General features: G+C 63.2%; 92 protein-coding genes, 1 tRNA gene and 4 pseudogenes. 47 read left to right on the top strand and 50 right to left on the bottom strand.

Annotated features, from left to right (window positions below; all coding sequences use genetic code 11):
- Positions 1 to 48 precede the first annotated feature (48 nt).
- A complete protein-coding gene (locus SKA58_RS06260; protein ID WP_009821541.1) occupies positions 49 to 888 on the bottom strand; it encodes an outer membrane protein in 840 nt (279 codons plus the stop codon).
- Positions 889 to 1,044: 156 nt separating this feature from the next.
- Between SKA58_RS06260 and parE the strand changes: the two genes are divergently transcribed.
- Both parE and SKA58_RS06250 read left to right on the top strand, forming a co-directional pair.
- Positions 1,045 to 3,021, top strand: coding sequence for a DNA topoisomerase IV subunit B (parE, locus tag SKA58_RS06255; RefSeq protein ID WP_009821540.1), 1,977 nt, complete (start codon positions 1,045 to 1,047; stop codon positions 3,019 to 3,021).
- Between the two features lie 73 nt (positions 3,022 to 3,094).
- Positions 3,095 to 4,390 carry a serine hydrolase gene (locus SKA58_RS06250; protein ID WP_009821539.1) on the top strand — a complete coding sequence of 432 codons (1,296 nt, stop codon included), beginning with the start codon at positions 3,095 to 3,097 and terminating at the stop codon, positions 4,388 to 4,390.
- Positions 4,391 to 4,394: 4 nt separating this feature from the next.
- Here the strand turns inward: SKA58_RS06250 and SKA58_RS06245 are convergent, their stop codons facing one another.
- Positions 4,395 to 5,288 carry a LysR family transcriptional regulator gene (locus SKA58_RS06245; protein ID WP_009821538.1) on the bottom strand — a complete coding sequence of 298 codons (894 nt, stop codon included), beginning with the start codon at positions 5,286 to 5,288 and terminating at the stop codon, positions 4,395 to 4,397.
- Positions 5,289 to 5,388: 100 nt separating this feature from the next.
- On the opposite strand from SKA58_RS06245, the gene SKA58_RS06240 reads away from it, so the two are divergent.
- Positions 5,389 to 6,168 carry an SDR family NAD(P)-dependent oxidoreductase gene (locus SKA58_RS06240; protein WP_037542667.1) on the top strand — a complete coding sequence of 260 codons (780 nt, stop codon included), beginning with the start codon at positions 5,389 to 5,391 and terminating at the stop codon, positions 6,166 to 6,168.
- A gap of 78 nt (positions 6,169 to 6,246) precedes the next feature.
- Positions 6,247 to 6,960, top strand: a complete 714-nt coding sequence (locus tag SKA58_RS06235) for a 2OG-Fe dioxygenase family protein (protein ID WP_009821536.1) — start codon at positions 6,247 to 6,249, stop codon at positions 6,958 to 6,960.
- A 7-nt stretch (positions 6,961 to 6,967) separates the two neighbouring features.
- On the opposite strand, the gene gorA is transcribed toward SKA58_RS06235, so the two are convergent.
- Both gorA and pgi read right to left on the bottom strand, forming a co-directional pair.
- A complete protein-coding gene (gene gorA / locus SKA58_RS06230; RefSeq protein WP_009821535.1) occupies positions 6,968 to 8,314 on the bottom strand; it encodes a glutathione-disulfide reductase in 1,347 nt (448 codons plus the stop codon).
- Positions 8,315 to 8,476: 162 nt separating this feature from the next.
- Positions 8,477 to 9,991 carry a glucose-6-phosphate isomerase gene (gene pgi, locus SKA58_RS06225; protein ID WP_009821534.1) on the bottom strand — a complete coding sequence of 505 codons (1,515 nt, stop codon included), beginning with the start codon at positions 9,989 to 9,991 and terminating at the stop codon, positions 8,477 to 8,479.
- A gap of 179 nt (positions 9,992 to 10,170) precedes the next feature.
- Between pgi and lepB the strand changes: the two genes are divergently transcribed.
- From lepB to era, 3 genes are all read left to right on the top strand, one after another.
- Entirely contained in the window at positions 10,171 to 10,995 is an 825-nt protein-coding gene (gene lepB / locus SKA58_RS06220) for a signal peptidase I (RefSeq protein WP_009821533.1), read from the top strand.
- Entirely contained in the window at positions 10,992 to 11,675 is a 684-nt protein-coding gene (gene rnc, locus SKA58_RS06215; RefSeq protein ID WP_009821532.1) for a ribonuclease III, read from the top strand. The genes lepB and rnc overlap by 4 nt, the downstream gene beginning before the upstream one ends.
- A gap of 156 nt (positions 11,676 to 11,831) precedes the next feature.
- A complete protein-coding gene (gene era / locus SKA58_RS06210) occupies positions 11,832 to 12,740 on the top strand; it encodes a GTPase Era (protein WP_009821531.1) in 909 nt (302 codons plus the stop codon).
- A gap of 142 nt (positions 12,741 to 12,882) precedes the next feature.
- Here era and SKA58_RS06205 read toward each other — a convergent pair whose 3' ends face one another.
- The 4 genes from SKA58_RS06205 to plsY all read right to left on the bottom strand — a co-directional run bounded on the left by SKA58_RS06205 (position 12,883) and on the right by plsY (position 18,241).
- Complete coding sequence (locus SKA58_RS06205) at positions 12,883 to 13,704, bottom strand: hypothetical protein (RefSeq protein ID WP_009821530.1); 822 nt, start codon at positions 13,702 to 13,704, stop codon at positions 12,883 to 12,885.
- 161 nt (positions 13,705 to 13,865) lie between these two features.
- Positions 13,866 to 16,433, bottom strand: a complete 2,568-nt coding sequence (gene topA, locus SKA58_RS06200) for a type I DNA topoisomerase (protein ID WP_009821529.1) — start codon at positions 16,431 to 16,433, stop codon at positions 13,866 to 13,868.
- Between the two features lie 111 nt (positions 16,434 to 16,544).
- On the bottom strand, positions 16,545 to 17,627 hold the full coding sequence (dprA, locus tag SKA58_RS06195) for a DNA-processing protein DprA (RefSeq protein WP_009821528.1): 1,083 nt from the start codon (positions 17,625 to 17,627) through the stop codon (positions 16,545 to 16,547).
- Positions 17,624 to 18,241: a glycerol-3-phosphate 1-O-acyltransferase PlsY gene (gene plsY, locus SKA58_RS06190; protein WP_009821527.1), complete on the bottom strand. Its 618-nt coding sequence runs from the start codon at positions 18,239 to 18,241 to the stop codon at positions 17,624 to 17,626. The genes dprA and plsY overlap by 4 nt, the downstream gene beginning before the upstream one ends.
- A gap of 148 nt (positions 18,242 to 18,389) precedes the next feature.
- On the opposite strand from plsY, the gene SKA58_RS06185 reads away from it, so the two are divergent.
- From SKA58_RS06185 to SKA58_RS06170, 4 genes are all read left to right on the top strand, one after another.
- Positions 18,390 to 18,848, top strand: coding sequence for a membrane protein (locus SKA58_RS06185; protein ID WP_009821526.1), 459 nt, complete (start codon positions 18,390 to 18,392; stop codon positions 18,846 to 18,848).
- A gap of 51 nt (positions 18,849 to 18,899) precedes the next feature.
- Positions 18,900 to 19,703 carry a glutamate racemase gene (murI, locus tag SKA58_RS06180; protein ID WP_037542190.1) on the top strand — a complete coding sequence of 268 codons (804 nt, stop codon included), beginning with the start codon at positions 18,900 to 18,902 and terminating at the stop codon, positions 19,701 to 19,703.
- 180 nt (positions 19,704 to 19,883) lie between these two features.
- Positions 19,884 to 21,110, top strand: coding sequence for a 5-aminolevulinate synthase (gene hemA / locus SKA58_RS06175; RefSeq protein ID WP_009821523.1), 1,227 nt, complete (start codon positions 19,884 to 19,886; stop codon positions 21,108 to 21,110).
- 1 nt (position 21,111) lies between these two features.
- Entirely contained in the window at positions 21,112 to 21,582 is a 471-nt protein-coding gene (locus SKA58_RS06170; RefSeq protein WP_037542188.1) for an SF0329 family protein, read from the top strand.
- 31 nt (positions 21,583 to 21,613) lie between these two features.
- Here the strand turns inward: SKA58_RS06170 and SKA58_RS06165 are convergent, their stop codons facing one another.
- Both SKA58_RS06165 and SKA58_RS06160 read right to left on the bottom strand, forming a co-directional pair.
- Complete coding sequence (locus tag SKA58_RS06165) at positions 21,614 to 22,237, bottom strand: class I SAM-dependent methyltransferase (protein ID WP_371388926.1); 624 nt, start codon at positions 22,235 to 22,237, stop codon at positions 21,614 to 21,616.
- 17 nt (positions 22,238 to 22,254) lie between these two features.
- Positions 22,255 to 23,475 (bottom strand): DUF3419 family protein, encoded by a 1,221-nt coding sequence (locus tag SKA58_RS06160; RefSeq protein ID WP_009821520.1) that lies wholly within the window; start codon positions 23,473 to 23,475, stop codon positions 22,255 to 22,257.
- Between the two features lie 145 nt (positions 23,476 to 23,620).
- Between SKA58_RS06160 and SKA58_RS06155 the strand changes: the two genes are divergently transcribed.
- Together SKA58_RS06155 and SKA58_RS06150 are read left to right on the top strand one after the other, a co-directional pair.
- Positions 23,621 to 24,613: a ligase-associated DNA damage response exonuclease gene (locus tag SKA58_RS06155; protein WP_009821519.1), complete on the top strand. Its 993-nt coding sequence runs from the start codon at positions 23,621 to 23,623 to the stop codon at positions 24,611 to 24,613.
- Positions 24,613 to 26,196 (top strand): cisplatin damage response ATP-dependent DNA ligase, encoded by a 1,584-nt coding sequence (locus SKA58_RS06150; RefSeq protein ID WP_009821518.1) that lies wholly within the window; start codon positions 24,613 to 24,615, stop codon positions 26,194 to 26,196. The genes SKA58_RS06155 and SKA58_RS06150 overlap by 1 nt, the downstream gene beginning before the upstream one ends.
- 63 nt (positions 26,197 to 26,259) lie before the next feature.
- On the opposite strand, the gene SKA58_RS06145 is transcribed toward SKA58_RS06150, so the two are convergent.
- The gene (locus tag SKA58_RS06145; RefSeq protein ID WP_009821517.1) at positions 26,260 to 26,817 is read right to left on the bottom strand and encodes a fasciclin domain-containing protein; all 558 of its coding nucleotides are present in this window, start codon (positions 26,815 to 26,817) and stop codon (positions 26,260 to 26,262) included.
- Between the two features lie 195 nt (positions 26,818 to 27,012).
- Between SKA58_RS06145 and SKA58_RS06140 the strand changes: the two genes are divergently transcribed.
- From SKA58_RS06140 to SKA58_RS06130, 3 genes are all read left to right on the top strand, one after another.
- A complete protein-coding gene (locus SKA58_RS06140; protein ID WP_037542663.1) occupies positions 27,013 to 28,218 on the top strand; it encodes a saccharopine dehydrogenase family protein in 1,206 nt (401 codons plus the stop codon).
- A 108-nt stretch (positions 28,219 to 28,326) separates the two neighbouring features.
- The gene (locus SKA58_RS06135; protein WP_009821515.1) at positions 28,327 to 29,499 is read left to right on the top strand and encodes a carboxynorspermidine decarboxylase; all 1,173 of its coding nucleotides are present in this window, start codon (positions 28,327 to 28,329) and stop codon (positions 29,497 to 29,499) included.
- 151 nt (positions 29,500 to 29,650) lie between these two features.
- Positions 29,651 to 30,859 carry a type III PLP-dependent enzyme gene (locus SKA58_RS06130; protein ID WP_009821514.1) on the top strand — a complete coding sequence of 403 codons (1,209 nt, stop codon included), beginning with the start codon at positions 29,651 to 29,653 and terminating at the stop codon, positions 30,857 to 30,859.
- 46 nt (positions 30,860 to 30,905) lie between these two features.
- On the opposite strand, the gene SKA58_RS06125 is transcribed toward SKA58_RS06130, so the two are convergent.
- The 7 genes from SKA58_RS06125 to SKA58_RS06095 are packed head-to-tail and all read right to left on the bottom strand — an operon-like array spanning position 30,906 to position 38,745.
- A complete protein-coding gene (locus tag SKA58_RS06125; protein ID WP_009821513.1) occupies positions 30,906 to 32,123 on the bottom strand; it encodes a class I SAM-dependent RNA methyltransferase in 1,218 nt (405 codons plus the stop codon).
- Positions 32,120 to 33,511 carry a bifunctional ADP-dependent NAD(P)H-hydrate dehydratase/NAD(P)H-hydrate epimerase gene (locus tag SKA58_RS06120; protein ID WP_009821512.1) on the bottom strand — a complete coding sequence of 464 codons (1,392 nt, stop codon included), beginning with the start codon at positions 33,509 to 33,511 and terminating at the stop codon, positions 32,120 to 32,122. Before SKA58_RS06120 ends, SKA58_RS06125 begins: the two co-directional genes overlap by 4 nt.
- On the bottom strand, positions 33,508 to 33,870 hold the full coding sequence (locus SKA58_RS06115) for a hypothetical protein (RefSeq protein ID WP_009821511.1): 363 nt from the start codon (positions 33,868 to 33,870) through the stop codon (positions 33,508 to 33,510). Before SKA58_RS06115 ends, SKA58_RS06120 begins: the two co-directional genes overlap by 4 nt.
- A complete protein-coding gene (locus SKA58_RS06110; protein WP_009821510.1) occupies positions 33,867 to 34,583 on the bottom strand; it encodes an N-formylglutamate amidohydrolase in 717 nt (238 codons plus the stop codon). The genes SKA58_RS06115 and SKA58_RS06110 overlap by 4 nt, the downstream gene beginning before the upstream one ends.
- On the bottom strand, positions 34,580 to 35,461 hold the full coding sequence (locus SKA58_RS06105) for a 4-(cytidine 5'-diphospho)-2-C-methyl-D-erythritol kinase (protein ID WP_009821509.1): 882 nt from the start codon (positions 35,459 to 35,461) through the stop codon (positions 34,580 to 34,582). The genes SKA58_RS06110 and SKA58_RS06105 overlap by 4 nt, the downstream gene beginning before the upstream one ends.
- A complete protein-coding gene (locus SKA58_RS06100; RefSeq protein WP_037542662.1) occupies positions 35,448 to 37,064 on the bottom strand; it encodes a tetratricopeptide repeat protein in 1,617 nt (538 codons plus the stop codon). The genes SKA58_RS06105 and SKA58_RS06100 overlap by 14 nt, the downstream gene beginning before the upstream one ends.
- Positions 37,065 to 37,092: 28 nt before the next feature.
- Positions 37,093 to 38,745 carry an electron transfer flavoprotein-ubiquinone oxidoreductase gene (locus SKA58_RS06095; protein WP_009821507.1) on the bottom strand — a complete coding sequence of 551 codons (1,653 nt, stop codon included), beginning with the start codon at positions 38,743 to 38,745 and terminating at the stop codon, positions 37,093 to 37,095.
- A gap of 130 nt (positions 38,746 to 38,875) precedes the next feature.
- On the opposite strand from SKA58_RS06095, the gene SKA58_RS06090 reads away from it, so the two are divergent.
- The 7 genes from SKA58_RS06090 to SKA58_RS06060 all read left to right on the top strand — a co-directional run bounded on the left by SKA58_RS06090 (position 38,876) and on the right by SKA58_RS06060 (position 44,054).
- Positions 38,876 to 39,607, top strand: coding sequence for a uracil-DNA glycosylase family protein (locus SKA58_RS06090; protein WP_037542661.1), 732 nt, complete (start codon positions 38,876 to 38,878; stop codon positions 39,605 to 39,607).
- The gene (locus SKA58_RS06085) at positions 39,604 to 41,391 is read left to right on the top strand and encodes a lytic transglycosylase domain-containing protein (protein ID WP_037542186.1); all 1,788 of its coding nucleotides are present in this window, start codon (positions 39,604 to 39,606) and stop codon (positions 41,389 to 41,391) included. Before SKA58_RS06090 ends, SKA58_RS06085 begins: the two co-directional genes overlap by 4 nt.
- Positions 41,391 to 41,918, top strand: a complete 528-nt coding sequence (gene moaB, locus SKA58_RS06080; RefSeq protein WP_009821504.1) for a molybdenum cofactor biosynthesis protein B — start codon at positions 41,391 to 41,393, stop codon at positions 41,916 to 41,918. Before SKA58_RS06085 ends, moaB begins: the two co-directional genes overlap by 1 nt.
- A gap of 75 nt (positions 41,919 to 41,993) precedes the next feature.
- Positions 41,994 to 42,758, top strand: a complete 765-nt coding sequence (gene dapB, locus SKA58_RS06075) for a 4-hydroxy-tetrahydrodipicolinate reductase (protein WP_037542185.1) — start codon at positions 41,994 to 41,996, stop codon at positions 42,756 to 42,758.
- A complete protein-coding gene (gene nth / locus SKA58_RS06070) occupies positions 42,759 to 43,463 on the top strand; it encodes an endonuclease III (protein WP_009821502.1) in 705 nt (234 codons plus the stop codon).
- 55 nt (positions 43,464 to 43,518) lie between these two features.
- On the top strand, positions 43,519 to 43,905 hold the full coding sequence (locus SKA58_RS06065; RefSeq protein ID WP_050763014.1) for a hypothetical protein: 387 nt from the start codon (positions 43,519 to 43,521) through the stop codon (positions 43,903 to 43,905).
- Positions 43,906 to 43,977: 72 nt separating this feature from the next.
- Positions 43,978 to 44,054 (top strand) — tRNA-Arg (locus SKA58_RS06060).
- A 340-nt stretch (positions 44,055 to 44,394) separates the two neighbouring features.
- Here the strand turns inward: SKA58_RS06060 and SKA58_RS06055 are convergent.
- Positions 44,395 to 44,835, bottom strand: a pseudogene (locus tag SKA58_RS06055) (IS256 family transposase); the annotation flags it as partial.
- 112 nt (positions 44,836 to 44,947) lie between these two features.
- Between SKA58_RS06055 and istA the strand changes: the two are divergent.
- Positions 44,948 to 46,470, top strand: a pseudogene (gene istA / locus SKA58_RS06050) (IS21 family transposase).
- On the top strand, positions 46,460 to 47,266 hold the full coding sequence (istB, locus tag SKA58_RS06045; RefSeq protein ID WP_009821099.1) for an IS21-like element helper ATPase IstB: 807 nt from the start codon (positions 46,460 to 46,462) through the stop codon (positions 47,264 to 47,266). Before istA ends, istB begins: the two are co-directional and overlap by 11 nt.
- Before the next feature lie 59 nt (positions 47,267 to 47,325).
- Here the strand turns inward: istB and SKA58_RS06040 are convergent.
- The 8 genes and pseudogenes from SKA58_RS06040 to SKA58_RS06005 form a co-directional block, all read right to left on the bottom strand.
- Positions 47,326 to 48,093, bottom strand: a pseudogene (locus SKA58_RS06040) (IS256 family transposase); the annotation flags it as partial.
- A 241-nt stretch (positions 48,094 to 48,334) separates the two neighbouring features.
- Positions 48,335 to 49,564, bottom strand: coding sequence for an SGNH/GDSL hydrolase family protein (locus tag SKA58_RS06035; RefSeq protein ID WP_037542184.1), 1,230 nt, complete (start codon positions 49,562 to 49,564; stop codon positions 48,335 to 48,337).
- Positions 49,565 to 49,583: 19 nt separating this feature from the next.
- The gene (locus SKA58_RS06030) at positions 49,584 to 51,080 is read right to left on the bottom strand and encodes a mannitol dehydrogenase family protein (protein WP_009821496.1); all 1,497 of its coding nucleotides are present in this window, start codon (positions 51,078 to 51,080) and stop codon (positions 49,584 to 49,586) included.
- A complete protein-coding gene (gene uxaC, locus SKA58_RS06025; protein ID WP_009821495.1) occupies positions 51,077 to 52,489 on the bottom strand; it encodes a glucuronate isomerase in 1,413 nt (470 codons plus the stop codon). The genes SKA58_RS06030 and uxaC overlap by 4 nt, the downstream gene beginning before the upstream one ends.
- Positions 52,486 to 53,775, bottom strand: coding sequence for an MFS transporter (locus SKA58_RS06020; RefSeq protein ID WP_009821494.1), 1,290 nt, complete (start codon positions 53,773 to 53,775; stop codon positions 52,486 to 52,488). Before SKA58_RS06020 ends, uxaC begins: the two co-directional genes overlap by 4 nt.
- An 87-nt stretch (positions 53,776 to 53,862) precedes the next feature.
- Positions 53,863 to 55,074, bottom strand: coding sequence for a D-mannonate dehydratase ManD (manD, locus tag SKA58_RS06015; RefSeq protein WP_009821493.1), 1,212 nt, complete (start codon positions 55,072 to 55,074; stop codon positions 53,863 to 53,865).
- Positions 55,075 to 55,088: 14 nt separating this feature from the next.
- Positions 55,089 to 57,464 (bottom strand): glycoside hydrolase family 3 N-terminal domain-containing protein, encoded by a 2,376-nt coding sequence (locus SKA58_RS06010; RefSeq protein WP_009821492.1) that lies wholly within the window; start codon positions 57,462 to 57,464, stop codon positions 55,089 to 55,091.
- On the bottom strand, positions 57,461 to 59,785 hold the full coding sequence (locus tag SKA58_RS06005) for a glycoside hydrolase family 3 N-terminal domain-containing protein (RefSeq protein ID WP_009821491.1): 2,325 nt from the start codon (positions 59,783 to 59,785) through the stop codon (positions 57,461 to 57,463). The genes SKA58_RS06010 and SKA58_RS06005 overlap by 4 nt, the downstream gene beginning before the upstream one ends.
- Before the next feature lie 195 nt (positions 59,786 to 59,980).
- Between SKA58_RS06005 and SKA58_RS06000 the strand changes: the two genes are divergently transcribed.
- Both SKA58_RS06000 and SKA58_RS05995 read left to right on the top strand, forming a co-directional pair.
- Complete coding sequence (locus SKA58_RS06000) at positions 59,981 to 62,122, top strand: alpha-glucuronidase family glycosyl hydrolase (RefSeq protein ID WP_009821490.1); 2,142 nt, start codon at positions 59,981 to 59,983, stop codon at positions 62,120 to 62,122.
- A 72-nt stretch (positions 62,123 to 62,194) separates the two neighbouring features.
- Positions 62,195 to 63,271 (top strand): LacI family DNA-binding transcriptional regulator, encoded by a 1,077-nt coding sequence (locus SKA58_RS05995; protein ID WP_009821489.1) that lies wholly within the window; start codon positions 62,195 to 62,197, stop codon positions 63,269 to 63,271.
- Between the two features lie 59 nt (positions 63,272 to 63,330).
- Here the strand turns inward: SKA58_RS05995 and pyrF are convergent, their stop codons facing one another.
- The 8 genes from pyrF to SKA58_RS05955 all read right to left on the bottom strand — a co-directional run bounded on the left by pyrF (position 63,331) and on the right by SKA58_RS05955 (position 70,271).
- Positions 63,331 to 64,005, bottom strand: coding sequence for an orotidine-5'-phosphate decarboxylase (gene pyrF, locus SKA58_RS05990; protein WP_009821488.1), 675 nt, complete (start codon positions 64,003 to 64,005; stop codon positions 63,331 to 63,333).
- Complete coding sequence (locus SKA58_RS05985; protein ID WP_009821487.1) at positions 64,002 to 64,382, bottom strand: lipopolysaccharide assembly protein LapA domain-containing protein; 381 nt, start codon at positions 64,380 to 64,382, stop codon at positions 64,002 to 64,004. The genes pyrF and SKA58_RS05985 overlap by 4 nt, the downstream gene beginning before the upstream one ends.
- Before the next feature lie 33 nt (positions 64,383 to 64,415).
- On the bottom strand, positions 64,416 to 65,285 hold the full coding sequence (locus SKA58_RS05980) for an aldose 1-epimerase (protein ID WP_009821486.1): 870 nt from the start codon (positions 65,283 to 65,285) through the stop codon (positions 64,416 to 64,418).
- 17 nt (positions 65,286 to 65,302) lie between these two features.
- Entirely contained in the window at positions 65,303 to 66,715 is a 1,413-nt protein-coding gene (locus SKA58_RS05975) for a sugar porter family MFS transporter (protein ID WP_037542652.1), read from the bottom strand.
- A gap of 21 nt (positions 66,716 to 66,736) precedes the next feature.
- Positions 66,737 to 67,612: an SMP-30/gluconolactonase/LRE family protein gene (locus SKA58_RS05970; protein WP_009821484.1), complete on the bottom strand. Its 876-nt coding sequence runs from the start codon at positions 67,610 to 67,612 to the stop codon at positions 66,737 to 66,739.
- 1 nt (position 67,613) lies between these two features.
- On the bottom strand, positions 67,614 to 68,372 hold the full coding sequence (locus tag SKA58_RS05965; RefSeq protein WP_009821483.1) for an SDR family NAD(P)-dependent oxidoreductase: 759 nt from the start codon (positions 68,370 to 68,372) through the stop codon (positions 67,614 to 67,616).
- Positions 68,369 to 69,511, bottom strand: coding sequence for a fumarylacetoacetate hydrolase family protein (locus SKA58_RS05960; RefSeq protein WP_037542175.1), 1,143 nt, complete (start codon positions 69,509 to 69,511; stop codon positions 68,369 to 68,371). Before SKA58_RS05960 ends, SKA58_RS05965 begins: the two co-directional genes overlap by 4 nt.
- A 352-nt stretch (positions 69,512 to 69,863) precedes the next feature.
- Positions 69,864 to 70,271 (bottom strand): hypothetical protein, encoded by a 408-nt coding sequence (locus tag SKA58_RS05955; protein WP_009821481.1) that lies wholly within the window; start codon positions 70,269 to 70,271, stop codon positions 69,864 to 69,866.
- 281 nt (positions 70,272 to 70,552) lie between these two features.
- On the opposite strand from SKA58_RS05955, the gene purB reads away from it, so the two are divergent.
- Together purB and SKA58_RS19380 are read left to right on the top strand one after the other, a co-directional pair.
- A complete protein-coding gene (gene purB / locus SKA58_RS05950; RefSeq protein WP_009821480.1) occupies positions 70,553 to 71,869 on the top strand; it encodes an adenylosuccinate lyase in 1,317 nt (438 codons plus the stop codon).
- A gap of 673 nt (positions 71,870 to 72,542) precedes the next feature.
- On the top strand, positions 72,543 to 72,950 hold the full coding sequence (locus tag SKA58_RS19380; protein ID WP_232209372.1) for a DUF488 domain-containing protein: 408 nt from the start codon (positions 72,543 to 72,545) through the stop codon (positions 72,948 to 72,950).
- A gap of 413 nt (positions 72,951 to 73,363) precedes the next feature.
- Here SKA58_RS19380 and SKA58_RS05940 read toward each other — a convergent pair.
- Positions 73,364 to 74,562, bottom strand: a pseudogene (locus tag SKA58_RS05940) (IS256 family transposase).
- A 174-nt stretch (positions 74,563 to 74,736) separates the two neighbouring features.
- Here SKA58_RS05940 and SKA58_RS19820 point away from each other — a divergent pair.
- A complete protein-coding gene (locus SKA58_RS19820; RefSeq protein ID WP_009821476.1) occupies positions 74,737 to 75,192 on the top strand; it encodes a hypothetical protein in 456 nt (151 codons plus the stop codon).
- Between the two features lie 262 nt (positions 75,193 to 75,454).
- Here the strand turns inward: SKA58_RS19820 and SKA58_RS05930 are convergent, their stop codons facing one another.
- From SKA58_RS05930 to SKA58_RS05915, 4 genes are read right to left on the bottom strand one after another with little or no spacing between them, the layout of a single operon-like run.
- Positions 75,455 to 76,420: an extended-spectrum class A beta-lactamase SGM-1 gene (locus tag SKA58_RS05930; protein ID WP_009821475.1), complete on the bottom strand. Its 966-nt coding sequence runs from the start codon at positions 76,418 to 76,420 to the stop codon at positions 75,455 to 75,457.
- Between the two features lie 9 nt (positions 76,421 to 76,429).
- Positions 76,430 to 76,765 (bottom strand): 2Fe-2S iron-sulfur cluster-binding protein, encoded by a 336-nt coding sequence (locus SKA58_RS05925; protein WP_037542650.1) that lies wholly within the window; start codon positions 76,763 to 76,765, stop codon positions 76,430 to 76,432.
- Between the two features lie 16 nt (positions 76,766 to 76,781).
- Positions 76,782 to 77,870, bottom strand: a complete 1,089-nt coding sequence (locus SKA58_RS05920; RefSeq protein WP_009821473.1) for a cysteine desulfurase family protein — start codon at positions 77,868 to 77,870, stop codon at positions 76,782 to 76,784.
- The gene (locus tag SKA58_RS05915; RefSeq protein WP_009821472.1) at positions 77,867 to 78,901 is read right to left on the bottom strand and encodes a cysteine desulfurase family protein; all 1,035 of its coding nucleotides are present in this window, start codon (positions 78,899 to 78,901) and stop codon (positions 77,867 to 77,869) included. The genes SKA58_RS05920 and SKA58_RS05915 overlap by 4 nt, the downstream gene beginning before the upstream one ends.
- A 154-nt stretch (positions 78,902 to 79,055) precedes the next feature.
- On the opposite strand from SKA58_RS05915, the gene SKA58_RS05910 reads away from it, so the two are divergent.
- A complete protein-coding gene (locus SKA58_RS05910) occupies positions 79,056 to 79,712 on the top strand; it encodes an alpha/beta hydrolase (RefSeq protein ID WP_009821471.1) in 657 nt (218 codons plus the stop codon).
- Positions 79,713 to 79,814: 102 nt separating this feature from the next.
- Here SKA58_RS05910 and SKA58_RS05905 read toward each other — a convergent pair whose 3' ends face one another.
- From SKA58_RS05905 to SKA58_RS05890, 4 genes are all read right to left on the bottom strand, one after another.
- Positions 79,815 to 80,363 carry a hypothetical protein gene (locus tag SKA58_RS05905; RefSeq protein ID WP_037542171.1) on the bottom strand — a complete coding sequence of 183 codons (549 nt, stop codon included), beginning with the start codon at positions 80,361 to 80,363 and terminating at the stop codon, positions 79,815 to 79,817.
- 168 nt (positions 80,364 to 80,531) lie between these two features.
- Positions 80,532 to 80,891: an STAS/SEC14 domain-containing protein gene (locus SKA58_RS05900; RefSeq protein WP_232209371.1), complete on the bottom strand. Its 360-nt coding sequence runs from the start codon at positions 80,889 to 80,891 to the stop codon at positions 80,532 to 80,534.
- Between the two features lie 74 nt (positions 80,892 to 80,965).
- A complete protein-coding gene (locus SKA58_RS05895) occupies positions 80,966 to 81,220 on the bottom strand; it encodes a hypothetical protein (protein WP_009821467.1) in 255 nt (84 codons plus the stop codon).
- Positions 81,221 to 81,287: 67 nt separating this feature from the next.
- Complete coding sequence (locus SKA58_RS05890) at positions 81,288 to 81,497, bottom strand: hypothetical protein (protein ID WP_037542649.1); 210 nt, start codon at positions 81,495 to 81,497, stop codon at positions 81,288 to 81,290.
- Between the two features lie 159 nt (positions 81,498 to 81,656).
- Here SKA58_RS05890 and SKA58_RS05885 point away from each other — a divergent pair, with 159 nt between their 5' ends.
- Both SKA58_RS05885 and SKA58_RS05880 read left to right on the top strand, forming a co-directional pair.
- Positions 81,657 to 82,766, top strand: a complete 1,110-nt coding sequence (locus tag SKA58_RS05885) for a sensor histidine kinase (RefSeq protein ID WP_009821465.1) — start codon at positions 81,657 to 81,659, stop codon at positions 82,764 to 82,766.
- Positions 82,767 to 82,773: 7 nt separating this feature from the next.
- Positions 82,774 to 83,514: a LytR/AlgR family response regulator transcription factor gene (locus SKA58_RS05880; protein WP_009821464.1), complete on the top strand. Its 741-nt coding sequence runs from the start codon at positions 82,774 to 82,776 to the stop codon at positions 83,512 to 83,514.
- A 3-nt stretch (positions 83,515 to 83,517) separates the two neighbouring features.
- Here SKA58_RS05880 and SKA58_RS05875 read toward each other — a convergent pair whose 3' ends face one another.
- Complete coding sequence (locus SKA58_RS05875; protein WP_009821463.1) at positions 83,518 to 83,709, bottom strand: hypothetical protein; 192 nt, start codon at positions 83,707 to 83,709, stop codon at positions 83,518 to 83,520.
- A gap of 105 nt (positions 83,710 to 83,814) precedes the next feature.
- Between SKA58_RS05875 and rpiB the strand changes: the two genes are divergently transcribed.
- The 4 genes from rpiB (at position 83,815) to SKA58_RS05855 (ending at position 87,205) form a co-directional block, all read left to right on the top strand.
- Positions 83,815 to 84,252: a ribose 5-phosphate isomerase B gene (gene rpiB / locus SKA58_RS05870; RefSeq protein WP_009821462.1), complete on the top strand. Its 438-nt coding sequence runs from the start codon at positions 83,815 to 83,817 to the stop codon at positions 84,250 to 84,252.
- A 12-nt stretch (positions 84,253 to 84,264) separates the two neighbouring features.
- Positions 84,265 to 85,584 carry a serine hydroxymethyltransferase gene (gene glyA, locus SKA58_RS05865; RefSeq protein WP_009821461.1) on the top strand — a complete coding sequence of 440 codons (1,320 nt, stop codon included), beginning with the start codon at positions 84,265 to 84,267 and terminating at the stop codon, positions 85,582 to 85,584.
- 6 nt (positions 85,585 to 85,590) lie between these two features.
- Positions 85,591 to 86,052, top strand: a complete 462-nt coding sequence (gene nrdR / locus SKA58_RS05860; protein WP_037542169.1) for a transcriptional regulator NrdR — start codon at positions 85,591 to 85,593, stop codon at positions 86,050 to 86,052.
- A gap of 79 nt (positions 86,053 to 86,131) precedes the next feature.
- Entirely contained in the window at positions 86,132 to 87,205 is a 1,074-nt protein-coding gene (locus tag SKA58_RS05855) for a TrmH family RNA methyltransferase (RefSeq protein WP_009821459.1), read from the top strand.
- An 8-nt stretch (positions 87,206 to 87,213) separates the two neighbouring features.
- On the opposite strand, the gene SKA58_RS05850 is transcribed toward SKA58_RS05855, so the two are convergent.
- The gene (locus SKA58_RS05850; RefSeq protein ID WP_009821458.1) at positions 87,214 to 87,975 is read right to left on the bottom strand and encodes a competence/damage-inducible protein A; all 762 of its coding nucleotides are present in this window, start codon (positions 87,973 to 87,975) and stop codon (positions 87,214 to 87,216) included.
- A 78-nt stretch (positions 87,976 to 88,053) separates the two neighbouring features.
- Here SKA58_RS05850 and map point away from each other — a divergent pair, with 78 nt between their 5' ends.
- The 4 genes from map (at position 88,054) to SKA58_RS05830 (ending at position 92,111) form a co-directional block, all read left to right on the top strand.
- Complete coding sequence (map, locus tag SKA58_RS05845) at positions 88,054 to 88,881, top strand: type I methionyl aminopeptidase (RefSeq protein WP_009821457.1); 828 nt, start codon at positions 88,054 to 88,056, stop codon at positions 88,879 to 88,881.
- Positions 88,882 to 89,117: 236 nt separating this feature from the next.
- Positions 89,118 to 89,456, top strand: coding sequence for a P-II family nitrogen regulator (locus SKA58_RS05840; protein WP_009821456.1), 339 nt, complete (start codon positions 89,118 to 89,120; stop codon positions 89,454 to 89,456).
- Between the two features lie 88 nt (positions 89,457 to 89,544).
- A complete protein-coding gene (glnA, locus tag SKA58_RS05835; protein WP_009821455.1) occupies positions 89,545 to 90,957 on the top strand; it encodes a type I glutamate--ammonia ligase in 1,413 nt (470 codons plus the stop codon).
- Between the two features lie 104 nt (positions 90,958 to 91,061).
- Positions 91,062 to 92,111 (top strand): NAD(P)H-dependent flavin oxidoreductase, encoded by a 1,050-nt coding sequence (locus tag SKA58_RS05830; RefSeq protein ID WP_009821453.1) that lies wholly within the window; start codon positions 91,062 to 91,064, stop codon positions 92,109 to 92,111.
- Here the strand turns inward: SKA58_RS05830 and SKA58_RS05825 are convergent.
- Complete coding sequence (locus SKA58_RS05825; RefSeq protein WP_031299033.1) at positions 92,108 to 92,755, bottom strand: histidine phosphotransferase family protein; 648 nt, start codon at positions 92,753 to 92,755, stop codon at positions 92,108 to 92,110. The two genes, SKA58_RS05830 and SKA58_RS05825, sit on opposite strands and share 4 nt — an antisense overlap.
- 91 nt (positions 92,756 to 92,846) lie before the next feature.
- Positions 92,847 to 93,248, bottom strand: a complete 402-nt coding sequence (locus tag SKA58_RS05820) for a M67 family metallopeptidase (RefSeq protein WP_009821451.1) — start codon at positions 93,246 to 93,248, stop codon at positions 92,847 to 92,849.
- Positions 93,249 to 93,265: 17 nt separating this feature from the next.
- Between SKA58_RS05820 and SKA58_RS05815 the strand changes: the two genes are divergently transcribed.
- The 3 genes from SKA58_RS05815 (at position 93,266) to SKA58_RS05805 (ending at position 96,015) form a co-directional block, all read left to right on the top strand.
- Positions 93,266 to 94,219, top strand: coding sequence for an RluA family pseudouridine synthase (locus SKA58_RS05815; protein ID WP_009821450.1), 954 nt, complete (start codon positions 93,266 to 93,268; stop codon positions 94,217 to 94,219).
- Between the two features lie 75 nt (positions 94,220 to 94,294).
- Positions 94,295 to 95,206, top strand: a complete 912-nt coding sequence (gene rpoH / locus SKA58_RS05810; RefSeq protein ID WP_037542168.1) for an RNA polymerase sigma factor RpoH — start codon at positions 94,295 to 94,297, stop codon at positions 95,204 to 95,206.
- Between the two features lie 176 nt (positions 95,207 to 95,382).
- Positions 95,383 to 96,015, top strand: coding sequence for a glutathione S-transferase family protein (locus tag SKA58_RS05805; protein ID WP_037542643.1), 633 nt, complete (start codon positions 95,383 to 95,385; stop codon positions 96,013 to 96,015).
- A gap of 78 nt (positions 96,016 to 96,093) precedes the next feature.
- Here SKA58_RS05805 and SKA58_RS05800 read toward each other — a convergent pair whose 3' ends face one another.
- Complete coding sequence (locus SKA58_RS05800; protein WP_037542641.1) at positions 96,094 to 96,831, bottom strand: Bax inhibitor-1/YccA family protein; 738 nt, start codon at positions 96,829 to 96,831, stop codon at positions 96,094 to 96,096.
- Between the two features lie 122 nt (positions 96,832 to 96,953).
- Here SKA58_RS05800 and thpR point away from each other — a divergent pair, with 122 nt between their 5' ends.
- Positions 96,954 to 97,511 (top strand): RNA 2',3'-cyclic phosphodiesterase, encoded by a 558-nt coding sequence (gene thpR, locus SKA58_RS05795; protein WP_037542640.1) that lies wholly within the window; start codon positions 96,954 to 96,956, stop codon positions 97,509 to 97,511.
- Positions 97,512 to 97,526: 15 nt separating this feature from the next.
- On the opposite strand, the gene SKA58_RS05790 is transcribed toward thpR, so the two are convergent.
- Complete coding sequence (locus SKA58_RS05790; protein ID WP_009821445.1) at positions 97,527 to 98,072, bottom strand: superoxide dismutase family protein; 546 nt, start codon at positions 98,070 to 98,072, stop codon at positions 97,527 to 97,529.
- Positions 98,073 to 98,267: 195 nt separating this feature from the next.
- Here SKA58_RS05790 and SKA58_RS05780 point away from each other — a divergent pair, with 195 nt between their 5' ends.
- Positions 98,268 to 98,822 (top strand): GbsR/MarR family transcriptional regulator, encoded by a 555-nt coding sequence (locus tag SKA58_RS05780; RefSeq protein ID WP_009821443.1) that lies wholly within the window; start codon positions 98,268 to 98,270, stop codon positions 98,820 to 98,822.
- 79 nt (positions 98,823 to 98,901) lie between these two features.
- The gene (locus tag SKA58_RS05775; RefSeq protein WP_009821442.1) at positions 98,902 to 99,273 is read left to right on the top strand and encodes a hypothetical protein; all 372 of its coding nucleotides are present in this window, start codon (positions 98,902 to 98,904) and stop codon (positions 99,271 to 99,273) included.
- Positions 99,274 to 99,278: the final 5 nt, after the last annotated feature.

Raw genomic sequence — 99,278 nt, 5'->3', positions numbered from 1 at the left:
GCCGGTTCCGCCATAGAACCGGCCCCTTTTTTGTTGCTTGAGCTTGCCTCAGAAACGGAAGCTGGTCGTCACCATCACGCTCTGCGTATCAAACTTGTCGCCGCGGTTGATGCTGGTGCCACCCGATGGCGTGATCAGAAACGGGTTGGTCGCGGGCGCGCTGCCGGCACCCACATCGACGCGATAATCATCGACATTGTAGCGGGTCCACAGATAGCGCGCGCCGATCGAGAAATTGTCCGAAACCTTCGCTTCGACACCGCCACCCATGGTCCAGCCCCAGCCGTCCTCGCTGCGGTTGTTCTCGGTGAAGCTGTTGGCGCCGTTGCTGGTGGTGAAATTGTTCTTCACCTTCGCATAGGCCAGACCACCAGTGATATAGGGCATGATGCCGCTTGGCGTCGTATAGCCCAGGCGCGCGCGCAGATTGCCGTTCCAGTCGATCTTGCGGCGCATCGTGTAGAAGGCGGGAGTCGTGGAAAATTCCGTCACCTTGTCGTCGACATAGGCTTTGCCAGCTTCGGCAACCACACCGGCGACGAAGCTGCCGAACTGCATGTCATAACCGACATGGCCCATCCAGGCGATCGCATCCTTGTCGTCATTGCAACCCGATGCAGGCGTGGGGCCGCGCGCGGCGCCGCCGCAGGTGCCTGGCGAAAAGGCGTTGGCGCCGGTCGTCGTTGTCACAACGTCATTATAGTCGCCATCGGCGTCCGTATCGAACCGCAGATGTTCGCCGCCATCGCTCTTCTGCCAATTATAGCCAAACGATCCGCCAACATAGGGACCGGTCCAATCCACCGCTCCGCTGTCCTGCGCCATCGCGGGCACCGACAGGCCGAGCGCCATCACTGCGCCAACCGGCGCCAGCATCTTGATTTTCATGAAATTTATCTCCTCGCCTGGGACAAGTCCCCTGTTCCGCGGTGCAAACGGATCATGATCTCAATTAGTTTCACGGCTCATCGTAACATATTGTTGCTGCGTCGCACCATGCCGTGCCGCTTGCACGCGCCGCCTGCCTGCCTATAGCTTGCTGTCATGTCCGATGACCTGTTTGCCGCCAGCCCCGTCCCGTCCACCGATTATGACGCCTCGACGATCGAGGTTCTGGAAGGGCTGGAGCCGGTCCGCCGCCGGCCGGGCATGTATATTGGCGGCACGGACGAACGCGCGCTGCACCATCTTGCCAGCGAAGTGCTCGACAACAGCATGGACGAAGCGGTCGCCGGCCACGCCACCCGCATCGAAGTGACGCTGGAACCGGGCAACCGGCTCACCATCACCGACAATGGCCGGGGCATCCCGGTAGACCCCCACCCCAAATTCCCGAACCAGTCGGCGCTGGAGGTCATCCTCACCACCCTCCATTCGGGCGGCAAGTTCGAGGGCAAGGCCTATGCCACCTCCGGCGGCCTGCACGGCGTCGGCATCTCGGTCGTCAATGCCCTGTCCACATCCACCGTGGTGGAGGTCGCCCGCAACAAGGAACTGTTCCGCCAGAGCTTCTCCCAGGGATTACCGCAAGGGCCGCTCGAAAAGGTCGGCGGCGCGCCCAACCGGCGCGGCACATCGGTCGCCTTCACCCCCGACACAGCGATCTTCGGCGAACAGAAATTTAAGCCCGCCCGCCTCTACCGCCTCGCCCGGTCCAAGGCCTATCTCTTCGCCGGGGTCGAAATCCGCTGGAAATGCGCGCCCGAACTCATCAGCGACGATACGCCGCCCGAAGCCGTCTTCCAGTTCCCCGGCGGCCTCGCCGATCATCTTAAGGAACAGGTCGGCGACCGCGAATGCGCCACCAGCGTCTTCTTTTCAGGCAATCAGGATTTTCCCGGCGACGCCGGCCGGGTCGAATGGGCCGTCGCCTGGCCGCTCTGGTCGGACGGCAGCTACAGCTGGTATTGCAACACCATCCCCACGCCCGATGGCGGCACCCATGAAGCGGGCCTGCGCGCCGCGCTGGTCAAGGGTATCCGCGCCTTTGGCGATCTGGTCGGCCAGAAAAAGGCGAAGGACATCACCGCCGACGACATCATGACGTCATCGGAAATCATGCTCTCGGTCTTCATCCGCGACCCCCAGTTTCAAAGCCAGACCAAAGACCGCCTCACCAGCCCGGACGCCGCGCGCCTGGTTGAAAACGCCGTGCGCGATCATTTCGACCATTATCTGACCGACCATATGGACAGGGGCAAGGCGCTGCTGGCCTATGTGCTCGACCGCATGGACGAGCGCCTGCGCCGCAAGCAGGAAAAGGAGGTCAAGCGCAAGACCGCGACCAACAGCCGCAAGCTGCGTCTGCCCGGCAAGCTCACCGATTGTTCGAACGACGACCCGGAAGGCGCTGAAATCTTTCTGGTCGAAGGCGACAGCGCCGGTGGTTCGGCGAAACAGGCGCGCGACCGCAAGACGCAGGCGATCCTGCCCCTGCGCGGCAAGATCCTGAACGTTGCGTCGGCCAACACCGCCAAGATTTTCGCCAATCAGGAAATCGGCGACATGATCCTGGCGCTGGGCTGCGGCATTCGCAAGGACTGCAATCCCGACAATCTGCGCTACGAACGCGTCGTCATCATGACCGACGCGGATGTCGACGGCGCGCATATCGCGACGTTGCTGATGACCTTCTTCTTCCAGGAAATGCCTGAACTGGTGCGGCGCGGCCATCTCTACCTTGCCCAGCCGCCGCTCTACCGCCTGACCGCGGGCGGCAAGAGCCTCTATGCCAAGGACGACGCGCATCGCGAGCAATTGCTCGCCAAGGAATTCAAAGGCAAGAAGGTCGATGTCAGCCGCTTCAAGGGACTGGGCGAAATGAACCCGATGCAGCTGCGCGAAACCACCATGGACCCCAAGACGCGCAGCCTCATCCGCATCACCCTGCCCGACGATGTCGAGGACAGGCAGCAGGTGCGCGATCTGGTCGACCGGCTGATGGGCACCAACCCTGCCCACCGCTTCGCCTTCATCCAGGAAAATGCAGCGGCAGTGGACGAAGAAGCCATCGACGCATGACAGCACCAGCCGGCCGTTTCGAGCGCAATCGAGAAACGGGGAACAGGGCTATTCCCGCCATGTGTGCACGTCCATGACCCTGCGCGCCTGGCCCATCCTCCTCGCTTTCGCCACGATGTTCCTGGCGACGCCGGCCTCCGCCGCCCCCTCCCCCGCCTTTCAGACGCGCGCGCAACAACTGCTCCGCATCCTCGCGGCCCCCGGCAACGAAACCGATTTCTTCGCCCCGCTCTTCCTTGACGCCGTGCCGGTGGATCGGTGGCGCGCCACTGCTGCCGATTTGCGCGCCCAGCATGGCAAGCCGGTCGCGCTGGGCGCGGTCCGCACCGAAAGCGCGACCACCGGCCAGGTCGAAATCCGCTACGAGCGCGCGACGGTCGGCTTCACCCTGGTCGTCGCGCCCCAACCGCCCGCCCGCGTCATCGGCCTGCACATCGTCGGCGCCCGCACGAGGGACGACAGCCTCGACAAGGTCATGACCGACCTCGCCGCGCTGCCCGGTCAGAGCGCCATCGCCATCGCCCGGCTGACCAACGCAGGCCCGCAGTTGGTCCGCGCCCGCAACGCCATGGTGCAGATGGCGACCGGCTCCAGCTTCAAACTCTATATCCTCGCCGAACTCGCGCGCGCCACCGCAGCTGGGGAACGCCGCTGGAGCGACGTCATCCCGCTCGGCCCCAAGAGCTTCTCCGGCCGTCTGATGCGCTGGCCTGACGCCGCACCGATGACGCTGCACAGCCTCGCCACCGCGATGATCGCCGAAAGCGACAACAGTGCCGCCGACACGTTGCTCCTGGCGCTTGGCCGCGACAGGGTGGACGCCATGGTCACAGCCAGCGGCCATGCCGATCCGGCCCGCACTTTGCCGCTGCTCACCACCGCCGAAGCCTTCGCGCTCAAAATGCCCGCTGCCGCCGACCTGCGCGCCCGCTATGCCGCCGCCACGCCCGACGCCCGCCGCGTGCTGCTGCGCGACGCTGCCGCTCGCCTGACCGCCGCCAGCGTCGATATCGGCAGCGTCGCGGAAAGCCCGGTGGCGATCGACAGCATCGAATGGTTCGCTTCGCCCACGGACAGCATCGCCCTGCTCGACCGGCTGCGGCGCACCGGTGGGGACGCGCTGCCGATCCTGGCGGTCAATCCCGGCATCGCGCCCGCCGACGCCGCACGCTGGCGTTATCTCGGCTATAAGGGCGGCAGCGAACCGGGCGTCATCGCCATGCACTTCCTCGCCCAGGCACGGGATGGCGACTGGTATGCGCTGAGCGCCAGCTGGAACAATCCGGCCGCACGGGTCGATGAACCCCGCTTCGTCGCGCTGATGACCCGCGCGCTTAACCTTCTGGCGCAGCACGCCCCTGCGCGTTGATCGATCAGCCGGGCAACTCTATTCCCTCTAGAAAGTCGAGAAATGCCCGCACCCGCGCCGCCGTCCGGTCTTCCGCGGCATAAAGGGCGTGAATATCCTCGCCATCGCCGGCAGCATAGTCCGCCAATATCTCGACCAGCCGCCCGTCTTTGAGGTCACGAGCGACGTGAAAATAGCCATGCCGCGCTATGCCGCATCCCGCCACCGCCATCTGCCGCACCACCTCGCCCGAATTGCCGAAATACGCGCCTTCGACAGGTAGCTGCACGATCTTTCGCCCGACGCGGAAGGGCCAGCTATCGACGGACCGGCGGAAGCTGAAGCGCAAGCAATCATGTCCCGCCAGATCATTGGGCGTCGCGGGCGTCCCCCGCCGCGCCAGATAGTCCGGACTGGCCACCAACGCCATACGGCTATGCCCCAGCTTCTTCGCACGCAACCGCGTATCGCGCAGCGGCCCGATGCGGATGGCGATATCCGCCCGCTCCTCGACCAGATCGACGATCGCATCCGACAGCGTCAAATCGATGCGGACGGCCGGATAGCGCGCACGGAAATCAGGCAGCATCGGGATCAGCCACTCAACCCCGAAGGACGGCGAGGCATTGATCCGCAACACGCCGCGCGGCGCGCCCCGTTCCTCGCCCAGCCCCGTCTCCAGTTCCATCATGTCGGTCAGCAGCACCATCATCCGGTCACGATAGGCCATGCCCTCGCGCGTCAGCGCCAGCGCCCGCGTCGTGCGCCGCACCAGCGTCACGCCCAGCCTCTGTTCCAGCCGCGCGATCGACCGGCTGACCGCCGATGGCGTCAGCCGCAACGCCTTGGCGGCATTGGCAAAGCTGCCTTCGGTCGCGACCATCAGGAATGTCTCGATATCGCCCAGTCGGTTATCCATGATTTCAATTCACTTCTGAAGTGATGACATGCGCTCTAATCATTAATCGCGCATGGCCTTACTTCTGTCCAGTTCGTTGTCAGGTTCAAAGGAAATCATCATGGATTTGAAGCTCTTGGGCAAAAGCGCCATCGTCACCGGTTCGACTGCCGGCATCGGTCTCGCCATCGCCAAAAGATTGGCCGACGAAGGGGTGGCCGTCACCATCACCGGCCGTAGCCAGGCTAAGCTGGACGCCGCCGCCGCGCAGGTCGGCGGCACCGTCAACCCCGTCCTTGCCGATCCCGCGACGGCTGATGGCGCCGCCGCCCTGATCGCCGCCGTTCCCTCCACCGATATCCTCGTCAACAATCTCGGCATCTATGAGGCAAAGGATTTTGCCGACATCAGCGACGCGGACTGGCATCACCTCTTCGAAGTCAATGTGGTCAGCGGCGCACGTCTCTCGCGCCACTATTTCCCGCAGATGCTCGCCGCCAATTGGGGCCGCATCCTCTTCATCGCTTCGGAAAGCGGGTTGCTCCCCCCCGCCGAAATGATCCACTATGGCATGACCAAGTCGGCGCAGCTCGCCATCTCGCGCGGCCTTGCCGAACATACGCGCGGCACCGGCGTCACCGTCAACAGCGTGCTGCCCGGCCCCACCCGATCGGAAGGCATCGTCGACTTCATCCGCTCGGTCGTCGATGACAAGGACGCGCCGGAGGCCGATCGCGAAGCGGAGTTCTTCACCCGCATGCGCCCGCTCTCGCTCATCAAGCGGCTGATCGAAGCGGACGAGGTCGCCGCCATGGTGGCCTATCTCGCCAGCCCGCTGGCCGCCGCCACCAATGGCGCGGCGCTTCGCGTCGAAGGTGGCATGATCCCGACCATTGCCTGACGCCCGCAAGCCGCTGACAATCCTGCTGGCGGCAAATGGCCCTGTCGCTCGTTCCCCCTTTTCGCCTAAAGGACAAGAATGAGCGACACGGACAGCCTTTCCCGCATCGACGCCGCGCTGGGCCTGGACGGCTATGCGCGCCTTCCCGCTGCCGCCATGCGTGACCGGCTCGCCATTGCAGACCGCGACTGGGCGGATTTCGCCGCCAGCTGGAACGACCTTGGCCCGGATCGCTTCATGGCCGATGGCGGCCGCTATCGCCGCCGCCGCCACGCCACCTTTGCGCTGCGGGCTGGGGTCTTCACGCGCCGACCGCACCAGCCCCATTGGCAAAGCCGCGACTATAACCCTCTGAATGGCGACGTGCAGCGATGGTTCGATCCTGTCGCCCCGGCCACCATCGCCAATCCTGTCGCCCAGACGATCCTCGCCTTTTGCGCCGATAGCTTCGATCCAGCCGGATCAGGCAACTGGCATGTCGAACTGCACCAGTTCCGGATCGAAGCCAGCATGAGCGAACAGGGTCGCCCCACGCCCGAAGGCATGCATCGCGACGGCGTCGACCGGGTGATGGTGATGCTGATCGAACGGCGCAACCTGCGCGAAGGCGTCACCCGGATCGGCGCCCCGGACGGCACGCCGCTCGGCGAATTCACCCTGACAGATCCCGGCGACACGATGCTGATCGACGATCACCGCATCCTGCACGGCGTCACCGCAATCCACCCGGTCGATCCCGACCAGCCCGCCTGGCGCGACGCGCTGGTCGTAACCTTCGCGTCCGCCGGCTGACGAAACGCTATTTCAGCAGCACCAGCTCTTCCGCCATGCTGGGGTGCAGCGCGACGGTGTCATCGAAATCCTGCTTGGTGAGCCCCGCCTTCACCGCGACCGCTGCCGCCTGCAAAATCTCCGGCGCGTCCGGGCCGATCATGTGCAGCCCCACCACCCGGTCGGTCGTCGCGTCCACGATCATCTTGTAGAGCGCCCGCTCGTCGCGGTTCGCCAGCACATTCTTCATGGGCCGGAAATCCGACGTGTAGATTTTGACCGTGCCCAGCGTGTTGCGCGCTTCCGCCTCGGTCATGCCCACGCCCGCGAGCGGGGGATGGCTGAACACCGCTGAGGGCACGCAGCCATAATCGACCTTGCGCTTGTTACCGCCGAACACCGTATCGGCAAAGGCATGGCCTTCGCGGATCGCGACCGGCGTCAGCTGCAACCGGTCGGTTACGTCGCCCACCGCATAGATGCTCTCGCAGCTCGTCTGGCTATAGTCGTCGACCTTGATCGCGCCCTTCTCGTCCAGCTCAACGCCCGCCGTCTCCAGCCCCAGCTCTTCGGTATGGGGCCGCCGCCCGGTCGCGAACAACACCAGGTCGGCCGCAACCGGATCGCCGCTTTCGAACCGCACGCACAGCGTCCCGTCCTCATTCTTCTCGATCTTCTCCATCTTCGCATTGAAGCGGAAATTGATCCCCTTCATCGTCGAAATCTGGAGCAGCCTGTCGCGCACCGTTTCGTCATAGCCGCGCAGCAAGGTGTTGCCGCGATTGACCATCGTCACATGACTGCCGAACTGGTGGAAGATGCCGGCAAACTCATTGGCGATATAGCCGCCACCCACGATGACGATGCGGCCGGGGCATTCGTCCAGATGGAACACCTCGTTGCTGGTGATACCATGCTCTGCGCCCTCGACCTCCGGGATGATCGGCCAGGCACCGGTCGCGACCAATATGACCTTCGCCGTCACCTCCCGCCCGCTCGCCAGCTTGACACTGTGCGGCCCGGTGATCGTGGCCCGCTCGCCGATCAGCTCGACCTTGTGGTTGTCGAGCGTATTCTTGTAGAGTCCCTCCAGCCGGTCGACATCCGCCAGCACATTGTCGCGCAACGTCGTCCATTCAAAACCGCAATCGGGCACGTTCCAGCCAAAGCGCCGCGCGTCCTTCAGATCCTCGGCAAAATGCGCGCCATAGATCAGCAGCTTCTTGGGCACGCAGCCGCGGATGACGCAGGTGCCCCCGACCCGGAACTCCTCGGCCACCGCGACCCGTGCGCCATGCGCCGCCGCCACCCGCGACGCCCGCACCCCGCCCGATCCCGCGCCAATGACGAAAAGGTCGAAATCATAGTCGCTCATGCCGGTCTCCGCTGATGATGCGCGCGATATGGCGGCTGGCGCGGCGAGTTACAAATGGCAATCGCCGCAAACCATTCCGTTCGGTTCGAGTAGCCTTCGAGCGAAGTCGAGAAGACGTATCGAGAACAGGTTCTCGACAGGCTCGAACCGAACGGGTTTAGGTTACTCTCCCAAAGCCAGATCGATCAGCGCCATGGTCGACGGATCAAATCCGCTCGGCCCATCGGCTTCGATCGACTTGGCGATCTCCTTGCCCAGTTCCACGCCGAACTGGTCGAACGGGTTGATCCCCATCAGCACGGCATTGGCGAAGGTGCGATGCTCGTAGAAGGCGATCAGCGCGCCCAGCGCCTCTGGCGTCACATCCTCCATCAGGATCGTGGTCGACGGCCGCCCGCCGGGATAGGCGCGCGCCGGATCGTCCGGATTCTCCTTGCCCCGCATCAGCGCCGCGCCCTGCGCAAAGCAGTTGACCAGCAGCGCCCGGTGATGCGCCGGGTCCAGCGTATGGCCCTGTTCGATCGAGGCGATGAACTCGACCGGTGCGATGATGGTCCCCTGGTGCAGCAACTGGAACACCGCATGCTGTGCATCGGTGCCCACTCCGCCCCAGGTGATCGGCGCGGTCGGGCCGTCGACCGGCGTGCCATCGCGCTTCACGCTCTTGCCGTTGCTCTCCATCTCCAGCTGCTGAAGATAGGATGGCAGCAGCTTCAGCCGCTCGTCATAGGCGAACAGCGCGCGGGTCTGGCATCCCATCACCCGCGCATAATATTGGTCGGCGAAGGCCGCGATCAGCGGCGCATTCTGGCGCGGGTCGGATAGGCGGAAATGCCGGTCCATCGCCGCCGCGCCCTCCAGCAGGCTCTCGAACGCGTCCCAGCCCAGTGACAGGGCGGCCGGAAAGCCGATCGAGGACCAGAGCGAATAGCGCCCGCCCACGCTTTCGGAAAAAGGCAGGATGCGCGTTTCGTCGACGCCCCATTCGATTGCCTTGTCGGGCGAGGCCGTCAGCGCGATGACCCGGCCATAGGGGTCCTCTACGCCGGCCTCGACCATCCAGTTGATCGCGCTTGCGGCGTTCAGCATCGTCTCGGTCGTGGTGAAGGTTTTCGACGCGACCGCGATCAGCGTATAGGCCGGGTCGAAACTGTCCATTGCCCGCTCCAGCGCGGTGCCATCGACATTGGACACGATCGCCACGTCATAGCGGATGCCATCGCCGTCCAGCGCGTCGATGATGAGGTCGGGACCAAGCGCCGACCCGCCAATGCCAATATGCAGGATATGACGGATCTCGCCCAACGCACCCGCCTCGATCGCATCGATCAGCGCGCGCATCCGCGCGTGCAGCGCCTTGGCTCGTGCAACGCTGTCGGCATTGCCCTCGCCGCGCTCGGCAGGATGCTCGGCAGCGCGACCTTCGGTATTGTTGACCGCCTCGCCAGCGAAGAGCGCATCGCGCTGCGCGGCAAAGCCCTGTTCCTGCGCCAGGGTCAGGAACGCGTCGATCAGGTCGCCGGTCAGGTGCGTCTTGGACCAGTCGAACCGCAAAGGCCCCTGGCTGAGCACCAGCGACGACAACCGGTCGGGCTCAGCGGTAAAGATCGTCTTGAGGTCGGGTTGGGGCAGCGCGGCAATGGCCGCCAAGGGACCGTGCAGTGCAGGGCTGGTCATGCTGGGAATCCTTTTTGTGACGTTGGTCGATATCGACGCTGCACCGGTCGATTCTGTGTCTTTCTAGACCGGGCTTGCGTGCAATGCACCATCGGGCGTGCTTGACGCGGCCTTTACGACGCCTCAAAAGCCGCGACGGTCCTTTTTACGGGCTGAAGCGAAGGAAAAGACCAGCATCCATGACTGCCAAATCCGAAACACGGGACTTCCTCTGGTTTCTCGTCAAGCTGGGCCTGTTCGTCTTCATCCTGCGCAGCTTCATCGTCTCGCCCTTCAACATCCCATCGGAATCGATGCAGCCGCGCTTGCTGATCGGCGATTATCTGCTGGTGGCCAAATGGCCCTATGGCTATTCGCGCTATTCGCTGCCGTTCAGCGTGCCGTTGATCCCCGGCCGCATCCTTGCCTCCACGCCGGAACGCGGCGACGTGGCGGTGTTCAAGGCGCCGCCGACGCAGAAGAATGATTATATCAAGCGCGTGATTGGCCTGCCCGGCGACATCGTCGCGGTACGCGGCGGCACGGTGTATCTCAACGGTCAGGCCATTCCCAAGCAGAAGGTCGCCGACTTCGTCATCCCCGTGACCCCAAACATGATCGAAGCGTCGGATAAGGAAGGCAGCCCCTCGCCCTGCTACCGCCCGGACTTTGAGGAAGCCGCACCGGGCGGCGGTCGGCAATGCCGCTATCCGCAATTTCGCGAAACGCTGCCCGGCGGAAAAAGCTATAATGTGCTCGACCTGCTGCCCGATGGCGCGGCCGATGATCGTGACGCCGTGCTGGTGCCCGAAGGCCATCTCTTCATGATGGGCGACAATCGCGACCGCAGCGCCGACAGCCGCTTCCCCGCGGTCGAAGGCGGCGGCATCGGCCTGGTCCCCGAAAAGAATCTGGTGGGCAAGGCGCTGGTTTCGGTGTTTTCGACCGATGGCAGCGCCAACTGGCTGCTCCCCTGGACCTGGTTCACCGCCGCCCGCTGGAGTCGCATCGGGGAAGGCTTTTGACCGTATCGCCACCCAGACCTGACACCGATGGCTGGCTCAAAGATCTGATCGGCCGCGCGCCGCACAACCGCGCGACGTTCGAACAGGCGCTCACCCATGGCAGCGCCAAGCCGGTCAATTATGAGCGGCTGGAATTTCTGGGCGATCGCATATTGGGCCTGTTGATCGGCGAATGGGTGTTCGACCGCTTCGCCGACGAACCCGAAGGTAAGTTGTCGCGCCGCTACAACGCTCTCGTTTCCGGCGAAACCTGCGCCGACATCGCCCGCACCGCAGGCGTGCCTAAGCATCTGATCCTGGGCAAGCAGGCACGCGACGATGGCGCCGCCGACAGCGACAATGTGCTGGGCGACGTGATGGAGGCGCTCATTGGCGCGCTCTATCTGGAAGGCGGCCTGGACGAAGCACGCGCCCTCGTCCGCCGCTTGTGGGGCAACCGGGTCGACACCCAGACCAGCGCGCCGCGCCACCCCAAGTCCGCGCTTCAGGAGTGGGCCGCCGCCAACAGGCGCAAGCCCCCCGAATATCAGATGACAGACCGCTCCGGCCCCCAGCATGCGCTGCGCTTCACCGTCGCCGTCTCGATCAAGGGTGCAGGCGAGGCAAGCGCGACCGGCGCATCCAAGCAGGAAGCAGAAACGGCGGCGGCCAAGGCGCTGCTAGAGAAACTGGCGGGATAGGTCCAGCTTCCTCTCAAGATAGAAAACACCTACAACATTCTCGTCATCCCGGGCTTGACCCGGAATCCCGCTTTTTCCGCAAAACACGCGAGAATAAGCGGTATCCCGGCTTTCGCCGGGACGACGAGATTGCCGTAGTCGAACGGAGTATATTTGTTGGACGTTTCAGAAGAATCCCAGCGCTGCGGCGTAGTCGCGATCGTCGGCGCCCCCAATGCGGGCAAGTCGACGCTGGTGAATGCGCTGGTGGGGCAGAAGGTGGCGATCACCAGCCCCAAAGCGCAGACCACTCGCACCCGTGTCATGGGCGTCGCGATCGAAGGCGACGCGCAGATCGTGCTGGTCGATACGCCCGGCATCTTCGCACCCAAGCGTCGGCTCGACCGCGCGATGGTGCAGGCGGCCTGGGGCGGCGCGCAGGGCGCGGACCTCATCGCGCTTGTCGTGGATGGCAAAGCGGGTCTTGGCCCCAAGATGGAGCCGATCGTCGAGGCGCTCGTCCATCGCTCTGAACGCAAATGGCTTGTGCTCAACAAGGTCGATATCGCCATCAAGGAAAAGCTGCTGGTCCACACCCAGAAACTCTATGAGCGGGTCGGCTTTGAGGAGACATTCTTCATCTCCGCCCAGACCGGTGACGGCCTGGCGCAGCTCAAGACCGCCTTTGCCGACGCTATGCCGCAGGGACCATGGCATTTCCCGGAGGATCAGGTGTCGGACGCCACCGACCGCATGCTGGCGGCCGAAATCACCCGCGAGCAGCTGTATCACCAGCTCCACGCCGAACTTCCTTACGCCGCCGCCGTCGATACCGAACAATATAAGGAACGCGAGGATGGATCGGTCGAAATCCACCAGCAAATCCTCGTCGCTCGCCCGACCCAGCGCGCCATCGTGCTTGGCAAGGGCGGTCAGCGTCTCAAGGAAATCGGATCAAAGGCGCGCGCCGAACTGGCCACGCTGCTCGGCGTCAAGGTCCATCTCTACCTGCACGTCAAGGTGAAGGAAGATTGGGAAGACGACCGCTTCATCTACCGCGACATCGGTCTGGATTGGGTGGAATAACCGCCAAGCAAGATCGTTGCCCGACCGCTTGCAGCAGGTTTCGCAGCTGCTGCCTCATCAGCGGTTGGGCCGGCTTTGCACCTATTATCCGACCATGGCCGCCGACCCGGCAATATCAGGGTGCGACAAGACCAAAGGCCGGCTAATCGATGGTGACACCCGTTGCCAACCGGATGCGTTCATCGCGCAATATTTGCATCCGCGTATCAGCGTCAGCCGGTGCGATACTGCGCCCTCGTTCATCCGCCAACGTGCGAATCTGGTCGTCGATGCTCTGCACCCGCGCCATCTTGTCAAACGCCTCGCGCTTTTCGACCGACTCCATCACGATCTGTAGTCCGGTGCCAAAGGAGCAGGCCTGATGATAGGCGTTCACCTCGCGGATCATCTCGTCGACAGGATAAGTCGCAGCGGTCTGCTTCAGATGCGGGGTGATGAACTCAAGCAACCGGACGCGTTCGGTGTCGATGGCCTTGGTGATCGTCTGGATGATCTGGTTGCGATAGACATGGGTGTTCACATGGTCGCGGCTACCACTGATGACGGCAGCGCCACCGGAGAGAATGGATTTTGCCAGTTCCCCTGTCACGATCGTCGAAGTAGTGGCCAAGCCTGTGGTGAAGATGCTCATCCAGCCATTCACTTCGGCCTGACGCTTGAGCAATAGCGCCTTTTCCGACGTGCAAACGTCATCCGCCTGTTTCAGCAAGATCGCAGCCAGGCGATTTCGGGCAATCTCATCGTCTACCGCCGCATGATAAGCCGTCAGTCGGGGATCGGTGACGCCGGGAAATGTGAAACAGGACAGATTGATTGCACCAGGACGGGAATCCGCCGCCGTCGGCTTGGGCCTGCCCCTGTGCACGTCAGGCTCCCGTGCCGTGCGGCAGCTATCGCTGTCGGGATAGACCGCCATCGTAACGGGTTCGACGCGCGCGCCGCCCGCGCCCGCGCACGCAGACATGAGGAGTGACCCCAGGCACAGAACCATCCCGCCAGAAAATTGCCGCATCTGCATGTGCTTCTCCCCCCGAATCCGCACGACCCGCGAATATCATCCAGGAAAGGATGGTAAGTCGCAAGTCGTTATTGATCCGAAATGAAGCAGCTAAATGATCAGAATGGTCAGCCCGTTGCGGCAGTCTTCTTCGCCGATGCCTTCTTGACGGCAGGTTTCTTGGGCGCGCTATCCTTCTTCGCTGCTGCCTTCTTGGGCGCGGCTTTCTTCTTGCCCTTCTTCGCCGGGGCAGCCGCGGCCTTGGCGTCGATCAGTTGCGCGGCTTCCTCTAGGGTCAACGCTTCGGGCGTGACCGTCTTGGGCAGCGTCGCATTGGTCGTGCCATCGGTGACATAGGGACCATAGCGCCCTTCCATCACCTTGATCTCCGCTTCGGTGCGCGGATGCGCGCCCAGCACTTTCAGCGGTTCGCGCGCCGCGCCCCGGCCGCCGCGCGTGGCCGCTTCGGCGAGTTTCACGACAGCGCTGTTCATCCCCACCTCGAAAATCTCGGCAGTGTTGGACAAGCGGCCATATTTGCCATCGTGCAGCAGATACGGCCCAAAGCGGCCGATATTGGCAACGATCGGCTTGCCCGTTTCCGGGTGCAGCCCCACCTCACGCGGCAGGCTCAGCAGCTTGACCGCCCAGTCCAGCGTCAATTCGCCATCGGGCAGATCCTTGGGAATCGATCCGCGCTTCGCCTCCTTGCCCTCGCCCATCTCGATATAGGGGCCAAAGCGGCCGGACTTGCGCGTGATGTCCTGCCCGGTCTCGGGGTGCTGGCCCAGCACTTCCGGCCCTGTATCTTCGCCGTCCTTGCCGCCGGGCTGACCAAATTTACGGGTATATTTGCAGTCGGGATAGTTGGAGCAGGCGATGAACGCCCCGAACCGCCCGCCGCGCAGCGCCAGTTGGCCGTCGCCGCACATCGGGCAGGCGCGCGGATTGCTGCCATCGGCCTTGGGCGGGAAGAGCATCGGCTCCAGAAACTTGTCCAGCTCCGCCGTGATGTCGCTCGGCTTCTGCTCCATCACCTCGGCGGTCTTGGGCTTGAAGTCGCGCCAAAAGGCCTCCAGCACGTCCTGCCACTGCGCCCGGCCGCCGCTGATATCGTCCAGCTCGTCTTCCAGCCCCGCGGTGAAATCATAGGAGACGTAGCGTTCAAAAAACCGCTCCAGGAACGCCGTGACCAGCCGCCCGCTTTCCTCGGCAAAGAAACGGTTTTTCTCCACGCGCACATAGTCGCGGTCCTTGAGCACCTGCAAGGTCGAGGCATAGGTGGACGGCCGCCCGATACCCAGTTCCTCCAGCCGCTTGACCAGCGAGGCTTCGGAATAGCGCGGCGGCGGCTGGGTGAAATGCTGTTCGGCACTGACCTTCTTTTTGGCCGGCGCATCCCCCGCGGCCATGCGCGGCAACAGCTTCGCATCATCGTCCTCGCTGTCGTCGCGGCCCTCTTCGTAAAGCGCCAGGAAGCCCGGAAAGATCACGACCTGCCCGGTGGCGCGCAGCGTATGACTCCCGCTGCCATCGACCATGTCGATCGTCGTGCGCTCCAGCCGTGCGGACGCCATCTGGCTTGCCAGCGCACGCTTGAAGATCAGATCATAGAGGCGCGCATGATCGCCCGACCCCGCCTTGTCACGGCCGAACTCGGTGGGACGGATGGCCTCGTGGGCTTCCTGCGCATTCTTCGCCTTGGTCTGATATTGGCGCGGTTTTTCGGGCAGATAGCCGCCGTCATAACGGTCCGCAATCGCCTTGCGCGCCGCCGAAATCGCGCTTCCGTCCATCTGCACGCCGTCGGTCCGCATATAGGTGATCGCGCCATCCTCGTAGAGCTGCTGCGCGATCCGCATCGTGTGGCTGGCGGAAAAACCGAGCTTGCGCGCCGCTTCCTGCTGCAAAGTGGACGTGGTGAAGGGCGGCGGCGGATTGCGCGTGAGTGGCTTCGTCTCGACCTTGTCGACGGTGAAGCGCCCGGCCTCCACATCGGCCTTGGCGGCCATGGCGTCGCCTTCCTTGCCGATGGTCAGGCGCTCAATCTTTTCGCCTTTCCAGCGGACAAGGCGCGCGGTGAAGGCCTGCCCGCCCTGCTCCATCTCAGCCGCGACCGACCAATATTCTTGGGGGCTGAAGCTTTCGATCTCGCGCTCGCGCTCGACCACCAACCGCAGCGCCACCGACTGCACGCGCCCGGCCGACTTGGCGCCCGGCAGCTTGCGCCACAGCACCGGCGACAGGGTGAAACCCACCAGGTAATCAAGCGCCCGGCGCGCCCGATAGGCGTCGATCAAATCCTCGTCCAGCGCGCGTGGCTGCGCCATCGCCTCGGTCACTGCCGCCTTGGTGATCGCGTTGAACGTCACCCGGTCGACCTTTTGCGGCAGCGCCTTCTTCGCGCGCAGCACTTCCTGCACATGCCAGCTGATCGCCTCGCCCTCGCGATCAGGGTCAGTCGCCAGGATCAATCGGTCGGCCTTCTTCGCCTCGTCGGCGATGGCTTTCAGCTGCTTGCCCTTGTCGCCATAATTTTCCCAAGACATCGCAAAGCCGTTGTCGGGATCCACCGACCCGTCCTTGGGCGGCAGGTCGCGGATATGGCCATAGCTGGCGAGGACATGGAAATCGCCGCCCAGATATTTTTCGATGGTCTTCGCCTTGGCCGGCGATTCGACGATGACAAGCTGCATGGATGCCCCGGTAAAAAATCTCTCACGTATACGCGCGAGTGTGGAAAGGGATGACGCCCCCCGTCAAGCGTCGCTGATGTAGGCATGGCTGCCGCCCAAGGCCAGCCTCTTTCAGCGCAGGCTTACCTTAGCGCCCGCATGCCGCTCCAGCGCGCCGGCCAGTTCCAGTTCGAGCAGCACCGTCTGCACCACGGCGGGCGACAGGCCCGACAGGCGGATAAGTTCGTCCACCGGAGCCGCCGCCGGCCCCAGCAGCCCGATGACAGCGGCGCGCTCGCTTTGCGCAACGTCGCTCGACACCGGCTCGCCGATAAAATCGAAGCTCCCCTGCCGCACCATGCGCGGGTCGAAACCGCCGATCGCCTCGATCACGTCCGCGCCATTCTGGATCAGCGTCGCGCCCTCGCGGATCAGCAGGTTGCACCCTTGCGCGCGCGGATCGATGGGCGATCCGGGCACCGCCATCACCTCGCGCCCCGCCTCGCCCGCCAGCCGCGCGGTGATGAGCGATCCCGATTTGGGCGCGGCCTCCACCACGACCGTTCCCAAAGCCAGCCCTGCGATGATCCGGTTGCGCGCCGGGAAATGCCGCGCGAGCGGCTGAACGCCCGGCGGATGTTCGGTGACAAGCAGGCCGCGTTCAGCAAGCGCCTCCTGCAAATCCCGATTCTCCGGCGGAAACACCACGTCGATGCCGCAGGCGATGACGCCGATCGTACCGCTGTCGATCGACCCGCGATGGGCTTCGGTATCGATCCCCCGCGCCAGTCCCGATACGACCACCGCCTCCCGCTGCCCCAAGTCCTGCGCCAGACTGCGCGCGAAGCGGCACGCCGCCGCCGATGCGTTACGCGCGCCCACGATGGCGACGCAGGACCGCGCGGCCAGTGCCGCATCGCCGCGCACGATCAGAGCCGGTGGCGCGCCTTCCATCTGGTGGAGCAAAACGGGATAATCAGCATCACCCATCAACAGATAGCGGCCGCCCAGTGCGCGGGTGGCCGCTATCTCGCGCTCTACGGCGCCGGCATCGGCTACGCTCGCCCGGCCGCCGCCCCGTTCCGCCAGCAAGGGAATGGCGCGCAACGCCTCGCTTGCGCTGCCAAAGCGGGCAAGCAGTTGCCGATAGCTGACTGGCCCGATTCGCGGCGAGCGGATCAAACGCAATCGATCGAACCGCTCCCGCTCACTCATTCAGGCATAGCCGTCTTGGATTTCCCGACCTTGGGTTCCTCACCCCTCGTCAATCGCGCGATATTTTGCCGATGCCGCCACAACAGGATCAACGCCATCGCAAGGCTCACCGGCACCAGGTCGACGCGGTCGAATGCCCACATCGCTATGGGCGCGCTGATCCCCGCCGACATTCCGCCGACCGACGACCAGCGCGTGCCGAACAAAAGGCCCAGCCAGACCAGCGCAAAAACGATGCCCGCAGGCCAATAGAGCGCGGTCACGACACCCATCATCGTCGCCACGCCCTTGCCCCCGGCAAAGCGCAGCCACACCGGGTAGCAATGACCGATGAAGGCCATCGCGCCCGCCATCGGCCCACCGCCATCGACAATCGCGGCACCGATCAGCACCGCCGCAGCCCCTTTCAGCAGGTCCAGCAACAATGTCGCGGCGGCCAGCCCCTTGCGCCCGGTGCGCAGTACATTGGTCGCGCCGATATTCCCGGACCCGATCTGGCGCAGGTCGCCCGCGCCGGTCACGCGGGTCAGCAGCAAACCAAAGGGGATGGAGCCCAGCAGATAACCCAGGACCAGAACGAGAGTGGGAAGAAGCCAATAAGGTGTCATGAACATCGCCGATAGAAAGTGCCCGCGACCATAGCGTGACAGTCGCGCGGAGCAATGGCGAAGCTGTATCGCGCCATGATGACGCCCTTTGTCACCCGTATCTGTCACCCGCATCCTTTTGCTCGTTCGGGCGCTTATGCCTCTCTTCCCGGACATGATGGAGCTTGCCTTGATACTTCGATCCGCCCTTATCGGCCTGGTTGCTGGCCAGCGCTCGCTCACCCCGCTGGCCGTGCTTGCCGGCGCCGCGCGCGACGGGTTGTTGCCCGATGCGCCGCGCGCAACCGCGCTCCTCTCCAACCCGTTGATCGCAACGGGCGCGGTTGCGCTCGCTGGGCTGGAAATGGCGGGCGACAAGATGGAAAGCGCGCCCGACCGCACAGTGAAGCGCGGCTTGGCAGTGCGCATCGTCACGTCGGCCTTCGCCGGGGCCGTCCTCGCCCCGCGCGGCAAAGGCGCGCTGGGCGCCGCAACGGCCGTCACTGCCGCCATCGCCAGCGCCTATGCGGGCCTTGCCCTGCGCAAGAAGGCGATGCGCGCCTATGGCCAAGTGCCGACCGGCGCGATCGAGGATGCGGTGGTCCTTGCCGGCGGACTAGCCGTCACCCGCTGACGTCGCGCAGGGGCGTTGACAGGCAAGCGCCCCATCGCGACAGGAGCGGGCATGACGGTCGCTGCAGATGCTCCCATCCTGTTCTTCGATTCCGGCGTGGGCGGACTTTCGATCCTCGCCCCGGTCAGGGACATGCTGCCCACCGCATCCATAGTCTATGCCGCCGACAGCGCTGGCTTTCCTTATGGCACCAAGAGCGAAGCGGAAATCGCCGCGCGTGTGCCAGCGCTGCTTGGCCGCCTGGTGGAGCGCTATCGCCCGCGCCTCGCTGTCATCGCCTGCAACACCGCCTCGACGATCGCCCTTCAGCATGTGCGCGCCGCGCTCGACATACCCGTGGTCGGCACCGTTCCTGCGATCAAACCCGCCGCGCTTCTGTCGAAAAACCGTATCTTCGGCGTCCTTGGCACCGACGCGACCGTGCGCCAGCCTTATGTCGATCGCCTTGCGGCAGAACATGGCGCCGATTGCATCGTCCTGCGTCATGGCTCAGCAGCCCTGGTGCAGTTGGCCGAAGCCAAGCTGCGCGGGGAACCACTCGATCCCCGGGTCGCTCGTGCGGCGCTTGCAGGCCTTACGACTCAGCCGGGGGGGCAGCGCATGGACATGGTCGTCCTCGCCTGTACCCATTTTCCGTTGGTGGAGGCCGAACTGGCCGCCGCCGCTCCCCATTCTCTGGGGTTCGTCCATGGCGGAGACGGCATCGCCCGCCGCATTGCCTTCCTGACGGAGGGTCAGACCTGGCCGGCTGAGCCAACCCCGGGAACTGCCGTGTTCACCCGCCTCGACGCCCAACAGGAAAGGTTGCGCCCGGCTCTGGCGCGCTATGGCCTTGATCGGATCGAACAACTCTGACGGGGTAGGCCATTTGTCCAATGCCCCTTTCATCGATCAGTCTGATAGGTATTTCCCCCTAAGGCTGCGAATGGTTATCGCTGGTAATGAGCGGATCACGCAGGTAAATGCGACCATATGGGCAGGGGAAATGCGCGCCCAGAACGACAATATGCGCGCGAACGAACGGGAAGAAGCGTAGTGAATTACAAGCACATCTTTTCGCAGGCGATCGACCGGCTTCATAGTGAAGGCCGCTATCGCGTCTTCATCGATATCCTGCGCAACAAGGGCGCTTTCCCCAACGCACGCTGCTTCCACGGCCATAACGGCCCCAAGCCGATCACCGTGTGGTGCTCCAACGACTATCTCGCCATGGGCCAGCATCCCAAGGTCGTCGCCGCCATGGAAGAGGCGCTGCACGATGTCGGCGCCGGATCGGGCGGCACGCGCAACATCGGCGGCAACACCCATTATCATGTCGACCTGGAAGGCGAACTCGCCGACCTGCACGGCAAGGAAGCGGCGCTGCTCTTCACCTCGGGCTATGTGTCGAACGAAGCGACGCTCTCCACGCTGGCAAAGCTGCTGCCCGGCTGCATCATCTTTTCCGATGAACTCAACCATGCGTCGATGATCGCGGGCATCCGTCATTCCGGATGCGAAAAGCGCGTGTTCCGCCACAATGACGTCGATCATCTGCGCGAACTGCTTGCCGCCGAAGATCCCGATGCGCCCAAGCTGATCGCCTTTGAAAGCGTGTATTCGATGGACGGTGACATCGCCCCCATCGCCGCCATCTGCGACCTGGCGGACGAATTTAACGCGCTCACCTATCTCGACGAAGTCCATGCCGTGGGCATGTATGGCGCGCGCGGTGGCGGCATTTCGGAACGCGACGAAGTGGCCGATCGCGTCACCATCATCGAAGGCACGCTGGGCAAGGCGTTCGGCGTCATGGGCGGCTATATTGCGGCCGACCAGATGATCGTCGACGTGATCCGCAGCTATGCGCCCGGCTTCATCTTCACCACATCCCTTTCGCCCGTGCTGGTCGCGGGCGTCCTGGCCAGCGTGCGCCATCTCAAGGGGTCCAGCGAGGAGCGTGAGGGGCAGCAGGCATCGGCCGCGCTCCTCAAGCAGTTGATGCGCGACGCGGGGCTGCCGGTCATGAACTCCGTCACCCATATCGTCCCGCTGATGGTGGGCGATCCAGTCAAGGCCAAGCGGATCAGCGACATCCTGCTCGCCGAATATGGCGCCTATGTTCAACCCATCAATTATCCCACCGTCTCCCGCGGCACCGAAAGGCTGCGCTTCACACCAGGCCCCGCCCATACGGAAGAAATGATGCGCGACCTGGTCGGCGCACTGGTGGAAATCTGGGACCGGCTGGACCTGGAACTGCTGGAGCGCCAGGCGGCTTGAGATGCGTTGGAGTGGGTTGCGAGCTTTGGTGATCGAGCGCTTCGCTCCTGAAGTGCGTGGCCGACTGGATATCCAAAGCACGCGTTATGGCAATTGCACCTGTGGCCATGCCTGGATGACCTTTGACGGCGAGGTCATTGCCAATTTCTGCACGCGCGCAAATTACATTGCGGGTGGCTATGAAGGTGGATCAGCCAATCGCAACTTGATGTATCGCTCGCAGTTTGCTGACTTTGGCGAGCTAAGTCGGCAGGATGCGTATCGCGCCTGCTGGGATTTCATCCATGAACTCTCGATCGAACAAGCGATGCAGGATGATGATCCGCTGATCCAATCCCTGGCGATGGCTGATGGCCGGATCGGAACGCGACGACTTGAGCAGATTGATGGGAGCAAGTTACACCGACTGGCGGCCCATATCTTGGATATCCGTCGTCAGACAAGAGGCGTAAAGACCCGTAACGCTGCCTGAAGCCACTTAGCGGTGCCTACGCGCCCCATAATTAAACCCGGATCAACCCGCCGCGCACCGCATAGCCGCGATAGAGCGTCCGGCTCTGCGCCACGCCGCCGACATCCTGCGCCAGCTGCTCGATCGCCGCGTGCAGGCCCGCGCGCGGCGACACATGGAACGCCCCCAGCCAGCCGAACAGCGCGCGCTTCCAAAATCGCGGCAGGCGCTCCTGCTGCCCGAAATCGACGATCTCCAGCTTGCCGCCCGGAGCAACGCATCGCGCTGCTTGCCGCAGCGCCGCTTCCCAATCCGGGATCATCGACAGCGCATAGCTGATGAATACCCGGTCAAAGGTCGCGCGCCCGAACAGCGTAAGCGCATCAAAGCCACAAGCGTCGCCCTGCGCCAGCGTGACGCGCTGCGCCATGCCTGCCTTCGCCACGCTGCCGCGCGCCGTGTTCAGCATCGCTTCCGATATGTCCACACCGTATAATGGCGCCTGCGGCCACGCCTTACCCACTGCGATCAGGTTCCGCCCCGTGCCACAGCCGATTTCCAAAACCGTCCCGCCGTCCGGCACGGCGAGATCAGCGATCAGCCGGTCCCGCCCCAGCAGATAATATTTGCGCGTCAGGTCATAGATATGCCGCTGGTAGCGATAGACCCCGTCCATCAGCCCCTTATGATCGTTCACACATCATCCCTCAGCACATAAAGATGAACGCCGCCATAGATGGCCGAACGATCACGCGCTGTGTAATCGCGCGAGGCGTCGGCGCGATACTGCCAGCGCCCCAGCACGTTGTCGCTGACACGGCCCGGCAGGATGCTCGGCTCACCCGCAGTGCGGAACAGAACTCGCGCCCCCGGCTTCGCCGTTCGCGTAATCTGCGCCCACAGCGCATTCAACTGGTCGTCATCCATCCAGTCCTGCGCATCGAGCAGGATATAGCGGTCGCAGGACGCTGCCGACTGGCTGGCGAGAAAATCGGTAAAGTTGACATGACGGACATCCACGCGCCCGGCCCGCGTCCGCACCGCCTCATGGTTTGCCGCCTGCAAATAGGGGGGCAACGGCCCTTCACCCCCTGCATAGCCGCGCCCGAAGGCCTGCACCGCGAAATAATTGTCCTTCAGATCAAAATCGCATGCCAGTTTCTTCAGGCGCGTCTTCAACACTGCGTCCATGCGCGCGTCCCCGGCAAGTGCCTCGAACTGCGCGGGCGGGATGCCAAGGCCGAACAGCGACGCCGGTTGACTGGTCAGCCAGCGCACAAAGCCCCTGTCGAAGATCGGCGCCAGTTCGCGCTCGAAAATTTCCAACTGCTCCTCACGCGTCCGCGCGTCCAGCATCCGCCGGGGATTGACGCCATGCAGCCGCGCCAGCAGATGCGCCGCGCCGATAAATCGGCCCAGCAAGCCGTGTTTGTAGATGCCACGGGCAAATCCGCCGATGCGCCGCCGGCCGATCAGGTCGCGCCCTTCCCAGTAACGCCGCGTTGCCTCGTCCAGTTGCGGCGCGACCAGTTCGCGATAGGCCGCCACATTGGCGCGATCGTCGGCTTGCGCGAAGAATCGATGGAAACTGGCATGATCGGGCAGCGTCCGCGCCGCCATCAGCTTCAGACGATTGAGCGCGATATGCGCGGTATTCAGGTCCACTGCCGTGATCTTCGCCGGGTCCGCGGTCAGATAGGACAGCACATTGCACCCGCCCGACGCGATCGTCACCACATGGTTGTCGGGCTGAATCGCCAGCGCCTCCATGTCCACCGCCGGATCCTCCCAGATCTGGGCATAGACCAGCCCGCGAAAGGCGAAGGTGAAGGCGCGTTCCAGCAAGCCCTGTTTCGATAGATGGCGATGCCTGTGCACCGCCTTGGTGATGGTCCTGTGGGCTGAAATGGCCATGATCGCGACTCCCCGCTGCGCGTTCCTATCCTCGCGCGATAGGGCAATGGCGTGTCGGCGACGTGACGCTGGCGTTACCATGCGGTGACTCGCCTTTCTGGTCAGGCTTGCGGAACCGCCATGCCCCTTCCCATCTTCTTGCCCCATGGCGCATTGGATCGAACCACAGCCGACAGGCATCTATGTCCGGCCCGCCGACGCGTGGATCGACCCCTCCCTGCCGCAGGAGCGCGCGCTGGTGACGCATGGCCATGCCGATCATGCGCGCGGCGGCCATGGCCATGTCTGGGCGACGCGCGAGACACTGGCGATCATGGGCCTGCGCTATGGCACGGCCAGCGGCACTGCGGTCGATTATGGCGAAGACGTGCGGCTAGGGGGCGTGACGATCCGCTATGTCCCCGCCGGTCATGTGCTGGGATCGGCGCAGATCATCCTCGACCATGCCGGTGAGCGCGTGGTCGTGACCGGCGATTATAAGCGCCGCCCCGACCCTACCTGCCTGCCCTTCGAACCCGTCCCCTGCGATATCTTCGTGACCGAAGCCACCTTCGGCCTGCCGGTGTTTCGCCATCCCGACACCGGCAGCGAGATGGATCGGCTGCTCGCCGCGCTCCATGCCAATCCCGACCGCTGCGTCCTCGTCGGCGCCTATGCGCTGGGCAAGGCGCAGCGCGTCATCGCCGAACTGCGCGGCCGCGGCCATCATGACGCCATTTACATCCATGGCGCGCTGGAGCGGATGTGCGCGCTTTACCAGGATTTTGGCGTCGAGTTGGGCGCATTGCGCCCTGCCACCGGCGTTCCGGCCAAGGAGATGCGCGGGCATATCATCCTCTCGCCCCCATCCGCGCTCAACGATCGCTGGAGCCGCCGCCTGCCCGACCCTATCACCGCTATGGCGTCAGGGTGGATGCGGGTGCGCCAACGCGCCCGGCAGAAGAATGTCGAATTGCCCCTCGTCATTTCCGACCATGCCGACTGGGACGAACTCACCGATACGATCCGGGAAGTCGCCCCCAACGAAACCTGGATCACCCATGGCCGCGAAGAAGCGCTGCTCCACTGGTGCATGACCCATCAGATCCGCGCCCGCGCGCTCGCGCTGGTCGGCCGTGAAGACGAGGATGAAGGCTGATGCGCGGCTTCTCCCAACTTCTCGACGGCCTCGTCTACACCCGCTCGCGCAATGGCAAGCTTGGCCTGATCGCCACCTATCTGCGCGACGCGCCTGATCCCGATCGCGGCTGGGCGCTTGCCGCGCTTACTGGCAGCCTTGATCTCAAAACCGTCAAATCCTCCGCCATCAGCGAAATGATCCGCGCCCGCACCGACCCCATTCTTTACGAAATGAGCCGCGACTATGTCGGCGACCTCGCCGAAACCGTTGCCCTCCTCTGGCCCAAACGCACCGACCAGCCTGCGGAACTGGATGATGGATCGCTCAGCCTCTCCGCCGTCATCGACCGCCTCCACAATGTCAGCCGCGCCGCCGCGCCCGACGCGCTCGCGCACATGATGGACCATCTCGATTCATCGGGACGGTTCGCGCTCTTGAAACTGGCGACCGGAGGCCTGCGAGTCGGCATTTCGGCGCGGTTGGCCAAGACAGCCTTTGCCCAGGCTTTCGACCTCGACGTCGATGATGTCGAACAGGTCTGGCACGCCCTCTCCCCGCCCTATGCGGCCCTGTTCGATTGGGCCGAAGGCCGCGCCGGTCGCCCAGACCCCGAGGGCACGCCCTATTTCCGCCCGTTCATGCTCGCCCATCCGCTCGAGGCCGACAGCGTTGACCTCACCGACTATGCCGCCGAATGGAAATGGGACGGCATCCGTATCCAGATTGTGGGCACCGGCAGTGAGACCCGACTCTATTCCCGGGCCGGCGACGATATTTCCGGCAGCTTTCCCGAAATCGCCGCGGCCTTCACCGGCCAAGCCGTACTGGACGGCGAATTGCTGGTCAAAGGCGAGTTCCAAGGGGGTGAAGCCGCCAGCTTCAATGCATTGCAACAGCGCCTGGGACGCAAGGCCGTTACCACCAAGATGATGGAGGACTATCCCGCCTTCGTGCGCCTCTACGACCTGCTGATTGAAGGCGAGGACGATATTCGCGCGCTGCCCTGGCACCAGCGCCGCACCCGGCTGGAGGCATTCGCGCCCACGCTCGATCCACACCGCTTCGATCTGTCGCAAGTGATCGAGGCTGCGGACTTCGCCGCCCTCGCCAACATCCGCGCCGGTGCCCGCGATGCCGCGATCGAGGGGGTGATGCTCAAACGCCGCGACAGTCCCTATGTCGCCGGACGCAAGGCGGCGCTCTGGTATAAGTGGAAACGCGATCCGCTGACCGCCGACTGCGTCATGATGTACGCGCAGCGTGGCCACGGGAAACGCTCATCCTATTACTCGGATTACACTTTTGGATGCTGGACGCCCGACGGTGAATTGCTCCCCGTGGGCAAGGCCTATTCGGGATTCACCGACGAAGAACTGAAATGGCTCGACCGTTTCGTCCGCCAGAATACGGTCAATCGCTTCGGCCCGGTGCGGGAGGTGGAAAAGACGCTGGTGCTGGAGGTTGCGTTCGACAGCATCCACGACAGCAAGCGTCACAAGTCCGGCCTGGCCATGCGCTTCCCACGCATCGCCCGTATCCGCAAGGACAAGCCCGCGCATGAGGCGGATATGATTGAGGGGCTAAGAAAGCTGGTGGTCTAGGATCGGAAAGCGGCCGGCCCGCATGCAGTCGGGTCGGCCGCCTCCCTCACATCATCGGAACGGTCAGGGCATCAGCACCGTATCGATGACATGGATAACGCCGTTCGACTGATTGACATCTGCGATGGTCACCATCGATTTGCCGCCCTTAGCATCGGTCAGATAAACAGAATTGCCTTCCACCCATGCCGTCAGCGGTTCGCCCTGAACGGTCGTCAGCATCGCCTTGCCGCCATTGGCCTTGGCCTGCGCGATCAGGTCGGCCGCGTTCAGCTTGCCCGGCACGACATGATAGGTCAGGATCTTGGTCAGGTCGGCCTTGTTCTCAGGCTTCAGCAATGTGTCGACCGTGCCGGCGGGCAGCTTGGCAAAGGCCGCATTGGTCGGCGCGAACACGGTGAAGGGACCAGAACCTTTCAGCGTATCGACCAGGCCAGCCGCTTTCACCGCCGCAACCAGCGTGGTGTGATCCTTCGAATTGACCGCGTTGTCGATGATATCTTTGGTCGGTGACATGGCCGCGCCCCCGACCATGGGGTTGGTCGCTGTCTGGGCCGTTGCCCCGCCGCTGACGGATAGCAACGCGCCGGCCAGCGCGATCGTTAGGGTGGATACTTTCATGTCGTCATCCTTCCTCTGTCACTCCCCGTCATGCGAGGATGCTGACATTACGCGCCAGCCGGCGGGAGGATGCGCGACTGCCCCAAAGGACAGGCCGGATGGCCCGCCCAGGCGCATCTGACTTTGCGCTGTCATGCCCGCACCCTATATGGACGCTTTCGCGCGGGCACGCGCAGCAGGCATATGGAGACACAATTGAGCAAGGTTCTGGTCATCGGCGCGGGCGGCGTCGGTTCTGTCGCGGTCCACAAGATGGCGATGAACAGCGACATATTCAGCCATATCACGCTGGCCAGCCGCCGCATCGTCAGTTGCGAAAAGGTCGCCGAATCGGTGAAGGCGCGCACGGGCGTCACCATCGACGTGGCGCAGGTCGATGCCGACAATGTGGACGAGACGATCGCGCTCATTGAGAAGGTCCAGCCAAAACTCGTCGTGAACCTGGCCCTGCCTTATCAGGATCTGGCGATCATGGACGCTTGCCTCGCGACCAGGACCGACTATCTCGACACCGCCAATTACGAACCGCGCGACACCGCCAAGTTCGAATATAGCTGGCAGTGGGCCTATCAGGAGCGCTTCAAGGACGCCGGCATCATGGCGCTGCTGGGTTCGGGCTTCGACCCCGGCGTTACCAGCGTCTTCGCCAGCTACATCAAGAAGCATCTGCTCGACCGGATCGACACGCTCGACATATTGGATTGCAATGGCGGCGATCATGGCCAGCATTTTGCCACCAACTTCAACCCCGAGATCAACATCCGCGAAGTGACCGCGCCCTCGCGCCACTGGGCGAACGGCGAATGGGTCGAAGGGCCGGCACTCAGCCACAAGCAGGTCTTCGACTTCGACCAGGTCGGCGAGAAGAACATGTACCTCATGTATCATGAGGAACTGGAAAGCCTTGCCACCCACTATCCCGAAATCAAGCGCATCCGTTTCTGGATGACCTTTGGAGACGCGTATCTCAAACATCTCGAGGTGCTCCAGAATGTCGGCATGACCCGGATCGACCCGGTCATCTATAATGGCCAGGAAATCATCCCGCTCCAGTTCCTCAAGGCCGTGCTGCCCGAACCGTCGAGCCTGGGCTCGACCACCAAGGGCAAGACCAACATTGGCGACATCGCGACGGGTCAAAAGGACGGTCAGGAGAAGACCGTCTACGTCTATAATATCTGCGATCATGAGGACGCCTATGCCGAAACCGGCAACCAGGCGGTCAGCTACACGACGGGCGTGCCGGCGATGATCGGCGCGGCCATGATGCTGACCGGCGCCTGGCGTGGGCAAGGCGTGTTCAACATCGAACAGTTCGATCCCGATCCCTTCATGGACATGCTGAACAAGCACGGCCTGCCCTGGCAGGTGAAGGAACTGGACGCGCCGCTCGACTTCTGACGATCCCACGCAGGATCGTCATCCCGGCGAAGGCTGGGATCTCGTGCGGCATCGCCGTGCCCTCTCGCCTGAGACCCCAGCCTCCGCTGGGGTGACGGAGTTATTGTTATGGAAACCCGCGCCGGCGATCCCGCCGCCTTTGCCCGCTTCGACCTCTACCGCGTGCCCTCGCCCGCCTTTGTAGTGGACGAGACCGCGATCCGCCGCAACCTTTCGATCCTGCGCGACATTGGTGATCGCGCTGGCATCAAAGTGCTAGGCGCGCTCAAGGCTTTTTCCATGTGGTCGCTCGGGCCCGTCATCGGCGAATATCTTGACGGCGTCTGCGCCTCGGGCATCTATGAAGCGCGCCTCGGCCGAGAGGAATATCGTGGTGAGGTCGCGACCTATTGCGCCGCCTACAAGCCCGATGATCTCGCCGAAATTCTGCGCATTTCCGATCATGTCATCTTCAACAGCCCCGGCCAGATCGCGCGCCTGAAGCCAGTTATCGACGCTGCACGCAAGGACGGTGTGAACTTCGACATCGGCCTGCGCCTGAACCCGCTCCATGCCGAAGGCGAAGTGCCCAAATATGACCCCTCGCAGCCGCATAGTCGGCTCGGCTTTCCGGTCGACCAGTTGCGGCCGGAGCATCTGGAAGGCGTGGATGGCCTCCACATCCACAATCTGTGCGAACAGGATTTTCTCCCGCTCCAGCGCACCTGGACGGCGATCGAATCGCGCGTCATGCCCCACGTTGCCAATCTTAAATGGCTGAATTTTGGCGGCGGCCACCATGTCACCCGCGCCGACTACCAGATCGACGACCTCGTCGCCTTTCTTCAGACCATCAAGGCGCAGACCGGGCTCGATCTCTATATCGAACCCGGCGAGGCGATGGCGCTGGACGCGGGCATATTGGTCGGCGAAATCCTGGACGTCATCGACAATGGCATGCCCGTCGCTATCACCGACATCAGCGCCACCTGCCACATGCCTGACGTGATCGAAGCGCCCTATCGCCCCGCCATGTTGCATGAGGACAGCAACGGTCCCGTGACCCGGCTCGGCGGCCCGTCCTGTCTGGCGGGCGACATCATCGGCGACTATCGGGTCCCCGGTGGCGCTGAGCCGGGCGCGCGTATCGCCTTCCTGGATCAGGCCCATTATTCGATGGTGAAGACCAACACCTTCAACGGCGTGCCCCTGCCATCCATCTGGCTTTGGAACAGCGACACGGACGAACTCAAGGAAATCCGGTCCTTTTCCTACGCTGATTTCAAGGCCCGTCTCTCCTGAGGCACGGCTGACGGCAAGCCACGCAACAAAATTTCTACCGATGCTTTACAGAGGGGAGCCCGCCGCATATATCGGCCGTCCGCTGCCCCATGGGACTTCCACCGCAAGGCAGCTTTTTTACTGCCAACGACTACACTGGAGGTCCCTTGAATTGCACAAGCATCCTAGCGCGCTGGGGGTAGCGACCACCCTCAAACCGGCAGCACCGGTAACGCTGATTCGCCCCGAAGCCGCTGCTCGGGCCGCCCGCTTCTTTGCCGAGAAGTTTCCGGGTCGCTCACTTTATGCGGTTAAGGCGAATCCGTCTCCTGATCTGATCCGCACCCTGTTCGCATCGGGCATCACGCATTTCGACGTGGCCTCGATCGCTGAGGTGCGTCTGGTTGCCGAAGCGCTTGCCGGGCAGGATGGCGCGAAGCTGTGCTTCATGCATCCCGTCAAGGCAGAGGAAGCCATTGCCGAAGCCTATCATGTTCATGGCGTGCGCACCTTCTCGCTCGACACGATCGACGAGCTGGACAAGATCATGCGCGCGACTGGCCATGCGACCGATCTGGAATTGTGCGTTCGCCTGCGCGTGTCGTCGGAACATGCCGAACTCAGCCTGGCGTCCAAATTCGGCGCTGAACTGGGCGAAACCCGCGAATTGCTGATGGCCACGCGTCAGGCCGCCGATGCGCTCGGCATCTGCTTCCATGTCGGCAGCCAGGCCATGAGCCCGCAGGCCTATAGCGACGCCATCGAACGCGTACGCGCGGCGATCGTCGATGCGGCCGTCACGGTCGACATCATCGACGTAGGCGGCGGCTTCCCCTCGGTTTATCCTGGCATGGAGCCGGTGTCGCTGGAGCGCTATTTCGACGCCATCCACCGCGGTTTCGAAAGCCTGCCGATCAGCTATTCTGCGGAACTGTGGTGCGAACCCGGCCGCGCGCTGTCGGCCGAATATAGCTCGGTCGTGGTGCGCGTCGAGCGTCGCCGCGGCAATGAGCTCTACATCAATGACGGCGCCTATGGCGCGCTGTTCGACGCGGCGCATATCGGTTGGCGTTTCCCGGTCGAACTGCTGCGCGAAGAAGCAAGCCTGGAATCGCTGGAGGGCTTTTCCTTTTACGGCCCGACCTGCGACGATATGGACCATATGGTCGGCCCCTTCATGCTCCCTTCGGACGTGAAGGCCGGCGACTATATCGAGATCGGCATGCTGGGCGCCTATGGCGCGGCCATGCGCACCGGGTTCAACGGCTTTACTTCGGAATCGACGATCGAGGTCGAGGATGAGCCGATGGCGAGCCTTTACGCGGAAAACTCGCTGCCCCGCAGGCGCGCGAATGTGGTGAAGCTCGGCTCTTCGCTCTGAGCGACAGAAAAAAGGCCCCGCTGGCAGATGCTAGCGGGGCCTTTCTCTATTTGCGGAAGATGCCGACCAGTTCGACATGGGTAGACCAGCGGAACTGGCCTACCGGCCTGACGCTTTCCAGCCGATAGCCCGCTGCCGTCAGATGCGCCGCATCCCGCGCAAAGCTGGCAGGGTTGCAGGACACATAGGCGATTGTCGGCACATCCGCCTGTACCAACTGCAACACCTGCTCCCGCGCACCCGCGCGCGGGGGATCGAGAATGACGGCGGCAAAGCGATTTAGCTCCTCGGGTGTCAATGGCCGCCGAAACAGGTCGCGATGATCGGCGGCCAGCCGCCGTTGCGCCCGGCCCGCCGCCATCTTGAGCTGAAGAATCACATCACGCGCGGCCTCCGCCGCATAGACGGGCCTCCCTTCGCCAGCAGCCAGAGCAAAGGTGCCAAGTCCGCAAAACAGGTCCGCGACCGCGCCTGTTGCCGGCAAAGCAGCGCGCACTGCATCGGTCAAGGCCGCCTCCCCGTCTGGCGTCGCCTGGAGGAATGAATAAGGCGGAAACGCCACCGGCACACCGCCGAAGCTGATTGTTGCCGCGTCCGGCTCCCAGCGTGTCTGCGGCCCGTCCCCCTCGTCGATCGTCAGCCGCGCCAATCCATGCATCCGGGCAAAATCGCCCAGCCCTTCGTCCGCCGCCAGCCCCTCTACCCGCACGCCCTCCAGCAGCAGGTCCACGCCCTGATCGATCAGGGACATCTTCACATGCGCCGCCCGCTTGTCCGGCAGGATCAGCGCCAGCAAGGATCGCAGAGGGTCCACCAGCGCAAACAATCTGGGATCGAGCACAGCGCACATCTGAAGGTCGATCAGGCGATGACTGCCCTCCTCGGCGAAGCCGATCGTCACGCGCTTGCCCGCCCTTGCCGCGCGCAGCGATGCGCGCCGCCGCGTCATCGGCGGAGACAGGTGCGGCGGCAGCACCGTGGCCGCCGTCACGCCCTGACCCGCCAATGCGCCGACCACCCGCGCGATTACGAAATCGGCATAGCTTTCCTCGTCCAGATGCTGGAGCTGGCAGCCCCCGCATGCCGGAAAGTGGGTGCAGGGCGGCTGCGCATGATGGACACCAAAGACGACAGTTCCATCGGGCAGCACCCGGTCGCCCGGCGCTGTCAGGGGCACATGCCGCCCGTCGCCGGTGACGCCATCACCGCGCGCGGCAATCCGGATGATGCTGTCGGCTTCGCTGTCTGTCTTGCTATCGGTCACAATCGCGCGGCGATAGCCGCTGGCAGCGCGTCAAGCAAATCATCCGCGACAAAGGCCGGTCGGCAGCGTCGCGCCGCATCGCCGTGCAGCCAAACCGCCTGACAGGCGGCACGGAATGGATCGCCCGTCACCGCCAGCCGCCCGGCCGCCAGCCCCGCCAGCACATCGCCTGTCCCGGCGGTCGATAGCCAGCTCGACGCACCCACCGCGACCGCCACGCGACCATCAGGCGCGGCCACGACGCTATCCGCGCCCTTGTAGACGATGATGGCTCCAGACCTGTTGGCCGCAGCGCGGGCACGATCAATCTTGCTGCCTGACAACTGTCCAAACATGCGCCCGAACTCACCTTCATGCGGCGTCAGGATCGCGCCGGACGGAATGGACGGCATATGTTCCTCGGCGAGCAATGTCAGCGCATCCGCATCGATCACCATAGGATGTCCGCTCTCCAGCGCCGCTTCCAGACGCGCCCGCGCATCAGCGCCAAGGCCCAGGCCCGGCCCCACCAAGAGCGCGGCAATCCGCTGATCGTCCAGTTCGCTCGCCAGAGCCTCAGGTTGCGCAACGTGCCGATCGATGATGGCATGAAGCCCGCCAGCCGGCCCATCGGCAGCCAAAAGTCGCACCGCGCCCGCGCCCGAACGCGCCGCCGCCTCGCTCGCCAACAGGCTCGCCCCCGCCATGCCGCCGCCGATAACGGCCACCAGACCCCGACTATATTTATGCGCGGTAACGGCCGGAACGGTAAGACCAGGCGCGCCCAGGCGCTCGACCTGACTGGCTAGCGGAATGTGGAGCGGCGCCAAAACCAGTCGCCCGCACCGCTCGGCCGCCGGTTGCAACAGATGCGCCGGCTTCCAGGCTCCCAATGCAATCGTGACGCCAAACCGCGGCACATCCGACAGCAACGTGCCACAGTCGGTCCCCACTCCGCTTGGCAGGTCGACCGCATAGGAAGCCACTGCGCTCTCCACCAGCGCGCCCAACCTCTGCGCTACCGCCCCGTCCAGCCCGCGGCTCAAGCCAATGCCGAACAGGGCGTCCACCACCTGCGTCGCGGGCGCGGTGGTCATCACATCTTCGACCGGCCCATCCCATGCCGCCCGCGCCCGTCGCGCGGAGTCGGTGCCGCTCTCGCTTAAGGCCGCCACACGCACGGGAACGCCGCGCTCGCGCAGCAACCGCGCAACGACAAAGCCATCGCCGCCATTATTGCCCGGACCGCACAGGACCAACAGATTGCGCCGGTGTCCTGCACGCCAAATGATCTGCGCAACCGCCTTCCCGGCGCATTCCATCAGCGCATAAGGATCGACACCCCTATCGAAAGCCGCCTGCTCTGCCGCCCGCATCTGCGCTGCCGTCAGGACAGACGCATGGCTCATTGCGCCGGACCGGCGATCTTCACCGGTAGCCGATAGCGATCATCGCCCACGCTGGCTTCGAGCATATGGTCGCCAACTATGCGCAACTGCACAGCTTCCGCGCCATCGGCCTCCTTCAGTCCGCGCCCATCGGAGAGGACGCGGAATCGGCGAAAACCACCATCCGGGTGACGGATCGTCAGCACGTCGCCGTCGCGCTCCAGCGTGCAATCGGGCGACCAGTCCTGCGCTCCTCCAATGCTGCACACCGGCGTGTCATCGCCCTGCGCCGTCGCCGCCTCCTGCTCAGCAGCCGTCCGATCACCGCCACAGGCCGCAAGCAGCGGCAGCAGACAAAGGCCGGGGAACAGACGCGTCATATCAACCGACCCCGGCATTCCAGCAGCACCGGCCCGATCAGGTCCGCAAATCGCTTCTGGCCGGCGGCGTCCGCCACAAGGTCCTGCCGCATCTCGATCCCAAGATAGGGAATGCCATTGGCTTCGGCATGGCGGTTCATCGTGGCGTTGAGCAATCGACCCGAATAGGGCAACTGGTCGCCAACGATCAGTCCGGCCGCCTCCAGCATGGGAATCGCCATGCGGGCGGCGCGATCATCCTCATTATACAATATGCCGATGTCCCAAGGACGTTTCTGCGCCGGATCGCTCTCCAGTATTGGCGTAAAACTGTGCAGTGACAGGATGAAGGGCGACGTCATCCCATCCAGCAACACGCCGATGGCGTGATGGTAAGGATGATAGAAACGGATCATCCGTCCCGCCAGGTCCGCGTTGCGATTGCCCGGAATGGCATGGCCATCGCTCATCACCGGTAACAAACCGGCCGCATCCTCTTCCCGGTTGAGGTCGATCACCAGGCGCGACACACCGGCCAACAGGGCGGTGCAGCGCAATTGTTCGGCCAGCAACCCGCTCACTTCCGCCACGCCAATATCGATGGCGATATGCTTGCGCAGCAAAGCTGGGGCCACGCCGAGGTCAATATCCTCCGGCACATGCGCTGACGCATGATCAGCGACGATCAAAAGGTCAGTCGGCCCGCCGTCGATGCGGGTGAAGGCTTGCGTCATGCACTTCTGATCCGTGTTTCCATTATCCACCATTCCGGCCGATCGGCGCCGATCGCCGCAGCGGCCCGGCCCATCGCTACGTCATCGTCAAACAGCGCAAAGCAGGTTGCGCCTGACCCCGACATACGCGCTAAGGTGAGCCTTGCCTGTCCATTCAGCATCGCCAACACATCGGCAATGGCGGGCGCCAGCGCAATTGCCGGCTCTTCCAGATCATTGCGTCCCTGCGTGACCAGACGCTCTATGCTGTCAGCCGACAACGGGCCGCGATCCTGCCGGTCCCAGCCCGCAAAAACCGCAGCGGTGGAAACCGCCACACCCGGATTGACCATCAGCATCGGCCGACCTTCCAAACCGGCCACGCCATGGCGCGCCAGTTCCTCGCCACGCCCGCTCACCATCTGTGTCACGCTGGCGACACAGGCCGGGACGTCCGACCCCAGATCCAGAGCCAGCGCAGCCAGTTCCGCCGGTTCGACCCGTACGTCCCACAGCCGCACCAGCAGGCGCAGCGTCGCGGCCGCATCGGCCGAGCCACCGCCGATCCCCGAAGCGACGGGCAGCATCTTGGTCAGACGCAACCGTGCGCCACGCTCGGTGCCTAGATAATCCTGCAAAGCCTTGGCGGCACGCATGACCAGATTGCGCGGCCCCGCATCCAGCGCGGTGGCGAACGGCCCGTCGATCACCAGATCGATTGCGCCATCGTCATCCGCTTCGCCTTCCAGCCGATCGCCATGATCGGCAAAGACGAACAGACTTTCGAGCGCATGATAGCCATCGTCCCGTCGCCTGCGCACATGCAGAGCGACATTGACCTTGGCATAAGCGGTTTCGACCAGAAGATCGGCTGGAGCCTCCAGTTCAGGGTGCGGCATATTCGGGCTTCAATCCCTCACGGGCCTTGGCGGCCAGCCGCTCGGCAACATCGCCTTCGGCAAAGATGGCCGCCGCGTTCCACGCATAGCGTGCTTCATACCGACGTCCCGCGCTCCACAACGCGTCGCCCAGATGCTCGTTTACCGTGGGGTCGTCTGGTGCGCCTGCCGCCGCGCGTTCCAGCACAGGGACGGCCGCTGTCACATTCCCTGTCACATATTGCGCCCAGCCCAGAGAGTCCGTGATGGACGCGTCCTGCGGTTTCAAGGCACTGGCGCGCTTGAGCAGCGTCAGCGCCTGATCGACATTCTGCCGCCGCTCGATCTGCGCATAGCCCAGATAATTGAGGATGGCAGGCTCGTTGGGCGCCAGTCTCGCCGCACGCTCCAGCACGGCGCGCGCGCCGTCCCACTGCTCGCCCTGTTCCAGCGCGCTGCCTTCAAACAACAGCAACGACCATGGCATGGTTTCATCGGTGTAGCCGGCCTGAGCGGCGCGGAATGCGGCGGCCGCCCCGGCGAAATCCTTTTCGTCGGCCAGCAACCGACCCAGCTGCACATGGCGCGCCGCATCTGCCCCAGGCTGCTGCGCCCGGCTGCGCGCCAGAACGATCGCGCCCGCGCGATCGCCCGCTTCGGCCAGCGCGACGATCAATTCCGCTTCGGCCAGCGGACCATACCATCTGTCGCCCGTGGATTTTCGGGCCTCCGCCACGCCAAAGGCCGGATAGCTTGCGGCGGTCAGCAGCCGGGCGGCGATGATGTGACCCTCCGCACTGGTCGGGTCGGCAAAGGTCGCAATTCGCGCGAGCCGCATGCCCAGCGCCACTCCCGCCTCATCCGTTGCTATGTCCGCCGCCAAACGCGCCACCAGCCGCGCATAGCCTTGTGCGGGGGATAGCAGCGCCCGTTTGCCCTTGGGATATTTCCCGCGCTTCAGGTCTGATCGCGCCACCGCGAAATCCGCCGAGCCATCCGGCAGCATCGCCAATGCTTCATCACGAAAGCCCCGAGCGGCGAACTGGCCGGCAAAATTGAGACGCAGTGCAGCGCCGTCGTTCCCGCCCCGCAAGGCCAGGGCCCGCCGGGCGGCTGGCATGGCCGTCTCCAGATCGCCGCGGCCGATAGCCTGCAACGCAACATGCTCGTCAACATAACGCCGCGCCAGATTGGCGAACGGATCGGCGTCGGAAATGACCGGCGGCTCGGCGCGACCTTCGCCCTGCGCGATCCAGCTGCGGATCATCGGCGCCAGAAAAGCGAAATTGCCCTCCTGTTCCAGCCTGTCCGTCGCGCGGGCCGCCGCCGTCCAGTCCCGTCGCTCAAGCGCCTCGCCAATCCACAAGAGCGTCCCGTCGCGCGGCAATATCCCTTCTGAATCCAGCATGGTCGCTGCGCGCACCGACAGGTCCTGGTCCCCGCTTTCTAGCGCCTGTGCGAAGGATCGACGCGCGATGGCGATGCTATCAGGGTCCAGCGTCATCGCCGCCCGATAATTCGCCACTGCCGCCTGTAACGCGCCATCTCCATCGGCCAGCCGCGCTTGCGCATAAGCGTGAAGCGCGCTGTCAGGATCGACGGCCGCGCCAGCGACCGCCGGCATGACCAGCAGCAAGGCGGGGATGAGGCGCTTACATATTGGGATAATTCGGCCCTCCGCCACCTTCCGGTACGACCCAATTGATGTTCTGGGTCGGGTCCTTGATATCGCACGTCTTGCAGTGAACGCAATTCTGCGCGTTGATCTGGAAACGGGGATCGCCCTCTTCCTCGCCGACCACTTCATAGACGCCCGCCGGGCAGTAACGCTGCGCCGGCTCATCATACAGCGGCAGATTATAGCTGATCGGGATCGCCGGGTCCTTGAGCTGCAGGTGGACCGGCTGGTCCTCCTCATGATTGGTATTGCTCAGAAACACTGACGACAGCCGGTCGAAGCTGATGACGCCATCGGGCTTGGGATAGGAGATTGCCGCGCACTGTTCCTTGCGCCAGATTTTCGCATGATCAGGCTTGTGCTTCATGGTGAAGGGCAATCCGATCTTCAACGTGCGCATCCACATATCGATACCCGCAAGCAGCGTGCCGATCGTGTTGCCGAACTTTGCAAGCAGCGGTTCGGCATTCTTGACCAGCTGCAATTCGGTAGCGATCCAGCTGGTCCGTACACGATCATCATAGTCGGACAGAATGTCGCCCGTGCGTTCCTGCCGGATCGCCTCGAACGCGGTTTCAGCCGCCAGCATGCCCGATTTCATCGCTGTGTGCGTACCCTTGATCCGGGGCACGTTGACGAAACCGGCGGAACAGCCAATCAGCGCGCCGCCAGGGAACGCCAATTTGGGAATGGATTGCCAGCCGCCTTCATTGATGACGCGCGCGCCATAGGACACGCGACGGCCGCCTTCCAGAAACTGCCGGATTTCCGGGTGCTGTTTCCACCGCTGAAACTCTTCGAACGGATAGAGATGGGGGTTACGATAGCCCAGACCGACGACGAAGCCGAGCGCGACCTGCCCGTTGGCCTGATGATAGAGGAACCCGCCGCCATAGGCATCGGTCAAAGGCCATCCCTGGCTGTGGATGACAAGGCCCGGCTGGTGCTTGTCGGGATCGATATCCCACAATTCCTTCATGCCAAGGCCATAGACCTGCGGTTCGCAATCTGCATCCAGCGCGAACTGCCGCTTCAATATCTTGGTCAGATGGCCGCGCGCGCCTTCAGCGAAGAAGGTATATTTGGCGTGAAGCTCCAGGCCCGGCTGATAATCGGGCTTGCGATTGCCTTCCCGATCGATCCCCATGTCACCGGTTGCCACACCCTTCACGCTGCCATCCTCATGATAAAGGATTTCGGCAGCGGCAAAGCCGGGGAAGATTTCGACACCAAGCCCCTCTGCCTGCTCTGCCAGCCAGCGGCACAGATTGCCCAGCGACCCGGTATAGGTGCCCTTATTGTGCATCCAGCCCGGCGTCATGAGATGTGGCATGGTGATCTTGCCGCTTTTCGTCAGAAACCAATGCCGGTTGTCGGTCACCGGCGTATCGGCCAGGCTGCATCCCTGCTCTCGCCAGTCGGGCAGAAGCTCATCCAGAGCCTTGGGATCAATGACCGCCCCGGACAGGATATGGGCGCCGATTTCGGAGCCCTTCTCAAGAACACATACCGCCAGTTCTTCGCCCGCTTCACTGGCAAGTTGCTTCAATCGAATCGCTGCTGACAGACCAGCCGGCCCGCCGCCCACGATCACGACGTCATAGGGCATCGATTCCCGTTCGCTCATTCATCCCTCCTTGGCGCGACCGGCGGGCTGCACCCCGGCTGTCCGATCACCGCATTAGTCCAACAGTTTGTCATCCCAGGCGATGAAGCAGCTTGACCCCCTCGTCAACCTCTGGCCCTAGATGACGGCGATGCGGGGAATAATACAGGATGATGGCCAAATTGCCGCCCAGGCCTATCTGACCTGGTGGCAATCGGCCGGCGTGGACAGCGCCGTAGCGGAAGCGCCGATCAATTGGCTGCGCCCTGCTGTCGCGCCGGTTTCCGGTCATTCGGCAAGCCGCCCTACGTCCGTGGTTACTAACCAAAAGCCCAAAGAGCTCGAATCGTTCCAACACTGGCTCCAGGACGATTCCGCGCATCCCGAACATCGTTGGCCGGGCCGCGCCATTCTCCCTGCCGGATCGGTCGATGCGCCGTTGATGATCGTGACTGACATGCCCGATCCCGCCGATCTGGATGCCGGAACGCTACTGGCCGATCGCGCTGGGGGGCTGTGCGACGCCATGTTGCGCGCGATCGCATTGGATCGCGCGGACGTCTATGTCGCCTCCCTGTTTTTTCGTCGTCCGCCCGGCGGCATGGTGGAAGCGGCCGACCTGGCAGCCGCTGCGGATCGTATGCGCACACATGTTCATCTGGCCCGGCCTCGCCGTCTGCTGCTGCTGGGCGACAGGACGGTCCGTGCGCTGATGCCGGTGAGCGGTGAGGTGCAGCCGGATAGTTTACGCAACTTTAATCATGATGGCGGCATCGTGCCCGCTGTCGCCACATTCCACCCGCGCCTTCTGCTCAGCCAGCCCGCGGCAAAGGCGGAATGCTGGCGCGCCCTGCAAAGCCTGATCGAGGAAAACCGTCCGTGATTCGAGCCGCGACCCGCCTGTCTTGTCTTGCCATGCTTGCCGCAGCGGGGATCGCGGCCGCGCCCGCCCGCGCCGAAACCGCCGACGTACTGCCGGATATGAAGACGATCGGAGCGGCCGCGTCGCCCTTTGACCTGCGCGATGGCGACAAGGCTCGTTACAGCGCGATCTTCGGCGCGCTGAAGGGCGAACGCTGGGCTGAGGCCAAGGCGATGATCCTGGCGCTGGACCCGCAGGACGCGGTGCGCCCGGTCGCTCTGTCGGAACTCTATCTTGCCCGCAATTCCCCGCGCGTGGAACTGTTCGATCTGCTGGATCTCATCAACAAGGCGGCCTGGCTGCCCAGAGCCGATCAGTTGTCTCGCCTCGCCCAAAAACGCGGCGCGACGATCCTGCCCGCACTTCCCCAGATCCAGAAAATGGTCTGGCTTGGCTCGGCGCCCCGCCGCCAATATGTCGCGGCAGTCAAGACCGACATGCTGGCGCAGGCGCTGACTGGCAAGATTCAGGGCTTCATCAATGCCGATGATCCGATGGGCGCCGAAGGCTTGTTGTCGACCGGGGAGGCGGGCTTGTCGCCGGAGGGCCTGACCGAAGTACGGCAGCGCGTGGCCTGGGCCTATTATATTGAAAATGACGATAGTAACGCCCGTCGCATGGCCGCCCGCGCGCTCGAAACGCGGACCGGCGGTGATTGGACGGTGCAGGCGCACTGGACCACTGGCCTTGCCGCGTGGCGCCAGAATGACTGCCGCGCGGCCGCGCCGGCTTTCGCCAATGTCGCCGCGCTGGCCGGCAATAGCGACATGCGCGCCGCCGGGGCCTATTGGGCGTCGCGCGCCTATATGGTTTGCGGCGAAGCAGAAAAGGTCGAGAATTATCTGAAACTTGCCGCCCGCTCGGATGAAACCTTCTATGGCCTTCTGGCGCGGGAGTCGCTGGGCATGCCGCTGGGCGGAGCGCCCCTCGCCGCCCGCTTTGGCAGCAGCGAATGGCAAAAGCTCAAGGACAGCCCCAATGCCCGTGCAGCGATCGCATTGGCTGCGATCGGACAGCAGGACGAAGCGGATGAGTTGCTGCGCTATCAGGCAAAACTGGGCGGCGCAGACCAATATGATGCCTTGCTGCGCCTTGCCAGCACGCTCAACCTGCCCGCGACCCAGCTATGGTTGGCGCATAACGGCCCTGCTGGCACGCAGCCCGGTAGCTTCGCCCGCTTCCCCGCGCCCGACTGGCGTCCCGATGGCGGATGGCGGGTCGACCCGTCGCTGATCTACGCCCACACGCTTCAGGAATCGGGTTTTCGCACCAATGTCGTCAGCAGCGCCGGCGCGCGCGGCCTGATGCAGGTGCGTCCCGGCACGGCAGGCGATGTCGGCCTGACCGACGCCGCGCAGCTCTTTGTTCCCTCCACCAACATGGAATTTGGCCAGCGTTATCTGGAAAGCCTCCGCGACATGAGCGCGACCGGTGGCCTGCTGCCCAAGGTGATGGCCGCCTATAATGCCGGGCCGCAGCCAGTCGAGCGGTGGAACACGCAGGTGCACGACAAGGGCGATCCCCTGCTGTTCATGGAATCGCTGCCCTATTATGAAACCCGCGCTTATGTGAACATCGTCATGCGCAATTACTGGATGTACCAGATCCAGGCAAAGGGCGCCGCCGAGTGTCTGACCGGCATGGCGCAGGGCCTGTGGCCGACCTTTCCGACAGCCAAGGGCATGAAGCTGGTGCGCCTCAGCAAAGCCGATGGGCAAGGCAGCATTGGCGGCGGCACCGACTGATGCCGATCGACGACAGCCGGCCTTTCGTGCCGGTCCGCATCGCCGTGCTGACCGTGTCCGACACGCGCGGCCCGGCCGACGACCGTTCGGGCGATACGCTGGTCGAGCGGCTGGAAACGGCGGGGCATGTCCTGGCCGCCCGCTATATCGAGCGCGATGACAGGGCCGCCATCGTCGCACGGCTGCACGCCTGGATCGACGATCCCCAGATCGACGTCATCCTGACGACCGGCGGTACGGGCGTTACCGGCCGCGATGTGACGCCCGAAGCACTGCGCCAGGTGCAGGACAAGGAAATACCAGGGTTTGGCGAGCTGTTTCGCTGGTTGAGCTTCCAGACCATCGGCACATCGACCATTCAGTCACGGGCCACGGCCTGCGTCGCGCGGGGCACCTATATCTTCGCCCTGCCCGGCTCAACCGGCGCGGTGAAGGACGCGTGGGACGGCATTCTCGTCAGCCAACTCGACAGCCGGTTTCGTCCCTGCAACTTCGTCGAACTGATGCCGCGCCTGACTGAGCAATGACGGCACGGCATCATCGCGCCATCCGCCCAACCGGCCTCTCGACTCTGTGCCTCCCTGCCGACTAAGGCAAAGGTCATGACAAGCATCGGAATCTTTGGAGCAGGCGGCCGCATGGGCCGCGCGATCGCCGCCGCAGCAACGGACGCAGGCCTTTCCATCGCCGGAGGCACCGACCGCACGGCCGACGGCGAAATCACGCCGGGCGTCGCCATGTCAGACGATCCGCTCGCACTGGCTGAGCGATCCGACATCCTCATCGACTTTTCCGCGCCCGCTGCCTTGTCTGCCCATCTCGAGGCCTGCATCACGGCGCATAAGCCCATCCTGATTGGCACGACCGGTCTTGAGGCGACCCACCACGCCCTGATCGACGAGGCGGCGGCGAATATTCCCGTGCTCCAGACCGGCAACACCTCCCTTGGCGTCAACCTGCTCGCGGCGCTTGTGGAACAGGCGGCGGCCGGCCTGGGTGAGGACTGGGACATCGAAATTGTCGAGATGCATCACCGCCACAAGGTCGATGCGCCGTCCGGCACGGCGCTGTTGCTGGGAGAGGCCGCAGCGCGCGGTCGCGGCATCGTGCTGGCCGATCATAGCGAGCGCGGGCGCGATGGCATTACGGGGCCACGCACGCCCGGAACAATTGGCTTTGCCGCGCTGCGTGGTGGATCCGTGGCGGGCGATCATCAGGTTATCTTTGCCGCTGAAGGCGAGCGGATAGAAATTGGCCATCGCGCGGAAAATCGCACCATCTTCGCTCGCGGCGCTGTGAAGGGCGCGCTCTGGCTCGCCGGCCAGCCTGCCGGTCGCTATGACATGAAAGCGGTGCTGGGTCTCTAGATGAACAAGACGCAGATTTTCGACTTTTTCAGCCGCCTTGCCGACGCCAATCCCGCCCCGCAGACCGAGCTGGACTATGGCAATGACTATCAGCTTCTCGTGGCGGTGGTGTTGTCGGCGCAGGCAACCGATGTCGGCGTCAACAAGGCGACCCGCGCCCTGTTTCGTGAAATCCATACGCCCCAGCAGATGATAGACCTGGGCGAGGACGGCCTTAAACAGCATATCAAGACGATCGGCCTGTTCAATGCGAAGGCGAAGAACGTCATTGCGCTGTCAGCCATTTTGGTGCGCGATTTCGGCGGACAGGTGCCGCAGGATCGCGATACGCTCACGACCCTGCCCGGTGTCGGGCGAAAGACCGCCAACGTCGTTGTGAATACGGCCTTTGGTCAGGAAGCCTTTGCCGTCGATACCCATATCTTCCGCGTCGGCAACCGCACCGGCCTTGCGCTCGGGAAAACTGTGTTGGCCGTCGAGCAGAAACTCGACAAACGCGTGCCCGCCCCCTTTCGTCGCGACGCGCATCACTGGCTCATCCTGCATGGCCGTTATGTGTGCAAGGCGCGGCGGCCGGAATGCTGGCATTGTATCGTGGCGGACCTGTGTCGCTACAAGCCCAAGACGCCTCCGCCCGCATCCGCAGCGGGAACCCGCGGCAGCCGCGCCCGTTCTCGTGCCGTTCAGGAGCCTCCTGCCAAATAGTGACGGAAGACCCTGCCCCGCGTCGTCGATCCGGCGGGAGATGAGGAGAAAGATGATGGCCGTCAGCACCCCGATCCGTCTATTGTCGGCTTTTGCCGTTATCGCGCTCGCGCAACCAGCGATCGCCAAGGATAAGCCTGACCCCTATGTCGCCAAGGGCGAACCGGTCGATTGCATCAACATCCGCTCGATCCGCTCATCCCGTGTGCGGGACGACCGCACGATCGACTTTGAGGTCAGCAACCGGAAAATTTACCGGAACACGCTGCCCAACAGTTGTCCCAGCCTCGGTTTCGAAAAACGTTTTTCGTATCGCACCAGTATATCCCAGCTTTGTTCTGTCGATATCATCACCGTGCTTTGGAATGTCGGCCCGGGCCTGCAACCGGGCGCAAGCTGCGGACTGGGCAAATTCCAGCCGATGGAAAAGCCTGCAAAATAAGCTGCCATCAGGCGATTTGATGCTGGCACAGCGCGCCGGGCTTTGCTAAGCGCCGCTCCTGACCTACGTCACGCACCCATAGCTCAGCTGGATAGAGCGTTGCCCTCCGAAGGCAAAGGCCAGTGGTTCGAATCCACTTGGGTGCACCATTATTTCAATCACTTAACCGACCCAAACCAAGCCAACACAGCCGCGGGTGTGCGGTAATATGCATGCTATTATCAATTTTGGCGGTTGAAAGCATCAAGTGCCTCCCCTCGAAAATCGGGGGGATGATGGCTGCAACGAGCCGTAGGCCGCGCATCGGAGTGGTCTAGCCAACCACCGATCTCGAACATGGGCACACCCTTGCGCGTGAACCGGGTGCCGCAGGTGGCGCGCTTGTCATAGCGGGGGCGATGGGTCGCCACTGCTTGACCTTTCTTTGTGTCGATCGTGTCCCGGGGGATGGTGTAACAGCGGGTATCCTCGGTAGAGGATCGGACTGGATCAGGCTGCCACGCCGGGCAAACTGATGAGGGGATTGTCGCTGACGGTGGCGAGACTTTCAAGTGTCATATATCGGCGAGCCACGGCCCATTCGTCCTGCTGTTCGAGCATGAGGGCTCCGACGAGGCGTACAATGGCCGCGTCATTGGGAAAGATGCCGACAACGTCGGACCTTCGTTTAATCTCTCCGTTGAGACGTTCCAGGGGATTTGTGCTGGAAATCTGCGGCCAATGTTCTTTCGGGAAGGCTGTGTAAGCGAGGACGTCTTCGCGGGAGCCATCCATCATCTCAGCAAGTTTGGGAGCGCGATCACGCAGGGCATCGGCGACTGTTTGCCATTGCTTATGAGCCTCCTGAGCAGTTTCCTGCGCGAAAATTGTCTTGATCATGGCGGTGACGGCAGCACGCTGCTTAGTGGAAACATGGGCGAGCGCATTGCGTGTTGATTTCCACTGAGAAGTGACCCGGGTAGGGCGTAAATTTCCACTGAGAATTGACCCATGTTGAACTCGTCCCTGGCTTTGACAAGCGAGGGTATATGGAGTGTTGGACATGGCGTTATTGAGCGTTATCCGGCGCTGGCATTTTCGCGATCATCTACCGATCCGGGAGATAGCGCGGCGCACCGGACTATCACGCAACACGATCCGCAAATATTTGCGGTCCGAGACGATCGATCCGCGGTTCAAGGTGCCTGATCGACCAAGCAAACTGGACCCATTTGCTGAGCATCTGGCGGCCTGGCTGCGGCGCGATATGGGCCGATCGCGCAAGCAGAAGCGCACGATCAAGCAGTTTCACGCCGATTTGGTGAGCCTGGGTTATGAAGGATCCTACAACCGGGTTGCCGCTTTTGCTCGGGACTGGCGCGAAGATTATCGGCGCCAGCAACAGATTGGCGGGCGTGGGACATTCGTGCCCCTGTCGTTCGCGCCGGGGGAAGCTTTCCAGTTTGATTGGAGTGAGGACTGGGCAATCATCGCCGGGGTTCGGACCAAGCTGCAGGTCGCGCATTTCAAGCTCAGTTACAGCCGGGCATTCATCGTGCGCGCCTACCTGCTGCAAACCCATGAGATGCTGTTCGACGCCCATAATCACGCCTTCCGCGTGCTGGGCGGCGTGCCGCGCCGGGGTATCTATGACAATATGCGCACGGCCGTCGACAAGGTCGGGCGTGGCAAGGAACGCACCGTCAACGCACGCTTCCTGACGATGGTCAGCCACTATCTGTTCGAAGCTGAGTTCTGTAACCCGGCTGCGGGATGGGAAAAGGGGCAGGTCGAGAAGAATGTCCAGGATGCGCGGCACCGTCTGTGGCAACCCACGCCGCAGGTCGAAAGCCTTGATGCGCTGAACCTGTGGCTGGAGGAGCGCTGCAAGGCGTTATGGGAGGACATCCCTCACGGGATCGAACCCGGATCGGTTGCCAATGCCTGGGCCGATGAATCTGAGTGTCTGATGGTTGCGGGCAGGCCCTTCGATGGTTTTGTGGAATATCGCAAACGGGTATCGCCGACGTGCCTCATCCACTTTGAGCGCAATCGCTACAGCGTACCGGCCTCTTTCGCCAATCGCACTGTCAGCCTGCGCGTCTATCCTGATCGCTTCCAGGTCGTCGCCGAGGGGCAGCCAATCTGCGCACATCAGCGCATCATCAACCGCTCTCACGACGGTCCAGGTCATACGGTTTATGACTGGCGCCATTATCTGGCGGTCGTGCAGCGCAAGCCCGGCGCCCTGCGCAACGGTGCGCCCTTCCTTGAGCTACCCGATGCGTTCCAGCGTCTGCAGCGACATCTGTTGCGCAATCCCGGCGGCGACAGGAAATGGTCGAAATACTGGCGCTGGTTCTTCATCATGATGAGCAACTGGTGCTGACGGCGGTCACCATGGCGCTGGAGGCTGGCGTTCCGACCAAGACCCATATCCTCAATCTGCTCTATAGGCTGGTCGACGGAAAACCGATCTCCACGCCGCCGGTGACGGCGCCCCAGGCGCTCAAGCTGGTCAGCGAACCGATGGCCAATGTCGAACGCTATGATGATCTGCGCAAGGAGAAGCGTCATGCGTCATGACCCTGCCAGCGGCGCCATCGTCGTCATGCTCCGCAGCCTCAAGATGCATGGCATGGCGCAGGCCGTCACCGATCTCATGGAACAGGGATCTCCAGCGTTCGAAGCCGCCATCCCGATCCTCTCCCAGTTACTCAAAGCCGAGACAGCAGAACGGGAGGTTCGGTCTGTGGCCTATCAGCTCAAGATCGCGCGCTTCCCTGTCTATCGCGATCTGGCCGGCTTCGACTTTACCAGTAGCGAGGTCAATGAAGCTCTGGTGCGTCAGTTGCATCGCTGCGACTTCATCGACATCGCCGACAATATCGTGCTGGTCGGCGGTCCTGGCACCGGCAAGAGCCATGTGGCAACGGCGCTGGGCATCCAGGCCATCGAACATCATCGAAAGCGCGTCCGCTTCTTCTCGACGGTCGAACTGGTCAATGCGCTCGAGCAGGAAAAAGCACAGGGCAAGGCCGGTCAGATCGCCAATCGCCTCCTGCACTCCGATCTCGTTATCCTGGATGAGCTTGGATATCTGCCGTTCAGTGCTTCAGGTGGCGCGCTGCTCTTCCACCTGCTGAGCAAACTCTACGAGCGCACCAGCGTCATCATCACCACAAACCTGAGCTTCAGCGAATGGGCCACCGTGTTCGGCGACGCCAAAATGACCACGGCGCTCCTCGATCGGCTTACCCATCACTGCCACATCCTGGAGACCGGCAACGATAGCTTCCGCTTCAAAAACAGCTCTGCCAAGCAGGCCAGAACCCAAAAGAGAAAACCACGGGTTGACCCACCCGTGACACCCGAAACATAATCCGCAGACGGGTCACTTCTCGATGGAAAACCCGGGTCACTTCTCAGTGGAAATCAACACGCATTGCGCATCCAATGAATCCGACAGCGTTGCTGGGTTGCGTGGAAAACCTTGCTGGCAGCGGCGCGTAGGCCCTTGTGATCGTCTGCAATGACAAGCTTGACGCCCCGGAGCCCGCGATCGGCAAGAGAGCGCAAGAAGCCCTTCCAGAAGGTTTCGGCCTCGGTTGGCCCGGTGTCGACGCCCAGTATCTCGCGGCGGCCATCGTTGCTGACACCGACAGCTATTATCGTCGCGGTCGACACAATCCGGCCACCCTGGCGCGATTTGATGTAGGTCGCATCGAGCCACAGATAAGGGAATTCGCCCTCGATTGGCCTGTTGAGGAAAGCGTTAACCCGTTCGTCAATCTCTTGGATCAGTCGGCTGACGGCGCTCTTGGAGATGCCCGTAGCGCCCATGGCCTTCACGAGATTATCGACCGATCGCGTCGAAATGCCCTGGACATAGGCTTCCTGGATCACCGCCGTCAGCGCCTTCTCGGCAGTCCGACGGGGTTCAAGGAAGGATGGGAAATACGATCCCTTGCGTAGCCGCGGGATCTCCAGTTCGATGTGGCCGGCCCTGGTCTCCCAGGAACGCTCTCGATAGCCGTTGCGCTGGACCTGTCGCCCGGCAGGGTCGCGAGCGCCATGCGCGGCGCCAGTCAGCACCTGCACTTCAGCTTCCATCATTCGCTCAGCGGCAAATGCCAACATCTCGCGAACGAGATCCGCATCAGCGCCCTTTTCAACCAGCTCAATAAGGGCCATTCTGTCTGTGGTCATCGTCGTCTCCGATAGGTTCATTGGTTTCGCAACCCGAACTCTACCGAAGATTGGCGATGGCCGCCTAGACAGAAGCCATGCCACCGTTGGGGCATGAAGCTCCGGTCGCTACGCTCCCTCCGCTTCACGCCCCAACGGTGACGCTGTTACACCACTTAACGGGACACGGCCCTTTGTGTCAGCTGACAGGCTGGATATGACGGATTGCCACAAGAATGCTCAAGACTGCTCCACAACGCGATCAGTCGAACAGGTTGAGCGGTATCGCGTCCCCCATGGCTCGATAACCGGCGGGCGATGGATGCAGCGCATCGCCATCGTCATAGGCCGGTAGTAATCGCTCCGGCTTGGCCGGATCCCGCATCACCCGGTCGAAATCGACCACTGCATCGAAATGCCCGGGCGTCCTGATCCATGCATTGACCGCCTGCCTGTCGGCTTCGTTGTCGCGGTTTGCGTGGTAATAACCATTGCCGACGAACGGCATGATCGTTCCGCCGATCACCTTGATGCCCTTGGCGTGGGCGCGCGCGATGATCTGGCGATAGGCGCCGATGATCCGTGCGACATGCGCGTCATGCTCCGCCTGACTGACCGGAGCCTCAAGCGTAAGCGTTCCCAGGTCATTGATTCCTTCCAGTACGATCAGATGCGTAACCCCCGGTTGCGCCAGCACGTCACGGTCCAGCCGCGCCAGCGCGTTGGGGCCAAGCCCGTCATTGAGCAGTCGGTTGCCGCCAATCCCCTGATTGACGATGGCGATGCCGGGCCGCTGCGGATCCGCCTGGAGCCGCTTCGCCAGCACATCCGTCCAGCGGTCATTACCGTTCGTCGTCGATCCCTTGCCATCGGTGATCGAGTCGCCAAGCGCCACGATCAGCCGGGACGGCGCGCAGCGTTCGACCTCCAGCGCCGCAAGATTGAACCAGTGATCGAAATGCGCCGCGCCCACCATTGTCGCATCGCTCAAATGATCGCCCGGCATATGCCAGGATGTGGCGCGCGAGCCGGGATGCGATGTCTGTTCCGGATCACCATCATAGTGGAGCGAGATCGCGATCGTCTCCAGCGCCTTGGCAGGCATATCGACCGGATCAGACAAATAGTCCGCACCGGCCGGGATGATCACCGCAGCCCGCCCGTCAAACCGCAGTGGCATCGATGTTGCGGCATCGATAGTCGGCGATCCCGAAGATTGCGCACGGGCGATGCTGGCACCGGCGATCTGCAAGGGCCTGGTCCCGGCAACATTGGAAAACCGCACCCGGATCCGGTTCCCATCCACCGATGGCCGTACGATCTGACGCAAGGTCTGGTCCCGCAATGTGCCCGACGGCAATTCCGCGTCGCCGGTTGGGCGGAATTGCGAGGATGCCCAGGCAGAAACCCAGCCAGCCGAACAGTCCCTGGCGTGCGCGATCGGAGTCGCCGACAGTGCGAGCGGCAGGAGAAGGGCGGACCAACGGTTCATCTTCAACCTTTCAAAACCATCATGAAACGACGACCGGAGCCGCATCTTTCTCACTCCGCAATTTTGCCAGAGCAGCGCGCGCGCCATGGGTTTCCAGGACGCTCAACCACTTCATCAACGTCTCTCTCCACGCAGCATGCTCGGCCAGCTTCGGCGGTACGATCGCGCCCAGCGCAAGGATGGCGTCGACCCGCCCGCGACTATCGCTTGCGCCGGACAGCGCCTCAGCGATGGGACGGGCCAGCGGATCATCCACGACATGCCCTGCGCCTTGATCGTCGACACCCGCCTGCCAGCGAATCCAGGCGGCGACCGCCAGCGACAGGGCGTCGACACCCTGTCCCTCTTCCAACCTGGCCGCGATCGGCGCCAGCAGCCGCTGCGGCAACTTCTGGCTGCCGTCCATGGCGATCTGTCGCGTTCGATGTCGCAACGTCGGATTGTCAAAGCGCGCCATCAGGTCGCGACGATACGCCGCGACATCCAGTTCGGGCGGCGGCGTCAGGGTTGCTTCCGCCTCATCCCACAAAGCCTCGACGAAGGCGCGCGCCTCAGGCAACGTCAGCACTTCGTGAACATGATCGATACCAGCAAGCCCGCCTAGATAAGCAATGCCGCTATGCGCCCCGTTCAAAAGGCGCAGCTTCGCCTCTTCCCAGGGCGCGACCGCGGCTGTCACCTGCACGCCGGCCCCAAATGTCGGGCGCGGACCGCAAAACCAGTCTTGTATCACCCATTGCAAAAAGGGTTCGGTCTTGACCATTGCCTGGTCTTCCACACCCAGACGCCTGCCAAGTGCGGCAACATCGTCCGCCGTCGTCGCTGGCACGATCCTGTCCACCATCGTTTCGGGGAACGCGCCTTCCGCTGCGATCCAGTCCGCCAGCGCAGGGTCATGCCTCCGCGCCAGGTCCAGGACCGCCCCGCGCAGCCGCTGCCCATTATGCGGCAAATTGTCGCAACTGATCGCGGTAAAGGGCGTGAGCCCTTCCTTCTTGCGCCGCGCCAGGGCCGCAACCAAATAGCCCGGCGCGGTCTGCGGAGCCTTCAAGGACACTAAATCAGCCGCGACCTGGGCATCCCCCTCAATCAAGCCTCCTGTGGCTGGATCGAGCTTGTAGCCCTTCTCCGTCACGGTCAGCGTGACGATATGGGTATCCGGCGCTGCCAGCGCCGCCAGCAACGCTTCGGGGTCCTCTGGCGCGACGATTACCTGGCGGACTGCGCCGATGACCTGCGCCCGATCCGCCGAACCGTCGCGCACCAGCACGGTGTAGAGGCCGTCCTGCGGGGCCATCTGGTCCCGCACGGCGGGCGAACGCAGAGATGCCGCGATGATGCCCCAGCGCAAATCACCGGCATTGAGCGCCTCTTCGAAAATGGCCGCCTGATGCGCGCGATGAAACGCGCCGATGCCCAGATGGACGACGCCCGCCCGCACCGCCGCGCGGTCATAGGAAGGACGCCGGACATCATGTGGCAGGGATTTCAGATGATGCCGAGACAGTCGCGTCACAGCTTATACGCCTGCTTCGCCAGATCATAGGCCAGCGCGCGCGCAAGCTCGAATGCCTCATCCTCTTCCAGACGATGTTCGGCGACCAGTTGAGCCAGCCAACCGCAATCCATCCGCCGCGCAACGTCATGCCTCGCCGGGATCGACAGAAAAGCGCGCGTGTCGTCATTGAACCCGACGCTATTGTAGAATCCGGCGGTTTCGGTCATCCGTTCGCGAAAGCGGCGCATGCCTTCGGGGCTGTCGTGGAACCACCAGGGCGGCCCCAGACGCAAGGCGGGATAATGACCCGCCAGCGGCGCTAGTTCGCGCGAGTAGACGTCCTCGTCCAATGTGAAGAGAATGAGGGTGAGGCGCGGATCATTGCCATAAAGGTCCAGCAAAGGCTTCAGGGAGGTCACGAACTCGCCGGCAGTCGGAATGTCCGCGCCCTTGTCCTTGCCGAACCGCGCGCGCACTGCGTCATTATGGTTCCGATGCACGCCGGGATGCAATTGCATCACCATGCCGTCTTCGGTCGACATGCGCGCCATCTCAACCAGCATATGTCCCCGGAACAGCTCGGCATCCCGGGCGCTCACTGGCCCACTGACCACTTTGGCGAACAAAGCTTCGGCCTCCTGCTGTGGCAGGTTGACAGTGAAGGCGCTCGGATGGCCGTGGTCGGTCGACGTCGCACCCGCCGCGCGGAAATCGGCGCGTCTTTTTTCGTGCGCGCGCAGATAGCCTGCATAGCCGACATCCTCTCCCGCCATCGCGCAAAAGCGCTGCACATTGTCGATGAACCTGGGATCGTCGGGATCGAGCACCGGATCGGGACGGTAGGCGGTCACGACCTTGCCGTTCCAGCCCGACTCCCGGATCACGCGATGATGATCGAGCGAGTCAAGCGGCCCCTCGGTCGTTGCAATCACCTCGATATTATAGCGCTCGAACAGCGCGCGCGGCCGGAAGGCATCGGTCGCAAGGGCGGCATCTATCACGTCATAATAATGATCGGCCGTCGCCGCCTCCAGACGAACATCTATGCCAAAGGCCTCAGCGAAAACCCAGTCGAGCCACAACCGCGACGGCGTTCCGCGAAACAGGTGATAGCGTTCGGCAAAGCGTCGCCAGATCGCCCGCGGATCGTTTGCTGTGGGGCTGCCATCCATGGTGGCTATGCCCAGATCCTCCAGCGGGACGCCCTGGCTGTACAGCATGCGAAACACATAATGGTCCGGTATGATCAGCAATTCGGCCGGATTGGCGAAGGGCCGGTCATAGGCAAACCATCGTGGGTCCGTGTGGCCGTGCGGGCTGATGATCGGCAGGTCCTTGACCGACCCATAAAGCCGCCTTGCGATGTCCCGCGTCGCCGGATCGGACGGAAACAGGCGGTCGGGATGCAGACGCAAAATTTTGGTCAAGCTGAAGCTCCTTGGCCAGGCGTGACATCGGTGACAACGACCTGATAACGCGGGATTATGATATGGATGGTCAAAAGGGCGACCAGATAGGCGCAGGATGCGACCAGGAAGATCGGGCCGTAGCTGCCAACCGTTTCCAGGATGATGCCCGCAAATTTTGCCATCAGCATGCCGCCGATCGCACCGGCCAGCCCGCCTAGACCGACCACGGACCCCGCCATCCAGCGAGGGAAAACGTCCCCCGGCAGGGCATAGAGATTGGCCGAAAACCCTTGATGCCCTGCGCAGGCGAGGCCGATCAATCCCACCGCGACCCACATGCTGGGCGCCTGTGCGGCAAAGGCGATCGGTACGGCGCAAAGCGCGGCGAGGAACATTGCCGCCTTGCGCGAGCGATTGACGCTCCAGCCCCGACCCATGAACCGCGAGGACGCCCAACCGCCCGCCACCGATCCGACATCCGCCAGTAGGTAGACGGCGATCAAGGGTGGACCGAAGTCCAGCATCTTGACGCCATATTGCTTGTTGAAGAAGTCAGGCAGCCAGAAAAGAAAGGTCCACCAGACCGGGTCGATCAGAAAACGCCCCGTCATATAGGCCCAGGTTTGCCGGTGCCGGAACAGGGTCACCCATTTGACCGGCCGCTGTTCCTCGACAGGGTCGGTTTCGATCCAGGCCAGTTCCTCTGCCGTTAGCCCCTTCTTCTCGCGCGGTCGGCGATAAAAGCCGAGCCATGCCGCCAGCCAGATAACCGTGAGCAATCCTGTCAGAATGAAGGCCCACCGCCAACCCAGCGTCACCGCGATGACCGGCACCACAAGCGGTGTCAGGATCGCGCCGACATTGGACCCCGCGTTGAAGATGCCGATGGCCAGCGCCCGCTCCTTCTTCGGGAACCACTCGTTGGTCGCGGCAATAGCGGCGGGAAAGGTGCCCGCTTCGCCGATCGCCAGCGGAATGCGTGCCAGCAACATACCCGCCGTTGAAGTAAAGAAGATGTGCGCGACATGTCCGATGGTCCAGAGCGAGACCGCAAGCGCATAACCAGCGCGCGCGCCTATGCGATCGATGAGGCGCCCGAACGCCACATAGGCGATGCCGTAGCCCGCCTGAAACCAGATGGCGAGATCGGCATACCCGCTCTCACTCCAGCCGTAACGGGCCTGTAGATCGGGCTTCAGCGTCGGCAGAACCAGCCGGTCGATATAGCTCAGGACCACCGCCGCGAAGAGCAGCGCGCAAACGATCCAGCGGACTTTCCCTGATGGCTTGGGCATGGTGGCCATCTCACTCTCCTCAGGCGGCGCGATAATCGTAAGAGCGAAGGGTGCTGGCGGCGTGCAGGCGGCCCGCCCCCAACCAGCCTTGGTGGATCACCAATTGAACATGGTCCCGTCCTCCAGCCGGTTCACCGGCAGAAACGCGCGCTTATATTCGTATCCTGCCGCCAGATCCTCGTCGATATCGACGCCCAGGCCCGGCTGGTCGCCCGGATGCATCATGCCGTCTGCGAACGTGTAGGCATGGGGGAAGACCGCGTCAGTTTCCGGCATATGGCGCATATATTCCTGGATGCCGAAATTGGGCACGCTGAGGTCGAAATGCAGGGCGGCGGCCATGCACACCGGCGACAGGTCGGTCGCGCCATGACAGCCGGTGCGGATCTGATACAGGTCGGCCAGCGCTGCAATGCGCCGCAAGTGCGTGATGCCGCCGGCATGGACTACCGTCGCGCGAATATAGTCGATCAGCTGATTCTGGATCAGGTCCTTGGCGTCCCAGATCGAATTGAAGATCTCGCCTACCGCAAGCGGCGCCGTGGTATGCTGGCGGATCAGACGGAACGCTTCCTGATTTTCGGCAGGCGTCGCATCCTCCAGCCAGAAGGGGCGATAGGGTTCCAGGTCCTGGCCCAGCCGTCCCGCCTCGATCGGCGTCAGGCGGTGATGGATGTCGTGCAGCAGGTGCACGTCCCATCCCAAAGACTCGCGCGCCGCCTTGAACAATTCGGGCACGATCCGCAGATATTTTGACGTGTTCCAGATATTCTCGGTCGGCAGGTCCGCGTCGGCTGGCTCGTAGAAATATTTGTCCTTGCTGACGCCATAAGTGCTGGCCATGCCCGGTACGCCGCATTGCAGGCGGATCGCCTTATAGCCTTGTGCCTGATAATCCAAGGCGACCTTGACGGTGTCCTCGATCGTGGTGCCGTTGGCATGGCCATAGACCATCACGCCCTCGCGGCTCGCCCCGCCCAGCAATTGATAAACCGGCAGCCCGGCAATCTTGCCCTTGATGTCCCATAGCGCCATATCGACCGCCGCGATCGCGGTCATGGTGACAGGGCCCCGCCGCCAATAGGCGCCCTTGTAGAGATATTGCCACAGATCCTCGATCCGATGCGCATCGCGGCCGATCAGGCAGGGAATGACATGATCCGTCAGATAGCTGGCGACCGCCAGTTCGCGACCGTTCAGCGTTGCGTCGCCAAGGCCATAGACGCCCTCATCGGTCATGATCTTGAGCGTGACGAAATTGCGGCCAGGACATGTGATGATGACCTTGGCATCGATGATCTTGGGCATGAGGGCAGTCCTGTTCAGATGATTTCGAGCGTGACGGCTTGGAGGGTTTCGCTGTCCGGCCCGACCATGATGTCGAAAAGGCCCGGTTCGACCACTTCCTCCATATCGAGATTCCAGAGCGAAAAGGCGTCTGGGCCAAGGAGGATACGCACCGTCCTGGTTTCGCCGGGAGCCAGGGTAACGCGCTCAAAGCCCTTCAATTCCTTGATCGGGCGGGTGACGCTCGCCGTCTGGTCGCGGACATAGATCTGAACGATCTCGTCGCCCTGTCGATCGCCGACATTGCGCACATCGACCTCAACCGCGACACTCCCCCCCGTGCCGATCCTCTCGGAGGAAAGCCTTGGCGTCCCAATATCAAAGCGGGTGTAGCTAAGGCCAAATCCGAATGGGAAAAGCGGCGATATATCCTCGAACACATAGCCCCGCCGCGCGCTTGGCTTGCGGTTGTAGAAAATGGGCACCTGTCCCGCATCGCGCGCCACCGTGACGGGCAGCTTCGCTCCGGGATTGACGTCCCCGAACAGAATATCTGCCATGGCGGTGCCGCCCTCCTGCCCCGGATACCAGCATTCCAGCAAGGCATTGCAGCCATCCACGACTGCCGGGTAGCTTGGCGGGCGGCCGTTGATCGCGCAGACGATCACGGGTTTGCCGGTAGCCTTCATTGCGGCGAACAAGTCATTCTGCTCGCCCACCAGGTCCAGGCTCGTGCGATCACCCAGATGGTTTTTCGCAAACCCTTCACGGCTTGTCTGTTCGGTGTCGCCGATCGCCAGGATGATGACATCCGCACCCGTCGCGACCTCGACCGCCTCGGCGATCAACGCACGATTTTTCTCCGGATCTGCCAGCAGCACCTCGTCCACGGACCGGTCTTCGCTTTGCGTGATGAACACGCCTTGCGCATGCACCACCTCTGCCTTTCCAGCGAGCTTGGCTCTGACGCCATCCAGCAGAGACACCGTTTGCCGCGGGATGGAAGAATAGCCGCCCAGACGTGCAATGGCCGCATTCGGCCCGATGACGGCAACGCGCCGATGCGCTCCGGCGGTCAGCGGCAATGTCCCGTCATTCTTCAGGAGGGCAATGGACCGATGCGCGGCTTTCAGCGCCAGTGCCCGCGCTTCTGTGTTGCCGGTCAATGTGTCCCAGTCCCGTCGCGGCCAGGGATTTTCAAACAGGCCTGCGCGGACCTTGAGCGTCAACATGCGCCGTGCGGCAAGATCGACGGCCTCAAGCGGCACTTTACCGCTGCGAACCTGCTCGACCAAGGTGCGAAAACCGATGCCGTCGGGCAATTCACAATCGACGCCTGCGCGCAACGCCGCTCTCGCCGCTGCTTCCAGATCAGGCTGGACATGATGAATGGTGTCGAGTTCCGGCACGGCGCCATAGTCGCTCACCACCGCCCCGTCGAAATGCCACTCGCCGCGCAATATGTCGCCCAACAACCATCCGTTCTGGTGCGAGGGCACACCGTCTATCTCGTTATAGCTGGGCATCACCGCGGCAATGCCGGTGCGCTTCACCACCGCGCGGAAAGGCGGGAAGAAATTTTCCCGCAACTCGCGCTGGCTGATCGGCGCCGGCGCGATATTCTCGCCGCTCTGCGGCTGGCCATGGCCCGTCATATGCTTGAGCGTTGCCATCACCTTGTCAGGGCCGATCTGCTTGCTTTCGCCTTGCAGGCCCAGCACCGCCGCCACGCCCATTTCGCCGCACAGATAAGGATCCTCGCCAAACGTCTCCTCGATCCGCCCCCAGCGCGGATCGCGGGCAATGTCCACCACCGGCGACAGTGCCAGATGGACGCCGCGCGCCCGGACTTCACGCGCAATCACGGCCTGAACCTCGCGCATCAGGTCCCGGTCGAAGCTGCCCGCCATGCCGATGGCCATGGGGAACATGGTGGCGTCGGTCGCCATATAGCCATGCAGCGATTCTTCATGAAACAGCACCGGAATGCCCAGGCGGGTTTTCTCGATCGCCCATCTCTGCACGGCTTCGATGAAGTCGACCGTGTCCCGGGGCGTGCGCCAGCGCGCGCCGACACCCCCAGCCTGCGTCGATCCGTTCGGCGCGCCCCGTCGGTCAGACGGTCGCGTGATCTGGCCGAAACTGGCGGGATAGGCTTCACTTGCCTTGGTCGGGGAGAAGGTCAGATCGTCCATCACTTCAGCCTTCGTGGCCCAAAGCGCGATGATCTGGCCGACCTTTTCCTCCAGCGTCATCCGGCTCAAAAGATCGCTTACGCGCAGGTCTACCGGCGCACCCGCATCCTTATAGAGCGGCCCCCTCTTTTTGGCCGCAGCTGCGGGGACGGCCGCAAGCAGGGATGTGGACGCCATCAGCCCCAGTGCCTGCCGGCGTGCGAAACCGGCGCTCATGGCGTCACCGTCAGGGTGGTGGACTGCAAGGCGACCGAACTGTTTCCGGTCATGATCTCGAACTCGCCCGGTTCGACCACTCGGTGCATCTTGTCGTTCCACATCTGAAGGCTCTCGGGCGTGATGGTGAAGCGCACCGTGCGCACCTCTCCGGGTTTGAGGGACACACGCTCAAATCCCTTCAATTCCTTGATGGGTCGCGTGACGGAACTTACCTTGTCATGGATATAGAGCTGGACGACCTCGTCGCCGTCGCGCGCGCCATCGTTGCGGACATCGACGGTCACGCTGGTGGTTCCGCCCGGCCCGATGCTGGACTGCGCGAGACGCGGCGGGGACAAGGTGAAGTTCGTATAGCTAAGGCCAAAGCCAAAGGGATAAAGCGGCGCATTCGTGTCGAACAGATAGCCGCGGCCCGCGCTTGGCTTCACATTGTAGAAGGCCGGCAATTGCCCGACCGAACGCGGCACTGTGACCGGCAACTTGCCGCCCGGATTGACGTCGCCAAACAATATGTCGGCGACCGCATGGCCGCCCTGCTCGCCCAGATACCAGCCCTCCAGCAGGGCATTGGCTTCTTCGCTGACCTTGACCGTGGAAGCGGGCCGACCGTTGATGAGCACGACAGTGATTGGCTTGCCCAGCGTCTTAAGGGCGTCGAACAGTTCCTGCTGCTCCCCGACCAAATCCAGACTGGGCCGGTCGCCCAGATGATTGGCGGCCCAGCCCTCCCGGCTCGATTGCTCCGTATCGCCCAGCGTCAGCACGATGCGATCCACATTCCGGGCAGCCTCCACCGCCTGCGCAATCAAGCGACGATTCTCCGCCGGGTCGGCCTTGTCCACCTTGTCCGCCCACCAGTCGTCATCTTGTGTGATCTTTACGCCCTGCGCAAAGACGATGCGTACGCGATCGCCAACCCTGGCCTTGATGCCGTCCAGAATGGAAACGACATGCGGCGGCTGCCCGTAATAGCCGCCCAGCCGCGCCACCGCCGCGCTCGGCCCGATGACCGCGATCGACCCTTCCACCTTCAAAGGCAGCATGCCGTCATTCTTCAGCAATGTGATCGACCGCTGCGCCGCGGTGCGGGCTAGCGCGCGCGCCTCCGCGTCATTGGTAAGCGCTACTGCCTGCGCCGCGTCTGCATAGGGATGCTCGAACAGGCCAGCGCGGAACTTCAATTCCAGCATGCGCCGCACGGCCTTGTCGACTTGCGCCTCGCTGACCTTGCCCGCGCGGACCTGATCGCCGAGCGTGGCATAGGACAATCCTTCAGGCAGGTCCGCGTCCACCCCCGCGTCCAGAGCCCGCCGCGCGGCCTCATCCAGACTGCCCGCGACATGGTGGATGTTCATCAACTGATCGACACCCGAATAATCGGACACAACCGCGCCACGAAAGCCCCATTCCCCGCGCAGCACATCGTCCAGCAGCCAGCGGTTCATGTGGCTTGGCACGCCATCAATCTCATTATAGCTGGCCATCACCGCGTTGATGCCGGTGCGCTTCACCACTTGCTCGAACGGTGGAAAGAAATTTTCGCGCAGTTCGCGTTCCGAAATCGGGGCAGGCCCGACATTGGTGCCGCTCTCCGGCTGGCCATGGCCGGTGAGATGCTTGAGGGTCGCGAATACCTTGCCGGGGCGCAAGTCATGCGACCGACCCTCGCCCTGTAACCCCTCCACCGCCGCGACTCCCATTTCGCCGACCAGATAGGGGTCCTCGCCATAGGTTTCCTCGATCCGCCCCCAGCGTGGGTCGCGCGCGATGTCGACCACGGGCGACAGCACCATCGGTACGCCCCGCACGCGGATTTCGCGCGCGATCACGCTGTTCACCTGCTGCACCAGATGCGGGTCCCAGGACGACGCGAGCGCGATCGATTGCGGGAAGCTGGTAGCGCCCACCGCCGCGTAACCATGCAAACCTTCTTCATGGAACAGGATCGGAATGCCCAGGCGGGTCTGCGTCATCGCCCATTTTTGCAAGGCGTTGACCAGCGCAACGGTCTGGCGAGGGTCGCGGCCCCGGGCAACGCGTGGACTGACCGCGCCTTTGGCGTCGGACGGCCGCGTGAAATGACCCAAACCATTGGGATAGCGCGCCGCGAGCCTTGCAGGATCGAGCTGCAAATGATCGTCGAAAATCTGGGTCTTGCTTTCCCACACAGTGGTGATTTGGGCGATCTTCTCGTCCAGCGACATACGCCCGATCAAGTCGTCGATCCGCGCCTCGACCGGTGCGGACGCATCCTTGTAGAGCGGCCGCTGATCCTGCGCCGCGCGCACGGATTCCATCGGTGCGAACGTTGACGCCATCCCGATCGCCAGCAAGGATGCAGCCCCCAAAATCTTGCAGCTACCGATCACCTGGCCCCTCTCCCCTTTTTCCGCTCGACACGGTTTTCGCTTGCAGCCTATCAGCTGATAACGCTACCATCGCGGCAGAAACCCGGCTTGTCAATGCAGTTCCTGTCGCCGACACGCCAGTAGATAAGAGGAGAGGGAAAAGTGATGGCGCGCCTGTTCTGCTATATGATGGCCATGGTCATGGCGATGCTGGCTCTGCCCGTTCGGGCGGAAGACGGCTATGATCTGTGGCTGCGTTATGCCCCGGCGGAGCAGGCCCGCGCTGCGGACATCAGCGCCCACGCCCGCACCATCGTGCCTGTGGAAAATGGCTCAACCATGGAAGTCGCCACACGGGAATTGCAGCGTGCTGTTGCGCATATGACCGGACGCGCGCCCACGCTCGCGACCACGCCGACCGCCGGAGCGCTCTGGCTGGCGACGCCTCGCTCTGCGCCCGGCATCCCATTATCGCTCAAGGGGCTTGGCGCGGAGGGCTATGCCATCCGGTCCATCGACCGGGGCGGTCAACCGGTGACGCTGATTGCCGCGAACAGCGACATCGGCTTGTTGCACGGCGCCTTCCACTGGCTGCGCCTTGCCCAGACGAACGCCCCGCTTGACCGGCTCGACATTCGCAGCGCGCCGCGCATCGGCCTGCGCCTTCTGAACCACTGGGACAATCTCGATGGTACGGTGGAGCGCGGTTATGCCGGCATGTCGATATGGGACTGGTGGCGTCTGCCGGACTATAAGGGTCCGCGCTATACCGACTATGCGCGCGCCAACGCCTCCATCGGCATCAACGGCACCGTGCTCAACAATGTGAACGCGAAGGCAGAGAGCCTGAGCGCGCCTTATATCGCCAAGGCGGCGGCCCTGGCAGACATATTCCGGCCTTACGGCATCAAGGTGTATCTGTCGGTCAAATGGACCGCGCCGATGGAACTCGACGGCCTGAAGACGGCCGATCCGCTGGACGCCCAGGTCGCCGCATGGTGGAAAGCCAAGGCCAGCGAGATATATCGGGCTATCCCCGATTTCGGCGGATTCCTGGTCAAAGCTAACAGCGAAGGCCAGCCTGGCCCTCAAGACTATGATCGTACCCATGCCGACGGGGCCAATATGCTGGCCGCCGCCGTGAAACCCCATGGCGGCATCGTGATGTGGCGCGCCTTCGTCTATGCGCACGATAATCCGGATGACCGGGCCAAGCAGGCCTATGATGATTTCAAGCCGCTCGACGGGCAATTTGCCGACAATGTGCTCGTGCAGGTCAAAAATGGCGCGATCGACTTTCAGCCGCGCGAGCCTTTCCATCCCCTGTTCGGCGCAATGCCCAAGACGCCGCTGATGATGGAATTCCAGATCACCAAGGAATATCTCGGCCAGTCTACCCACCTCACCTATCTTGGCCCGCTATTTGAAGAAGCGCTCGACGCGGACACCTATGCAAAGGGCAAGGGCTCTACGGTCGCGAAAGTCATCGACGGATCGCTGGACGGGCACAAGCTGACTGGCATCGCCGGCGTCGCCAATATCGGGGTCGACCGTGACTGGAGCGGCTCGATCTTCAACCAGGCGGACTGGTATGCCTTTGGCCGCCTTGCTTGGGATCCGGGCTTGTCTGCCAACGCCATAGCGCGCGAATGGACCGCCATGACATTTTCGCCCGACCCGCGTCTTGTCGATCCGGTCGTCGCCATGATGATGGGTTCGCGCGAGGCGGCGGTCGATTACATGACGCCGCTGGGCCTCGCCCATGTCATGGCCACCGGGCATCATTATGGCCCGGCGCCCTGGGTTTCGGATCTGGCCCGCCCGGAATGGAACCCCGTCTATTATCACAAGGCGGACGCGGACGGGATCGGCTTTGACCGGACCAAAAGCGGCAGTAATGCAATCGCCCAATATGCGCCGGTCATAGCACGGCGTCTCGCGAACCCAGCCACGACGCCGGAAAGCGAATTGCTCTGGTTCCATCATCTGCCGTGGGACTATCGCCTCAAGTCCGGCGAGACACTCTGGAACGGCCTTGTGCATCGTTATGATCACGGCGTCGCCTACGTGGCCGGCATGCAGCGGACTTGGGAGGGCCTTCGCCCGCTGGTCGATGCGGAACGCTTTGCCCAGACCGAAGCCTTCCTGGCGATCCAGCATCGGGAGGCGCAATGGTGGCGCGACGCCAGCATCGCCTATTTTCAATCGATCAATCACCTCCCGCTGCCGGCAGATGCCATGGCCCCGGCGCATGACCTGGACTGGTACAAGGCACAGAGTTTCCCGTACGCGCCGGGCCATCATTGATTTTTCGATTCTACAAAGGGAGCGGTTGTCGTTACCAAGGCTCAATATAATATTTCACGAAAGCCGCCGCCGTTGACCGACACCCGCTCTTCCCGCCGCCAGCGCAATGCTCCTACGATCAACGACGTCGCGCGACATGCCGGTGTTTCGCCGATGACGGTGTCGCGCGTGATCAATGGCGAACAGGTTGTTCGGCCGGAAACGCGCGCCAAGGTTGAAGCCGCAATTGCCGCCATGAATTATGCGCCCAGTGCAGCGGCGCGAATGCTGGCTGGCGGCGATGAAATTCGTGTCGGGCTTCTCTATTCCAACCCCTCCTCCTCCTATCTTAGCGAATTTCTGGTCGGCAGCCTGGACCAGGCCAGCCGCAGCGGCATCGACCTGGTGGTGGAAAAATGGGACGAGGAAACCGCAATCGCTGACGTCGTGGCGCATCTGGAGCGCGGACGCATCGATGGCGTGATCCTGCCACCGCCGCTATGCGACCATGATGACATGGTCCAGGCGCTGGACCGAGCCGGGATCCCGGCGGTGGCGGTCGCAACCGGCCGGCCGCCGTCCGATCTTGCCGCGGTCAGCATCGACGACCGGCAGGCCGCCTATGAAATGACCCGCCATCTTATTGCGTTAGGGCATGCGCGCATTGGTTTCATCAAGGGCAACCCCAACCAGAGCGCCAGCACGCGCCGGTTCGAAGGCTACGTCCAGGCGCTTGGCGAGGCCGGCCTGCCGGTAGAGGACGAACTCATCGCGCAAGGCTATTTCACCTATCGGTCGGGCTTGGACGCCGCGGAACATATCCTGTCGCTAGCAGAGCCGCCGACCGCCATCTTCGCCAGCAATGACGACATGGCTGCTGCGACGGTCGCAATAGCGCATCGTTCGGGTCTTGACGTGCCCGGCGATCTAACGGTCTGCGGCTTCGACGATACCTCGCTCGCCACCACCATCTGGCCGGAACTAACGACGATCCGCCAGCCGATCAGCGCCATGGCGCGGGCTGCGGTTGAAGTGCTGGTTCGGCAGCTTAAGACCCGCCGCAGCCAATCGGTCGAGGCGGCAGCGCATCTGGTGCTCGATCACGATCTTGTTCGTCGCCAATCCGACGCCGCGCCTCGATCGCGCCCGAGACAACGTCCGGCGCCCTGAGTTAGCGGAGAGTTTACGCGTCTCCATTAAAGAATGTTGCAAGTCGGAGGAGCGCCGGTTCAAAGCGTCGCTTCGATCGCGCGCGCCGCCAGGTCAGGATCGTCCGCCAGACTGATCGGACGGCCAACCACCAGGATCGACGCCCCATTATCGAGCGCCTGACGCGGCGTGACGGCGCGCTTCTGATCACCCATTGCGCCACCTGTAGGACGAACGCCTGGCACGACAAAAAATCCGTCGGCCCAGGCCTTCTTCGCCATTGCCACCTCCTCGCCGGAACAGACGATGCCATCCAACCCTGCGTCCTGCGCCAGGTCAGCCAGGCGCCGGACCTGATCAGGCGCGTTTGCAGCCACGCCGATATCGCTCAGGTCGCCATCGTCCAGGCTGGTCAGCACGGTGACGGCCACCACCTTGGTATTGACGCCTGCCGCAGCCTTTGCGTCCTCCAGCATGGCGCGGCCGCCGGCGGCGTGGACGGTCAGAATCGCCGGCTCCAGCATGTGCAGCGCTTGCACCGCCTTGGCGACCGTGTTGGGAATGTCGTGCAGCTTGAGATCGAGGAAGATCGGCAGGCCAAACTTGGTCATCTCATGCACGCCATGATGCCCATTGGCGCAGAAAAATTCGAGCCCAAGCTTCAGCCCGCCCACATGATGCCGCACTTGACCGGCCAGATGCTGTGCCTTTGCAAGATCGGGCGTATCGATGGCGACGTAAACGGGACTGGTCATGCAGGGCCTGTCGAACTGGAGGTGGAGGGCAATGGATCGCCCTGCGACAATGTCGGCGGCGGCGCGCCGGGATCAGGCGCTGCCGGTACCGGGTCGGAGGCTGGCGTCATGCCCGCAGGAGCCGGCGCCGTCGCCATGGCGGCGAGGGCCCGCTCGGTATTGCTGAGCCGACGTTTCAGCCGCCAGCGCGTCGCCCGGGCCATTATCCAGAAGGGCAAGGCGCCCAGCAGGAACGCTCCGATCAGCAGCACCGGCAGCTTGGTTTCCATGACCAGATCACCCCACAGCCGCACCGTGACCGGAACATAGTTCGCCATGCAAAAGAAGGCGAGCGCCACAGCTATGACGACCCAGAAAGCGGTCCGCAGAAATTGCATTGGCGTTTACCCTCACTGCCCATTTGGGGTAGCTTAGGCGATCCCGCCGGATTTCGGAAGCGCCTGATCGCTCTTGTCGATTGCGATGATCATATGCAGGCTCGCCGTATCGCCGGGGTCGAGCATTGTCATGCCGCCGCGGTTGATCGCGTCGGGCATGTGGCTGACGGGCTCCAGGCAGAAGAACGCGGCACCCGGTGGCCGATAAACATGAAGCCACTGCGCGCCGACGGCGCTGATCCTCATCCCGATGCCATCGCCGCGCTGCACGGTCGCGGTGCCATCCCAGCCCCCATAGACATTGTCGATCAGACTGTCGCCCAACACCCGCGCCGCGCTCGACCAAACGCCCAACATATCCGCCGGCGCCTCATCCTGCGGCAGCATGTCCGGGGACGAAAGCCAGACTGTGTCTGCGGCAAAATGCAGCATCGTCTCTTTATCGGCCGCAAAATAGGGATGGAAACCGAGACCGGCGGGCATCGGGCGGTCGCTCTCGTTGAACAGCGACAGCGAAAGCGACAATTGCGCCGGGGTCAGCCGCACCTCCTGCTTCGCCCGATAGCGCCAAGGCCATCCGGCATCGCCGCCATGGTCATGCACCATCAGAACATGGTCCGCAGCTGTCGTCTTCGCCGTCCAGTTCGTCTGCCAGCCAAAGCCATGAATGCTATGCGGATGATCGCCGAAGTTGCGGGGCAGCCAATAGTCTTCGCCATCGACGGTGAAGCGACCGTCGGCAATCCGGTTGGCGTAGGGCACGAGCGGAAAGCACGCCATCGCCAGTGGATCCGTCGTTCCTTCCGGAGTCTTTCGCAACAGGTCGACGCCATCCAGCGCCAGGCCGGTAAGCGACCCGCCGATCGCGGGCGACAGCACTGCCTCCAGCGCCCCCGCCCGCAATGTGATGATCTGCGTGTTCAGCCGACCATATCCTCTAGCTCACGACCTTTGGTTTCGTTGACCATCGCCCGCACGAAGAAGAAGGAAATCAGCGCGAAGAAGGCATAGCCGACATAAGCGACGGCAAGCCCCGGCCACACCACCAGCGAGGGAAAACTGACCGACACCAATGCATTGGCGATCCACTGCGCGAAACCCGCCACCGCTAGACCCGATCCGCGAATCTGGTTGGGGAACATTTCACCCAGCATGACCCACATGATCGGCCCCCAACTCATGTTGAAGAAGATCACGTATAGATTGGCGGCGACCAGCGCCAGGACACCATTATTGCCGGGCAGCGACACCGCGCCATCCGCGCCAGTGATCGCCGTCGAAAAGGCATAGGCGACCGTCGCCAACGTCACGGCCATGCCCGCCGATCCGATCAGCAGCAGCGGCTTGCGGCCAATCCGGTCGACCATGGCGATGGTGGCGAGGCAGGCGCCAATCGAAAGCACACCAGACAAGATGTTGGTCTGGAGCGCATAATCCTCCGAAAAGCCGACCGCTTCCCACAGGGTTGCGCCATAATAGAAAACGACATTGATGCCGACCAATTGCTGGAAGACGGCAAGGCCAATGCCGGTCCACACGATCGGACGCACCTTGCCGCTGGTCTTGTCGATCAGGTCGCTAAGCGTTGGCCGGTGATGGTCCGCGGCCAGACTGGCGCGAATCTCGGCCACCTTGCGGGTCGCTTCCGCTTCGCCGAACAGGCGGGTGAGCACGGCATGCGCGCGATCATCCAGTCCACGCGCGACAAGGTAGCGGGGGCTTTCTGGAATGATGAGCAGAGCGAGAAAGTAGATGGCGGCAGGAATAGCCTGCAACCAGAACATCCAGCGCCAGGCGGGAAAGTCCATCCAAAGTTCGGCCGTCGATCCGCCGGCATAGCGTGCCAGCACGAAATTCGCGACGAACGCCCCGGTCAGGCCGGAAATGATCATGACCTGTTGGATCGAGGACAAGCGCCCGCGAATGGCGGCCGGCGTGACTTCGGAAATATAAACCGGCGAAATGACGCTGGCGGCACCGACACCCAGGCCGCCGACGATCCGGGCAATGATGAAGACCGCCGAAGATCCGGCCGCACCGGCGAGCAGCGCGCTCGCCAGGAACAGGATCGCGGAAAGCATCATGACGCCGCGGCGGCCAATGATGTCAGCCATGCGTCCCGCGCCAAACGCACCGATCGACGAGCCGACGAGGATCGCGCCCACATTGACGCCAATGCCCAGGCTGCCCAGATCAAAGGCACTTTCCAGCCCTTTTTGCGTGCCGTTGATGACGCCGCTGTCATAGCCGAACATGAACCCACCGATCGTCGCGACCGCGACGATGGCGACAATGAAGGCCATATTGACCTTCGCCGCACTCCCCTCACTCATCATCCTGTCCTTCCCGCTCTTCTATATCGTTGCTATCTGACCCGGCAGCCCGGCAACACCGGGATCGAAGACAAAGAGATCACCCGCCAGAGGCTGATTTGTCAACGCTGTCACGTCCAGCCCCTTGCGCGCCGTGGTCGCATAGGCGGTGCGAAGTTCCTCACCGCCAAAGGCGATCTTCGTCACATTCGCGACCGGGAAGCGGACTTCGCGCATCAGCTTTCCGGCCGGATCGTAGCGGCGCACCGCCCAGCCGCCGAACAAGCCAGTCCAAAGGCAGCCTTCGGCGTCCACGGTTGGGCCGTCAGGATAGCCGGCCCCTTCCTCTATCTGTGCAAACAAAACGGGCTCCCCGACATTTCCATCCGCCGCGACATCGGCGCGCCATATGCGTTTGCCCAGCGTGTCGGTATGATAGACAATACGGCCATCCGGAGAAAAGGCAGGGCCATTGGTGATGGAGACCGCCGGCAGGTTCACCTGTTTGCACGCATCGGCGAAAAAGCGGTAGAAATAGCCGCTCGACTGCGCTTCGGCATCATCCATGGTCCCGAACCAGAGGGCACCATCGGGTGCGACACAGGCGTCATTCTGTCGGTTCCCCGGCATATGGCCCTCGGGCGCGTGGAGGGCGGCGAAACTGGCATCCGCGGGATTGAACCGGTGCACGCCCGATTGCAGCCCGACAGCGAACAGGCTGTCAGCCGTTGGCAGGATCCAGCCGATCTGGCCGGGCGTCGTCCAGCTGCGCGCGACCTCCCGGGCCGGGTCATAGCAATGAATGCGATGCGCCTTGATATCCACGAACCAGAGCGCACGGTCGCGCGCGACCCAGACCGGCCCTTCGCCCAATGTTGCGCCGATCGACAAAATGCTGCGGGGCGCAGCGGTCGTCATGTCAGCGCCACCCGGCGTCGATGAAATAGTCATGGCCTGTGCAGTAGCGTGCGTCGTCCGACGCGAGGAACATTGCCAGGGCAGCGACATCGGCAGGCAGGATGCGACCATCCAGGCACTGTGCTGCGACGATTTCCGCCTCTCCTTCCGGCGTATACCACTTCTCCTGGCGCGGGGTCTTTACGTTGCCGGGAATGATAGTGTTGACCCGAATGTTATCGCGACCAAGATCCCGCGCCAGACTGCGGGTCAGCCCCTCGATGGCGGCTTTCGCGGTCTGATAAAGCGTGAGTTCGGGGAGCGCCAGGTGCCAGCTGATCGAGCCGAAGTTGAGGATGACGCCGCCGCCAGCGCGCTTCATCGCGGGCGCAGCCGCCTGCGCAGCGAAAAACAGATGCCGCAGGTTCACCGCCATGCGATCGTCCCAATAAGCCGGGGTCACGTCCTCGATGCCATGACGATCGTCATTGGCGGCGTTGTTGACGAGGATGTCGATACCGCCGAGTTGCTGTTCGACGGCAGCCATCATCGCCTGAACTTTCTCAATGTCGCGCAGATCGACTTCATAGAATTGAGGCACGAAATCGCTCCCCGTCAGGCGCGCGACAAGCGCCTCGCTTTCGGTCGCCGCGATGTCGCAGAAGGCGACATGAGCACCCTGTCCGGCAAAGGCTTCGACCAGTCCTTCACCGATACCGCTGCCGCCGCCGGAAATGAAAACCCTTTTGCCCTTCAGGCTGGGGTAGATGGCGCGGCTCATGCAGGGTCTTTCTGTTGCGTGTTCAGTAAGCCGCGGGCGGCAAGATTGGTCATCAGGGCAATGACGCCAAAGTCCCAGGCCGCAGCGTCCTTCGACGTCACAACCTCGTTAACCAGCTTGCCCAAGCGCGGTGTAGAAATGGCAACACGATCGCCGACTTTGTGCGTAAATCCCCGGCCGGGTTCGTCCCGGTCCTGAACCGGCGCGAACAGCGTGCCCAGAAACAACGCGAAGCCATCAGGATATTGATGTTCGGACAAGGTCTGCCGGACCAGCTCCAGCGGATCACGGCTGATCTGGTTCATGCTGCTGGCGCCTTCCAGCCGATACCCTTCGGGCCCGTCAATGGTAAGTTCGACTTCCGCGTTGCGGACATCGTCGATCGTGAAATCCTCATCGAACAGTCGGATAAGCGGTCCAAGCGCACAGGAGGCGTTATTATCCTTCGCCTTGCCCAGCAACAATGCCGATCGCCCCTCAAAATCACGCAGGTTGACGTCGTTGCCCAAGGTGGCGCCAATGGCCGCGCCGGCAGCGTTCACCAGCAACACGATTTCCGGTTCAGGATTGTTCCAGGTGGAATCCGACCGGATGCCGATTGGGGCGCCGGGACCCACCGACGACAAAATCGGGGCTTTGGTGAACACCTCTGCGTCGGGGCCGATTGCGACTTCCAGATATTGCGACCAGAGTCCGTCTTCAATCAACGCCGCCTTGAGCGCGGCGGCCTCCGAAGTGCCGGGCACGACATTGCGGATCGAGCCCCCCACCCTGTCTTCCAGCCGTGCGCGGATGTCGCTGGCGGCGGCGGCATCGCCGCGCGCCCGTTCCTCGATCACGCGCTCCAGCGCCGATACCGCGAAGGTGACGCCGCACGCCTTGACGCATTGCAGGTCGACCGGACTGAGAAGGGGCGTGGACAAGCTGTCGAGCGACCCGATGCGCCGGCCTGAGTTAGAGGGCAGTGGCAGCATATCAGCCAGCTGCGCGACTGTCGGGGCGACGCTGCTCATGTCATACGCAATGCCGTCGCACACCAGGATCGGGCTTGGACCTTCTGCGGTCTGCACGCGGCCAAGAAACATGCCCTTACGCCAGTCACTCGGCAGAAAATCGAGCAAGGAAACAGCCCCCGACATTAGCACCTCTCCACAAAACCCGCATCATTGTTGATAGCGCTACCACCACAATTTCGGGGACTTTGTCAAGGGCTGTTGCATGTGTCGGGATTTTGTAGGGCGATAATCGCGGGCCGCTGAACTTTCGTTCCGGACCGAACGGCTTGGCGCATCATGGGTCGGTGACACGAGAAGCGGGACGCGATTGACGGGCATCGGGTCGTTGGCGGGCGTTGCGACGCGGCTTTATGCGCGGTCAGCCGTGAACCGGATAGGACAGCAAAGGGCGGCATGGCCTTCGTTCCATGCCGCCCCCTGGTGCGACCCGTTTGGGTATCATTCCGCCCTTCGTGACTGGCGGGAATCCTCTGTGTCAGGCGCCTGCGCTGAGATAGGTGATCAGTTCGGACTTGCTGACCATCATGCTTTTGTCGGCATCGGCCGAGGTGAAGGCGCCGTTTGCCCAGGCCGTGACCTGATCAGCGGGCAGTTGCTGCCCGGTGGCCTTCATCTCCTGGCTTTTGAGCGTCACCATCCAGCGGGAAAATTCCGACTGGTCGAGCTGGCCGTCGCTGTTGGCGTCATAGGCCGGAAATTCGCTATCGACGATCGACGCTACGGAGGTTGCGGGTGCCGGCTGAGTTGCAGGCTGGGCGGGCATCGCCGCGGAGGGCGCCGCCGGGGCGGCCGGCTGCGATGCGGCGCCCGGCGTCATCGCCTGCTGCGCCAATGCCGGCGTCGCGATCGCCAGAGCGGTTGTGAACAAAATCGTCCGGATCATGCTGATCTCCTGTTATTCAATATTCCCGGACCAGCAGCGGCGCGGCAGGTCCGTCCAATAGTGAACAAATAATAGCTCAACAGGCCGAGATGTTCCTGAATTTCTATTCATATTCCGCCATTCGACCAGCAAAATCTTTCGATTCATCTGTTTCATCACACGCAATGTTCGGCGCTGGCGAAAGACCATGGGCATATGCACGTCGATTTGCCCGCGGCGGGCGACGCTGCTAGGTGGCGCGGCACATTTCCTTTCCGTTTCCAGCCAGACAGGATTCGCCCATGATCCCCCGCTATTCCCGCCCGCAGATGACCGCCCTCTGGGAGCCGGAGGCGCGCTTCAAAATCTGGTTCGAGATCGAGGCGCATGCGACCGAGAAGCTGGGCGAGCTGGGCGTGGTGCCGCCGTCGGCCGCCAAGGCGCTGTGGGACTGGTGGGCGACCAACCCGGCGATCGACGTGGACGCGATCGACGCGATCGAGGCCGTGACCAAGCATGACGTCATCGCCTTCCTGACCTGGGTCGCCGAGCAGGTCGGCGACGAAGCCCGCTTCATGCACCAGGGCATGACCAGTTCGGACGTGCTCGACACCTGCCTGGCGGTGCAGCTGACCCGCGCCGCCGATATCTTGATCGAGGATCTCGACCGGCTGCTGGACGTCATCAAGCGCCGCGCGTTCGAGCACAAGCTGACCCCGACGATCGGCCGCAGCCATGGTATCCATGCCGAGCCGGTGACGTTTGGCCTGAAAATGGCGGAAGCCTATGCCGAATTCAGCCGCTGCCGCACGCGGCTGATCGCGGCGCGGGCCGAAGTCGCCACCTGCGCCATTTCCGGCGCGGTCGGCACCTTCGCCAATATCGACCCGCGCGTCGAGGAGCATGTGGCCGAGCAGCTGGGCCTTGCCATCGAGCCGGTATCGACGCAGGTCATCCCGCGTGACCGCCATGCGATGTTCTTCGCGACGCTGGGCGTCATCGCATCGTCGATCGAGCGGCTGGCGGTCGAGGTGCGCCACCTGCAACGCACCGAAGTGCTGGAGGCGGAGGAATATTTCTCGCCCGGCCAGAAGGGGTCGAGCGCGATGCCGCACAAGCGCAACCCGGTGCTGACCGAAAATCTGACCGGCCTTGCCCGCATGGTGCGCGCCTATGCCCTGCCCGCGATGGAGAATGTCGCGCTGTGGCATGAGCGGGACATCAGCCATTCGTCGGTCGAACGCTATATCGGCCCGGACGCGACCATCACGCTGGACTTCGCGCTCGGCCGCCTGACCGGGGTGATCGACAAGCTGCTGGTGTACCCTGAGCGGATGATGAAGAATCTCGACAAGATGGGCGGTCTGGTCCACTCGCAGCGCGTGCTGCTGGCGCTGACGCAGGCGGGGGTCAGCCGCGAGGACAGCTATCGCTACGTCCAGCGCAACGCGATGAAGGTGTGGGAATCGGACGGGCAATTGTCGCTGATGGAGTTGCTCAAGGCCGACGCCGACGTCACCGCCGCCCTGTCGCCCGATCAGATCGAGGAGAAATTCAACCTCGATTATCATTTCCGCCAGGTCGATACGATTTTCGAGCGGGTGTTCGGCAAGGCCTGACCCCACAGCGCCCAGCGGCGCACTGCCGAGTCGCCGGGTGACTGTGACAGCAGGGCGAAGTTCACAGTGTCGTCGGCCTTTTTCGGCCCGAAGCGACCCTGACGCGACCGCGAAGCGACCATAAGGCGACCACGAAGCGACACCCTGCGCCGGGCGAACGGGCGGCCTGTGGGGCGTCCGAACAGCGTTGGCGCGGGCGGGCAAATGCGTCATCCGCAAGGGTAGATCAGGAATAATCCTACATTGGTAGGGGGTGTGGTGGCGTTACGCCGTCGGTGGCTGAGCTGATCGCATTCGGACAGACAACAACCGACGAGAGGTTTATCGCGTAACGCGGGACCCTTCTGCGCGCAGCAAGCCATGCAGCCCAAGATATCGCCTTACGCAGTAGCGATCCTCGCCACATGTCGCCGTGGCCCTCCGGCGAGAAAAGGCACGGAAGTCAAGGACTGGCTTATACAGAGGTCAACCGCAATAAGCAATCGTTGCGCAATCGTTCTAACGCCTGAGAACTCACGCGGATCGAGCAGTCACGAATTGTCAAAGTGCGACCGAGATTGATGGAATTCTGGTTGTTTCTCGCCTAGGGCGCGTGGATCAACACCGTCGCCGATATGCCGGGGAGGCAGACCTGAACAAGATTTACACTCTGGGATATGAAGGTGCCAGCGTCGTGGATTTCATTGCGACGTTGAAGCGTGCCGGAGTATCTTTGCTACTTGATGTGCGTCAGTTGCCCCAGTCTCGCCGCCCTGGCTTTTCGAAACGCGTGCTCTCGGAAGCGTTGAAGGAAGTAGGCATTAGCTATCGGCACGTCCGTCAGCTTGGTGATCCTAAGCCAGGTCGGGATGCTGCGCGCCGCGGCGACATGGCTGAGTTCCGTTTGATTTTCAACGCGCACTTGAAGTCTGATGAGGCCCAGATCGCCATCCAAGAAGCCGCAATCGTCACTCGGGAAGAGACAGTGGCCCTCATGTGCTACGAGCGGGCCCCAAAAGATTGCCACAGATCGATTGTCGCAGAACGAATACGTGACATAGTGTCAGTTGATATTGTTCACTTAGGAGTGCATCCAAGCTGAACGACCGGGAGAACTGTAAATGTCGTTGGCACCTGAGGGATCACATGAGCATAAAGATGATGAGGCTTTCATCATAGTGAAAGCCGCTCCCCGAGCGAGCCAGTCACACGGCGAAACGGTCTGTATGGCTGCCATCGACATGAACGGTAAATGGGTTCGTCTTTATCCCGTCTCATTCCGACATTTGGCTGACGGGAAGAAATTTGGGCGATGGGATCGGATTTCTTATCGCTGGCGAAGGGCCACATCAGACCAGCGAGTTGAATCTCGGCGCGTGGATCAGGATAGCATCGAGATCAAAGGTAAATTGAAGGAAGACGAGCGCCATTCCTTCCTTAACCGGGCAGCTGTGACCGATCGTGTCCCGGGGGATGGTGTAACAGCGGGTATCCTCGGTAGAGGATCGGACTGGATCAGGCTGCCACGCCGGGCAAACTGATGAGGGGATTGTCGCTGACGGTGGCGAGACTTTCAAGTGTCATATATCGGCGAGCCACGGCCCATTCGTCCTGCTGTTCGAGCATGAGGGCTCCGACGAGGCGTACAATGGCCGCGTCATTGGGAAAGATGCCGACAACGTCGGACCTTCGTTTAATCTCTCCGTTGAGACGTTCCAGGGGATTTGTGCTGGAAATCTGCGGCCAATGTTCTTTCGGGAAGGCTGTGTAAGCGAGGACGTCTTCGCGGGAGCCATCCATCATCTCAGCAAGTTTGGGAGCGCGATCACGCAGGGCATCGGCGACTGTTTGCCATTGCTTATGAGCCTCCTGAGCAGTTTCCTGCGCGAAAATTGTCTTGATCATGGCGGTGACGGCAGCACGCTGCTTAGTGGAAACATGGGCGAGCGCATTGCGCATCCAATGAATCCGACAGCGTTGCTGGGTTGCGTGGAAAACCTTGCTGGCAGCGGCGCGTAGCCCTTGTGATCGTCTGCAATGACAAGCTTGACGCCCCGGAGCCCGCGATCGGCAAGAGAGCGCAAGAAGCCCTTCCAGAAGGTTTCGGCCTCGGTTGGCCCGGTGTCGACGCCCAGTATCTCGCGGCGGCCATCGTTGCTGACACCGACAGCTATTATCGTCGCGGTCGACACAATCCGGCCACCCTGGCGCGATTTGATGTAGGTCGCATCGAGCCACAGATAAGGGAATTCGCCCTCGATTGGCCTGTTGAGGAAAGCGTTAACCCGTTCGTCAATCTCTTGGATCAGTCGGCTGACGGCGCTCTTGGAGATGCCCGTAGCGCCCATGGCCTTCACGAGATTATCGACCGATCGCGTCGAAATGCCCTGGACATAGGCTTCCTGGATCACCGCCGTCAGCGCCTTCTCGGCAGTCCGACGGGGTTCAAGGAAGGATGGGAAATACGATCCCTTGCGTAGCCGCGGGATCTCCAGTTCGATGTGGCCGGCCCTGGTCTCCCAGGAACGCTCTCGATAGCCGTTGCGCTGGACCTGTCGCCCGGCAGGGTCGCGAGCGCCATGCGCGGCGCCAGTCAGCACCTGCACTTCAGCTTCCATCATTCGCTCAGCGGCAAATGCCAACATCTCGCGAACGAGATCCGCATCAGCGCCCTTTTCAACCAGCTCAATAAGGGCCATTCTGTCTGTGGTCATCGTCGTCTCCGATAGGTTCATTGGTTTCGCAACCCGAACTCTACCGAAGATTGGCGATGGCCGCCTAGACAGAAGCCATGCCACCGTTGGGGCATGAAGCTCCGGTCGCTACGCTCCCTCCGCTTCACGCCCCAACGGTGACGCTGTTACACCACTTAACGGGACACGGCCGCTGTGACCTCTCTAAAGGCGGAATGGGACCAAGGCCGTAGCCTTGCCATCCTCAATTGCGAAGTTATTGATTTCTGGCACGAACATCAGACCGCAGAGGAGCTTAAGCGGCAGCAGAATGTCTATGATAACATGCGAAAACAGAATGACTTTTTCAGTCAGGGCAATCTGATCCCGCGGGAGGCCTGTCCGCACGTATTCAAATATCGCTATCGCGACGCAGATGGTATTCACATTGGCACATGTCAAGACTGGGAGACCGAAGCCACGTTCCTCAAACGCCGGCATGACCTCGGGAGCGAGGCGGCAGCACTTGAGTGGATGGTAAAGAAATTTGGTGTTGAATTTCCGCTGAAGGGCATGGTTCTGGCCATGGGCACCCACCGGCGCTGGGAAGGTCAGTGGCTCATTAATGGTGTCCTGAGGGCAAACCCGTTAACCCAGATGACGATGTTGTGATCTGCGCAGACGAGCGTTGTGCCTTAACCGACCATTCAAGCTAGTGCATCGTATTTACCGCAGGTCCAGCATGTTCGTTGCTAGTCGCTGGCGTCAGCCGTTTTCGCCCGCATCGCGGAATTGCAGCATAGAACCCCCTCGCTACCCCCACACCCCTCCGTCTGGCCTCTGGCCAGCCACCTCCCCTGCCAGGGGAGGATGAGGGGAGGTCCGGATGGGTGACGCTGGGATGGGCGCTAGAGTTCGGCCGCGCCCTCCCCCGCTATTCCAGGCCGCTCTTGCGCGCTTGCCCCACGAAGTTCAGCGCGGCGCGGGCGGCTTCGGCGATCGCGGCTTCGGCTTTCTTCGCGTCGATGGTTGGGCGGTCGAGATAGATGGCGAGGATATATTCCTCGCCGGTGGGGGACTTGACCAGCGCCACGTCATTATAGGCGGTGCCGCAGCTGCCGGTCTTGCTGCCCGAGGTCCAGCCTTCTGGCAGGCCGGCCTTGATGCGCTTGTCGCCGGTGCTGCTGGCGTTGAACCAGGCGCGCAGGCGGTCGGCGCTCTCCGCCTTCAGGTCGCGGAAGAAGAGGCGCGCCATCAGGCCCGCCATGGCGGCGGGCGTGGTCGTGTCGCGCGGGTCGCCTTCCGCATTTTCGTTGAGCGCGGGTTCAGTGCGGTCGAGCCGGGTGACGTCATCGCCATGGACGCGCATGAAGGCGGTCAGCCCTTCCGGCCCGCCCAGCATCGGCAGCAGCAGATTGGCGGCGCTATTGTCGCTGACCTCCACCGCCGCGCGCGCCAGTTCCTCCATCGACATGCGGCCGCGCTTGAGGTTCTTCTTCACCACCGGCGCGTAATCGAGCACATCCTCCTTGCCGAAGGGGATGGTCCCTTCCAGCCCGAACTTGCCGCCATCCGCGCCGGTCAGCACGGCGGCGGCCAGCGGCGCCTTGAAGGTCGAGCACATGGCGAACCGCTCGTCACGGTTGAAGCCCAAGAGCAGCGCGCCCTGCCGGTCGACCAGCGCGACGCCCAGGCGGCCGCCCGTCTCCTCCTCAATCTCCTTGGGATTGCGGACCTGCTCCAGCGCCGATTGCGGCACCAGATAGCGCGGCGCGGCGGGCATGAGATTGTCGAGATTGCCGGTCGGCGCGGGCTCCTGCGCCGGGGTCTTCTGACGGTCGGCGGCGGAGGCGGGCGCGGCGAGCAGCGCCAGGGCGCCAAGGGCGGTGACGATCTTCATGGGGCGGCCTTACATTCCCTGCATATTGTTGAATTCGCCCGGAATGCGGACGGTGAGGCTGTCCATCGCGGGATCAAGGACGATCTGGCAGGACAGGCGGCTGGTGCGCGTGGCGGCGGCGGCAAGATCGAGCATGTCTTCCTCATCCTCGCTGGCGCGGGGGAGCCGGGCGAAGTCGCCGGCGTCGACGATGACATGGCAGGTGGAGCAGGCCATCTGGCCCTCGCAGGTCCCCTCCAGCGGCTGGCCGGCGGCCTGCGCGACCTCCAGCAATACGGAACCCGCCGGCCCGTCGACCTCCTGCCGCCGCTCCCCGTCGGCGCTGATGAAGGTGACCCTGGTCATGATATGCGCTCCCTTGTCACGGCGCCGCTTGTGCGGCTGCCGCCTCATTCAACGCCCTTGCAGCCCTCTCCACCTCATCCGGCGTCGTGTAGCGGCCAAAGCCGATCCGCACCGATCCGCGCGCCTGAGCGTCGGTCAGCCCCAGCGCGCGCAGCACATGGCTAGGCCGCCCGGACCCGCTTGCGCAAGCGCTGCCGAGCGAAAAAGCAACATTGCGGCAATAAGACAACAGCCGCGCGCCGTCGATTCCGTCGCGGCGCAGGTTGAGATTGCCGGGGTAGCGGTGGGTGGCGCTGCCGTTGAGCGACCAGTCGGGAAGCAGGGTGCGGGCGAGCGATGCAAGGCTTTCGACATGGGTGCGGTCGGCGTCCGCCCGCTCGCGCATCAGCCGGGCGGCAGCGCCAAAGCCCGCGCACAGCGCCGGGGAGAGCGTGCCGGAGCGCAGCCCCCCTTCCTGCCCGCCGCCGTGGAGGAGCGGTGCGGGCCGAACGCCATCGCGCAGCCAGAGCGCGCCCACCCCCTTTGGCCCGTGGATCTTGTGCGCGCTGATCGCGATCATGTCGCAGCCATCGGGGATGGGCACGCGGCCATAGCCCTGCACCGCGTCGCACAGGAACAGCGCGCCAGCATCGCGCGCCAGTCTGGCAAGCGCCGCTGTCGGCTGGATCACGCCGATTTCATTGTTGACCAGCATCGCGGCGACCAGCGCCACGCCGGGGCGAATGACGGCGCGGGCCGCGTCCATGTCCACAAGGCCGTCGTCGTCCACCGGCAGGATCGTCACGTCCCGCCCCTGCCGCCGCATCGCCTCTACCGTATCGAGCACGGCGGCATGTTCGGTCGCGATTGTGACGATGCCGCCGGGCGGCGCACCCTGGATCGCGATGTTGAGCGCCTCGGTCGCGCCGGAGGTGAAGATCAGCCGGCCGCCGGGGGGCAGCAGGCGCGCAATCTCGTCGCGCGCGACTTCGACCTGCGCGGCGGCGGCGCGGCCGGGGCGATGGGCGCTGTGCGGATTGGCGAACTGGTCGCGCAGCAGCGGGACCATGGCGTCGAACACCTCAGGCGCGAGCGGTGTGGTCGCCTGATAATCGAGATAGATCATGACCGCGCCCGCTGCGCCATGGCGGTCCAGACGACAAGGAACCGGTCGACGTCGCCCTCGCTGGTCTGCGGGCCGAAGCTGACGCGGACCACTTCGCCGGCCTCTGCTTCGTCCCAGCCCATCGCGCCAAGGACATGGCTGGTCTTCAACGAGCCGGACGAACAGGCGCTGCCGGCGGACACCGAAATGCCCCGCATGTCGAACTGGATGAGCTGCGCGCGGGCCGACAGACCGGGCATGCGGTAGCTGGCGATGGTGGGGATGCGGGGTGCGGCGCGCGCGACGATCGTGCCGCCCGCAGCTTCTATCCCGGCGTCGAGGCGTGCGCGCAGGGCGGCGGCGCGGGGCAGCCAGTTGCTTTGCGCGTCGAGGGCCGCGGCCATGGCGAGAATGGCGGGGAGATTTTCCGTGCCTGCGCGATAGCCCTGTTCCTGTCCGCCTGTTGCGTCGATCAGGCCGAGGTCGCGGATCAGCAGCGCGCCGACGCCGGGGGGACCCCCGAATTTATGCGCGCTCACCGCGATCATGTCGGCGTCGGGCAGCGACAGCTTGCCGGCGCTCTGGGCGCAGTCTGCGAACAGAATCGCCTCGCCCCGCTCGATCCGGTCGAGCGGCTGGATCACGCCCGTCTCATTGTTGACATGCTGGATGGCGAGGATGGTCCCTCCTCCTTCGATCCGGGCGCAGACCCGGCCATCAGCGTCCACCGGCAGGCGATCCGCGTCCGGCGTCACGCGCAGCACGGCGTCATGCTCTACCGGCGAGGTCAGGATCCGGGCCGCCTTGGCGCGGGTGAGCGCGATGGCGATGGCCTCGCTCGCGCCCGACGTGAAGATGACAGGACCGTCCCACCCCAATGCGGCGGTAATGCGGGCGCGCGCATCCTCCAGCGCGGCGCGCGCGGCGCGGCCATCGGCATGGGGACTGGACGGGTTCGCCCAGGCGTCCAGCGCCGCGACCATGGCGTCGCGCGCCTGCGGCAGCATCGGGGTGGTGGCGGCGTGATCGAGATAAAGGCGGTCGGCGGCCAAGCGGCGTTACTCATTGATTGCGGAAATGGCGGCGGCTTCTATATAGGCGGTTTGCCGCGCCGCGCCAGCTTGGCCTGGCGTTTGCGCCGACCCTTTTCCCCGCTGTCCTGACCCTTGTCAAAGGAGCAGGCGGCCCAGAACGATAACAGGTGCCATGCCCGACGTCATTTTCCCCGGACCCGAAGGCCGTCTCGAAGGCCGTTTCAGCCCCCCGCCGCGCCCGCGCGCGCCGGTCGCGATGATCCTGCATCCCCATCCGCAGGGCGGCGGCACGATGAACGACCGGATCACCCAGGCGCTCTACAAGACATTCGTAAAGCGCGGCTTTGCCGTGCTGCGCTTCAACTTCCGTGGTGTTGGTCGCAGCCAGGGGACGTTCGACAATGGCGTGGGCGAATTGTCCGACGCGGCCGCCGCGCTCGACTGGGTGCAGAGCTTCCACCCCGAAGCGCAGACGACCTGGATCGCCGGCTTTTCGTTCGGCGCGTGGATTGGCATGCAGTTGCTGATGCGCCGCCCGGAAATTCGCGGCTTCATCTCGGTCGCGCCGCCCGCCAACATGTATGATTTCTCGTTCCTGGCCCCCTGCCCGTCCAGCGGCATCATCGTGCAGGGCACGTCGGACGAAGTGGTGACGGCAAGCGCCGTGCAGAAACTGGTCGACAAGCTGCGCACGCAAAAGGGCATCACCATCCATCATGACGAGATTCGCGGCGCCAATCACTTTTTCGAGCATGAGCTCGACCAGCTGATGAAGTCGGTCGACAATTATCTGGACATGCGCCTGTCGCCGGATTCGCCGATCCGCTGATCCGCCGGGCGAAGCCCGATACGCAAAAGGGCGCGATGGCCATGTGGCCGCCGCGCCCTTTTTGCTGCCCCGCGCTCCCCCCGAAGCGCCGAACGGCAACGATCAGTTGGCCTTGCTCATGTCCACCTTTTCCACCCACTCGGGATAAAAGGTCGGCTCGCGGTTGGACCAGCCCGCAGCGGTCGCAGCGGCTTCGCTGATCGACTGAAGCAGTGTACGGCGCTTTTCGGGGTGAAGGTGCGGCAGGCTGGCCGCCGCGCAGAAGGCGCCGGGAAGCCAGGGCCGCGATCCCGCGCCGAGCAGCCGTTCATACAGGAAGCGATAGGCCGAAAAGCTGCCGATACGATCCTGTCCGAGATCGAAGGCGGAAATCGTGACCAATGGGGCCATGAAGGGTTCAGCCTGTTCCAGGCCGCTGTCGTCAGGCACGCGCATCTTGATTTCGTCGAGACGCCCGTAGATGCGGGCTTGCGCCCGGATCGAGGCTTCCTCGACCAGGTCGCGCGACCATAGTTTCATCGCGTCGCGGCGACGAAGACCGATGTCAAGCGATCGACGGATATAGCGTTGCGTTGCAGACGGGAAACTCGCGAATTCGCGCAATTCCGCCAAGGTGACGGCGCCATCTGCTGGTCTTGCACTCGTGCCCATAGTCTTGCCCTCCGACTTGAAGTCGTACGACAGACTATGCGCCCTCCATGGTTACCGAAGGCTTAAGCGCCTATTCTGCCGCCGTTCACAAGGGATCAGATTTGGTTGTGCAGCGCAACATGAAAATCGGCGTTTGCGACAAATGGATGACGGTTGCGCCAATAGGGATCAGGCGACTGCGGCGACATCCTGCGTCAGCCAGGCAAAGGCCGTGTCGGCCCGGTCGAAAATTTGGAGATAGGACTGCGTCATTTCGCGTTGCACCTGCAGTCGCGCAAGCGCGCTGGCCGTAACGATGGCGATGCGTCGCGCCTGAGGGAAGCCGGCAAAATGGGTTCGGAACATGGCCAGAGCATTTTGCGGTTGAATGGCGCTTCGGCTCATGTCCATCCGTAATAGATAGCCCGGATAGAATCCGTGACGATCAAATTCGGTCCAGCAAGCGCGTGCGTAGGCTGCGACATCGTTCACGGTAAAATGGCGATGCCATGCCACGTCCATCAGGCGCAGGTCAGGACGAAACGTCAAGGCATAATGACAATCGGGCATTACGGCGAACTCCAGCTTCGCGCGTCAATGCCTTATAAATCTTAGCAAATGCCTTAAGCGCCGACCCGGCCCGCCAAGGCCGCGCCGATCATGCTGCGCCAGATCGCCACATCTCCGGCATTCGCCATTTGCGTATCAGGCTCTCGCAAGGTGTGGAGGATGGCATAGGCATCCTCCACATGATCGGGCCATGCCGCGTCGACCGCGCTCGATGCGTGGGCATCCTGCCCTTCGCCATTCAAGCTCAAATGGCGGCCAGCCAGAACCCGGGCAATCCGCTCCACGGCGGGCGTGCAGGATGTCGGCATCGAACGGGTCACTCCTCTCGTTATTTCTCTCGTCGTCGCATGATAGCATCAATATCCGCCACCGCCATCAATCCTCTTCGCGGTAGCCGGACGAGGGCACCGGATCGCCCTTGTCGCCCGAGCGCGCGGTCGAGGGCGGATCAGATGCGTCCATCGAATCCTTAAGCCCCTCGTCCAGCTTTTCGTTCGCGGTGATGATATGGTCCTGATGATCGGTTTCGCGATCGTCGCGCGCTTCCTCGCGGCTGTTGGGGCGAATGTCGGTCTTGTCGCTCATGTCACTCTCCTTCCGCGCGCCCATAGCGCGCTTTCAAGGAGTCAACGATGGGTGGGAAGCGCGGTTCCGCTGTTGATCGTTCGACCAACATGCATCGCGGTTCGACCAGCTACCAGGGCATGGGGCGACAATTTGTACCGAGAGCGATAGACAGGAACCATGACTTTGTTTCCCGAAGACGGCGAACGCGGCGTTTCCCCCGCGATCGCGCTCTATTCCATTCTGGGCTTCTGGCTGTTCTACACAATGTTGGTCAGCCTGCGCGCCGCGGTGGTGGGCTTTGAATCGCAGATGGAGATGGCCGCCCGCCGCATGGTGGTGGCGATCATCGGCATCATCATCACCTGGGTGCTCTATCTGGTGCTGCGCCGCTTCGATGCGCGGCCCCTGGCGCTGCGGATCGTCGCCGCCTTCTCGCTCGCCGCGCCCTTCGCGCTCGCGATGGCCGCGACCAACTATTATATGTTCAACGTCTATGACCCCACGATGTTCGCCGATGCCGAGATGCAGAAAAAGGCGGTCGAGGAAAATTATGCACTGATCAGCATCGTCGAGGATGCGATCAGCCGCTTCTTCTTCCTGTCCGCATGGGCGGGGCTTTACCTTGCCCTTTCCTACGCCAGCGAAGCACGCCGCGTGGAGCGCCGCGCCGCCCGGCTCGAGCGCGCAGCGCAGCAGGCCGAATTGCGCTCGCTACGTTATCAGGTGAACCCGCATTTCCTCTTCAACACGCTCAATTCGCTCTCCTCGCTGGTGATGAAGGACCGGCGCGACGAGGCCGAGCAGATGATCATGTCGCTCAGCAATTTCTATCGCACCAGCCTGACCGGCGATCCGCTCGACGATGTGCCGCTGGCGGAGGAAGTGCATCTCCAGAAACTCTATCTGGATATTGAGGGGGTGCGTTTCCCCGACCGTCTGAAGACGGTGATCGACATTCCGCCGACGCTGCTGACCGCCTGCGTTCCGGGGCTGATCCTGCAACCGGTGGTCGAAAATGCCATCAAATATGGCGTGTCGCGCACATCCCGGCCCGTGGAGATCCGGATTACCGCACGCGAGGATGGCGACCTGATGCACATCAACGTCACCGACGATGGCCCCAATCCGCCCGGCGACGCGGACGGCGGCAACGGCATCGGCCTCGCCAATGTGCGCGACCGGCTGACCGCCCGCTTTGGCGATAGCGGGCGGATCGTCTATGGTCCGCGCGAGGCGGGCGGCTTTGCCGTGCTGCTGACCCTTCCCATCCTTCGCAAGGGGTGCTGAACGCATCATGTCCATCCGCACGATGATCGTCGATGACGAACCGCTGGCGATCGAGCGGTTGCAGATGCTGTGCGCGCGCGAACCGCGCATCGCCCTGGTCGGCACCGCCAGCGATGGCGAGGCGGCGCTGCGCTTGATCGAGGGGTTGAAGCCCGACCTTGTCATGCTGGACATCGCGATGCCGTTGCTGGACGGCATCGGTGTCGCGCGGGCAGTCGGGCGGATGGGTATGCGCCCCGCGGTCATTTTCGTGACCGCCTTCGAAGGCTTCGCGGTCGAGGCGTTCGACCTGGCGGCGGTCGACTATATGCTGAAACCCGTCGCGCATGATCGTTTGTCGCGCGCTATCGACCGGGTGGAGGCGGCGCTACGCAACCGCCTGCCCGAAGGCGAGGCCGCTGCCGAGCCGCAACCGGAATGGGCGGAGGAATTCTGGGTGCCGCACCGGTCCGAACTGATCCGCCTCGCCACCGACCAGATCGACCGAATCGAGGCGGAACGCGATTATATGCGCCTGCATGTCGGGCAGCACAGCTATTTGCTGCACCAGACGATCAGTTCGCTGGAGGAAAGGCTGGACCCGCAGCAGTTCGTCCGCCTGCACCGGTCGCATATCGTGCGGCGCGACCATATCGCGCGGCTGCGCCATGACGGCAGCGGCGTGTGGTTCGCGGCGCTGGCGGACGGAGGCGAGATAAGGATCGGCCGCACCTTCCTGGCCAATGCGCGGGCGATGACGGGACGCTGAGCCTCAGCGCGTTTCCAGCAGACGCGCGTCCGGACCCGGCAGCGCCATGATCGCGACATTGGCGAACATGACAAGGCCTGCGATGATCATCAGCGCGCCGCGTTTGCGATCGCCCCTGCGCGCGATGGCGTAAATGCCGCCGCCCGTCAGCAACACGCCCGCAAGCATCAGGATGGAAAGAAGGGTGCCGGCCATGAAGCGATGCCATAAGCGGCAAGCTGGACTGTGGCAATTGCGGCCTTGTCCTCCTATGAGGCGCGCAGACCCGAATCACCCGCAGGTGAAGGACCGTTGCAGCCCATGAACATCGCCATCGCTTCCGATCATGCCGCCGTCGAATTGAAGGCGGAACTGGCGCAGTGGCTGCGCGCGGAAGGTCATCTGGTCGAGGACCTGGGGCCGGCGACCGCCGACCGGGTGGATTATCCCGATTATGGTTACAAACTTGCGACGGCGATCGCATCGGGCGCGGCCGACCGCGGCATCGCGCTGTGCGGATCGGGCATCGGCATCTCGATCGCGGTCAATCGCAACCCTGCCTGCCGGTGCGCGCTGGTCGGCGAGCCGCTGTCGGCCGCCCTTTCACGCGAGCATAATGACGCCAACGTCCTGGCCATGGGCGCGCGCCTGACCGGCGTGGACATGGCCAAGGCCTGCGTAACCGCATTCCTGACCACCGAATTTGGCGGCGGACGTCATGCCGGCCGCGTGGACAAACTCTCCCAGCCTGCGCTCTGAAAGGATCCTGCGATGAGCACCGACACCCTCTCCCCCCCCGCCCTGTCGGACATTCGTTCGGAAGGCTATTTCACCCGCAGCCTGGCGGACGCCGATCCCGCCGTGTTCGGCGGCGTGCAACAGGAATTGAAGCGCGAGCAGACGCAGATCGAGCTGATCGCATCGGAAAACATCGTGTCGAAAGCGGTGCTGGAGGCGCAAGGCTCGGTCTTCACCAACAAATATGCCGAAGGCTATCCGGGCAAGCGCTATTATCAGGGCTGTGCCCCATCCGACGTGGTGGAACAGCTCGCCATCGACCGCGCGAAAGAGCTGTTTGGCTGCAACTTCGTCAACGTCCAGCCGCATTCGGGCGCGCAGGCCAATGGCGGCGTCATGCTGGCGCTGGTGAAGCCGGGCGAGACGATCATGGGCCTCAGCCTGGACGCCGGCGGCCACCTGACCCACGGGTCCAAGCCCAGCATGTCGGGCAAATGGTTCAACGCCGTTCAATATGGCGTGCGCGAGGACACGCATCTGATCGACTATGACGATGTCGAGCGGCAGGCGATCGAATGCCAGCCAAAGCTGATCATCGCGGGCGGCAGCGCCTATCCGCGCCAGATCGACTTCGCCCGCTTCCGCGCCATCGCGGACAAGGTCGGCGCGCTGTTCATGGTCGATATGGCGCATTTCGCAGGCCTGGTCGCCGGCGGCGCGCACCCGTCGCCCTTCGGCCATGCCCATGTCGTGACGACGACTACGCACAAGACGCTGCGCGGCCCGCGTGGCGGCATGATCCTGACCGATGACGAGGCGATCGCCAAGAAGATCAATTCGGCCATCTTCCCCGGCCTTCAGGGCGGCCCGCTGATGCATGTCATCGCCGCCAAGGCGGTGGCTTTCGGCGAAGCGCTGCGCCCCGAATTCAAGACCTATGCGCAGCAGATCGTCACCAACGCCCGGGCGCTGGCGACGAAGCTGGAGCAGCGCGGGCTGGCGGTCATTTCCGGCGGCACCGACACGCATCTGGCGCTCATCGACCTGCGCCCCTACGGCATTTCGGGCAAGGACGCGGACGAGGCGCTGGAGCGCAGCTTCATCACCTGCAACAAGAATGGCGTGCCGGGCGACCCGCTGCCGCCGACCAAGACCAGCGGCATCCGCGTGGGTTCACCCGCCGGCACGACGCGCGGCTTTGGCGTGGCGGAGTTTGAGGCGATTGGCGACATGATCGCCGACGTGCTGGAGGGGCTGCGCGATCATGGCGAAGAAGGCGACGCGACCGTCGAGGCCAATGTCCGCGAGCGCGTTGCGGCGCTGTGCGCGCGCTTCCCCATCTACGAAGGATAAGCCCGCTTGCGCTGCCCCTTCTGTGCCCATGAAGACAGCCAGGTGAAGGACAGCCGGCCGACGGAGGATGGCGCCGCCATCCGCCGTCGCCGCCAGTGCGAGGCGTGTGGCGCACGCTTCACCACCTTCGAGCGCATCCAGTTGCGTGACATCTGGGTGGTGAAGAGCGAGGGCCGCAAGGAAGCGTTCGACCGGGACAAGCTGGCCCGGTCGGTTGGCATCGCCTGCCGCAAGCGACCGATCGACCCCAGCCGGCTGGAGAAGCTCATTTCCGGCATCCAGCGCCAGCTTGAAACCAGCGGCGATGGCGAAGTCCCCGCGCGCGCGATCGGCGAAATGGTGATGGAAGGGCTGAAACGCCTCGACAGCGTCGCCTATATCCGCTTCGCCAGCGTCTACAAGGACTTCACCGACGCCAAGGATTTCGAGGAGTTTGCAGGGACGGTGAAGGAGGTGGGGCGTGATTGACATGGCTCGGCACCTCACTCCGTTCGGCCTGAGCGAAGTCGAAGGCCTCGACCGAGCGAAGCGAGGTCACTAACCCGGCATGGCCTTCTACAGCTACATTCTTCGCTGCGCCGACGGTTCATACTGCACCGGCCACACCGACGACCTTGAAGCTCGCTTCGCCGCCCATCAATCCGGCGCGATCAAGGGCTATCCATCCAGGCGCCTGCCCGTCGAACTGATGTGGTCTGCCGAGTTCGCCACCCGTGCCGAAGCCATGGAAAGCGAATTGCAGATCAAGGGCTGGTCTCGCGAGAAGAAGGAGGCGCTGATCGCTGAAGATTGGGCCAAGTTGAAGCAAACCGCAATATCACATACTTCGCCTCCGCTCAGTGACGCCCTTCGACTTCGCTCAGGGCGAACGGAAGGTGAGGCCGCGGCTAATATCGAGACTATGCCCACGCCAACTCCCGTCATCGTCCTCGTCCGCCCGCAATTGGGTGAGAATATCGGCAAGGCGGCGCGGGCCATGCTGAATTTCGGGTTGACCGAAATGCGGCTGGTGAGCCCACGCGACGGCTGGCCCAATCCCGATGCCGGGCCGGCGGCGGCGGGCGCGGACGTCGTGCTGGACGGCGCGCAGGTCTATGAGACGCTGGCCGATGCGGTTGCGGATTGCGCCCATGTCTATGCGACCACGGTGCGCAAGCGCGGCGTGACAAAGCCGGTGGTGACGCCGGAGGAAGCGGCGCGCGAAATCCATGGCGCGACGGGGCGCAGCGCGTTCGTCTTCGGCCCGGAACGATCGGGCCTGGAAACCGACGACGTCGCGCTCGCGCGCAAGATCCTGACCGTGCCGATCAACCCCGACTTCGGATCGCTCAATCTGGCGCAGGCCGTGATCCTGTGCGCCTATGAATGGTCGAAGCAAGCCACACTGGCGCAGCCCACGGTCACGGACCTGGGCGAACCCGCGCCGCAGGACGAACTGGAAGGGATGATTGGCCAGTTCGAGACGCTGCTGGAAGGCGCGGGCTATTTCTTCCCGCCCGATCGCGCGCCCGCGACCAAGCGGACGCTGCGCAACCTGTTGACCAAGCCGGGCTGGAATCATCTGGAGGTACGGACCTTGCGCGGCGTATTGTCCGCACTGGGCAATCCGCGCGCCCGCTGACCCGCCGATCAGATGCCGCCGGGATGCACCGGCCAGCCGCCCTGCTCCAGCGCGTCGGTCAACGCGGATACGCAAGCGTCCAGCCGCGCCTGATCGGTCGAGCGCACCACGAAATTCGCGCCAGTCCGGCCTTCGCGAAAAAAAGGATAGCTGCCGATCTGGCACCCCTCATGCGCCCGTTCGGTCTTGCCCAGCAGGTCGGCAACCTCGCTTTCGGCGACCCAGCAGCCGATCGTCGTCGCCAGCAGCGGGCTGCCTCCCTCCAGCGTGCCGGTCAGCGCTTCGAGCATGCCGGCGGTGATCGAAGGCACGCCGGCCATGATGAAGATATTGCCATGCTGGATGCCCGGCGCGCCCGACATGCGGTTTTCAATCAGGCTCGCCCCATCGGGCACGCGCGCCATGCGCAGCCGCGCGTCAGTGAGGCCGCCGCGCGTTTCATAATAAAGTTCGAGCACCGCGCGCGCTTTAGGATGAATGACGACACCGACGCCCAACGCCGCCGCGATGGCATCGACGGTGATGTCGTCATGCGTGGGGCCGATGCCCCCGGTGGTGAACAGATAGTCATTGCGCGCGCGCAGGATGTTGACCGCTTCGACAATGGCGGGCTGATCGTCGGCGACGACGCGCACCTCGGCCAGCCTGATGCCTTGGACATTGAGCCATGTGGCGATCTGCGCCACATTCCTGTCCTGCGTACGCCCCGACAAAATTTCATCGCCGATGACGATCAGGGCGGCGGTCCAGGTGCGGTTGGGATCAGGCATGGCGCGGTCATAGCCGTGCCCGCGCGCCCTGCCTAGACGCCCCTCGCATTATGGCGTTCGAGCGCCTATAATCGTCCCATGACCGACTATATGACGATGACGGCCGATGCGCCTGTGACCCGATCGACCGCGATCAAGCTGCATGACGAATCCGGCTTTGCCGGCATGCGCAAGGCCGGGCGGCTGGCGGCCGAGATACTCGATGCGCTGGTGCCCCATGTCGTGCCCGGCGTCACCACCGGCGAGCTGGATGATATCGTCCGCCGCATGACGCTGGAAGGCGGCGGCGTGCCCGCGACGCTGGGCTATCGTGGCTATACGCACAGCTGCTGCATCAGCCTGAACAATGTCATCTGCCACGGCATTCCGGGCGATACGAAGATCAAGGACGGCGACATCCTCAACATCGACGTCACGCCGCAGGTCGATGGCTGGCATGGCGATACCAGCCGGATGTATATTGCCGGCGACGCACCAATCAAGGCGCGCCGGCTGGTCGAGATCACCTATGAATGCCTGATGCTGGGGATCGAGCAGGCGAAGCCCGGCAATCATCTGGGCGACATCGGCCATGCGATCCAGCGCTTTGCCGAAAAGCACCGCTATGGCGTGGTGCGTGATTTCTGCGGCCATGGCCTGGGCCGGGTGTTCCACGACAGCCCGGAGGTGGTGCATATCGGCCGCCCCGGCACCGGCCCCGAACTGCGCCCCGGCATGTTCTTCACCATCGAACCGATGATCAACATCGGCAAGCCCAATGTGCGCATGCTGGATGATGGCTGGACCGCGGTGACGCGCGACCGCAGCCTTTCCGCGCAATTCGAACATAGTATCGGCATCACCGAAACCGGGTGCGAGATTTTCACGCAAAGCCCGGCCGGTCTGAACTGCCCGCCCTATCAGTGATCGCCAGCTGCCCGTTTATTGGGCAGCACGACAGGATATTGCCCGGATTGTGGGCAATATGGACAAAGATTGCTGCATCGCCGAAAGCAGTCCTAGCGATTCGCCAGTTGGCACGGTAATTGATAGCGATGAGGGACGGACACCAGCCTTGCGGGGGCATGGGATCGTCGCTTGAGGAGAGGCGTGGAGGCACCGCCCTGCATGTCGGGGCGCGTCATGGGTTGGGATTATTTGCGATGAAGAAGATCGAGGCGATCATCAAGCCGTTCAAGTTGGACGAGGTGAAGGAAGCGCTGCACGAGGTGGGCGTGTCGGGCATCACCGTTACCGAAGCCAAGGGATTTGGTCGGCAAAAGGGGCATACCGAACTGTATCGCGGCGCGGAATATGTGGTCGATTTCCTGCCCAAGGTGAAGCTGGAGGTAGTCGTCGACGACTCCGTGGCCGATCGTGTGGTGGAGGCGATTTCGGCTGCGGCCCAGACCGGGCGGATCGGCGACGGCAAGATCTTCATTTCCAACATCGAAGGCGCGGTGCGCATCCGTACCGGCGAGCGCGATAGCGACGCGATCTAATATTGCGGCCGGTCCCGGCGCGGACCGGCCGGCCAGGCATCAACAAACCCCTTCGGGGGGGGTTTTTCTGAAAGAAGGGCAAGCGCATATGGCCAACACGCCAAAAGACATCCTGAAGATGATCGAGGAACAGGAGATCGAATGGGTCGATGTCCGCTTCACCGATCCCAAGGGCAAGTGGCAGCACCTGACCATGGTGTCGAGCGTGCTTGGCGAGGATGAACTGACCGACGGCCTGATGTTCGACGGTTCGTCGATCGAGGGTTGGAAGGCGATCAACGAATCGGACATGATCCTCAAGCCCGACCTGGACGCTGTCTATGTCGACCCGTTCAGCGCGACGCCCATGCTGATCATTTTCTGCGACATTGTCGAGCCGGACACCGGTGAGTTGTACAGCCGCGATCCTCGTTCGACCGCCAAGCGCGCGGAAGCCTTCGTCAAGTCGGCCGGGTTCGGCGACACGGTCTATGTCGGGCCGGAAGCCGAATTCTTCATGTTCGACGATGTGCGTTTCGAAAATGATTACTCGCAGAGCTATTTCAAGATCGACGACATCGAATTGCCGACCAACACCGGCAAGGAATATGAAGGCGGCAATCTGGGCCACCGTCCGCGCGCCAAGGGTGGTTATTTCCCCGTCGCGCCGGTCGATCCGTGCACCGACATCCGCGCCGAAATGGTCAGCACCATGCTGGAAATGGGCCTGCCCTGCGATAAGCACCACCACGAAGTCGCCGCCGCGCAGCACGAGCTGGGCCTGACGTTCGGTACGCTGGTCCAGACCGCCGACCGCATGCAGATCTACAAGTACGTCGTGCAGATGGTGGCGCAGGCCTATGGCAAGACGGCGACCTTCATGCCCAAGCCGATCGCGCAGGACAATGGCAGCGGCATGCACACGCATATGTCGATCTGGGAAGGCGGCAAGCCGCTGTTCGCGGGCGACGGCTATGCGGGCCTCAGCGAGACCTGCCTCTACTTCATCGGCGGCGTCATCAAGCATGCCAAGGCGCTCAATGCCTTCACCAACCCGACCACCAACAGCTACAAGCGCCTGGTGCCGGGCTTCGAAGCGCCGGTGCTGCTCGCCTATTCGGCGCGCAACCGTTCGGCCTCCTGCCGTATTCCCTATGGCGCGGGCGCCAAGGCTAAGCGCGTGGAGTTCCGCTTCCCCGACGCGATGGCGAACCCGTATCTGTGCTACGCCGCGCTGCTGATGGCGGGCCTCGACGGTATCGAGAACAAATTCCATCCGGGCGCCGCGATGGACAAGAATCTCTATGACCTGCCGCCAGAAGAGCTGAGCCAGGTGCCAACCGTCTGCGCATCGCTGCGCGAGGCGCTGACCAGCCTGGAAGCCGATTACGAATTCCTGCTCAAGGGCGATGTCTTCACCAAGGATCAGATCGAAGCCTATATCGAACTGAAATGGCCCGAAGTCTATCGTTGGGAAATGGCCCCGTCGCCGGTCGAATTCGACATGTATTACAGCGCCTGATCCTTTCCCAGGCGTTGTGAAGAGAAGCCCGGCCGCGTGAGCGGTCGGGCTTTTTTTGTGATCGGGTGGTTGTTCAGTCGGGGCAGCCATCTCACATCGGCGTGATGACCCCGCTCGCACCGCTCGGCCTCGCCGTCCCCGTCATCCAAGCGCCGATGGCGGGCGTCTCCTCGCCCGAAATGGCCGCCGCGGTCAGCAACGCCGGCGCATTGGGCTCGATTGCGGTGGGCGCGGTCGACGCAGACCAGGCTCGGGCGATGATCGCCGCTGTCGCCGCGCGCACCGATCGCCCCTTCAACGTCAACCTGTTCGCCCACCAGCCGGCAAAGCCGCGCCCCGATGTTGAGGCGCAATGGATCGCAGCCATGGCGCCGTTATTCGCCCGCTTCGATGCCAAGCCGCCCTCGCCGCTTCGCGAAATCTATCGCAGCTTCGCGGAGGATGACGCGATGCTGGCCATGCTGGTCGAGGCCCGGCCGGCGGTCGTCAGCTTTCATTTCGGCCTGCCGGACGACCGACGCATTGCCCGGCTGAAGTCGGCCGGGTGCCTCCTTGCCGCCAGCGTCACGAATGTAGCCGAGGCACAGGCGGCGAGACGCGCCGGCATCGACCTGCTCGTGGCGCAAGGCTATGAGGCCGGCGGGCATCGTGGCATGTTCGACCCCACGCTGCCTGATGGGCGATTGGGCACGCTGGCGCTGACCCGACTGCTGGTCGCGCAGTCCGGCATTCCGGTCATCGCGGCGGGCGGGATCATGGACGGGCGCGGCGTCCGAGCGGCGCTGGACCTGGGCGCCGTAGCGGCGCAGATGGGCACGGCCTTCATCGCCTGCCCCGAAAGCCAGGCCGACGTCGCCTATCGTGCGGCGCTCTTTAGCGATGCCGCCTATGATACGGTCATGACCCGCGCCTTGTCCGGCCGACCCGCGCGCTGCCTGCGCAACGCCTTTGTCGATTGGGGCGAAGGGGTGGCGAACGCGCCGCCCGACTATCCGATCGCCTATGATGCGGGCAAGGCGCTGCACCAGGCGGCCAAGGCCCACGGCGAAACCGGCTTTGGCGCGCAATGGGCGGGACAGGGGGCGCCATTGGCGCGATCCATGCCGGTCGCAGAGCTGATAGCGACGATCGCGGCGGAAATGGGCGCAGCTTAGCCCGGTATCACCGCCCCGAACAGCAGGGTCGGCTCGCCGGCGGGCGAAAGCACGATCTGGCCGCCAGCCTCCATCACCAGCTGGCGCACCATCCAGGCGGCGGCGGTGCGGGATGCAAGCCCTTCGATCGGCAGCGTGCCGGCCAATGCGGCGCGCAGGTCGGGGTCAAGCACCAGCTTTGGCCCTTCGGCACGCACGACGATTTCGGTGACGCCGGGCCGCGTTTCCGCGCCGATGTCGAGCTGCCCACCGCGCACCAGCGCGTCGCCCGCGATCAACGCCAGGTTGAGGAGGATCTTGGCCGCCAGCTTGCCGAGCATCTGTTCATCGACCATCCAGCCGACCTTGACCCGGCCAGCCCCGGCAAACATGCCCTCGATCGCGACCTTGGCCTCATGCGGCGGAACCGCCTCGCCAAAGCCGCCGGCCGATCCAAAGGCCAGGCGGAAGAATTTCAGCTTGTTCGCCGATGTCCGCGCGCTGTCTCCCAACAGATCCAGGCAGCGCTCGCGCATCGCCGGATCGGTTTCGTCCGCCATCAGTTCCAGCCCGTTGTTGAGCGCGCCGACCGGGCTCAGCAGGTCGTGGCACAACCGCGAACAGAGAAGGCTGGCAAATTCGATGCTGTCGGTCGGGTTGGTCATGCGGATGCGGATCGCCAATGCTGGAAGATGGGAATGTTCGGCTAATGCGCCGCCCCGCCCCCCGATGCAACCCCGACTCGCCGCCTTTCCGTCACCTTATGTCGAGCATCGCTTCGGCAAATCGCACCGCGCCGCCCTCGCCCGGCCCGGCGATCCACAACCGCGCTACGTCACCCGCGACGATCAGCCAGAGCGTGCCATCGGGCGCAGCGCACGCGGCATCGGTCGCCGATGGGACAGCCACCCCGGATGGGTGTGAGTGATAATGGCCGATGACGGCCGGACCTGCGTCCCGCGCGGCGCGATGGGCTGCGATCAGCACGGCCGGATCCAGTTCAAAATGCCGGGACGGATCGGGCGCGACATTGGCGGCCGGGCGGATCGCATCGATGCGGCCCGCAGCGCCCAGCAGCATTCCGCACACCTCGTTGCGATCGGCCGCGCACAAGGCCCTGATTTGCGCCAGCACGCCTCTTGCTATCTCGACCTTCATGCCTATCTCCCTAGCCAATGGTCCTGGGGGATTCCATCATCGAAGCGACAATCGGCCCGGCGCAGCATGGACTGCGGCTGGATCGCGCCCTGGCGGACCTGTTGCCTGACCTGTCGCGCGAGCGGCTGAAAACGCTGATTGGCGATGGCCAGGTGCATTCGGCGCCGGTCGGCAGGATCAGTGGGTCGATGAAGGTGGCTGAGGGCCAGCGCTTCACCATCACCCTACCCCCGCCGGTGCCATTGGACACGGTGGCGCAGGATATCCCGCTGACCATCGTGCATGAGGACGCCGACCTGCTGGTGGTCGACAAGCCCGCGGGCTTGGTCGTCCATCCCGCCGCTGGCAATCTGGACGGCACATTGGTCAATGCGCTGCTGCATCATTGCGCGGGGCAATTGTCAGGGATTGGCGGCGTCGCGCGGCCGGGGATCGTCCATCGCATCGACAAGGATACGTCGGGGCTGCTGGTGGTGGCCAAGACGGACAGGGCGCATGAAGGGCTGGCGCGCCAGTTCAAGGATCACAGCATCGAACGGGCCTATGCGGCGATCACCTATGGCATCCCCGTTCCACCGGCCGGCACCGTCGATAGCTGGATCGGCCGGTCGGACGCTGATCGAAAGAAGATGGCGGTTCATCGGGAAGGACGCGGCAAACATGCCGTGACTCATTATCGCACGCTGGACAGGCTGCGTGGCGCGGCGCTGGTGGAATGTCGGCTGGAAACCGGCCGCACCCATCAGGTCCGCGTCCATATGGCACATATCGGGCACCCCTTGATCGGCGACCCGGTTTACGGTAGAGAAAGAAAAGGTTTCAAATCAATACTGGAAACGCTGGGTTTCAGAAGGCAGGCATTGCACGCCAGAATGTTGGGGTTCATACATCCGGTAACGGACGAACCGCTTATGTTCGAAAGTGCACTTCCTGCCGATGTGCAGGAACTGTTAAGCGCGCTTCACGTATAGGTTTTGACAAGTTTGCGACGGCGCCTGTGACGCCTCTTCTGGGTCCCGCCGCGCATGAAAGGGAAAGGTGACGACATGGCCAAGAGCAATGTCCCCGCGGTTCCGGCGCTGGGCGGTGAAGCCAGCCTCAACCGCTATCTATCGGAAATTCGCAAATTTCCGCTGTTGACGCCCGAGCAGGAATATATGCTCGCAAAGCGCTATCAGGAACATCAGGATCCTGAGGCTGCTGCGCAGCTTGTAACCTCGCACCTGCGGCTGGTGGCCAAGATCGCCATGGGCTATCGTGGCTATGGCCTGCCGGTCAGCGAGTTGATCAGCGAAGGCAATATCGGCCTGATGCAGGGCGTGAAAAAGTTCGAGGCAGACCGTGGCTTCCGCCTGGCGACCTACGCCATGTGGTGGATTCGTGCGTCGATCCAGGAATTCATCCTGCGGTCGTGGAGCCTGGTGAAAATGGGCACGACCGCCGCGCAGAAGAAGCTGTTTTTCAATCTGCGCCGGATGAAGAACAATATCGAAGCGTTCGAGGATGGCGACCTGCGCCCCGAGGATGTCACGAAGATCGCGACCGATCTTGGCGTCAGCGAGGATGATGTCATCTCCATGAATCGTCGCATGGCGATGGGCGGCGATACGTCGCTCAACGTGCCAATGCGTGAGGATGGCGAGGGGCAGTGGCAGGATTGGCTGGCCGACACCGATCCGTTGCAGGACGAGCGTGTCGCCGACGAGCAGGAAAAGGTTCAGCGTCACGACATGCTGGTTGAGGCGATGGATGACCTCAACGACCGCGAAAAGCATATCCTGGCCGAACGCCGCCTGGCCGAAGAACCCAAGACGCTGGAGGAATTGAGCCAGGTCTATGGGGTCAGTCGGGAACGCGTCCGCCAGATCGAGGTGCGGGCGTTCGAAAAGCTGCAAAAGGCGATGATGCGGATCGCCGGCGGGCGGCTGGACAAGCTGGCGCGGTTGGCGACGGCCTGATCGAACCAAAATCTTACCAGAAAGGCCCCGGAGCGATCCGGGGCCTTTTTTTGCGCCCGTTTAAGCCCCTCCTTCGCTCCTGCCGCCCGATGCGGCGATGATGCTGGCGCAAACAGATGGCGCCGACCATCCGGTTGCGCCATTCTGCCGCCCTCATGAATCACGGGAGCATCGCAATGGCCCTGGACCTTACGCTCTACACCAATCCCATGTCGCGTGGGCAGATCGCCCGCTGGATGCTGGAGGAGGTTGGCGAAGCCTATGACACCATCCTCCTCGGTTACGACGACGGCAGCATGAAGGCCGCCGATTATCGCGCGATCAATCCGATGGGCAAGGTTCCCGCGATTGTGCATGGCGGGCGGGTCGTCACGGAATGTGCGGCCATTTGCGCCTATCTGGCTGACGCCTTCCCCGACGCCGGCCTTGCGCCGCCGCTGGACGCGCGCGACGCCTATTATCGCTGGCTGTTCTTTGCCGCCGGGCCGGTCGAGGCCGCTGTCACGAACAAGGCCCTGGGCTTCGTCGTGCCGGAAGGACGAGAGAAGATGGCAGGATATGGCAGCTTCGACGGCGCGATCGACGCATTGGAAATGGCGGTGTCGGGTGATGCATGGATTTGCGGCGAGCAATTCACCGCTGCCGACGTCTATGTGGGGGCGCAAGTAGACTGGGGCCTCGCCTTCGAGTCGATCCCGTCCCGCCCTGCATTCGAAGCCTATGCCAGCCGGTTGCGGGAACGCCCCGCCTATCAGCGGCAGAAGGAAATCGACAACGCCCTGATCGCGGAGATGCAGAAGGAAGGGTGATACCCCCTGTCGTCCCACAACGAAAAAGGCCCGGCGGGATCGTCCCGCCGGGCCTTCCTGTTTGATTGAAATGTGCGGTCAGTCGCGGCTGCCGCCCATGAAGCGCAGCAGGAACAGGAACATGTTGATGAAGTCGAGATAGAGGTTCAGCGCCCCCATGATGACCGACTTGCCCATCATGTCGGTGCCGGCGACATGCGCGTAGATGCTCTTGATCTTCTGCGTGTCATAGGCAGTGAGGCCCGCGAACAGCAGCACGCCCAGGAAGCTGATCACCAGATCCATCGCGCTGGAGCGCAGGAACAGGTTGATGAGGCTGGCGACCAGAAGGCCGACAACGCCCATGATCAGGAACGTGCCGAAACCCGACAAGTCCTTCTTGGTCGTGTAGCCCCACAGGCTGAGGCCCGCAAATGCGGCGGCGGTCGCGAAGAAGGTCTGTGCGATCGACGTTCCGGTATAGACCAGGAAGATTGACGAGAGCGACAGGCCCATCACGGCGGCATAGACCCAGTAAAGCGCCTGGGCCGTCGCCGTCGAGAGCCGGTTGATGCCGAAGCTCAGCACCATCACGAAGGCCAGCGGGGCAAACATGATGATATATTTGAGGATGCCCGGCCCGGCGAGCACCTGATAGGCAAGACCGCTCGACGCGAACAGCAGAGCGACGATGCCGGTCAGCAACACGCCGCTCGCCATATAATTATAGACCGAGAGCATATAGCGGCGCAGCCCGGCGTCGAACGCCTCGCCGCGTGCGGCAGTGGCGTTGCCAAAACCCGCAACGCCGGATCGGGGGTCGGACCAGTTGGCCATGAAATTCATCTCCTTTGCCGGCGTTCGTCGCCGGTCCCTTCATTATCGGCCCTAATGGCGGCGACTTCAAGCCAAACCGGAACGGATATGGCACATTGGGCGCGCAGGGCTATAGTCCGCCGATGCATCGTCTGTTTATCGCCATCCGTCCGCCCGCAGCGATACGGGCCCGCTTATTGTCGTTGGCCGGCGGCGTGGAGGGGGCGCGGTGGCAGGATGACGAGCAACTGCACCTGACTTTGCGCTTCATAGGAGAGGTGGACCGGCATCGGGCCAACGACCTGGCCGATCTGCTCGGCGCTATCCGTTTCACGCCCTTCGATGTGCGGATCGAGGGGGTGGGCAGTTTCGACCGCAGGGGCGTTGTCGATACGTTATGGGCTGGCGTGCAGCCACGCGAACCGCTGGCGCAACTCCATCGCAAGGTCGATCGCGCCTGCGTCCGCGCGGGGCTTGCGCCGGAGGGACGCGCCTATCTGCCGCATATAACATTGGCCCGGTTCGGGCGGAGAGGCGCAATGGTCGATGGCTTCCTGGCCGTTCATGCCGGACTGTCGACGCCCGCCTTCCGTATCGATGGCTTCACCCTGTTCGAAAGCCGCCTGGGACATGATGGCGCGCGCTACCAGGCGGTGGCGGATTATCATGGCGATGGCGGGGATATGTGCCCCGCCATCTGAGGATGTGAAGGGCGCTCAGCCGGCCTTCAGCACGCCGCATGCCACGCGGCCGCCGGCATTGCCGGCCGGATCGCTCATATTGTCATCGGCTTTCGCGTGAATGACCACCGCCGCGCCATCGGTGTCCAGCAACGGCATGGAGCCGGTCGAAATCAGGCCGCCGGGCACGACATATTCCAGTTCGCCCATGCCGTCCGACCCCGCCATCATATTGGGCATGTCACCCATATGCTTGCCGGCCGGATTGTCCGCGCCATGCTGACGGTTGGTCGGGTTCCAATGGCCACCGGCGCTGGTGAAGTCGGGCGGGGTGCACATGCCGGTCGTGTGGATATGGACGGCGTGCATGCCCGGCGTCAGCCCCTGCGCCTTTACCAGGACATGCAGCCCGTCGGCCGCTTCGGTCACAGTCGCGGTGCCGCGCGCGCTGCCGTCGCCGGCCATGAGCTTGGTACTGGCCATCGGCGCTTCGGCCGGCATGGCAGCGTCCGTGCCGGTGGTGGCGCAGGCGGACAGGGCGGCGCCCAGCGGCAGGACGAGCATGACAGGCAGGATTTTCATGAGCAAATCTCCAAGGACAGAAGGCAAATCTCATAGGCGAACGCGGCAGGCCGCCCTTTGTTGCCGATGCGAACCGATTTGTCACGGGCGCATGCCTTTTGCCGGACGCCGACACCGAAAGCGACAAATGCACGCGATTTCCGCTTGCGGGCGCCCATTCCTTCCGTTATTTCTGTCTTTACAGAAAGGAACATCATGCCACTGCTTGACCATCCCGATGCCAAGGCGTTCCTGCTCCATTGGGGCGAGATGGGGACGCAGTGGGGCGTCAACCGGTCGGTGAGCCAGGTGCATGCCCTCCTCTACCTGTCGGACCGGCCCCTTCCAGCGGACGAGATTGTCGACCAGCTTGGCCTCGCCCGCTCCAACGTATCGACGGCACTCAAGGAATTGCAGTCCTACGCCATCGTCCGGCGCGTCCATGTCGAGGGCGACCGGCGCGACCATTTCGTAGCGGAACTGGACCTGTGGGAAATGCTCACCCGCATCGCGGCCGAGCGCAAGCGGCGCGAGATCGACCCGACCATCGCGCTGCTTAATGAATTGGCCCAACGCCTGGCCAAGGACGCCACCTGCCCGCCCCATGTGCGCGAACGCATCACCCGCATGCACGAGTTCCTGTCCACCCTGGGCAATTGGTATGAGCAGATGCGCGTGCTGCCCAAGCCCACATTGGTCGCGCTGATGAAGCTGGGCGGCAAAGTCGTCCGCTTCCTGCCCGGCGGGACGAAGGATGCGAATAGCGGCTAACGCCGACGTGGTACCCGTTTTCACACCCATGGATTTCTGAATTTACCGAAATTACGGAATATTTGAAAGGAGACGCATCATGGTCGAGACTGCCTATGCCCTCTATCTGGGAATCACCATCGGGATCACCATCTGGGTCGCGCGCACCCTGTCCAAAAATGGCGAAGTGTTTCTGGTCCAGTGTTTCGGCCATAATGCGCAGCTGGCGCGGTCGACCAATCACCTGCTGGTCGTCGGCTTCTACCTCGTCAATATCGGCTTCATCACCCTGACGCTGAGCCTGGGCAAGGAACCCGTCACCTATGCAGACGCGATCCGTTTCCTGAGCGGCAAGGTCGGTCTGGCCGTTATCGTGCTGGGCGGCATGCACTTTTTCAACATGGGCGCGATCGCGCATTTCGGGCGCAAGGTGAATGGCTGGCTGACCAACGGCCATCCGCAGGCCGCTTGACACGC

The sequence above is a fragment of the Sphingomonas sp. SKA58 genome (genome assembly GCF_000153545.1).
GTDB lineage: Bacteria > Pseudomonadota > Alphaproteobacteria > Sphingomonadales > Sphingomonadaceae > Sphingobium > Sphingobium soli.
This window is presented reverse-complemented; position numbering and strand designations above follow the sequence as displayed.

Coding starts and splice junctions, on each gene's coding strand:
- SKA58_RS06090 (WP_037542661.1), top strand. CDS start 38,876: ATGCGGGGAATAATACAGGATGATGGCCAAATTGCCGCCCAGGCCTAT.
- SKA58_RS06260 (WP_009821541.1), bottom strand. CDS start 888: ATGAAAATCAAGATGCTGGCGCCGGTTGGCGCAGTGATGGCGCTCGGC.
- SKA58_RS06020 (WP_009821494.1), bottom strand. CDS start 53,775: ATGGCCACCATGCCCAAGCCATCAGGGAAAGTCCGCTGGATCGTTTGC.
- SKA58_RS06240 (WP_037542667.1), top strand. CDS start 5,389: ATGGATTTGAAGCTCTTGGGCAAAAGCGCCATCGTCACCGGTTCGACT.
- SKA58_RS05780 (WP_009821443.1), top strand. CDS start 98,268: ATGCCACTGCTTGACCATCCCGATGCCAAGGCGTTCCTGCTCCATTGG.
- SKA58_RS05925 (WP_037542650.1), bottom strand. CDS start 76,765: ATGACCAGGGTCACCTTCATCAGCGCCGACGGGGAGCGGCGGCAGGAG.
- glnA (WP_009821455.1), top strand. CDS start 89,545: ATGGCCAACACGCCAAAAGACATCCTGAAGATGATCGAGGAACAGGAG.
- SKA58_RS06110 (WP_009821510.1), bottom strand. CDS start 34,583: ATGACGCAAGCCTTCACCCGCATCGACGGCGGGCCGACTGACCTTTTG.
- SKA58_RS05830 (WP_009821453.1), top strand. CDS start 91,062: ATGACCCCGCTCGCACCGCTCGGCCTCGCCGTCCCCGTCATCCAAGCG.
- SKA58_RS06245 (WP_009821538.1), bottom strand. CDS start 5,288: ATGGATAACCGACTGGGCGATATCGAGACATTCCTGATGGTCGCGACC.
- gorA (WP_009821535.1), bottom strand. CDS start 8,314: ATGAGCGACTATGATTTCGACCTTTTCGTCATTGGCGCGGGATCGGGC.
- SKA58_RS05875 (WP_009821463.1), bottom strand. CDS start 83,709: ATGGCCGGCACCCTTCTTTCCATCCTGATGCTTGCGGGCGTGTTGCTG.
- SKA58_RS05930 (WP_009821475.1), bottom strand. CDS start 76,420: ATGAAGATCGTCACCGCCCTTGGCGCCCTGGCGCTGCTCGCCGCGCCC.
- SKA58_RS05840 (WP_009821456.1), top strand. CDS start 89,118: ATGAAGAAGATCGAGGCGATCATCAAGCCGTTCAAGTTGGACGAGGTG.
- SKA58_RS05805 (WP_037542643.1), top strand. CDS start 95,383: ATGGCCCTGGACCTTACGCTCTACACCAATCCCATGTCGCGTGGGCAG.
- SKA58_RS05955 (WP_009821481.1), bottom strand. CDS start 70,271: ATGATCCGGACGATTTTGTTCACAACCGCTCTGGCGATCGCGACGCCG.
- SKA58_RS05975 (WP_037542652.1), bottom strand. CDS start 66,715: ATGAGTGAGGGGAGTGCGGCGAAGGTCAATATGGCCTTCATTGTCGCC.
- SKA58_RS06185 (WP_009821526.1), top strand. CDS start 18,390: ATGATGGAGCTTGCCTTGATACTTCGATCCGCCCTTATCGGCCTGGTT.
- SKA58_RS06105 (WP_009821509.1), bottom strand. CDS start 35,461: ATGCCGCACCCTGAACTGGAGGCTCCAGCCGATCTTCTGGTCGAAACC.
- pgi (WP_009821534.1), bottom strand. CDS start 9,991: ATGACCAGCCCTGCACTGCACGGTCCCTTGGCGGCCATTGCCGCGCTG.
- SKA58_RS06250 (WP_009821539.1), top strand. CDS start 3,095: ATGACCCTGCGCGCCTGGCCCATCCTCCTCGCTTTCGCCACGATGTTC.
- SKA58_RS05850 (WP_009821458.1), bottom strand. CDS start 87,975: ATGCCTGATCCCAACCGCACCTGGACCGCCGCCCTGATCGTCATCGGC.
- parE (WP_009821540.1), top strand. CDS start 1,045: ATGTCCGATGACCTGTTTGCCGCCAGCCCCGTCCCGTCCACCGATTAT.
- plsY (WP_009821527.1), bottom strand. CDS start 18,241: ATGTTCATGACACCTTATTGGCTTCTTCCCACTCTCGTTCTGGTCCTG.
- dprA (WP_009821528.1), bottom strand. CDS start 17,627: ATGAGTGAGCGGGAGCGGTTCGATCGATTGCGTTTGATCCGCTCGCCG.
- SKA58_RS06035 (WP_037542184.1), bottom strand. CDS start 49,564: ATGAACCGTTGGTCCGCCCTTCTCCTGCCGCTCGCACTGTCGGCGACT.
- purB (WP_009821480.1), top strand. CDS start 70,553: ATGATCCCCCGCTATTCCCGCCCGCAGATGACCGCCCTCTGGGAGCCG.
- SKA58_RS05885 (WP_009821465.1), top strand. CDS start 81,657: ATGACTTTGTTTCCCGAAGACGGCGAACGCGGCGTTTCCCCCGCGATC.
- SKA58_RS06145 (WP_009821517.1), bottom strand. CDS start 26,817: ATGAAAGTATCCACCCTAACGATCGCGCTGGCCGGCGCGTTGCTATCC.
- manD (WP_009821493.1), bottom strand. CDS start 55,074: ATGCCCAAGATCATCGATGCCAAGGTCATCATCACATGTCCTGGCCGC.
- SKA58_RS05790 (WP_009821445.1), bottom strand. CDS start 98,072: ATGAAAATCCTGCCTGTCATGCTCGTCCTGCCGCTGGGCGCCGCCCTG.
- SKA58_RS06065 (WP_050763014.1), top strand. CDS start 43,519: ATGGCCGTCAGCACCCCGATCCGTCTATTGTCGGCTTTTGCCGTTATC.
- SKA58_RS05825 (WP_031299033.1), bottom strand. CDS start 92,755: ATGACCAACCCGACCGACAGCATCGAATTTGCCAGCCTTCTCTGTTCG.
- SKA58_RS05890 (WP_037542649.1), bottom strand. CDS start 81,497: ATGAGCGACAAGACCGACATTCGCCCCAACAGCCGCGAGGAAGCGCGC.
- SKA58_RS06100 (WP_037542662.1), bottom strand. CDS start 37,064: ATGCCGGCGGTCGCTGGCGCGGCCGTCGATCCTGACAGCGCGCTTCAC.
- topA (WP_009821529.1), bottom strand. CDS start 16,433: ATGCAGCTTGTCATCGTCGAATCGCCGGCCAAGGCGAAGACCATCGAA.
- SKA58_RS06150 (WP_009821518.1), top strand. CDS start 24,613: ATGCGCGGCTTCTCCCAACTTCTCGACGGCCTCGTCTACACCCGCTCG.
- SKA58_RS05895 (WP_009821467.1), bottom strand. CDS start 81,220: ATGCCGACATCCTGCACGCCCGCCGTGGAGCGGATTGCCCGGGTTCTG.
- SKA58_RS05920 (WP_009821473.1), bottom strand. CDS start 77,870: ATGATCTATCTCGATTATCAGGCGACCACACCGCTCGCGCCTGAGGTG.
- SKA58_RS05960 (WP_037542175.1), bottom strand. CDS start 69,511: ATGTCGGGGGCTGTTTCCTTGCTCGATTTTCTGCCGAGTGACTGGCGT.
- SKA58_RS06205 (WP_009821530.1), bottom strand. CDS start 13,704: ATGTCTGCGTGCGCGGGCGCGGGCGGCGCGCGCGTCGAACCCGTTACG.
- SKA58_RS06005 (WP_009821491.1), bottom strand. CDS start 59,785: ATGGCGTCAACGTTCGCACCGATGGAATCCGTGCGCGCGGCGCAGGAT.
- SKA58_RS06095 (WP_009821507.1), bottom strand. CDS start 38,745: ATGAGCGAACGGGAATCGATGCCCTATGACGTCGTGATCGTGGGCGGC.
- thpR (WP_037542640.1), top strand. CDS start 96,954: ATGCATCGTCTGTTTATCGCCATCCGTCCGCCCGCAGCGATACGGGCC.
- SKA58_RS05820 (WP_009821451.1), bottom strand. CDS start 93,248: ATGAAGGTCGAGATAGCAAGAGGCGTGCTGGCGCAAATCAGGGCCTTG.
- SKA58_RS06160 (WP_009821520.1), bottom strand. CDS start 23,475: ATGGCCATTTCAGCCCACAGGACCATCACCAAGGCGGTGCACAGGCAT.
- rpoH (WP_037542168.1), top strand. CDS start 94,295: ATGGCCAAGAGCAATGTCCCCGCGGTTCCGGCGCTGGGCGGTGAAGCC.
- SKA58_RS05855 (WP_009821459.1), top strand. CDS start 86,132: ATGGCCTTCTACAGCTACATTCTTCGCTGCGCCGACGGTTCATACTGC.
- map (WP_009821457.1), top strand. CDS start 88,054: ATGACCGACTATATGACGATGACGGCCGATGCGCCTGTGACCCGATCG.
- SKA58_RS06115 (WP_009821511.1), bottom strand. CDS start 33,870: ATGACGCGTCTGTTCCCCGGCCTTTGTCTGCTGCCGCTGCTTGCGGCC.
- rpiB (WP_009821462.1), top strand. CDS start 83,815: ATGAACATCGCCATCGCTTCCGATCATGCCGCCGTCGAATTGAAGGCG.
- SKA58_RS06010 (WP_009821492.1), bottom strand. CDS start 57,464: ATGAGCGCCGGTTTCGCACGCCGGCAGGCACTGGGGCTGATGGCGTCC.
- SKA58_RS06000 (WP_009821490.1), top strand. CDS start 59,981: ATGGCGCGCCTGTTCTGCTATATGATGGCCATGGTCATGGCGATGCTG.
- SKA58_RS06235 (WP_009821536.1), top strand. CDS start 6,247: ATGAGCGACACGGACAGCCTTTCCCGCATCGACGCCGCGCTGGGCCTG.
- SKA58_RS06135 (WP_009821515.1), top strand. CDS start 28,327: ATGGAAACCCGCGCCGGCGATCCCGCCGCCTTTGCCCGCTTCGACCTC.
- nth (WP_009821502.1), top strand. CDS start 42,759: ATGAACAAGACGCAGATTTTCGACTTTTTCAGCCGCCTTGCCGACGCC.
- glyA (WP_009821461.1), top strand. CDS start 84,265: ATGAGCACCGACACCCTCTCCCCCCCCGCCCTGTCGGACATTCGTTCG.
- pyrF (WP_009821488.1), bottom strand. CDS start 64,005: ATGACCAGTCCCGTTTACGTCGCCATCGATACGCCCGATCTTGCAAAG.
- SKA58_RS06120 (WP_009821512.1), bottom strand. CDS start 33,511: ATGAGCCATGCGTCTGTCCTGACGGCAGCGCAGATGCGGGCGGCAGAG.
- SKA58_RS06170 (WP_037542188.1), top strand. CDS start 21,112: ATGCGTTGGAGTGGGTTGCGAGCTTTGGTGATCGAGCGCTTCGCTCCT.
- SKA58_RS05815 (WP_009821450.1), top strand. CDS start 93,266: ATGGTCCTGGGGGATTCCATCATCGAAGCGACAATCGGCCCGGCGCAG.
- dapB (WP_037542185.1), top strand. CDS start 41,994: ATGACAAGCATCGGAATCTTTGGAGCAGGCGGCCGCATGGGCCGCGCG.
- SKA58_RS05985 (WP_009821487.1), bottom strand. CDS start 64,382: ATGCAATTTCTGCGGACCGCTTTCTGGGTCGTCATAGCTGTGGCGCTC.
- SKA58_RS06155 (WP_009821519.1), top strand. CDS start 23,621: ATGGCGCATTGGATCGAACCACAGCCGACAGGCATCTATGTCCGGCCC.
- SKA58_RS05775 (WP_009821442.1), top strand. CDS start 98,902: ATGGTCGAGACTGCCTATGCCCTCTATCTGGGAATCACCATCGGGATC.
- SKA58_RS05905 (WP_037542171.1), bottom strand. CDS start 80,363: ATGGGCACGAGTGCAAGACCAGCAGATGGCGCCGTCACCTTGGCGGAA.
- SKA58_RS05965 (WP_009821483.1), bottom strand. CDS start 68,372: ATGAGCCGCGCCATCTACCCCAGCCTGAAGGGCAAAAGGGTTTTCATT.
- SKA58_RS05970 (WP_009821484.1), bottom strand. CDS start 67,612: ATGACGACCGCTGCGCCCCGCAGCATTTTGTCGATCGGCGCAACATTG.
- SKA58_RS05880 (WP_009821464.1), top strand. CDS start 82,774: ATGTCCATCCGCACGATGATCGTCGATGACGAACCGCTGGCGATCGAG.
- SKA58_RS05910 (WP_009821471.1), top strand. CDS start 79,056: ATGCCCGACGTCATTTTCCCCGGACCCGAAGGCCGTCTCGAAGGCCGT.
- SKA58_RS06165 (WP_371388926.1), bottom strand. CDS start 22,237: ATGGACGGGGTCTATCGCTACCAGCGGCATATCTATGACCTGACGCGC.
- lepB (WP_009821533.1), top strand. CDS start 10,171: ATGACTGCCAAATCCGAAACACGGGACTTCCTCTGGTTTCTCGTCAAG.
- murI (WP_037542190.1), top strand. CDS start 18,900: ATGACGGTCGCTGCAGATGCTCCCATCCTGTTCTTCGATTCCGGCGTG.
- istB (WP_009821099.1), top strand. CDS start 46,460: ATGCGTCATGACCCTGCCAGCGGCGCCATCGTCGTCATGCTCCGCAGC.
- moaB (WP_009821504.1), top strand. CDS start 41,391: ATGCCGATCGACGACAGCCGGCCTTTCGTGCCGGTCCGCATCGCCGTG.
- SKA58_RS05800 (WP_037542641.1), bottom strand. CDS start 96,831: ATGGCCAACTGGTCCGACCCCCGATCCGGCGTTGCGGGTTTTGGCAAC.